The sequence below is a fragment of the Paenarthrobacter sp. NEAU-H11 genome (assembly GCF_050573415.1).
GTDB lineage: Bacteria > Actinomycetota > Actinomycetes > Actinomycetales > Micrococcaceae > Arthrobacter.
Window position 1 is genome coordinate 1 of record NZ_JBNZGA010000003.1, and the last position, 115,343, is coordinate 115,343.

Below are 115,343 nucleotides of genomic sequence, written 5' to 3' on the forward strand. Positions count from 1 at the left end.
AGCATTCGACGACGTTGACGGCGAGGCCGCCCATGGCCGTTTCCTTGTATTTGGAGCTCATGTCCTTGCCGGTCTCCCGCATGGTCACGATGACCTCGTCCAGCGAAACCCGGTGCGAGCCGTCGCCCCAGAGCGCCATCTTCGCCGCGTTGATCGCCTTCGCCGCCGCGATCGCGTTCCGTTCAATGCAGGGCACCTGCACCAGGCCCCCGATCGGATCACAGGTCAGGCCCAGGTTGTGCTCCATCGCGATCTCCGCGGCGTTCTCCACCTGCGCCGGAGTCCCGCCCATCACCTCCGCCAGCCCTGCGGCGGCCATCGACGACGCCGAGCCCACCTCGCCCTGGCAGCCCACCTCAGCCCCCGAAATCGACGCCTGCTCCTTGTACAGGACCCCCACCGCGCCCGCGGCGAGCAGGAACTTCACCACCACATCCTCCCGGTCCGCCCGGGACGCGTTCTCCATCCCCGGCGCGAAATGCAGCGCGTAATACAGCACCGCCGGGATGATCCCCGCCGCCCCGTTCGTCGGCGCCGTGACCACCCGCCCGCCCGAGGCGTTCTCCTCATTGACCGCCAGGGCGATCAAATTAACCCACTCCTGCCAATACTTCGGATCATGGAACTCGGCCCCGTCGCCTTCGTCCTCGGACCCGGCCGGCCGGGCGCTTTCCTTCCGCAGCCGGTCATACCAGTCCGGGGCCCGGCGGCGGACCTTCAACCCGCCCGGCAGCACCCCCTCACGCTTCAGCGACGCGGCCACACACCCCTCCATCACCGAATAGATGTGCAGCAGGCCCGCCCGGATCTCCCCCGGGGTGCGGCTGTCCTCCTCGTTCACCCGCATCACATCACTGATGCCCAGCCCCGTTTCCCGGCAATGCTCCAGCAACTCCGCCGCGGTCCGGAACGGCAACGGCAGCTCCTTCTTGGACTCCTCCAGCTCCAGCTGGGCCGCGTCCTCCTCACCCTCACGGACAATGAACCCGCCGCCCACCGAAAAGAACGTCGCCGCATGCAGAACCTCGCCCGACGCGTCGGAGACCGTGAACGTCATCCCGTTCGTGTGCCGCGGCAGGACAGTCAACGGCCGCAGCACCATATCCTTCACCCCGTACGGCAACGCCACCGCACCGGCCAGCTGCAGCAACCCCGTCTCCGCGATCGCCGCCAGCCGCTCCTCCACCTCCTCCGGCAAAATCAGCTCCGGATGGAACCCCTCCAAACCCAGCAAAATGGCCGTCATCGTCCCATGCCCGTGGCCCGTCGCCGCCAACGACCCATACAAATCCACCCGCAACGACGCCACCCCCGCCAGCACCCCCGAGCCCTTGAGCTCCTCAGCAAAAACAGCAGCAGCCCGCATCGGCCCCACAGTATGAGAACTCGAAGGTCCGATCCCAATCGAAAACAGATCAAAGACGCCAACGGCCATGGTGGGATTCCTAACGAGACGTGTAATAGGTGGGTGGAGCGTCACCAAGGCGACGTGGGCACGAGCGCCGGCGGAGCCGGGCTTTTCGGAAGCGTGCGTCAGAGGCGAGGAACGAGCCAGCACGCGTGAAAAGTCCGGTCCGCCGTCGCGGACGCAACCGAGGTCAGGACAGTGGTGCGACGCCCGGGTAGAGCGGGTGGGCTTTGGCGAGGGCTTCGACGCGGTGACGCAGCCCCGAAAGGTCGGCGTCGGCGTCGGCCGTCAATGCCTCGGCTATGATGTCCGCGACCTCGCGGAAGGCATCCTCGCCGAACCCGCGCGTTGCCAGCGCAGGCGTGCCGATCCGGAGGCCGGAGGTCACCATCGGTGGCCGCGGGTCGAAGGGGACGGCGTTGCGGTTGACGGTGATGTCGATGGCCGCGAGGCGGTCCTCGGCCTGCTGCCCGTCGAGCTCGCAGTTGCGCAGGTCGACCAGGACCAGGTGCACATCTGTGCCGCCGGAGACCACGCTGATGCCCTTGGCCGTGACGTCCGGCTGGACCAGGCGCTCGGCGAGGATCCGGGCGCCGGCAAGGACGCGCTGCTGGCGCTCCTTGAACTCGGCGGACGCGGCGATCTTGAACGCCACGGCCTTGCCCGCAATCACGTGCTCCAGCGGTCCGCCCTGCTGTCCGGGGAACACAGCCGAGTTGATCTTCTTGGCGATTTCGGCGTCGTTCGTCAGGATGATGCCGCCGCGCGGACCGGCGAGGGTCTTGTGCGTGGTGGACGTGGTCACGTGCGCGTGGGGCACCGGCGACGGGTGCAGGCCGGCGGCCACGAGCCCGGCGAAGTGCGCCATGTCCACCATGAGGTAGGCGCCCACGGAATCAGCGATGCGGCGGAACTCGGCGAAGTCCAGCTGCCGGGCGTAGGCGGACCAGCCGGCCACGATCAGCGCCGGCCTGGTCTCCTGGGCCAGGCGCTCCACCTCGGCCATGTCCACTGTGTGGGTGTCCTCGCGGACGCCGTAGGGGACCACGTTGTAGAGCTTGCCGGAGAAGTTGATCTTCATGCCGTGGGTGAGGTGCCCGCCGTGGGCAAGGTTCAGGCCCATGATGGTGTCGCCCGGCTTGATCAGCGCGTGCATCACCGAGGCGTTGGCCTGGGCGCCGGAGTGCGGCTGCACATTGGCGAACCCCGCGCCGAAGAGCGCCTTGATCCGGTCGATGGCGAGCTGTTCGATGACGTCCACGTGTTCGCAGCCGCCGTAGTAGCGCTTGCCCGGGTAGCCCTCGGCGTACTTGTTGGTCAGCACCGAGCCCTGCGCCTGCATGACGGCCACGGCGGTGTGGTTCTCGGAGGCGATCATCTCCAGGCCGTCGCGCTGGCGGGTGAGTTCGTCGTCGATCTTCGCGGCGATCTCCGGGTCCAGGGTGGAGAGGTCCGCGTCGAGACTCGGCGAAACCACCTGCTCGAAGGCCGTCACTGTACCGGTGCCTGCTGCCGCGCTGCTCACAGTTCGCCGCCGTTGGCTGCCGCGTATTCCTCAGCGGACATCAGCGGGCCTTCTTCGGTGACGGCCACCTTGAAGAGCCAGCCGGCGCCGTAGGGATCGTTGTTGATCAGGGCGGGGTCGGAGACCACTTCGTCGTTGATCTCGACAACTTCGCCGGTGACGGGAGCGTAGAGGTCGGAGACGGACTTGGTGGACTCCACCTCGCCGCAGGTCTCCCCCGCGGTCACGGTGGAGCCAACCTCGGGGAGGTCCACGTACACGATGTCGCCGAGGGCTTCGGCGGCCACAGCTGAGATTCCGACGCCGGTGGGCCCGGATCCGTCAGCAGCAACCCATTCGTGCTCGGCGGAGTACTTCAGTTCAGCAGCAACTTTTGCCATGTGTTTTTCCTTAGGTTCGTGTTTGAGAAAGTGAGGGAGCGTCGGCCCAAAACCCGCATCAAGTGAGAGAGCGTCGGCCCAAAACCCGCATTAAGTGAGAGAGCGTCGAGGGCCGGCGAGGCTGGCATCCGGCAGCATGCGTCAAAGCGACGAAGGAGCAGCATGCAGAGGATGTCAGCCCCGCCGGGGCGGGCGTTACTTCTGGCGCTTGTAGAACGGGAGTGCTACTACTTCGAAGGGCTCCGGCTTGCCGCGGAGGTCGATGTCCAGGGCGGTGCCGGGTTCTGAGTGTTCGACGTCGACGTAGGCCATCGCGATCGGGTACCCGAGGGTGGGTGAAGGCTGGCCGGAGGTCACCTCGCCCACGACGTTGCCGTCCTTGAGGACCGGGTAGTGGCTGCGGCCGGCGCGGCGGCCCAGGCCCTTGAGTCCCACGAGCTTGCGGCCGGACGTGGAGCCTGCGCCGAGTGCTTTGAGTTCGGCGAGCACGGCCTTGCCCACGAAGTCGGATTCCTTGGCCAGCGAAACCACGGGGCCCAGGCCGGCTGCGTAGGGGTTGCCTTCGCGGGAGAGCTCGTTGCCGTAGAGCGGCATGCCCGCTTCGAGGCGGAGCGAGTCGCGGCAGGCCAGGCCTGCGGGGATGAGCCCGTGGCCGGCACCAACTTCCAGCAGCGCGTCCCACAGACCGGCGGCGTCCTCATTGGGGATGTAGATCTCGAAGCCGTCCTCGCCGGTGTACCCGGTGCGGGCCAGCAGCAGGTCCTGCCCGTTAATTTCCACCTCGACGGCCGCGTAATACTTCAGCTCCGTCACCAGGGAGTGTTGATCCGCAGGAACGAGCGTCAGCAGGATGGCCTCGGCGTTCGGTCCCTGCACCGCGATGAGGGAGGTCTCGGCGGAAACGTCGTTTACGGTGACGTCGAAGCCGGCAGCCCGCTCGGCCAGCGCTGCGGCAACCACCGCAGCGTTGCCGGCGTTGGGCACCACAAGGTACTTGTCTTCACTCCGCCGGTAGGAAATGAGGTCGTCGATGATGCCGCCGTCTTCCTGGCAGATCAGCGAGTACTTGGCCTTGCCCACGGCAACCGCGGACAGCTTGCCGGCCAGGGCGTAGTCCAGGAAGGCTGCGGCGTCCGGGCCGGTAACCCACACTTCGCCCATGTGGGAGAGGTCGAACAGTCCGGCGGCGTTGCGGACAGCGTGGTGTTCGGCCAGCTCGGAGTTGTACTTCAGGGGCATCTGCCAGCCGCCGAAGTCGGTGAAGGATGCGCCGGCAATCTTGTGCTGCTCATAGAGCGCGGTGTAGTTCTCAGTCATCACGGAATCCTTAGTTCTCAAACTCGGAAAGAGGCGGGCAGGAGCAGACCAGGTTGCGGTCCCCTGCCGCGCCGTCGATGCGGCCGACGGGCGGGAAGTACTTGTCCTGCCGGAGCGATGCCACCGGGAAGGCGGCCTGTTCGCGCGGGTACGTCCGGTCCCATTCAGAGGAGACGACGGCGGCGGCCGTGTGGGGTGCGTTGCGCAGCGGGGACTTCTCAACGGTGAAGTCGCCGGCGGCCACCTGGTCGATTTCCTTGCGGATGGTGATCATGGCTTCGATGAAGCGGTCGATCTCCGCGAGGTCCTCGGACTCGGTGGGCTCCACCATCAGGGTGCCCGCCACCGGGAAGGACAGCGTGGGGGCGTGGAAGCCGAAGTCGATGAGCCGCTTGGCCACGTCCTCGGCCGTGACACCCGTGCGGGCGGTCAGCTCGCGCAGGTCAAGGATGCACTCGTGCGCAACGAGGCCGCTTTCACCGGTGTAGAGGACCGGGAAGTGCTCGTCCAGGCGGGCTGCGACGTAGTTCGCAGCCAAGAGCGCGGACTTGGTGGCCTCGGTCAGGCCCTGCCCGCCCATCAGCTTCACGTACGCCCAGGAGATCGGGAGCACACCGGCGGAGCCGAAGCGCGAAGCGGAAATCGCGACGCCATGCCCGGCTTCATGGGCGGCCTTGTTCGCGTCGCCCGGCATGAACGGTGCCAGGTGTGCCTTGGCAGCAACCGGGCCGACGCCGGGTCCGCCGCCGCCGTGCGGGATGCAGAAGGTCTTGTGCAGGTTCAGGTGGGAGACGTCGCCGCCGAACTTGCCCGGCTGGGCGAGGCCTACAAGTGCGTTCAGGTTGGCGCCGTCAACGTACACCTGGCCGCCGGCGGCGTGGATCGCGTCGCACACCTCGCGGACATCGGAGTCGTACACGCCGTGCGTGGACGGGTACGTGATCATGATGGCCGAGAGGACGTCCTTGTGGGCCTCGATCTTGGCCTGCAGGTCGGCGTGGTCGATGGTGCCGTCTGCAGCGGTGGCAACAACCACAACCTTCATGCCCGCGAGCACGGCGGAGGCGGCGTTGGTGCCGTGCGCCGATGCCGGGATCAGGCAGACGTTGCGCTGCTGGTCCCCACGGGAGTGGTGGTAGCCGCGGATCGCCAGCAGGCCGGCGAGCTCGCCCTGGGAGCCGGCGTTGGGCTGGATGGATACCTGGTCGTAGCCGGTGATTTCGGCGAGGTCGGCTTCCAGGCCCGCAATCAGTTCGCGCCAGCCCTCGGTCTGGGAGTCGGGGGCGAACGGATGGATAGAGGCGAACTCCGGCCAGGAGATGGCTTCCATCTCGGCGGTGGCGTTCAGCTTCATGGTGCAGGAGCCCAGCGGGATCATGGTGCGGTCCAGTGCCAGGTCCCGGTCGGAGAGGCGGCGGATGTAGCGCAGCAGCTGGGTCTCGGAACGGTGCGTGTTGAACACCGGGTGCTGCAGGTAGCTGGAGGTGCGCAGCACCGATTCGGGCAGCTCGAAGCCCTCACCGGACACAACCGGACCGGCGCCAAAGGCGACGGCAACCGCGGCGAGGACCTCCGGCGTCGTGGTTTCATCAACGGAAACGCCAACGGTGTCCGCGTCGATGAGGCGCAGGTTGATGCCGCGGGCTTCGGCGGCGGTGATCACCTTGGCGGCCTTGCCGGGAACACTGACCGTGAGGGTGTCGAAGAAGGTGTCGGACACCAGTTCGCGGCCGGCGGTCTTCAGCGTGGCGGCCAGGGCGCGGGCGTTGTTGTGGACAGTCTCGGCGATCGCCTTCAGGCCGTCGGGGCCGTGGTAGACGGCGTAGAAGGAGGAGACGATGGCCAGCAGCGCCTGCGCGGTGCAGATGTTGGACGTGGCCTTCTCGCGGCGGATGTGCTGCTCGCGGGTCTGCAGTGCCAGGCGGTAGGCCGGGACGCCGGCGTTGTCCTTGGAAACGCCCACGATGCGGCCGGGGAGGGTGCGTTCCATGCCGTCGCGGACGGCCATGTAGGCGGCGTGCGGCCCCCCAAAGAACAACGGCACGCCAAAACGCTGGGTGGAGCCGACGGCGATGTCCGCGCCCTGCTCGCCCGGCGGGGTAATGAGGGTGAGGGCCAGGAGGTCGGCGGCGACGGTGACCAAGGCGCCGCGGTCCTTGGCTTCGGCGATGACGGCGGACTGGTCCCAGACGCGGCCGGAGACGCCGGGCTGCTGCAGGACGACGCCGTTGATGTCGCCGTCGGGAAGTCCGTTGGTGAGGTCTGCAATTTCCACCTCAAAGCCCAGGGCTTCGGCACGGCCCAGCACGATGGCGATAGTCTGCGGCAGGAGGTCGGCGTCGAGGACGGTCTTGCCGTCCTTCGCCGTCTTGGACTTGTTGGCGCGGCGCATCAGCAGCACGGCTTCGGCGACGGCGGTGGCTTCGTCGAGGAGGGAGGCGTTGGCCACCGGGAGCGCGGTGAGGTCCTGGACCATGGTCTGGAAGTTCAGCAGCGCCTCGAGCCGGCCCTGGGAAATCTCCGGCTGGTACGGGGTGTAGGCGGTGTACCAGGCGGGGGCTTCAAGGATGTTGCGGCGGATCACCGGCGGCGTCACGGTGTCGTAGTAGCCCTGGCCGATCATCTGCACGGCCGTCTTGTTCTTGCCGGCCAGCTTGCGGAGCTCGGCGAGGACCTGCACTTCGCTGAGGGCGCCCTCAAGGGTGAGCGGCTTGTCCTGGCGGATGGAATCCGGAACTGCGCTGTCCACGAGGCCATCAAGGGTGTCGTAGCCGACGGCCTTGAGCATGGTGTCGATGTCGGACTGGCGGCGCGCGCCGATATGGCGGTCTGCGAAGGTGGTTGGGGACGATTGAACCGTCATGAGAGGAACTCCATAATTCAGGTGGCAACCGGTGCCACTTTGATTCGGGTTCCTCCCCGCTCTGTATTGGACCTGAGAGTTTTGCGTTGCCCTGCTGTTCAGCGGGGCGCCACTTGCACCGTCGGTGAGCCCGGTTGCCCGGACTGCTTTCCAGAGTTGCCTTGCCGCGGCGGTACGTGGGCCTGAGAGATTCCTGGGGAGGATTTGCTCCTACGGCGCCTGCAGAACGTACCGGCAGGACTCTCCCGCCGCAGATCATAAGCACGTGCCACTGGTCGGTGACACGGCTCACACCTTACCGGGTTATGGGGCTGGATGCAAAATTCGCGTCTTTCCAAGGCAGGCTTACGACGGCGGGACGCGCCGGACGTGCTCGAAGGCATGAGGTGCACGGAGGCAGTGCAATTAGGAAGCTTCCGGAAGTTCTAGCGGGAGGCTTCCCTGCCCAGCCGGTACCCCGCCCAGAACGCCAGGACGAGCAGTCCGACGACGGCGACGGCCAGGCCGATCTGTGTACCTTGGGTAACCAAGGCGATGCCGCTGCCGCTGAAAAGCTGGTTGCTCAGCGGCGCGTAGGCGAACCAGCCGAAGCTGGCGTCCGCGTTGCTCCATGCGACGAGGCACCCCGCCACTACCGTCACAAGGCCAGCGATGGGAACGACGGCGGCAAGAACCCGGGCAGGCGGCGGAGTTTTGCGGTCTTCAGGTGCGTTGTTGTCCCCCATGCAGGCGAGTCTAGCCGGGCCGCCCCCGGCGTCCGGCTCCGGGGCAAGACAGGCTCCGGGCAGCGGGTTTAGGCTGGGCGGATGTTGACCATAGGCAGCACCGTCCTCGGCGTCAACGACGTCGCCCGCGCAACCGCCTTTTGGCACGCCGCCCTCGGCTACGTCCCGCAGGAGCCCGGGGACGAAACCTGGGTGATCTTAGTGCCGGCTTCGGGCCCGGGAGCGCAGCTCGCCCTCATGCTGAGCGAAACGCCGGTCCAGGAGCACCCGCGCATTCACCTGGACCTGTATGCGGACGATCAGGGCGCCGAGGTGCAACGGCTGGTTTCACTCGGCGCCCAGCGCGTCGACTGGGACCTGTACCCGGAGAACCCCGATTTCGTGGTCCTCGCCGACCCCGACGGCAACAGGTTCTGCGTCGTTGACAAAAGTCCGCGGTAGCCCCGCCGTCGAACCTTGAACTTCCGGCCGGGTCAGTTTTCAGGCAGTTGCCCGGCCAGCCCCTGCAGTGATGGTTCCCGGCCCAGCTCCACATGGGCGAACGCCAGCGCTGCCGCAAGTTCGGCCTTGCCGTCATAGATGGCCCGGCACAGGCTCAGGTGCTCCGCGCACTGGACCTGGGGATCACGATGCCCGGTCAGGGTGAAGAGCCACTGCATCCTGCCCAGCAGAGGCTTCATGGAGTACTCCAGCAGCGAGTTGCCTCCCATCGAGACGATCTCCGCGTGCAGGGCCGTGTTGATGAGCGGGATCTCCGTGTGGTCGTGGCGCAGGGTTGCTTCTTCGGCCTTGTCCATCATGTGCTGCAGGCGCGCTGTGGACTCACCCCGGGCGGCGGCCTGGGCGGCGAGCCGCGCGGCGAGGACCTCGAGGCTGAGCCGGACATCAAAGAGTTCATTGACGTCCCTCAGGGTGATCTGCTTGACGGTGGCCCCGCGCCGTGGCGAGGTGTCAATGAAACCTTCGGCTTCCAGCTGCTGGAGGGCTTCGCGGACGGGGACCCGGGAAACGTCCAGGGCCTGTGACAGCTCGCGTTCCCTGAGCCGTGAACCGGGCGCGAAGTCACCCGAGATGATCAACTCCCGGATCCGTGCACGGGTAGCATCAGCCGAAGACGCGGGTGCGTCCGCCTGGGTACTCAAAGATGCCTCCTGTTGGTTCCAGTGCCCTGCTTCCGGGCTGCCTCAGTTATTCAGCTCCACGCGGGTGCCGACCCCCTGGTTGAGTGCAGCGTCATACAGGAGCCTCCCGATGGCAAGGTCCTGCAGGCCGATACCCACCGAATTGAACAAGGTTATGTCCTCATCCCCCAGACGGCCTGCTTTTATCCCGGCCGCCACGTCACCAAGTTCGGCTTCCACATCGTCAAAGCCCATGACGCCTTCAGCCACAGGGACGATCAGTCCCCCTGACTTCGCTTGGGCCGTGGCCAGGCTGTCCACGAAGACCCGCGCCCGCGCCATACCCGCTGAGTCAATCTCCCGGTGGTCAGGCCGCGGACGGGATCCGACGGCGTTGACGTGCAGTCCGGGCTGGAACCACTCCCCCTTGACCAGCGGCTCAACCGCTGGCGTGAGGGTGCACAGCACGTCCGAGTTCTCAACAACTTCCTGCACACTGGCGGCCCGCGTGATGTGCAGCCCGTATGAGGAAATCCGGTCACAGAACGCAGCGACCGTCTCAGTGGAACGGGACCACACCACGACATTTTTTATCGGCAGGACGGCCAGCATGGCTTCCACATGTGCCACCGCCAGGGCCCCCGCCCCCACCAACCCCAAGGTGGCACTCCCGGGCCTGGCAAGCAGCTTGGTCGCCACCGCGCTGGCAGCGGCCGTACGGACCCGGGTGGGGACTTTACCGTCCAGGATGGCCAGTGTTTCACCGGTCAGCTGGCTTACGAGCATGATGGTGGACCGCTGCGAGGGCAGGCCGGCCCCACCGTTGGACGGGATGTCCGCCAGTAGTTTCACGGATGCCAGCTCCTCCGGCCCGGACAGCGCCGCCATCGGCAGGAACCGGGCATCCGACGACGGCAGGAGGAGCGAATCCGGCGCGGGCTGGACAGCGGTACCTCGGCTCAGGCCGGCAAAGACGCGTTCGACGGCGGCAATGGTTCCGGGCATATCGGCCAGGGTTTCGAGCTCGGAGGCTTTGAGGATCAGGGTCATGGGGGTCGCTTTCGGAATGGAAGGGGGCGTTAGCTTGGGCGGTCAGGGTTGGCGGGGAAACCCCGCCCTGAGAGGCACGGTGGCTCAGAGGCTGTTCCTGACAAGGACTCCCTGCGCCACCACGGCCCGGATTCCTTCCAAGGCAGAGCCGCTGGACAGGGGATCAGAGTCCACAATGACGGCGTCCGCGAAGGAACCGGGCACCAGCCGGCCGGCGTTTTCACTCCAGCCCAGCAGCGCGGCGGCATTGACCGTGGCGGCCCTCAGGGCTTCCAGGGGGGAAAGCCCGGCCTCACTCAACAGGCGGACTTCCGTGCCGATCGGAGTCACGTCGGATCCGAACGAGTCCGTCCCCGCAACGACGGTCACGCCGGCATCATGGGCGGCTTTCACGGCTGCTTTGATGATGGGTGTGTACTCCTTGCCCCGGGCGGCAAGGATTGGGTTGGACGAACCCGCCATGCTGGTGATGGCATCCATGGTGGGTGTGAAGTACGTCCCCTGCCTGGACATCCGGGAGATGGTCTCTTCGGTGACGAAGACTCCGTGCTCGATGCTGCGCACCCCTGCCCGGACCGCGCCGTCTATCCCTTCGGCACTGTAGGCATGGCACAGCACACCCGCTTTGCCTGCCGCCTTGACCACGGCGGAGAGCTGATCGTAGTTGTAGACCAGCTCACGGGGATCCTGCTCCGGCAGGCCCGCCCGGGGGTTGGCCCTTGTCTTAATCACCTGCGCGCCGCGGTTCAGGTTCACGCGCGTGAGGTAGGCGAGATCGCCCGTTTCCCTGACTCCGCCAGCCAGGGAGGCAAGGGGTGCAAGGTCAGGGTCGGCGAGGAGCGAGTCCCCCAGCTCGGGTGAGACGAACAGCCCGGCAGGGCTCATCCGGGGCGAGGCTCCGGCGGCCCAGGCAGGCAGGGCGGCCAAGGCGACGTCCTGGTAAAAGCTGCTCGAGCCGCTCCTGACGCTGGTTGCTCCGCCCTGCAGAATGGCGCGCGCATCCGACAGCGCGTTCGCATGGACATGCACGTCGATGAGTCCTGGAATGACCCAGCGGCCGGAGGCGTCCACCACGTGTGCCCGCCCGGCAAGCGCGGCCACTGCACGTCGCGTTTCCTCCCGGGTACCGACCGCACTGACCTTTCCTCCTTCCAGCACCAGGACGCCGTCATAGACAGCGTCGCCGGTCTGGGGATCCACGATGGTGCCGCCTTCGATGATCATCGGCGGCGGCGAAGCGGGACGCCCACGGCGGCCGGGGCCTGCCGTGTTGCCCTCCGCTTTCGCCGCCGGGGCATTTCCCAGCTGGGCGGCAAGGCTGGCCACCGAGATCCCGGCGAGGGCGGCTGCTCCGGCGAGGATCCCGCGGCGCGGAACGGCCGGGGAAGGGAGGGCGGCGGGGGTGTGGTCGTGCAGGCACATGGTTTCTCCAAAGGGATGAGCCCTGCGGCGGAAGCGCGGGGTCCGTGGACGGGTCAATGTCAAGCGATTGGCGGGGGCGGTCGAGCTTCGCCCCCTACGTACTGGTGGCCCCGAATGCGTTCACAATAGCCCCACTGGTATACCAAGGACTAGCGTGGGCGGGAATGCGAATTGCCGGAGCCAGGTTAGGAAACGCCTGCCGGAGCGACGATGTCCGCTGGCGGATACGTGGGCGGAAACAGCTCATCAGGGTCCCGGCGCCGGCTGTCCCGCTCGGAGTAGGCTGCCCGCATCCGGTCGAACAGTTGCTGCCCCTCGGCCCGCAGGGACTCGAGGTCCAGGCCGGGCAGCGTGCCGTCGACGACGACGGCACGCCCGGCCACGAAGGTATCGGTCACCTGGCGGGCCGTGCCGTTCAGCACGAGTGTGCGCAGCGGGTCCTCGACGACACCATCTGCGAAGCCGGCCAGCGAGACTACCGTAATGTCCGCCTGCATACCGGGCGCAAGCCTTCCCAGGTCCGGCCGCCCAAGGGCCGTGGCCCCGCCGAGGGTGGCGGCGTCGAAGTAGTCAGCCAGGGCGCCTGCGTCGGGCCTTTCCTCGACCAGCCGGGTCAGGTGCATCCCCACGTCGATGCCCCGAACCAGGTCCGGAGGGAAGGAATCGGTGCCCAGGCAGAGATTGACGCCGGCCTCGCGGAAACGGTCGAATGACACAAGCTGCTTCTGGTAGCGGAAGGACGTCAAGGGGCAGTGGACAATGCTGACGCCGTGCCTGGCCAGCAGGTCCAACGGGCCTCCGGCGGCCGCCGCAGCAGGATTCCTGGCGTCAATCACCACGCCGTGAGGAATGAGGAGGCGGGTGCCGAAAAGGCCCGTGGATTCCAGAAGTTCCAGCACGCTGCGCCCGGCAGAGCGCAGCAACAGCCCGTCTTCCAGGGGAGATTGCAGACAGTGCAGCCGCACGAGGGCGTCCCGCTCACGGGCAATCCGGGCAGTCTCCCGCATGAGGTTTTCGGACAAGGTCTCAATCCGGCACGGGAGCAGGACGCCCGTGATAAGCGGGTCCGCGAGGTCAGCCGCGAAGTCCAGGAAATCCTGTGCGTCCTGCAGCCCGGCAACCCCGCGGGCCTCATCGAAGTGGACTTCGCGGTCCCCCGCCGCAGTGGTGACGTGGACCCCCGACCGGTAGGCCGGCCCGAGGTAGCCCCGGAGTCCGATCCGACGGCTGGTCCGCGCCATGTCCACCAGTTCATCGAGCCCTTCGGCCCAGGAGCTGTGGATCTCCGAGGCAATCGGCATATAGGTGGTAATGCCGTGCAGTGCCAGTTGCGCCAGCGCGAACTCCCGCACCTTGGCGCGTTCAGCCGGGCTGAACACATCCCGGCGGTTGTTGGCAAAGTAGTTCTCGGACCACAAGTGGCCGGCGGCAACTTCAGGCGAAGGCCACGAGTCGAGGATGAGGTGGTCGATGTCGGCGAGCGCATCCAGGTCAATCAGTCCGGGGATGACCAGGCTCTTGCCGTAGTCGCGTTCCTCATCCACGGGACCGTCATAGCCGCGGCCGACAAAGACGATGACAGCACCTTCGAACACGACTTCGCCGTGCTCAATGAGGGTGTGCTGTTTTCCATCAAAACCCAGAACGTACCGGGCGGAGATTTTCGTGTACATCGTGCCTCCTTGCACCTGGGCGCCGGGCGTGGGTTCCGGGCGCCTACAAAAATGTGACTTGCCTCTCACTGGGTACGAGTATACAGTCTTTTGGTATACCAGAGCGACATTCCCGAAACCTGGGCTGTATATCGCTCGCTCCTCCCCGTTCCCCCTCGAAAGGCCTGCGTCATGCGCAATGAAGCGAAGACCACAGGCGGCACCGCATCCGTCCTAGTGGACGCGGTACCGTCGCATACTTTCCGTGCCCGCCCCGCCCTGTGGTTCGCAATGATCGCGCTATCCACCGCCGTTTGTGCCGCGGCCATCATGATCGGAACCCATAAATTCCACCTCGGCCCCGCCGCGATTGTCCTGATGCCAATCCTGTGGACCGTGCTCATCGGCGGCTTCCTGGGAGTCCAGAGATGGAAACCAATCGGCGGGCGTGCCCGTGCGGTGTCCACCCACCTCATGGATGTCTCCATCGTGTTCTTCCTCGCGGGCCTCGGCACGCAGATCGGGCCGTCCTTGACGAAGTTCACGAACATCGGTCCCGCGATCCTGCTGCAGGAGGTGGGCCATGTGGTGGGCACAGTGATCCTGGCACTGCCGGTCGCGGTTGCGCTTGGCCTGGGCCGCACAGCCATCGGTGCCACGTGGTCGATTGACCGCGAGTCCTACCTTGCTTTCGCGATCCAGCGCTTTGGCGTCCGTTCCCCCGAGTACCGCGGCGTATTCGCGGTGTGGGTTTTGGGCAGTGTATTCGGTGCCGTGTTCATCTCGCTGTTGGCGGGCCTTCTGGGTGGACTGGACTTCTTTGACCCGCGGGCCCTCGCGCTGGGTCTTGGACTCGGGTCCGCCTCCATGATGCTCGGCGGCGTGGGTGCCCTGTCCATCCTGTATCCGGAGATGGCGGGCGAGATCATGGCCCTTGCTGCCCTGTCCAATCTGGTGACCAACATCGTCGGCTTCTACGCCGGCGTTTTCATCGCGCTGCCTATGTGCCAGAAGCTTTACACGATGTGGTCCCGCATTTTCGGGCGGGACGATCTGGGCCGCCGTGTCCGCGGCGGCGCTCTCCTTGGTTCCGCAGCTGGTGGCAAAACAGGCGGATCCGCCCACGCGCGCTCCGGCGCGGCCGCTGTGGAAGCGGATGAGCCGGCCGTCACTGACACCGTGGACGTCAACGGCATCGAAGCGGACCCCACTGTTCTCCGTTCCCCCAAGACGTGGCTCACCGCCTTCGCCGCGACGGGAGTGGCAGGCATCCTGCTGAACACGCTGGGCACGGGTTCAATGCGACCGCTGGATGTGGTCGGCGTGACCATCCTGCTGGTCCTTACTGCCATCGCCCTGGTCCTCGCCAGGCTCGTTCCGGCGGTTCCGTCCAGCATCTGGGTCCTTGCCCTTGCAACGATTGCGTCCGCGACGTTCCTGCCCATCGGCCCCTTCATCGCCTCCACCACGCAGAACATCAACGTCCTCTTCGCAGGCCTGCCAATGATCGCCCTGATCGGCATGTCACTGGGCCGTGATGTGAAGGCACTCCGCTCACTGAGCTGGAAGATCATCATCGTCGCCCTGATGACCTTCACCGCGAGCTTCGTTGCCGCCGCAGTGATCGCGCAGGTCGCCTTCCATTTCTAGTCCATACTGCGGGGAAGGCGGCGGGCCTCCGGGCCCGGTGCCTTCCCCCCGCCGTTAACACCACAGACCCTTAACCGGGACAGCACTGCAAAAGGATCGAACCATGCTCATCACCAATGTCCGCCCGTGGGGCGGGGACGCCGTAGACCTGGAAATTAGCGCGGGGCGGATCGCGGCCATCCGTGCGGTGGGGACCGGCGCCGTAACTGGTGACGCTTCCGGCCGGAAGCTGGACGGGCGCGGCCGGATTGCCCTCCCTGCATTCACGGATGTGCACGTCCACCTTGACTCGACCCGGATCGGGCTGCCCTTCCGTGAGCACACCGGTTCGCCGGGGGTGTGGAACATGATGTGCAATGACCGGAAGAACTGGCGCGACACCCCCATCCCCTACCCCGATGTTGTGGCGGGGACGCTGGAACGGATGATTGCACGCGGCACCACGCGCGTCCGCTCCTATGCCCAGATCGATGTGGACTGCAAGCTTGAACGCTTCGAGGCAGTCATGGCCGCGAAGGAGCGCTTTGCCCATGCTGCAGACGTGGAGATCATGGCGTTTCCCCAGGCCGGCCTCCTGCAGGAGGAAGGCACTGTCCCGCTGCTCGAGGAGGCACTGCGTGCGGGGGCCACGACCATCGGAGGCATCGACCCCTGCCAACTGGACCGCGATCCCGCCCGCCATCTGGAAATCGTGTTCGGCCTGGCGGAGAAGTACGGGGCCGACGTCGATATTCACCTTCACGAACCCGGGCACCTTGGCGTCTTCAGCGCCGAACTTGTCTTCGAACGCACCCGGGCGCTGGGCATGCAGGGACGCGTGTCGCTTTCCCACGCTTACGATCTGGCCAACGTCCACCCGGATGTGACTGCCCGCCTCATGGAGCAGATGGCCGAACTGGACGTAGCCTGGGCGACAGTGGCCCCGGCAACCGCCGGCACCCAGTTCGACCTGGTCCAGATGACCGCGGCCGGGATCCGCGTGGGTCTTGGCGAGGATGGCCAACGGGACTACTGGAGCCCATACGGCAACTGCGACATGCTGGACCGCACCTGGCAATTGGCCTTCACCCACCGGCTGCGCCAGGACCGCCTGATTGAGCACTGCGCGGCGATCGCCACCATTGGCGGCGCCGCCATCATGGACCGGACGGTTCAACGCCTCACCGGCCCGGATGACCGGCCCGGCCTCGCTGTTGGAGATGCGGCAGACATCGTCATTGTGGACGGCGAAACCGTCACCAGCACCGTCATGGACCGCGGCACGGACCGTACCGTCATCCACGCCGGCAGGCTCGTCGCCGACGGTTTGGTTGTCCTTGCGGAACCGGCCGCCTGACCCACGCGCTGTCCCTGATGCTTTCCGGACGGAGAAAGCAAAGCGGACGACGGCGGGAACCTCCCGCCGTCGTCCGCTGATGTTTTGCGATCCTCCCGCTAGACCTTTGCGGGTTCAGCCACCTTCAGGGGCTCGATCTTGCCCATCACGAAGAGGTAGTTGGCGGCGCCGACCAGGGCCACCCCACCGATGACGGCAAGCGGGGCCACGAAGGAGCCTGTCTGGTCCACCAGGACGCCGATCAGGATCGGGGTGAAGATGCCGGCCAGGTTGGAGGCGAAGTTCTGGAGGCCGCCGATGGAGCCCACGTGGCGTGAGCTGGGGGCAACATCTGCCGGAAGCGACCAGATGCCGGTTGCTGCGACCGTCAGGCTGGAATACGCCACCGACAGCAGGGCCAGCGCCATCCAGGCCTCGGGCACCAGCGCAGCGAACATGATGACCGAGCCGCCGGTCAAGCCGCCGGCGATGGCGGTCTTGCGGACCCGGGTCACCGAGACGCCGCGCTGGACGGCGCGGTCTGCAACGTACCCCGCCAGCCAGCCGAACAGCACGGCGCAGATTCCGGGGATGGCTCCGAAGAAGCCGAGCTTGAGCAGGTCGAAGCCGCGCTCCTTCACCAGGTAGCTCGGGAAGAAGGTGATGAAGAAGTAGATGGCACTGTTGAGGCAGAAGAAGCCGAACATCATGCTCAGGACGGTCCGGTACTTGAACAGCGAGCGCCACGGAAGCTTGGCGGCGCCCTCGTCATCGCTTGCGGCGCTGCGCGCACCGCCTTCCTGGATGTAGGCAATCTCGGCGGCGTCCGCCGTCGGGTGCTCTTCGGGGCTGCGGTACACCTTCCACCAGACCGCGGCCCAGATGATGCCGGCAATGCCGATGATGATGAACACGGCGTGCCATGACGTGAAGGCAACAATCAGGGTCACGATCGGCAGGGCGATCACCGCGCCGACACGGGAGCCGGAGTCCCAGATGCTCGTGGCAAACGCACGCTCCCGGACCGGGAACCAGGTGGCCACCACCTTGGCCGCGGTGCTGGGGGCGGGGCTTTCGCCAACGCCCAGCAGGAACCGGGCGGCGAAAAGGGACCAGAAGTTCGTCGCCGCAGCGGTGACCATGGTGAAGATGGACCACCATACGGCCGCGAGGGAGAACGACCTGCGCGGACCCACTTTGTCCACGTACCAGCCGGCAGCCAGCTGGCAGAAGTCGTAGGCCCAGAAGAAGGCCGCGAAGATCAGGCCCTGCTGGGTTGCCGAGAGCTCGAAGTCCTTGCCCATGAACGGCAGCGCGACACTAAGGCTGGAGCGGTCAAGGTAGTTGATGCTCAGGCCAATGAAGGCGAGCCAGATGATCATCCAGCGTTTTCGGGTCATGGTGCGGGGAGCCTTGGGGGAAGTTTTGGGGGCAAGCCTACTGCCTAGAGCAGTCATGCGGTCTCCTTTGACGTAAACATGGGCTTCGGGCGACACGGCACAGGGAGGGCCGGGGCGCGCTTGTTGGGGAAACGATCATATAGGAATGCGGTTAATCATATATAGAAAGTGATCCAAGACAAGTCCCCCGCCCAAAAAACTTCCGCGAGCACCCGGAACCGGCCGGTGGCTTATGATTCCCACAGCGACTCCGGCAACACACTGCAAAGAGGTAAACGCGTGCCACCACGTCAACCGTCCGAGACTTCCCGCATCAAAGCAGCCGTCACCGACGTCTACTCCGCGATGCGCGCGTCAATCCTCAACGGGGAAATCGAACCGGGCACCCGGATCAACATCGACGCCGTTTCCCGCACCATGGGCGTATCCCAGACGCCGGTCCGGGAAGTGCTCCAGCGGCTCGAGGGCGACAACCTGGTGGTCTACACCCCCGGGCGCGGCTACAGCACCACTCCCCTGCTGGGCCTGGACGAACTGCGGTCACTGTTTGAATTCCGGCTGCTGGTGGAGCCGTGGGCCGCCCGCGCGGCAGCAGTGGACCGGCTCGCAAACCCCGCCAGGGCGCTGGAGAAAGAACTGGCCGCCTTCCAGGGCGTGATGAGGGGCGGAGGTGACCTGCGGCAGGACCTCGTTGCGCATGACACGCGCTTCCACGACACCATCCTTGCCGCAGCCGGGAACCCTGTGGTCCGGCACGCCTTCGCCCAGACGCACTGCCACCTGCATACCTTCCGCCTCTACCCGGCAGACGTTGACGGGGCCAGCACCATGGCCGAGCATTCCGCCGTCCGGGAAGCCATCCAGGCCTGCCGGCCGGAGGAGGCGGAGGCGGCGATGGCACAGCACATCAGGAATTCCTTCACCCGCTTCGCCCAGGCGTTCGAGGGAACAGTGGAGCTCGAGCCCCTTGAGGAAGGCGGCCCGCCCAGGACCCGCATCGTGTGACTCCAGGCCAGCAATCACAGGGAAGCCCGGCAACCTGCCGGGCTTCTTTTTTTGTGCGCCAGGGCCGCCGGAAAACTTGACCTGCCTCACACTTCCTATATGATTATCAAACTTCATATAGGAATAGCCCACGAACTCCTCCCAGTGCAGAGAGAAGACCAGCATGCCTTCCATTTCTTCCATCCGTACCCAGGACGTCCGCTTCCCGACGTCCCTGGAACTTGACGGCTCCGACGCAGTCAACGTCGACCCCGACTACTCCGCCGCGTACGTGGTCATCCGCACCGACGCGGGCGACGAAGGCCACGGTTTTGTGTTCAGCTGCGGCCGCGGCAACGAGGTCATCACCCACGCCATCGATTCCTATGCAGCCCTCCTGGTGGGCCGGGACATCGACGAGCTCATCTACGACCTTGGCAACGCCTCCAAGCGGCTCATCCACGATTCCCAGCTGCGCTGGCTCGGCCCGGAAAAGGGCGTGACCCAGATGGCGGCCGGCGCCCTGGTCAGTGCGCTCTGGGACATCCGGGCCCGGCGCGAAAACAAGCCGCTGTGGCTCCTGCTCAGCGAAATGCCCGCCGAGGAGATCGTCGACGTCGTCGACTTCACCCACATCCGGGATGCCCTCAACCCCCAGCAGGCCCTGGACATCCTGCGCGCCGGCGAGGACGGGAAGGCCGCACGGATCGCCGCCCTCAAGATGGACGGCTACCCCGCCTACACCACCTCCCCCGGCTGGCTGGGCTACAGCGACGAAAAGCTGGTCCGGCTCAGCAAGCAGGCGGCAGCGGACGGCTTCTCCATGATCAAGCTCAAAGTGGGCGGGGACATCAACGATGACCGCCGCCGCATGGCCCTGGCGCGGCAGGCCGTGGGTGAACTTCCCATCGCCATCGACGCCAACCAGCGCTGGGAGGTCTCCGAAGCCATCGAATGGGTGAACCAGCTTGCAGAGTTCAACCCGTACTGGATTGAAGAGCCCACCAGCACCGATGACATCCTGGGCCACGCGGACATCCGCAGGGGCGTGGCCCCGGTCCGCGTTGCCACCGGTGAGGCCGTTGCCAGCCGCATTGTGTTCAAGCAGCTGCTGCAGGCAGGCTCCATCGACGTCCTCCAGCTTGACTCCACCCGCGTGGCCGGCGTCAACGAGAACATCGCCAACCTGCTGCTCGCCGCCAAGTTCGGCGTCCCGGTCTGTCCGCACGCCGGCGGCGTGGGGCTCTGCGAGCTCGTCCAGCATTTCTCCTTCTTCGACTATGCGGCAATCACCGGCAGCCAGGACGGGCGCATGATCGAGTATGTGGACCACCTGCACGAGCACTTCGCCGAGCCGGTCCGGATCGTTAACGGCCGCTACGCTGCCCCGCAGCTGCCCGGCACCGGCGCCGAAATGCTCAGCGCCTCGCGGTCCCGCTGGGAATTCCCGGGCGGTGCCGGCTGGGCCGAAGTAGGCACCCGCGCCGCCGTCACCGGGGCCCGGCTCGCCCCGGCGGGAGGCGTCCGATGACCACCAGCGTGGAAGAGCTGGACGCCGTCGTCGAAGCGGCCCACGCCGCCTTCGAAAAGGCCCGGACGGCGGATCCCTTCACCCGGGCGTCATGGCTGGAGGCGGTGGCAACAGCGCTGGACGCAGACGCTGACGTGCTGGTGGCCCTCGGGGAACAGGAAACCCACCTGGCGGAGGCGCGTCTCCGCGGCGAACTGAAGCGCAGCACCTTCCAGCTCCGGCTCTTCGCGGACGAGATCCGGCGCGGCGAGCACTTCGATGCCACGATCGACCACGCGGATCCGGAATGGGGCATGGGGCCGCGGCCCGACCTGCGCCGCTACAACGTGCCGCTCGGGGTGGTGGGCGTCTTCGGCGCCTCCAACTTCCCGTTTGCCTTCAGCGTGATGGGCGGCGACAGTGCCTCGGCGCTTGCCGCCGGCTGCGCCGTGGTGCACAAGGCGCACGACGGGCACCTGCAGCTTGCCCTGCGCACCGCAGAGGTTGCGGTGGCCGCACTCGACGCCGCCGGCGCGCCGTCGGGCCTCTTTGCCCTGGTGACCGGAAGATCCGCCGCGGAGGCCCTCGTGGACCACCCCCTGACAAAGGCCATCGGCTTCACCGGCTCGACGGCGGGCGGCCGCGCCCTGTTCAACCGTGCCGCAGCGCGGCCCGAGCCCATCCCCTTCTTCGGCGAGCTCGGCGGGATCAACGCCGTCTTCGTGACGGAGAACGCCTGGGCCGCACGCCGCGACGGGATCGTCGCCGGCTACGCGGGCTCCTTCACCCTGGGCATGGGCCAGTTCTGCACCAAACCGGGCCTGCTGTTCATTCCCCGCGGGCACACCGACGCCGTCCGCGCGGCGCTGAACGAAGCGCTCAAGGATTTCATTGCCGCGCCGCTGCTCAGCGAGCGTCTGCATGAGGGGTTCGCGGGCGCCGTCGGCGGTCTCCGTGCAACGCAGGGCGTGGAGGTGCTGGTGGAGGGCGACTTTGCGGAGGCGCCGTCCCCCACCGTGCTGCACACCTCGGCGTCCGCGGTGCGCAAGGACCCGTCCATCCTCCGCCAGGAGATGTTCGGGCCGGCGAGCCTGATCGTGGAGTACGGGGACGAGTCCGAGCTCCCGGCACTAGCCGGACTCCTCGAGGGGCAGCTCACCACCACCCTGCAGGCGGAAGCGGACGACGACGTCTCCGACCTTGCCGCCCGGCTCACCGACATCAGCGGCAGGGTGCTGTGGAACGGCTGGCCCACGGGCGTCACCGTCAGCTACGCGCAGCACCACGGCGGGCCTTACCCGGCGACGTCGTCCAACACCACGTCAGTGGGGACGGCTGCCATCCGGCGTTTCCTCCGGCCCGTGGCCTTCCAGTCCTTCCCGGCGGACCGGCTGCCGGAACCGGTGCAGGATGCCAACCCCTGGCGGGTGCCGCAGCGCATCGACGGCGAGTGGCAGCGGCCGGAAGCTGCGCCGGCGACGGCGGGCGGCGGCCAGTGAACGCGCCCAGGCCCATTGGACCGTCGTCGGTCCTTCCGGAAGATGCAGCCGGCGCGCTCCTGATCGGCCGGATCTGGGACGTCGAAGCGTCCGGCCCGCGCGTCGTGGCGGTCCAGGGCGGGGACGTCTATGACCTCCAGCCCCTGGCCGAAACGGTCTCCGCACTCCTCGAACGCCCGGACCTGGTGGCAGCCGTCCGGGGCGCCATGACCGTGCCCCGATGGTCGGCGTCGGAGATCATCGAGGCGTCCCTGGCCCGCGATACAACCCGGCCGCATCTCCTGGCCCCGGTGGACCTCCAGGTCGTCAAGGCCTGCGGCGTGACGTTCGTGGACAGCATGATCGAGCGGGTGATTGAAGAGCGCTGCGGCGGCGACGCCAGCCGCGCCAGGCAGACCCGGGAGCTGGTGGCGAAGGCGCTGGGCGGCAGCATCGCCGCGGTCCGGCCTGGCTCACCCGAAGCCGACGAGGCCAAGAAGGTGCTGATCGCGGAAGGGCTGTGGTCGCAGTACCTGGAGGTGGGCATCGGGCCGGACCCCGAGGTGTTCACCAAGGCCCCGGTGCTTGCGTCGGTGGGCCTTGGCGCGCAGGTGGGGATCCCGTCGTTTTCCCACTGGAACAACCCCGAGCCGGAGCTGGTGCTGATCGCCACCTCGGCGGGTTCCGTTGTGGGCGCCACGCTCGGCAACGACGTCAACCTTCGGGACGTGGAGGGCCGCAGCGCCCTGCTCCTGGGCAAGGCGAAGGACAACAACGCCTCCTGCGCGCTGGGCCCCTTCATCCGGCTGTTCGACGGCGGCTTCACCCTGGACACGCTCCGCGAGGAGGAGATCCTGCTGCGGGTCGATGGCACGGACGGCTTCTGCCTTGAGGGCCGCAACTCGGTGGCCCGGATCAGCCGGCCGTTCGAAGAACTGGTGGCCGCGACCCGGGGGCGCCACCACCAGTACCCGGACGGCTTCGCACTGTTCACCGGCACCCTGTTCGCCCCGACGCAGGACCGCGACCAGCCGGGGCAGGGCTTCACGCACAAGATGGGCGACACGGTCACCATCCGCAGCCGGCACCTCGGAGCCCTCATCAACCAGGTGGGCCGCGCCGAGGAATTGCCGGAATGGTCCTTCGGGCTGCGGCAGCTGTTCGAGTACCTGCACCACCAGCGGGCCCTTCAGGAGTCTGCTGCCCAGGTGCGGTAGGCGGCCGGAAGCGGACGACGGCGGGAGGTTCCCGCCGTCGTTCGCTTCTTTAATCGGCGATTTGGACAGTTGCCTCTATTTCCACCGCGAAGCCCAGCGGAAGGGAGCTGACCCCGATGGCCGACCGGGCCGGCAGCCGCTCCGTGCCGAACGCTAGGGCCAGCACCTCGGTGGCGCCGTTGGCAACAAGATGGTGCTCCGTGAACCCGGGCGTGCTGTTCACAAAAATGACGGCCTTCAGGACGCGGGCCACCCGGTCCAGCCCGCCGAGGCGGTCGCGCACACTGCTGAGCAGGGAAAGCATGACGGCCCGGGCCGCCTCCTTTCCCTCCGCCGTTGTAAGGTCCGCTCCCAGCTTGCCTCGGTGGATCGGCTCTCCGTCCGCGAAGGCCCCGTGCCCGGAAACATGGAGGACATCCGCATGCCGGGTGATGAGGGCAAAGGTTCCAACCAGCGGGTGCGGTGGCGGCAGCACCAATCCAGCACCGGCGAGCTTCTGCTCAGGCGTCATGTGGTCATCCCCTAGCGTGTTCGGGCCCCGTTTCCAGACTAGCGGTCCAAGGATTCCCAGAGACCGCCGGGAACAACTGCGCCCCTTATTCCGTTGGCATCGCTACGAGTATGCCGCCTGCGTCCAGCCGGCACCCAACAGAACGGAACCACATGGTCAGGGCTATCTGGAACGGAAAAGTCATCGCCGAATCCGCGGACACCGTGGTGGTGGAGGGCAACCACTACTTCCCGCGCGATGCCGTCAACGCCGGCTACCTGCGGGACAGCGACCTCTATTCGGTCTGCCCATGGAAAGGCAGGGCCAGCTACCACACGCTGGAAGTGGACGGGAAACTGAACGTGGACGCGGCCTGGTTCTACCCGGAGCCGAAGCCGCGCGCCAAGCAGATCGAGGACCGCATCGCCTTCTGGCGGGGCGTGACCATCGAGCACTAGCAGAGCGGACGACGCCGGGAGGTTCCCGCCGTCGTCCGCTCCCTTGTGCGCCGCCCCGGTCAGTTCTTGGCGACGTCCAGCTCAATCACGGCCCAGGACAGCGCCGGAAGCGTTGCCCGGAGCTCGGAGCCGCTGGCCTTCGCTCCTTGCAGCGGCTTGAGTCCCACCTGGTCGGGGCGGTCCTGGCTGTTGGCGGTGAAACGGTCCCCGCCCTCAGGGATCTCCAGGACCTCCGCGCGGACCACCTGGCGGGCATCAAACCCGCGCAGTGAGACGTCGATGTCCGCCGCTTCCTCCAGGCCGCGGTTTGCCAGGAAGAGCGCCACGCGGCCCGTCTCCTCGTTCCACGTCGCGCTGACATCCACCAGGTCGGTGCCGCCGAAGCGCGCGTTTTCGTACTTGTCCGAGTCAACGGACAGGCGCAGGATCTGTCCCGTGGCCAGCTCGGCCATGCGGGCGAACGGGTGGAAGATGGTCTGGCGCCAGGCCGGGCCGTTTTCCTCGCTGAGGATCGGGGCGATGACGTTGACCAGCTGCGCCTGGTTGGCGATCTTGACGCGGTCGCCGTGGCGGAGCAGCGAGTTCAGCAGGGTTCCCACCACCACGGCGTCCGTCACGTTGTACTTGTCCTCGATGAGCCGGGGGTGCTCGCGCCAGCCGGCCTTGGCGACGTTGCGCAGCTGGTCCTCGGTGTCCCGGCCGCGCTGGTACCAGACGTTCCACTCGTCGAAGGACAGGTTGATGTGCTTCTTGTGCTTGCCCTTCGCCCGGACGGCGTCGGCAGTCGCGATGACTGATTCGATGAAGTAGTCCGTATCCACTGCGCTGGCCAGGAAGCTGCCGGCATCGCCGTCGTGCTCCTGGTAGTAGGCGTGGAGGGACACGTAGTCCACCTCGTCGTACGCATGCGTCAGGACAGTCTGTTCCCAGGCGCCGAAGGTGGGCATGCCCGAGTTGGAACTTCCGCAGGCCACCAGTTCGATGTCCGGGTCCACGAAGCGCATGGCCTTGGCGGCTTCCTGGGCCAAGCGGCCGTATTCCTCGGCAGTCTTGTGGCCGATCTGCCAGGGGCCGTCCATCTCGTTGCCCAGGCACCAGAGCTTGATGTTGAACGGATCCTTGTGGCCGTTCTTGGCGCGGAGGTCGGACCAGTAGCTGCCGCCGGGGTGGTTGGCGTATTCCACGATCTCGCGGGCCGCCTCCACGCCCTTGGTGCCCAGGTTGATGGCTTCCATGATTTCCGTGCCGGCCTGGCGGGACCAGTCGACGAATTCATGCAGGCCGAACGCGTTGGTCTCCACGGTGTGCCAGGCGCCGTCCAGCCGGCGCGGACGGTTCTCGCGCGGGCCGATGCCGTCCTCCCAGTTGTAACCGGAGACGAAGTTGCCGCCCGGATACCGGATGACGGTGGCCCCGAGTTCCTTGACGAGCTTGAGGACATCTTGCCGGAAGCCTTTGTCATCGGCTTCGGGGTGGCCCGGTTCGTAGATGCCGGTGTAGACGCAGCGGCCCATGTGCTCCACGAAGGAGCCAAAGAGGCGGCGGGGAACTTCGCCGATGGTGAAGTCGCGGTCGAGGGTGATCCGTGCGCGGGACATGTACAGCACTCCTTGGTCGTTGTTCAGGTCTGTTCGTAGCGTTGGTTTGCAGGCGGAAGGTAGCGGTTCAGGTTCCGGCGAGGCCCGTCGTCGCAACGCCCTTGATGATCTGGCGCTGGAAGAAAAGGAAGACGAGGATGAGCGGCAGCGCAGCGAGCAGGGCGGACGCCATGTTCTGCGCGTACTGGATGCCGTAGGCGCTCTTGATGGTCTGCAGCCCCACCGGCAGGGTGAGGAGCGCGCCGTCGTTGGTGGCGATGAAGGGCCACAGGAAGTTGTTCCAGGCGCCGATGAACACGAAGATGGCGACGGCGGCAAGGATGGGCCGGGACAGCGGCAGGACGATTTGGGTGAAGATCCGCATGCGGCTGGCGCCGTCCATCACCGCCGCTTCTTCAAGCTCGCGGGGAATCTGGTCGAAGAACTTCTTGAGCACGAACACCATCGCCGGGTGGATGACCTGCGGCAGGATGATGGCCCAGGAGGTGTCGATCATGTGCAGGGCGAGCATCTGGTAGAAAAGCGGGATGATCAGGACCGGCGGCGGGACGATGATGGAGGCGATGATCACCGTCATCAGCACCTTCTTGCCCTTGAAGTTGATCCGGGACAGTGCGTAGGCCACGAGCGCAGAGATCACCAGGGTGATGGCCGTGATGGCCGCCGAGGTGTACAGCGAGTTCCACGTCCACAGCGGGATGTTGCCGTCCTGGAACACTTTCACGAACGCTTCGGGCGTAAAGCCCGACGGCGGGACCCAGCTGATCTTCGGAGCCGCGGCATCCGTCTCGGTCTTGAAGGCGGTGGCGGTTGCCCAGGCGAAGGGGACCAGCCAAAGGACTGCGATCAGTGCGGCAACCGCGACGGCGGCGATCTTGCCGGCCGTCATTTTCTTGCGTGGCTGGCGGAGGTCCTGGCTGGTGCGTGTGCCTGACTCGGGGCGGTCGAGGGTCTGAATTGCCATGGTTATGCACTCCTGCGGCGGGTGATGACGAACTGCATGACCGAGACGAGCACTATCAGTCCGAAGAAGATGTAGGAGATGGCTGCGGAATAGCCCAGCCGGTAGCCGGTGAACCCGGTTTCAAAGATGTACTGCACCACGGGCCGGGTTGATCCTCCGGGCCCTCCGGCGGTCATCTGGTACACCTGGTCGAAGATCTTGAGCGAGGCGAGGATCTGGAGGAGCACGATCATCACGGTGGTGGGGGTCAGCTGCGGCAGGGTGATGGAGAAGAACTGGCGCCAGGCCCCGGCACCGTCGAGGGATGCTGCCTCATAATGCTGGTGCGGGATGTTCTGCATCGCCGCCAGGTAGAGCAGGAAGTTGAACCCCACCGTCCACCAGAGGGTGGCAATGACGATCGCCCACATGGCCACGTTGGGGTCGTTGAGCCAGGCGACCTTCGGGATTCCGATCTTGGACAGGGAATCGTTGATGAGGCCAAGCTGCGGGTTGTACATCCACGTGAAGAACAGTGAAACCACGGTGGACGCGAGCAGGTACGGGGCAAAGTAGGAGAGCCGCCACAGCCATTGGGCCGGCAAACCGACGTTGAGCAGTGCCGCCATCACCAGGGCCACCAGCACCAGCGGGACCGTGCTGATCACGGTGAAGTACAGGGTGTTGCCGAGTGAGCGCCACATGCCGGCGTCGGACAAGGCTTCGGCGTAGTTCGCAAAGCCGATCAGGCTGTCATTGGCTCCGGTCAGGGACTTGCCGGTGAGGCTCATGTAGACGCCGTAGAGAAGGGGCCACACAAGGAAAACGAGGAAGAAAACCAGGAAGGGCGCGGCGAACCCCCAGCCGCTGAGGTTGCTCCTGGTGAGGCTCCCGGGGCTCCGCCGGGCTGCTAGTGAAGAACTCATGAAGGACTCCTTTGTCGCTCGGTGGGTTTAGACGGGGTTGGGCCGGGAAAGCAGGTGGTTGGTGCGCTCTTCGAAGGCGTCCCAACCTGCGGCCGCCTTGTCGCGGCCAAGGAGGACGTTCTGGACGTTCTCCGCGAAGTAGGTCTGCCAGTCAGATCCCGAGCCGCTGAACCAGGCTTCGGGGTCGTAGGCGATGACGTCGGCCGCATTGGCATAGTGCGCCTGCGGCGTGAGGTCCTTGTAGGCCTGGGACTGGACCACCGGCTGGTACGCGGGAATGTGGCCCGCTTCTGCCCAGGACAGTGATCCCTTGAGGACGTCGCTGACGAACTTGTAGACGTCGCGGCGCTTCGTGTCGTCCACGTTCAGCTGCCGCGGAAGGACGAAGGAATGCGAGTCTGCGTAGGCAGCCGGGGTGCCGTAGAGCGTGGGAATGGTGGCCGCATCCACCGGCAGGCCCGCCTTCTTGAGCGTCGGCAGCTCCCAGACACCGCTGAACAGCATTCCCGAGCCGCCGCGGGCGAATTCCGCGATGCCCGTGCTGATGTCGCCGCTCTTGGCCGCGATGGTGTCGTCGAAAAGCGATGCCATGAAGTCCAGCGACTCAATGGCTGCGTCCCGGTCGACCTTCATCGGCTGGCCCGGCGTCAGGGTCATGTCCGCGCCGTGCTGTTTGTAGAGCGTGTAGAAAAGCCGCCACATCTGGGATCCGCTGCCAAGGTAGCCAAAGGACAATCCGTGGGCCTGGGTGACCTTCTGCATCTCCCTGGCCATGGCCAGGAACTCCTGCGGGGAGGCCACTTCCTGCAGTTGTCCGTTTCCGGCCAGGACTCCGGCCTTCCCGGCGACGTCCGTGTTGTAGAACATGACGAACGGATGCGAATCCAGGGCAATGGAGAACACCTTGCCGTTCTGCTGGCTCTTCTCCCAAATGCGCGGGGCGAAGTTGTCGCCCGTGACGCCGTGCTCTGCCAGCAGCGAGAGGTCCCAGGGGTCGATCAGGCCGCCGGGGGCGTAGCCCGGCACCCGGCTGGCATGCATGATCGCCAGCTCCGGCGGACGTCCGCCCGCAGAGGCCATGGCCAGTTTGGTGTAGTACGGCGGCCCCCACGCCAGCACGGTGGGATGCACCTTGAACGCAGGGTTGGCCTGGTTGGCGCCGTTGATCATCGCCTGCATCTTGATGCCGTCGCCCCCGGACAGCAAATGCCAGAACCCGATGTCCCGCACGCCGGCAGCCTGGGCGTTTCCGCCGCAGCCCGTCAGTGCGCCTGTTGCCAGGACGCTGCCCAGGGCGGCCGTTCCTGTCAGTAACTGCCGGCGGGACAACTGTTTCCCGGGCAAAAATTCAAACTGCTTCACCAATCACTCCTTTGGATGGGTCCGCTGAAAGGTTCCTACTGTTGCCTAAAGTTCCGGTTCCGGCGCGCTCCGTCCCCGGCAGATGCCTTGGGGGAAGTGACGCAGGTCTCACGTTACATCGATGTAATGGCTGCCGCAAGGAAAAACTGTTAGCGCCAACAACTTGGTGGAATGCTCTCGTTTCAGCCGCGGCTGCTGTCCCGCTCCACGATCGTGTAGTCGATGGAGACCACGCGCTGTTCCTGGCCGCGGTCCGCCATCCGCTCCGTCAGGAGGCGTAGGGCTTCGCTGGCAATGGCGCGCTTGTCGAAGGAGACAGTGGTCAAGGAAGGCACGGCGTAGCGGCCGTCGGCAATGTCATCGAAGCCCGCCACGGCAATGTCGTCCGGTATCCGCAGGCCCCTCTTCCAGAGCACGCTCAGGGCGCCGATTGCCATGGAATCGGTGAAGCAGAACAACGCTTCCGGAACAGGATGCGTGTCCAGGTAGGCCGTAAGCGCATCGGCACCCGTCTGCGGCGTCCATTTTTCGCAGGGGATCAGCAGTGACTCGTCCCGGTCAATGCCCAGGATCCCCAGGGCCTCTTCATAACCTTGCGTCCTCTGGATCGCCGCGGCGGATCCCCTGCCCTCGGTGGTTCCCAGGACGGCGATCCGGCGTCGCCCGGACGCGGCCAGGGCGAGGGTCATGTCCCGCGCGGCGCCGACACTGTCCACGTGCACGCGGTCGGCGAGCTTTTGCTTGACCTCACCGAGCAGGACCACTGGCGGCAGGGCAACGCCCACCTGCACGGCACTCTCGTCCAGCACTACGGGATTAAGGATGAGCCCGTCGATCAGGTTGGAGCGGGCGCGCACCATGAGTTCGTGTTCGCGCTGGGGATCCGAGCCGGTCTCCTCGATCTGCACGATCCAGCCCTGCTCGTGCGCCACTTCGACAATATTGTGGGCAATTTCTGCCGAGTAGGGCGTGCCCAGGTCAGGCAGGGCGAGCGCAATCACGCCGGACCTCCCGTTACGCAGCCCGCGGGCGGAGAGGTTGGGGACGTAATCCAGTTCGAGGATGGCCTGCTCCACCTTGGACCGGGTGGCCCCGCTCACCGGAACGATGCCGTTCATCACGTTCGAGACAGTCTTGGGTGAGACCCCGGCACGGCGGGCGACATCCTTGACCGTTGCGCGCAATGCTCCCCTTCCAAACTTTCCGGGCAAGAGCCGGCAGCGAGTGGCAGCCTTCCGACGGCGGGCCTGCTGACGATTTTACCGCCAGTCGGGACGGACGACGGCGGGAGGTCCCGCCGTCGTCCGCCTCCTGCGTGAGGGGTGCAGGCGGGGCTACCAGCCCGGCATTGCCGGGGGTAACGTGGCGATCAGGCTGACACCCGTTCAAGGAGGAACCCGGCATGGAAGTCGTCACTATCGAAACGCCCCAGCTTGGCGACCGCACCTACCTGGTCCACGACGGCGCGGTGGGCATCGTCATCGATCCCCAGCGGGACACCGACCGGGTGGAAAAGGCCGTCGCGGACGCCGGGGTGAGGATCACGCACGTGGCGGAAACGCACATCCACAACGACTACGTCACGGGCGGGCTGCAGCTGGCCAGTGACCACAACGCCGCCTACCTGGTCAACGCCGCGGACGACGTCCCGTACCGCCGCCAGCCGATCTCGGACGGAGACACGGTGCAGGTGGGAAGGATGGTCCTCAAGGCGGTGGCCACGCCAGGGCACACCCACCACCACCTCTCCTACATCGTCACGGACGGCGAGCGCCAGGCCGTGTTCTCCGGAGGGAGCCTGCTCTACGGCTCCGTGGGCCGCACCGACCTGGTCAGCGACGAAGACACCGTGCCGCTCACCCACCACCAATACGCCTCTGTGCGGCGCCTGGTGGACGAGGCCGGCAAGGACGCCGGGCTCTACCCCACCCATGGCTTCGGCTCCTTCTGTTCCTCAGGCCCGGCCAGCGGGGCGGAATCCTCCACCATCGGCGAGCAGCTGAAGGAAAACCATGCCCTGACGGATCCGGACGAGGACCACTTCGTCCAGGAGCTCATCCACAACCTCACGGCTTATCCGTCCTATTACGCCCATATGGCCCCGATCAACCTCGCAGGACCCACGGCGCCGGACCTGGAACTGCCCGACTCCCTGGACCAGGATGAGCTGGCGGCCCGCCTCCAGCGGGGAGAGTGGGTGGTGGACCTGCGGAACCGCATTGCCTTTGCCAACAGCCACCTCAGCGGCAGCGTCAGCTTCGAATACGGCGACGGCACCAAGTTCACCGCCTTCCTGGGCTGGGTCCTGCCCTGGGACGAACAGCTGACCCTGGTGGGTGAGCACCAGGACGTGGAGAACGCCATCCGGGACCTTTCCCGCATCGGGATCGACAACCCGGACGCGGCAATCGGCAGCGGACCCGGGGAACTCGCGCCCGGGGCACCCACCTCCTCCTACCGCAGCGTTGGCTGGCAGGAAGTGCTGCAGAGGCCCACCGACGAGCCCCTCCTGGACGTCCGCCGCACCGACGAGTTCGAAGAGTCGCACATCCGCGAGGCAACAAACATCCCGGTCCACGAGCTGCTGCGCCGCATGGACGAGGTGCCCGCCGGGCGGCTGTGGGTGCACTGCGGGTCCGGGTACCGCTCGGCGGTGGCGGCAAGCCTGCTGCAGCGCGCAGGCCGCGACGTGGTGCACATCGATGCCAAATTCCGCGACGCGAGGAAGGCCGGCCTCGCCCTGGCATGAGGGCTCCGCCGGCGTGAAACGGTGCCTGCCGTGTTAGAGGTTCGCGGCTTCTTCCTCCGCCAGCCTGATCATGCGGAGTTCGTCCTCCACGGCGCGGGACGGCCAGTAGTCCTTGGCCAGCTCACTGGCCCGGACCCTGTCCGCCTCCGGGAAGAGCTTGCCGAGCAGCCCGCCCGCCTGGAGCAGGGCGATCAGCGCTATGGTCCTGGGTTCGGGGGCCTTGGTGCCGGTCTTGGCGGACGCGGAATCCTGTACCTGGGCCCCGGCGGTGCCGGCATCGGTGGCCGTTGCGTCGGCGGCCCCTGTGTCAGGCGGCTCGAGGTTGGACGGCGCACCGCTGAGTGCCGCATCGATCTTTTTCAGGAGCGCGGCCTCCGGAGCATGGTCCTTTTCCGGGTAGCGCACGGCGCGGAAAAGGCCCAGGTGCCTTTCGCCGACGTGTTCCACGATGCCCAGGGAGGCCATCCCCTCGTAGACGCGCTGCACTTCGGCGCGGCTCTCAAGCGCCGAGACCCACCATCGTGGAGTGTGCGGCCGTGACTTGCCGCGGAGGAGCTCCAGCTCGTGCTGCAGATGGGTGTCCGGAGCAGTGCCGGCAACCCTGACGTGCTTGCCCTGCAGCTCGATAGCACCGAGCAGGTCCAGCTCGGCCAGCACAGCACCTGCCAGCGTGGTCCGCAGTGCGAAGACCGGAATTTCGGGTTTTCCGGTGGTGTCATTTGTGGCCAGCAGCAGGAACGCCTGGGGAAGGCTCAGTTCCATCGCTTTCGGTGTTTCAGCGTCCATAGCACCATGGTGCGCCTGCCTGGCAGCGGCTACTACGGCCGAAGTACCTAGTTTCCCGGCGGATCGGCAGGCATAAGCTGATACCGTAACGTCTCTTCCAGCGCCGGTGAGGTCGCCGTGGACACCGAAACTGCCGAAGTGGTTGACCATGATGTCACCACAATCACCTGCGTGTGCGGCAACACCGTCAGCAAGGACGGATTGATACAGGCCAACTCACGCGGCGTCCCCGTGCATTCAGGAGAACCCCCTGTCCCGCCGGAATTGGTTGAATGGCCCGCCGATGAGGACCTCTACACGCTCTGTCCCTCCTGCGGCCGCGTCTACCGTGACGCAGTCATCGAAGAGACAGGGACTGCGCCCGTTGCCTTCCGGGTCGATGTCAAGGACGGTCCCATTGCCGAGGCCATCCGGGTCCACTGGAACCTCTCCTCCTGAACCACGGGCAGAAGGAAACGGACGACGGCGGGACGTCCCGCCGTCGTCCGCTTGCGTGTCGCATCCGGAGGGGTCGCCGGTGGGCGGCGTTGCTGGCACACTGGCCCCATGAACGAGGCACTCTCCCCCTCCCGCAGGCCTGGCATCCGGGCAGCGATGTTTGTGGATTTCGACAACGTCTTTACCGGCCTGCAGGCACTCGATCCGCTGGCGGCGAAGCGGTTCGCCGAAGACCCGAAGCATTGGGCTGACGCATTGTCAGCCGGCGGTTCCGGGGAGGGGCCCCGCCGCTTCCTGATCCGCAACTGCTACCTGAACCCGATGGTGTACTCGAAGTACCGGACATATTGGACCCGGGCCGGTTTCCGCGTGATCGACTGCCCGTCGCTCACGCAGCGGGGGAAAAGCAGCACGGACATCAACCTGGTGCTCGATGCCATGGACGCGCTCTCCGGAAGCGGCGGCATCGAAGAGTTCTTCATCGCCTCGGCCGACGCCGACTTCACGTCCCTGATCCAGCGGTTCCGTGCGGCTGACCGGATGACGACGGTCATCGCCGCCGGCGCGGTGGCGTTCGCTTACCGGGAGATGGCGGACCACGTTGTGGAGTCCCACGATTTCGTTGCGATCCTCAACGGAACGACGGTTGAGCCCATTCATGCGATGGCGTCTGTGAAGCAACCGCAGGTTCCTCCCGCAGCCAAGGCCAAGACGAAAGTAAGCTCGCCGGCAATCCGTGAGGTCCTGGAGTTCGTGCGCTCCGCGCCGGGACCGGTTGTCGGCGCGATGGTGGCCCACCGGGCGCTCACGGCAGACCCTTCCCTGAAGACGGACTGGGGCGGCTTCGGAAAGTTCGGGACCTGGGTCTCGCAGATCGGCAAGGACGTAGAGTATTCGGCAGCCCAGGGCGGCTGGGTCTGGGACGGGAAACGGTTCTCGGTCGAGGATCTTCCCGTGCCGGCGGAGCAGCAGCCGGGCGTCGAAGAGCAGGTCACCCGCGTGACGGATGTGCCGGCTCTTTCAGCGTCCCAGTTCCGGCAGATTTTCCAGTCCTTGGCGGCCCGGCTTCGTGAACATCCGGTCAACCGCACCGAGCTGAGCCGCCAGGTGCGGGACGACTGCGTTAGTGCCGGCCAGCCGGTCTCACGCAACGCGGTCAGTTTCGTCCTGCAGGGCCTCGCGTACGCCAACTTCCAGCTCAGCGACCAGGCGACGGCCGCGGAACTGGCAGCAGCGTGGACGGCGAATGTGGAAGAACTCTGCCGGGTGGCGCTGCTGGAGTTCGATGCCGCTGAAAAGCTGGCGGTGCGCCGGTGGGCCAGCGGCGGGCTGCTGGATGCCTAGACGTGCTGGTCGAAAAGCACCGGGTTGCCGTCCGGATCCAGCACCATAAAGCTCGCCGGGCCCTTGGTTCCCTCGTCCGCTTCGGAGACGAACTCCAGGCCTTTGGCCTTCAGTTGCCGCTGGATATCACGCACGTCGGTGAACGGGTCCACCGCCTCGGCGTCCTGGTTCCAGCCCGGGTTGAACGTGAGCATGTTCTTCTCGAACATGCCCTGGAAGAGGCCGATGACCGTGTCACCATTTTTCAGGATCAGCCAGTTCTGCGTGATGTCGCCGCCGAACCTGCTGAAGCCGAGTTTCTCGTAGAAGGCAGCGGAGGCCGCAATGTCCTTGACCGCCAGGCTGACCGAAAAAGCGCCGAGCTGCATGTCCTACTCCACTCTCCATAAGGGACGGAACTACCGAGTGCTGCCGGCTGCTGTCCGGCACAGCAGGAACAGACTACAAGCAGAACGCCCCTTCCAACATGGGGAGATCCATCCAGGCGCATTGAACCCCAGCACGTAGGCGCCCGCCGTCACGGCCACTGCCTCCGGCAGCTATTATGCTGAGCGGACCATCCTGAGGATGGGTTGGGGGCACAGGGGGCGCCGGTGGTATCAGGTTTTGGCAAAAGGGATTCTTCGGACGTGCCTGGCAACGGGCTGAATATCGTCCGCCGTTCGCCGAGCGGGCGCATCCCGCAGTGGGCCATAGATGAGGCGCTCGGGAAGCTGCAGGATCCTGAACCTTGGCGCGCCGCTCCCACCCCGGTTGCATCAAAGAGGCGGAGCTACCGCGGGACAAGGCCCGGGCGCACCCTGAGGTGGACATCGGTGTCAGCCACCGTCCTGGGCCTGGCGCTCGTTGCGGGGCTCTACTTCACGCCCACTTTGTTCGACCGGTTCGTCCTGCCAGCAGCCCTGCCCCACCTGCCCGGCGCCGATGTCCCTCCCCCGGGGTTTGAGGCGGCCTCGTCTCCCCTCGGCGTTCCGGCCGCCACGACAGGTTCCACCGCGTACGTTCTCCAGGAGCCACCCGACCCGGACCAGCAGTTTGTTGCCTACGACCCGTGCCGTCCGATCCATTACGTGGTGCGGCCGGACCTTGCGCCGCCGGGCACGGACCAGCTTATCCAGCAGTCCGTCGCTGCCGTGTCCGCGGCCACGGGCCTGCAGTTTGTGTATGACGGACCTACCACGGAGGCCCCGTCGACGGACCGGGCGGCGTACCAGCCTGACCGTTACGGCAGGAAGTGGGCGCCCATCCTGATTGCGTGGTCCACACCGGAGGAGGCACCGGACCTTGCCGGAAGGGTTGCGGGAACCGGTGGAAGCTCCTCGCTCCAGGTAACAGGCGAGCCGTACGTGTACGTCACCGGCCAGGTCCAGCTTGACGCGCCGGCACTGGCTGAAACGCTGGCTTTCCCCGACGGGCCCGCTTTGGTCAGGGCGGTCATCATGCACGAACTGGCGCATGTGGTGGGGCTCGACCATGTGGACGACCCCACCCAGCTCATGTATGCGGAGAACAGCGGGCGAGTGGACTTCGGGGAAGGGGACCGTGCCGGCCTTGCGCTGCTGGGCAGGGGGAAGTGCGTCCCGCGGATCTGAAGCCAGCTAAAGGGGGCCTGCCGTTACCTGTTTCAGCAGACACTCCCTAACGCGCCCGATACGCCGTTGACTGGAGGAAGGCCGCGCACAAGCGTGCCGGCACGGACTGCCAGGGGCAAAGGAGTCATCATGCATACACGAACACTCGGACAGGGACTGCAGGTTTCGGCGATCGGCCTCGGCTGCATGGGCATGTCGCAGGGCTACGGCCCCAACCCCGGCGACCGCCAGGCGATGATCGGGGTGATCCGTGACGCGGTCGGCCTGGGAGTCACCTTCTTTGACACCGCCGAGGTGTACGGCCCCTACGTCAACGAGGAAATCGTCGGGGAAGCACTCGCGCCGGTGCGGGACGAAGTAGTGATCGCAACGAAGTTCGGGTGGCGGATCGAGGGCGGCAAATCCGTGGGGCTGGACAGCTCACCCGAGCAGATCAAACGCGTCGCGGACGAGTCCCTGCGCCGGCTGCGCGTGGACACGCTTGACCTGTTCTACCAGCACCGCGTGGACCCCAATGTGCCCATTGAAGAGGTGGCCGGCGCCGTGGGCGAGCTCGTCCAGGCCGGCAAGGTCCGCCACTTCGGGCTCTCCGAGGCCTCGGCCGCGACCATCCGCGCCGCCCACGCCGTCTTTCCGGTGACGGCCGTCCAGAGCGAGTACTCCCTGTGGACCCGGGATCCGGAGCCGGAAGTGCTGCCCGCCCTGGCCGAACTTGGGATCGGGTTCGTGCCCTTCAGCCCGCTCGGCAAGGGCTTCCTCACCGGGACTGTGGATACGTCCACGCAGTTCGCGGAAGGCGACGTCCGCGGCACCATCCCCCGTTTCACCCCGGAGAACCGCGCCGCCAACCAGGCGCTGGTGAAGCATGTCGCGGAACTCGCTGCCGCCAAGAACGCCACCCCCGGACAGATCGCGCTGGCATGGCTGCTGGCACAGCATCCCTGGATCGTGCCCATCCCCGGCACACGCCGCCGGGAGCGCCTCGAGGAGAACACCGGAGCGACAGCCGTTGCGCTGTCCGCCGATGATGTGGCGGACCTGAACGCCGTCGCCAGTCGGATCGGGGTGCAGGGCAACCGCTACAACGATACGCACATGCGCTACGTCGGGCGGTGAGCGGCTGCCAGCGGCAAGCGGACGACGGCATGGCGGCAGTCGGCATCAGTGAACCGGAGCTTACGCCCGGCGTGCGGCCACACTGATGCTGGCCACGCCGTATTTGCCGGTGGCCTTCACCGCCCGGCTGGAGAGGAACCGGTAGGCCCCGTTGGGGCGGACGGTGTCCACCGTGAACCCGGCCGACTCGATCGCCGCCAGGAAACTGTCCTGCTGCATGGCTCCGCCAATGCACGCGGCCCACAAGGACGCGTCGCACGTGACATTTTCGGGGAGCGGCACCGCAGAAACGATGTCCGCAACCACCAGGCGGCCTCCGGGTTTCAGTGCTCGAGCGGCTGCGTCCAACACGCGCGCTTTCTCCGGAACCAGGTTGATGACACCGTTGGAGATGATGCAGTCCAGCGAGCCCGGCGGGACGTCGGGGGCCTCGACGCGGCCCTGCCGGAATTCCGTGTTGGCAAAGTCCGCGCCCAGGTGGCGGGCTTTCTCCACCTGCGCAGGTGTCATGTCGACGCCGATCACCGCGCCGGTGTCTCCTACCGCGAGCGCGGCGAGGAAGCTGTCCATGCCCGAGCCACTTCCAAGGTCCAAAACTGATTCGCCGGGCTGCAGGGCTGCCAGGTCGTGGAAGTAGCCCACGCCGGCAAAAGACTCGATGGCAGGAGCGGGAATGCGGTCCAGGTCCAGGGTGGGGTAGCCCAGGCGTTCGGCGAGTGCCCGTCCGGTTTCGAAATGGAATTCCTGGTGCGGGTGATTTGCGACCAGCTCATACATGGAGCGGACACGGTCCTCGAGATCGGCGGTATCGAGCTGTCCCGGAGTGGTTTCCATGGATCTTCCTGCCCTTAATTTCACGGACTTGAAAGCGGTGGGATGAGTCTCCTCGCCTGCAATTTGAACGTCAAGAGGGCGTAGGCGCCACCGACGCGGACAAACGGCGGGAGGTCCCGCCGTCGTCCGCTTTCCGTTTGCGAGGCGCCGCTTCCTCAGCCGGCCCCGCCCGGCACTTCTAGAGTTGCCCGGTGGGGCCGGTGTCCCCGACTTCGCCGCGCCAGCCGCCGGTTTCGGTACCGCGCGACTCGATGAAGTCCTTGAACTTACGCATGTCAGATTTCACCTGCATCTGGTCCATCTTCAATGCCGCACCTGCTTTTTCAGTGAGGGTTTCCGGAGCCCATTCGAAATGGACCCTGACCTTCGTGTGGTTGGCGTCCAGGGGCGTAAACCTGATGATGCCGGCATGGGACTTGCCGTCGATGCTGCGCCAGGCGATTCGGTCGTCAGGCTCCTGGTCGACTATTTCAGTATCGAATTCCCGCTGCACACCGCCCACCTTGGTAACCCAATGGTTGGTGGTGTCAGTCAGCTGGGTCACGGATTCGACACCGGACATGAACTGCGGAAAGGATTCGAACTGGGTCCACTGGTTGTACGCGGTCCGCAGCGGCACTGCTACTTCAACGGTCTCTTCAACGTGTTCCATTGCTTCCTCCTCATGAGGGACGGCCGCAACAGCGGACCGGCAGAGTTTGCCATCCTGCCAGTCAGGCAGCCGCCACTTTTGCACGATAAGTCCGGCGGGCACCGGTGTCCAGACCCTCAGGATCGCGGACGACGGCGTGAGTCTCCTGCCGTCGTCGGCTTCCGTCTGGTGGGCGCGGGCGATGGCGGGCTGCTGCCCTACTTAACGTTGCTTAAGGCTTTAAGGGCTCATAAGGTGACGTTGTTCACACAAACCCGCTGCTGTCCAAGGAGGTGCCAGAAGTGGAGCTTTCGCTGTCCGAGCCAAGACAGGGCCGGTTCGTTTCTGCAGCCTCCGTGGCCCGCGCCGCGGGTGTCTCCGCTGCCACCGTCTCGTATGTGCTCAATGGAAAAACGGGCGTTTCTCCGGAAACGCGCCGCCATGTCATATCCGTGGCAAACGAACTCGGCTTCCGGCCCCGGAGTTCGGGCCCCGGCCTCGATCCGCAGCGCACTCGCGTCATCGGGCTCGTCCTGCCCAACATCGTCAACCCGATGTATACGCGGTGGGCGCAGGGGGTCATAACTGCAGCCGCGGAAGCTGGATATGAAGTATTTACTGCCACCACGCAGGACGATGCGGACATCATGAGCCAGATTACGTCCACGTTGGCTACCCGGAATGTGGACGGCGTCATTATTGCGGCGGCGTTCAGGAAGGACGCCACCGCGCTGCGCACTTTGAGGGCAGCAAAGATACCTTTTGTCTATCTGTCCCGCAGGTCCACCTACCTGGAAGGGGATTTTGTTGGGATCGACGACATCGCTGCCGGGTCGCTGATCATGGAGCACGTCATCTCGCATGGGTATAAGGACGTTGCCACCGTCATTGGTCCCCGTCTTTCAAGCGCGTCGCTGGCCCGCGAGCAGGGCTTCATCCGAACAGCGGCGGAGGCAGGCATCACCATCAGAGGCGGCTGGAAGATCAGCACCCACCTCAACAACACCGGCGGACGCGTCGCTGCGGCGAGACTATTTGCCTCGGGACAAAAACCGCGTGCTGTGGTGTGCGGCAGCGATGAGATTGCCATCGGGGTCATGGAATATGCCCTCTCCCGGGGACTCCGCATCCCGGAGGACGTCGCAGTCACAGGTTCCGACGGTCTCCCCCACAGCATTTCGGGGCTGATCAACCTCACCACCATCATCCAACCCCAGCAGGAAATGGCGAACGAGGCCTTTGCCATCCTCCTGAAGCGGATGGAAAAGCCCTCCACCCTCTACCAATCGCTGACGTGTGCACACCAACTGCACATCGGCAGAACCTGCGGCTGCAATCCCGCCGCTGTCCTCTGACCTTCCCCCTAAATTACCCGTCGATAGCAGCAAACGTTCGGTGGCAATGACGCCGTGTGCCTTTTTGCTGCCCGATCCACCTAAGGAAAAAACATGCCCTTTCCCGGACAAACGGCGATGCGATCGCCAAAAGAAGTCAGCACTCTCATTCTGCGCAAGCTCATGCCCTTGCTCATCATTTCGTACATCATGAGCTTCCTGGACCGGACAAATATCGGCATTGCCAAAGGCAGGCTGGAAATCGACCTCGGTATTTCGGCGACCGCCTATGGCATCGGCGCAGGCCTCTTCTTCCTGACCTATGCACTCTCCGAAATCCCGTCGAACCTCATCATGCACAGGGTCGGCGCCCGTTTTTGGATTACCCGGATCATGGTTTCGTGGGGCCTGATATCCGCCGCCATGATGTTCGTTACAAACGAGTGGTCCTTCTACATCATGCGTATGCTCCTCGGCGTCGCCGAAGCCGGCCTGTTCCCGGGGATCATGTATTTCCTCACGCAGTGGTTTGTGCGGAAGGAGCGTGCGAAGGCGAATGGCCTCTTTCTCCTGGGCGTCTCCTTTGCGAACATCATCGGTGCCCCGCTTGGTGGTGCGCTGCTGAATATGGAAGGAATTGGGGGCCTGCACGGGTGGCAGTGGATGTTCCTGATCGAAGGCCTCCCGGCGTGTTTCCTTGCCATCATCGTCTGGAAGATGCTGCCGGACCGTCCCACGAAGGCCAAATTCCTTAGTTATGAAGAAGCCGCAGATCTTGAGGCAAGGATCGCCGCGGAAGACGCCGAAGGCTCGGCAGCGTCCGGCACCCATAAGCTGTCCGGAGTCTGGAAAGACAAGCAGATTCTCCTGGTGGTGGGCATCTACCTCAGCGAGCAAATCGCCGTATACGCACTTTCCTTCTTCCTGCCGTCCATTATCGGCACCTATGGCGATCTGTCCTCATTCGAAATCGGCCTGCTGACTGCCATTCCATGGATCTTTGCCGCCCTCGGCTCCTATTTCGTTCCGCGCTTCGCCAACACAGGATCCAAGGCCCAAAAGCTCGTGAGCACCACGATGATCGGCATTTGTGTGGGCTTCACCCTGGGGGCCATCTCCGGCCCGGTTGTGGGCCTTATCGGGTTCTGCCTCGGCGCCTTCTGTTTCTTCGCCATGCAGCCCATTCTCTTCACGTTCCCGGCCAGCCGTCTCAGCGGTTCCACCCTGGCTGGCGGTATCGCCTTCGTCAACACCATCGGCCTCTTTGGCGGATTCCTCGGCCCGTACGTCATGGGCTACATGCAGGATGCCACCGGGAGCAAGCTGGCTGGCCTCTGGTTCGTCGTCGCCGTCAGTGCCGTTGGCGCCTTCCTGTCGTTCTTCCTGAAATACGGCGAACTCGACAAGGAAGCCTCCGACTCCGATGCCGTTGCGGTCTCGGCTCGGTAACCGCATCACCCACTTCAGGAGATAGAAATGGACTTTTCCGGCAAAAGAGTACTTGTCACCGCCGGCGCCAACGGAATCGGCCTGGCGATCGCAAAGAAGTTCAAGGATCTTGGCGCCCGCGTGTACGTGACCGATATCGATCAACGGGCGGTCGAAACTGCCCGGAAGTACGGCTTCAAGGCCAGCGTTTCCGATGCCTCCGTCGAGGAAGACGTCATTCGGCTGATGTCCTCTGTGGAAACTGAACTTGGCGGCCTCGATGTCCTGGTCAACAACGCCGGGGTGGCCGGCCCCACAGGGCCGGTGGAAACGCTTACCAGCGATGCATGGACCCGTACATTTGACGTCAACATCCACGGCCAGTTCTACTGCGTGAAACACTCCCTCGGGATGCTGCGCAGGGGGACCGACCCCGCCATTGTGAACCTTTCCTCAGCGGCAGGCCGCCTCGGGATGGCAGGCCGCAGCGCCTACTCCGCCTCGAAATGGGCCGTCGTCGGGTTCACCAAGACCTTGGCCATCGAGCTTGGACCCGAGGGGATACGGGCGAACGCCATTTGTCCCGGAGCCGTAGACGGGCCCCGGATCCAGGCTGTTATCTCGGCCAAGGCGGACATGCTGGGCAGATCCGTGGAGGACGTTGCCGCGGTCTACAACAACCAGTCATCAATGCAACGCATGGTCACTGCGGAGGACATCGCCAACATGGCAGCCTTCTCCGCGAGCAGCCTGGCCCGGAATGTGAACGGCCAGGTCCTCGCGGTGGACGGCAACACAGAAAAGCTTTACTAAACGCAACGGACAAGGAACACACCATGGCACAGCGAAAAGTCATCATCACAAGCGCCGTCACCGGCGCCATCCACACGCCGTCGATGTCGCCGCACCTTCCTGTCTCTCCGGAGGAGATCGCCGACGCGGCCATCGGGGCGGCGGAAGCGGGCGCGGCGATCGTCCATATGCATGCCCGGGACCCTCGGGACGGCCGCCCGTCCCAGGATCCTGACCACTTCGCGCCGATCCTTGAAAAGCTAAAGGCCAATACCGATGCCGTCATCAACATCACCACCGGCGGTTCGCCGCACATGACGGTGGAAGAACGCATGCGGCCGGCGACCATCTTCAAACCCGAACTGGCGTCCCTGAACATGGGTTCAATGAACTTCGGCCTGTATCCAATGCTGGAGCGGTTCAACGACTTCGAGCACGACTGGGAACGCGAGAACCTCGAGAAGAGCCGGGACCTCGTCTTCAAGAACACATTCCAGGACATCGAGACCATTCTCGGCATCGGAAACGGAAACGGCACCCGCTTCGAGTTCGAGTGCTATGACATATCGCACCTGAACAACCTGGCGCATTTCCACGCCCGCGGCCTGGCCCGGGGTCCCCTGTTCGTGCAGTCCGTTTTCGGTCTCCTGGGAGGTATTGGCGCCCATCCCGAGGATCTGATGCACATGCGCCGGACCGCGGACCGCCTCCTGGGCGACCAGTACGAGTGGTCCATCCTGGGAGCGGGCAGGAACCAGATGCCCCTGGCCACCATCGGCGCAGCCATGGGCTCACACGTCAGGGTGGGGCTGGAGGACTCGTTGTGGATTGGACCCGGCCAGCTGGCGAAGACCAACGCCGAACAGGTAACGCGCATCCGCACGATCCTGGAGGCGCTGAACTTCCAGATTGCGACGCCGGACGAAGCACGCGAAATTCTCCAGCTCAAGGGCAAGGGGAACGTCGGGTTCTGACGCATCAGACTCACCACAAAGAGTAGTAAGCGGACGACGGCGGGAGGCGCCCGCCGTCGTCCGTCACCGGATGCAGGTGGTGGCGTTCGCGGAGGCATCCAGCGTGATGCGCTGCAGGTAGGTTTAGGCTGATGATCTCCGTTGACCGGGACGGTCCAGCACGCTGCGATGTCCATCAACTCCTCGGCGAACACGTACGCCACCTCGCCGGCCGAAAGCGTCCACGCCCCTGGACCACTCCGCCCTGTCCGGGCCGTCGATGACGTTCTGGACCGCCCGCGAGGACGGTGATGTGCTGGGGTGCGGCGCACTCAAGCTCCTCGAATCCCCGCCCGGGGCAGCGCTGCACGGCGAGGTCAAATCCATCGTCTACTTTGCGACCGGGACCGCGGACTACTTCGCTCCGGCACGGCGCCTGTATGCCCGGAACGGCTTCACCGAATGCCCGCCGTTCGCCGGCTACGCCCTGGATCCCAACAGCGTTTTCATGGAACTTCGCTTCTTAGGACGGCCCTCCGGCTGCCCGCGCGGGCGCGCTGCGGATATTGAGGTGACAACATGGCTTTCCCTACTCCCAGCCAACGCCCCACAACGGGCCGATGACATTGGCCGCCCCAGTCGTAGGCTACTGGTAGGCCGGACGCCTAATGACGGGCCCCGGATCCCGAAGGGAATGACGAGTGGACAGTAGTGCTGGTTACTGGTTCTTGAGTGCCGCCGAGTGGGGCAACGCGGCCGCCGACGTGCATGCGGGCAATGCGGGATCGCCGTCCTGGTCGGAGGGCAACCTGGTGCGGCCCCTGGTTCACGGTGCCACCTATTTCGCTCGGCTCCACGAGGAGCTGTCCGCTCTGCAAGCGGGAGACCGCGTGTGGTTCACCGACTGGCGAGGCGACGGCGACGAAAAGCTTACGGCGGACGGGCCGGCCATCGGGGAGTTGCTGGCGCGGCTGGCCCGGGACGGGGTGGAAGTGCGCGGCCTGGTGTGGAGATCGCACGGAGAGCGCGTGTCTGCACCCATGAGCAACCTGTCCAACGAGCACCTCAGCCGCCAGATCAACGACGCCGGCGGCGAGGTTCTGCTGGACCAGCGGGTACGCCTCTTCGGCTGCCATCACCAGAAACTGTTCGTCATCCGCAACCGTAATGACCCTTCCCGGGACGTCGCATTCGTCGGCGGGATCGACCTCTCCCACAGCCGCCGGGACGACGCCGATCACATGGGAGACCCGCAGGCGGTGGAGATGGATCCCCGGTACGGGAAACAGCCTCCCTGGCACGATGCCGCCCTGGAACTGCGCGGCCCGGTTGTGGCAGATGTGCTGAAACTGTTCGCGGAACGGTGGGATGACCCCCATCCCCTGGACCGGCGCACTCCTTACCGGATGCTGCTGCAGCGCATGGCCGATATGCCCCGGCACCCCGAGCCCCTGCCGGAAACTGCGCCGCCACCGCCGCCTGCGGGCCCGCACGCCGTGCAGCTGCTGCGCACCTACGGCGTGAAGCATCCTCCGTTCCCGTTCGCACCCGATGGTGAGCGGAGCGTTGCCCGGGCCTACACAAAAGCCTTCGGCCTGGCCCGCTCCTTGATCTACATCGAGGACCAGTACCTGTGGTCTGCCGAGGTGGCGGCCGGAATCGCGGCTGCCCTCGAAGAGAACCCTGGGTTGAACGTGATCGCCGTCGTGCCCCGCTACCCGGACTCCGACGGCCCGCTGGGAGGGCCGCCCAAGCGGCTCGGCCAGCTGCGCGCCATTGAAAAGATGCGCCGCGTTGCCCCCGACAGATTCGGCGTATTCAACCTGGAGAACAGGGCCGGGACGCCGATCTATGTCCATGCCAAGGTCTGCATCATCGACGACACCTGGTTCACGTGCGGATCGGACAACTTCAACCGCCGGTCCTGGACCACGGACAGCGAGCTCACCTGCGCGGTCATCGACACCTCCGCTGGTCAGGGTGAAGCGCCCGGCGCAGACACTGGTCCCGAGGCTTCCCGTCCCTTGGCCCAGGAGCTCCGGCTCCAGCTCTGGGCCGAACACCTGGGCCTGGACCAGGATGACCCCCGGCTACTCGCTCCGTCGGACGGGCTCGCCCTGTGGAATGCAACCGCGGACGCTCTGGACCATTGGCACGAAACCGGCCGCCGTTCGCCCCGCCCCAGGGGACATGCACGACACCACACCACAGAACCCGTGCCGCGCCTTCAGCGTCTCTGGGCGGACCCTGTCTACCGCCTTCTGGTGGACCCGGACGGCCGCCCCCGCAAAATCCGCGGCACAACCAAGTTCTAGGCAGGATCCACCGCGCCAGCCGGTACATTTGAGCCGATGATTTCCATTGACCGGGACGACCCCGCCCGCGGCGACGTCCATCAACTCCTCAGCGAACACCTGGCGGACATGTTCGCCACCTCGCCGGCCGAAAGCGTCCATGCCCTGGACCATTCCGCCCTCTCGGCGCCGTCAATCACGTTCTGGACCGCCCGTGAGGACGGCGACCTGCTGGGGTGCGGCGCACTCAAGCTCCTGGCGGCCCCTGCCGGCCCGCCCAGGCACGGCGAGATCAAGTCCATGCGCACTGCGGCAGGCGCTCGGGGACGGGGCGTAGCCACCTTGATGCTCCGCCATATCCTCGACGACGCCCGCACCCGGAACCTCGAGCGCCTCTACCTTGAGACCGGTACCGAGGACTACTTCGCCCCCGCCCGGCGCCTGTATGCCCGGAACGGCTTTTCCGAGTGCCCGCCTTTCGCCGGCTACGTCCTGGACCCCAACAGCGTCTTCATGGAGCTCCGACTCTAGGACCCGCTCCAGCGGACACCGGAAACACAGCCCGGGGCGTCAGGCGGCGAGGCGTCAGGCGGCGAGGCGCGCCAGTATGGCCTGTTCCAGTGGGCTATCGGTTGCTGGCAGGCAGCCCGGCGGCCAGAGTGGTGGTTCCCGGTCCGGGTGCTCGGCGGGATAGCATCGGCCGGTCGGCGAAATCCAGCCGGGCGGCCGATCCTTTCCTGCCTGCATCGGTGTCCAACCCGACCCGTGTTTGAGCCGGTGGTGCTTCGGGCATGCCTGCCCAAGGTTGCTGATTCCGGTGGTGCCGCCGCGCTGCCAGGCGGTGAGATGGTCCGCCTCATTGTCCAGGCTGTTGTTGCTGCAGCCCGGGAAGGTGCACGTGCCGTCCCTCATCTTGAGCCACCGCTTCAACGCTTCCGGGAGCCGGTAGCTGGTGCGCCCGATTTCCAGCGGCGCTCCATCCCTCGGGTCGACCAGGACGCGGTAGAACGAGTTGGCACCGTCGGCAACGAGCCTGCGTGCAATCGACGGCGGGACCGGCCCCAGCCCATCGACCTCGGCGGGTTCGTCCGTAAGGCCCAGGAGGGAGAAGACCGGAACGGTAACCAGTACATCAGCCTTAGGGGAAGGCACGTCTCCGACGTCCTGGTTCGCACTGCCCAGCAGCAGCCCAGCGGCGATGTCCGCGCGCAACTGGCTCAGGTTGCGCGGTTCGCCCGGGCTTTGAAGGTCCGCGGGCCAGTGCCGTCGACTTGTTCCAGATAGCCAAGGCCGTATCTCCGGGAAGGTACAACGACAACCAGGCCATGCCGTCCCGGTCCGGGCTGAACTCCATCCGCCGGTCCCCCACGCTCTTTGCGTGGCGTGCCTCAAGCGACTCGGGGTGGTGGCGTTCCCGCCACGCCCGGACCTTACGCCGGAACCGGGCAGGCGCCAGCTCTCCGGGTGCGGCACCGCGGGCCGGTCGGGGCGCGTCCGGGTCGAAGAAGTGCGCCTCCAGGGCAGAGGCGGCTGCGGGGCTGAGGCCGGTTGTTTCGTCGACCACGATGCGGGCGTGCTGCCAGCCGATGGTGCCGGTTTGCAGCGCATCGAGTGCCGCCGGCAACGACGTGGTTAGCGCGTGGGCCTCCCCCAGCAGGGCGGACGCGGCCCGTTCACCGATCGTCAGCACGCAGGCGACTTCTGCCACTCGGCTCACCTCCCGCGCCGACGCTTCATAGGCGCTGGCCGGCGGGCCCTCCAGCACCGCTGTAGCCTCCGTGTAGGCAGCCACCAGCTGGACTTTCAACGCCGCCGTCGCGGCCTCAACCCGCGCCAGCACCCCTAACCCGTCCAGGCAGGCCTCGGAAAGCTCCTGCAGCGGATCAGCATCAGCATCGGGAAGCCGGTAGGGCCCATCCGCGGCGGCCGACGGGCTGGCCACAACACCCGCAAGCTCATCAACCAGCCCGGCCACCGAGCCAACGGCAGCCACCAGCTGGGCCCTGACTTCCGCATCGACAACCACACCGGCTTCCATAACCACAGCATGGCAGGAGGGTCTGACAACGACGACGGCGGTGACCTCCCGCCGTCGACCGCTCACTTTAGGCCGCGTCCCAGCCCTGCGCTCACCCGCCCAGGCGCGCCATCTCCTCGTCCATGGCGTGCGCAAAGACGTCGCCCGGCACGTTCAACGCGTCGAAGTGGACACCACAACACAGATAGCCGCCGTACGAGACAGCCGCGACACCGAGCCGTACGTTTCCCGGGAGAATCCCAAGGGGCCAGAGGGCGATAACCGGGGCTCCGGCGAGGCGGTAAGTTCCCTTCGGACTCGGCACGTTGCTGACGAACCCGGCAACAACACGCTGCTTCCGGGAGAGGCGGTCCAGGATGCGTGCACCGATCGGCCCGCGCATAAACTCCAAGGTGCCTTGATCCCTTGCCCGCACCTTCTCCTCACGGGTCTGGGCGGCGATGAGCCGCAGGCGCAGGTCGGGGTCGGGCTCGCCGAGCGGCAGCTGCACAAGCATGACTCCCACTTGGTTCGCTGCAGCCCCGCGGCGCCGCAGCGCCACCGGCACTGACACCGGCAATCGGGCGGGGATCTGCTCGCCGGCAGCCCCCAGGACCGCCCGGAAGCCGGCCGCGGCCGCGGCGAGGAGTGCGTCATTTACCGTGGCACCCCGCGGACGCACAGCCGTCTCCAGGGCTTCGATACCTGTCTGCAGAAAAGCGACGCCGCGGTGCGAGCTGCGCTCACCGAGCAGCACCGTGCCACCCACGCCAGAGCCCCACAGGGTCTTGAGGATACGAAACAGGCCGATTGTAACCCGACGCAGGGTGCGGCGTAAATCGTTCCCGGGCTGGGACTGCGGTGCCTTTTCCGGCAGGCGCAGATGCGCCCCACCCGCCGGCCGCTCCCCCGGTTCCCCGGCATCAAAGAGCTGCTGCACGATCACCGCCGCTGTCATCCCGTCGGCCACCGCATGATGGATCCGCAGCACAACACCCACGCCAGTCGCTGAGGCGCCCGGTACCACCAGGACCTCCCACATCGGGCGGTCCCATGCCAGTGGCTCCCCCGTCAGTTCGGCACACTTGTCCTGAAGTCCCCCAAGACCATCGACGGGCTCCACGAGGCGGATGTGGTGCTCGACGTCGGGCACGGATTCAATCCAGTGATGTCGGCGGCCCACTAGGGTTACGCTCTTGCGGAGCGCCGGCAAATCCGCAATCCGCTCGCTGAGTGTCGCCCTAAGCCGCGCCATGTCCGGTGTGCCGTCCGGAGCCAGGAAACCGCCGGGCCCGAGCAGGCAGGCGGCCAGGAACACGTTGACCTGCCCGGCGTGGTCGAGCACCAGGTTCGCCTCATCAGCAGGGGCCAGCTTTTGCGTCGCCGGGTGCATGCCTTGACAGTAACCGCGAAACACCGGCTTGTCAGCGCGTGGGCGGACAGGAAATCACTGCAGCCCCTGACGTCACACAACGCCACCGCATCCAGATAAGGACAGGCAACGCCCTACCCTTAACAAGTGACTTTGACTAAGATGCGCACCGCCGCCGCGAGCTCCCTCGCCGCCGCCGGTCTCCTGTTTACCCTCGCCGCCTGTTCCGCGCCGGCCGCCAGCCAGCCCACCACTTCCGCGCCGGCCTCCTCCGCAGCCGCTTCGTCGAGCGCCGCACCCAACGCCTCCGGCCCTTGTGACGGCGTGAAGGTCATCGTCGATTCCGGCGCACTGAAGCAGTCTGCCGCTGACAAGTCCGTGTGCGTGCCCGTGGACGGTCCCACCGCTGCGTCCAAGGTGCTCGAGGAAGCCAACGTAAAGACCGTGGGCACCACCCAGTACCCCAACGAGCTGGTGTGCCGGGTGAACGGTGTACCCGCTGCAGACTTCGAAATCAAGCACAAGGCCGGCTCGTACAAGGAAGAGTGCACCGGCATGCCCGCCGCCTTCGCCTACTGGTCCCTCTGGCTAAAGAAGGATGCCGGCGCCTGGGAATACGCGCAGGAAGGCCTCGCCACCCTGCAGGTCAGCCCGGGCCAGAGCCTGGAGCTGCTCTTCACCCTCGACGGCGAACCGGCCGCCCCCGCGGCATGACCTTCCGACCCGCGCCGCTGCGCGCCGGCATTGCTCTCGCCGTCGTGTTCATCGCGGCGCGGGTCATCTACCGCGTCCTTTTCAACGGCGCGGGCCTTGGCTCGCCCATCCTGCTCGACCTGCCGGCCATGCGGCTGCCGGCCCCGTACGCCCACGTGGTGTTCCTCGGTCCGGTCACCGGGCCCGGGCTGTGGGCGGCGGTCCTGTCCGCCCTGCCGATTGCCGGGCTGTTTGTCGGCTTCGGACTGCTGAACGCATTCGTGGACGTGGCCCGCGGCTTCGTTCACCTGGCCCGCCGCGGCCCCATGCAGGGCCTGGCCCGCACGCTCGTCGTGGCATGGGCGGCACTCCCCGCGCTGGCCGACGCCGTGACCTCCGTCCGCCTGGCCTTCCGGTTGCGGGGCGAACGCTTCGGACCCCGCGCCCTGGTGCCCGTCCTCGAGCGCACCCTTGAACACGCGGCCCGGGTTGCCGCCGCCCTGGAGCTGCGCGGCTTCGGGAGCCGCGCCGCCCAACAACCGGGGAACGACGACGGCGGCCCGCTTCTGGTGCGCGACGCCCGGTTCCGCATCGGCGACGCGCAGGTCCGCGTTGCCGGGTTCACGCCGCAGAGCGGGTCCATCACCGTCATTACCGGGCCCACGGGCTCCGGCAAGTCCACCATCCTGCGGGGCATCGCCGGCCTGCTCTCCCACGTCGACGGCGGCGGGATCTCCGGCACCGTGCGCGTCGCCGGAACGGACCGCGCCGCCACGCCGCCGCGCGATACCGCCCGGCTCATCGGCGTCGTCCTGCAGAATCCCCGCGCCGCCTTCGCCAGCACCCGGGTGCGGGACGAGATCTCCCTTGCCCTTGAGCTGCGCGGCATGCCATCAGCCGCGGCCAAGGCCCGGGTGCTGGAGGTCGCCGAGCGCATCGGGGTCTCGGCGCTGCTGGACCGGAACATCAGTACCCTCTCGGCGGGGGAGGCAACGCTCGTGGCCATCGCCGCCGCGGTGGTGGAGCAGCCTCCCCTGCTCCTGGTGGACGAGCCGCTGGCAGACCTCGACACCACGGCCCGCAGGCACGTAATCGCCGTGCTCAATGCCCTCGCCGGTGACGGCGTCTGCATCATCGTGGCGGAGCACCGGGCGGCAGCGCTCGTCCCGGTTGCCGACTCCTGGTGGACTATCGCCGACGGCGCCCTGGTGCCGGGCGCCGCGCCGTCGCCGCCTTCGCACCGCGATGCTTCTCATCCAGCGCCGGCACAGCCTGCGGGCGACACGCCCGTGCTGACAGCGACCAACCTCGCGGTGCACCGCAAGGGCACGCCGCTGGTGCGCGACGCGTCCCTGGCCCTGTACCGCGGCGAAGTGGTGGCCCTGGTGGGGCCGAACGGGGCCGGGAAGTCGTCCCTGCTCGTGGCGCTTGCCTTGGGTGAGGGTGCGGCCAGTAGAGGAACGGACAGTGTAAAAACCGACGACGGCGGAACGGCCGACGGCGGCCGCGTCGCCCTGGTGCCGGACGCCTCGGACGACCTCTTCACCAGGGATACGGTCGAGGGTGAGCTGCGCGCGGCCGAGCGGCGCCTTGCGCGCCGAAAGAAGGGCGAACAGCCCGAGCCCGGCTTTGCGGCGTCACGCCTGGCCCGTCTGCGGGGAGACGTCAGCATTCCCATTGGCCATGAGCATCCCCGGGACCTTTCTGCAGGCGAGCGCAGGATCCTGGCCATTGCGCTACAGACCATGGATGATCCCCAGGTGCTCCTGATCGACGAACCCACCCGCGGACTCGATCCGGCCGCGCGCACGGCGGTCTCGGCCGCGCTCCGGTCCGCGGCCGACTCCGGTACCGCTGTCCTGATCGCCACCCACGACCACGACTTTGCCCACGGTCTCGGCGCCCGGATCCTCCCGATGCGTGACGGCGTCGCGCCTTCCCCGCCGGTGACTGACGCGCCGGAACCGCTTGCCCTGCTTCCCCGGCAGGCGGGCGCCCGGCCAAAGCCAATCACCGAACCGGCCACCACCGGCGCAGCAACAAAGCCCCGCATCCGGCTGCCGCGCGGCGTCGAGCTCGCCGTCCTGACAGCCGCAAACCTTGTGGCCCTCGCAGCGTTCTGCTGGCCGCTGCTCGCCGCGGCCCTCCCGCAGGACGCAGCCGCCGCCCTCCCCTATGCGGCGCTGGCGATCGCGCCGCTTGCCGCCGTCGCCATCGTTGTGTCCCTCGACGGCTCGGTGCGCTCGGCACACACGGTGGCGCTGCTCGGCGTCCTGGCAGCAGTCGGCACGGCTGTCCGGGTGGCGAGCACCGGCGTCGGGGGCGTTGAAGCAGTGTTCATCCTGCTGATCCTGGCCGGCCGGGCGTTCGGCGCCCGCTTCGGCATGCTGCTCGGCGCCGCCACGATTGCTCTCTCAAGCGCGCTGTGGGGCGGGATCGGGCCGTGGACTCCGTTCCAGATCTTCGCCTGTGCGTGGGTGGGCGCAGGGGCGGGGCTGCTCCCCCGGCGGGTGCGGGGCAAGGCCGAACTGTGGATGCTGGCCGGCTACGGCATCGTGGCGTCCTACCTGTTCGGCCTGCTGACCAACCTGTGGTTCTGGCCCTTCGCGGTGGGCGCCGGCACCGGCATCTCCTACGTGCCCGGCGCGCCGCTGGGCACCAACCTCAGCAGCTTCCTGCTGTACTCGCTGGTGACATCGACGGCGGGCTGGGACACCCTGCGCGCCGTCACCACCATCATCGGCATCGCGGTGGTGGGCCGGGCGATCCTCGCCGCACTAAGGCGGGTGAAGCCGGTCTCCAGCCTGGGCGGGCAAGCCGAAAAGGCTCACTCTGCGCAGGCCAAAGACCGGCTTCACATCGGGGTTTGAGGCTACTGATGGAACGCGCCGACCCGATGGCTCGTCAGGGTGTCTTACTTTGCGCGGCCTCAGTGAGGAGACGGCGGGCATCGTAGTCCGTCAGGAATGCCTGGTCCTCGAGGGCTCGAACGCTGCTCTTCACGGCCGCCACGTAGTCGCCGTGGTTCCCGTACAAGCCATCGAGCACGTCCTGCCCAAGGGGCCGCTCGTAGCCGGCGATGAAGCAGAACGACGCGCCGGTGGCGGTGCCGTACCAGGTGCTCGTCGGAGCGTCGAGGAACGGCGAGCGCAGGCCGCCCTGCACGTTGCCGAACTCGTCCAGCACCGGCGCGCCGTCGCGGACGAGGATCGGTTCAGCGCGCGGCGGCGCGATGCCCTCCCGGACCCAGAGGTCGAGGTTTTGCAGGGCGGAGTTGAAGAAGATGGAGCTGGGGAACCTGCTGCGCGGCCCCTCGTTGCAGGACGCGGGCGGGACAGACCGGCCCGCGGCGATGATGTCTTTGGACGAGGCCGAGAAGGTGAGCTCGTCCGGTGTGGCGTGGCCGGCGCCCGCCATCTCGTAGTGCCGGTACCGGTCCCCGGGAGCGTCGCTGTCGGCGCGCCGGGATCCGATGCCCCGGAGGTAGTCAGACTGGGACATGATCCGCATGATGGGCACCCCGACGTCCTTGAACTGGCGGCGGACGTCGTTGGCGGGCGGGGCAGTCTCGCACTGGTTCATGGGGTACGCGCCAGCGAACGCGCCACCGGCCACAGCCACCATGTATGCGTCGTAGACCGGCTCGCCGTCCGACTCGACGACGAGCGGGTGGACGCCGTTGATGTAGTTGACCAGGAAGCCTCCGGTCTGGGAGTAGCCGAAGCCGTAGGCGTGCTCCACGCGGGTGGTCGGCGATCCGTAGCGCAGCGGGTTGGCGGGATCATTGCTCTTGAGCCAAGCGCCGACTTGCGAGTAGATGTCCCAGATCAGGCCGTTCTCCGTCGTCCGGGATGAGTCAGCGGCCACCGTTGCACAGTTGCGGGGATCGGTCAGCGGCAGCGGATTGGCGAAGGACAAGGCCCCATACCGCGCCGAATCGAAGTTCTTGAGCGCCTCAACGGCGATCGGCTTGGCGGTGATGCCCACCCAGGCGTCTCCGTTGGCGACCATCTGCTCATGGGCCATTGCCCAGCCGATGTTGAGGTCGAACAGATTACTGGGGTTGAGCATTTCAACTACCACGTTGCCGCTGAACTTCTGGCCCTCGGCCGGCTTACGGACCAGGACGCGGGTGGTGTAAGGGGCGTCGGGGGTTCGGATCTGGGCGGGACCCGCGGTGGGCCAGCTGTAGACATTCGAGGTGCCGCTGACCAGGTACTCCTCCTCGTCATAACCGAGCTTCGATAGATCCTGGGGGACCTCTTGATGGCTGGCCGCACCGAACGGGTACGACTCGGCGGTAGCCGCCAAGGGACCCTGCACAGTGGGTACCGGCGTCGCCCCGGCAGACTCTGCGACCTGCCCGGGTGGAGCGGGAGCCTCTGCGTTGGCTGGAACGGCTGACGCGCTGAGGCCCGCAAAGGCGAGGGACAGCGTCAGCAGGATGGATGCTCGGGCACGGGTGTTCATCGATGCTCCTTCTCGGATCCGGGCTGCACTGCCCGGCGCGCTCCGGAACACAGGCTTCGGCGCCGTGTGCCCTTGCTGCGAGATCGACGCTCAGTTCAAACGTGACAACGTCAGGGAGCGATGTTACTCCACAGTAGATATGGTTGACCGAAACGGTCAAGGGTAGGTATTGACTGTCATGGCGCCAACGGTGGCGCAGCGAGCATCAACCGCAAATCCTGTAAATAGGGGTGAAGCCCGTCTCCAGCGCGGGCGGTCAAGGGGGCGCAGGCTTTTGCAGCGGGCTGCATCGATGTCGCTGTGAAGGTCATAGTGGGAGGATCCCTAGGATTCGCAATTCCCCGTGGATAGTCTGGGACAGGATGCCACTCTACGGAGGGTCAGGGAGAATGTGATCGAAGCAGCTGCTGCGGTAATCGGCCGGAACAATGTCACCATATCCGGCCGGGATGATGGGCCTGTGATGATGTTCGCCCACGGTTTTGGCTGCGATCAGGCTATATGGCGGAAGCTGCTGCCCTATTTTGTTGATGATTACCGGCTGGTGCTTTTTGATCATGTTGGTGCAGGACACTCCGGCATCAGCGCCTATGACTGGGACAAGTACGGGTCCCTGAATGGGTACGCGTCGGACCTGCTGGAGATTTGCGCCGCCCTTGAACTCGATGACGTCATCCTGGTGGGCCACAGTGTCAGCACGATGATCGCCGTGATCGCCGCAGTGCAGGACCCCAACCCTTTCTCCCACTTAGTCCTGCTTGCTCCTTCACCCCGCCATACGGATGACCCGTACGACGGCTACGTGGGCGGGTTTTCGAGAGAAGACATCGAGGGACTGCTGGCATCCCTGGACAGCAACTATTTCGCCTGGGCCGCGGCCTTGGCGCCCATGGTTATGGGCAACCCGCAAGAGCCGGAGCTGGCGGAGGATCTGCGTGGCAGCTTTTGCCGGACAAATCCAACCATCGCACGGCACTTCGCGGGGGTAACCTTTTTCTCCGACACCCGCCCTGAACTGAAGAAGGTGCGCACCAGCTGCCTGATTCTGCAGTGCTCCGACGATCGGCTTGCCCCGCCGGAAGTGGGCGCCTACCTGCACAAGAATCTGGAACACAGCACCCTGGTGCAGCTCCAGGCCACCGGGCATTGCCCCCATGTCAGCTCCCCGGAGGAAACGGCCCGGGCGATTCTGCACTACCTCGACACCCGCTCCTGACAGGCGCCGCTGGCCCCTCCCCCGCCCGGTTTTGCCCGGTCGAGGCAGGTTCAGTCAATGATTGCCCATTTCAGGCGAGCTGCAGGATCCGGGTTCAGGCGAGTTTGGTTACCTGGTAGGTGTGGCCGGCCGCGCGGAGTCGCTGTATGAGCACGTTGCCGAGTGCGGTGGCCGGTGTCAGCGACCCTTTAGCGGTTGGCAGCCGGTCACCGTCGAGGGTAAGAGCGAGTGCAGTCTCCCCTGCCATCACGGCGGTGGCGGCATAGCCGGGATCACCGGGGCCAGCGGCAATCGCCTGGTAACGCTGGCCATCCTCGGTGCGGGCGGTCACCTGGGAGTGGAACCAGCCCGCGCGCTGCGTGCTGATGCTCGGACCCGCACCCGGTGCCGGAAGACAGCGGTCGAGCACCCTCCTGGTCGGCGGAAATGCCATCGCGCCCGTGAATGCCCGAAGCCCGAGTGCCATTGCCCTGGCGAGGACCGCTCCTGCCGGTCCGGGGGCCACCCCCATCACCTCGCCGTACTGAAGAGAGCGTCCGTAGGCCCAGCCCTGCAATGCGCTGCTGCGGCGCACTATCCGGGTGTTGAACGGGGCCATGATGAACGGCGCAGTCCAGGTGCCGTCAGCGGAACGGCGCACAGGCCCGGCATCGGGTGGCTGTGGTGTTGTCGGCTCCCGGGTGCGGTCGGGGCTCAGAGCGTAGGGGTCCGCGGCTAATGACCTCAGGGCGGTGCTTGATCGCATCGCGTCGAGCTGCCCGCGCATCGATTCGAGCGTGCCTCCGCTCAGGCCGCCCTTGGCCTTAGCAACGAGTTGGACCTCGGCTAAACCGCCAGCGGCATCGGCTTCTGCCGCCTGATGAAGCAGCAGTACGGCGAGGTCGGACGGCACGGAGTCGTAGCCGCAGGAGTGCACGATCTTGGCTCCGCTCGTCCTGGCCAGAACGTCATAGCGATCGATCGCCTCCCGGATGAAGGACACCTCACCCGCGAGGTCGGCATAGTGGGTACCGGCCCGTGCGCAGGACTCGACGACGGGTAGTCCGTGTCTCGCGTATGGACCGACGGTTGTGAAGAGCACCCGTGTGTTCGCAGCCAGGGCGGCGATTGAGTCCGCATCCTCCGAGTCGGCTTCGATGAGGGCCCATCCGTGCGCCGCGGCCGGCAACTGCGACCGAACCGCCTCGAGTCTGGACTTGGACCGGCCCGCGAGTCCGACTCGGAGACCGGCCGGTGCATGCTCGGCGAGGTAGGCGGCGATCAGTCTGCCAACGAAACCCGTCGCTCCGTAGAGAACGAGGTCATGTTCCCGAGATGAGGTGTCCATCACTGCAGCCTTTCACAGCGGCACTGCACTCACACCTTGAAGTACTTCGCCTCCGGGTGGTGGAACACAAACGCGTCCGTGGACTGTTCGGGGTGCAGCATCAGCTCATCGCTCAGCACTACGCCCATCCGTTCAGGTTTCAGCAGCTCCGTCACCTTACGGCGGTCCTCCATGTCCGGGCACGCCGGGTAGCCGAGCGAGAACCGGGCACCGCGGTACTCAAGCTTGAAATACCCCGCTGTGTCCTTGGGCTCCTCGGCCGCGAATCCCAGCTCCTTGCGGATGCGGGCGTGCCAGAACTCGGCCAGCGCCTCGGTGAGCTGCATGACCAGGCCGTTGAGCTCGTAGTAGTCGCGGTACTGGTTGGCGGCGAACATCTTGGAGGTGAACTCCTCGATCTTCGAGCCGGCGGTGACCAGCTGCACCGGCAGGACGTCCACCTGTCCGGATTCGCGGGACTTCACGAAGTCGGCCAGGCACAGGTGCCGGTCGCGGCGCTGGCGCGGGAAGTTGAAGCTCAGCCGGTCGGTGCCGATCGGACCGCCTGAACCACCATCGGGGGCGAGGAGCCCCGCGGTGCCCAGGACGCCGTCGCGATCCTCCCCGTGGTGCAACACCACCACCTGTTCCCCTTCGGAAACCACCGGGAAGTAGCCGTAGGCGACGGACGCGTCCAGCATGCCCTCGCCGAGGATGCGGTCCAGCCAGTAGCGCAGGCGCGGCCGGCCCTCGCGTTCCACCAGTTCCTCGTAGGAGGCGCCGTCCTCGCCGCGGCCGGGCTTGAGCCCCCACTGCCCCATGAACGTGGCGCGCTCGTCGAGGAACGCCGAGTAGTCGTGGAGCGAGACACCGCGCACAATGCGCGTGCCCCAGAACGGCGGCGCGGGCACGGGGTTATCGGAGGCGACGTCGGACCGGCCGGGCATCGCTTCGGGCTCGGTGACCGTGAACTTCGCGCCGCCCTTGTGGATGCGCTTCTTCAGCGGCGGCAGGCCGACGTCGTCCGGTGACTCCCCGCGGGCCACGCGGACCAGCGGCTCCATGAGGGACAGGCCCTCGAAGGCGTCCTTGGCGTACCGGACCACGCCGTCAAACTGCTCCGCCAGGTCCTGCTCCACGTAGGCGCGGGTCAGGGCTGCACCGCCGAGGATCACGGGCCACTTCTTCGCCAGGCCGCGGGACTGCAGCTCCGCAAGGTTTTCCTTCATCACCACGGTGGACTTCACCAGCAGCCCGGACATGCCGATGACGTCGGCGTTGTGCTGCTCGGCTGCGGCGATGATCTCGGCGATGCCCTGCTTGATGCCGATGTTCACCACTTTGTAGCCGTTGTTGGTGAGGATGATGTCCACCAGGTTCTTGCCGATGTCGTGCACGTCGCCGCGGACGGTGGCGATCACCATGGTGCCCTTGCCTGAGGAGTCGGACTTCTCCATGTGCGGCTCGAGCAGGGCGACGGCGTTCTTCATCACCTCGGCGGACTGCAGCACGAACGGCAGCTGCATCTCGCCGGCGCCGAAGCGCTCGCCCACCACCTTCATGCCCTCGAGCAGGTGGTCGTTGATGATGCCGAGCGGGGTCATGCCCTCGCTGCGGGCCAGGTCGAGGTCCTCCTCGAGGCCCTTGCCTTCGCCATCGATGATGCGGCGTTCCAGGCGCGCGCCCGTGGGCAGCGCCGCGAGTTCGGCAGCGCGCTGGTCCTTGAGGGCTGCGGTGTCGACGCCGGCGAACATGTCCAGCATGATGGCCAGGGGGTCGTACGTGGTGTTGCCCTCGGCGTCGTATTCGCGGCGGTCCCAGACCAGGTCCAGGGCCACCTTGCGCTGCTCCTCCGGGAGGGAGGCAAGCGGCACGATCTTGGCGGCGTCGATGATGCCGCTGGTCAGGCCCGCCTGGACGGCCTCGTGCAGGAACACGGAGTTCAGGACGACGCGCGCTGCCGGGTTCAGTCCGAAGGACACGTTGGAGACGCCGAGCGTGGTGTTGATGCCCGGGTACTTGGCGGTGATCTGGCGGATGGCCTCGATGGTTTCGATGCCGTCCCGGCGGGTCTCCTCCTGGCCGGTGGCGACGGGGAAGGTCAGGGCGTCCACGATGATGTCCTCGACGCGCATCCCCCATTCGCCCACCAGGGCGTCGACGAGGCGGGAGGCGATGGCCACCTTGCCCTCGGTGGTGCGGGCCTGGCCCTGTTCGTCGATGGTCAGGGCGATCACGGCGGTGCCGTGTTCCTTCACGAGCGGCATGATGCGCGCGAAGCGGCTGTCCGGGCCGTCGCCGTCCTCGTAGTTGACGGAGTTGACCACCGGGCGGCCGCCGATGTGTTCCAGGCCGGCCTGCAGTACGGCGGGTTCGGTGGAGTCCATGACCAGCGGGAGCGTGGAGGCCGACGCGAAACGCGAGACTATCTCCTTCATGTCGGCCACGCCGTCACGCCCCACGTAGTCGATGCAGACGTCCAGCAGGTGCGCGCCCACGCGGATCTGCTCGCGGGCGATGTCGACGCAGTCGTCCCAGCGCTCTTCGAGCATCGCCTGGCGGAACGCCTTGGAGCCGTTCGCGTTGGTGCGTTCACCAATGGCGAGGTAGGAGGCGTCCTGGTCGAAATTCACGTGCTGGTAGAGGGACGCGACGCCGGCTTCGCGCTCGGTGGGGACGCGGGCTGGGCCGGTGCTGCCGGCTCCCGTCTCGCGTGTGCGGAAGGGCGCAAGACGTTCGACGACGGCGGCCATGTGCTCCGGCGTCGTACCGCAGCAGCCGCCCACCAGACCCAGGCCGAACTCGCGGACGAACTGCTCGTGTGCGGTGGCGAGTTCGGTGGGGGTGAGCGGGTAGTGCGCGCCGTTGGCGCCGAGGATGGGCAGGCCTGCGTTGGGCATGCAGGCGATGGCCACGGATGACTGCTTGGAGAGATGGCGGAGGTGCTCGCTCATCTCGTCCGGTCCGGTGGCGCAGTTCAGGCCGATGGCGTCGACGCCGAGCGGCTCGAGCGCGGTCAGAGCAGCACCGATTTCGGAACCCATGAGCATGGTTCCGGTGGTTTCGACCGTCACCTCGACGAAGATGGGGAGGCGGATGCCGCGGGTGACGATGGCCTGCTTGCAGCCGTTGACGGCGGCTTTGGTTTGCAGGAGGTCCTGGCTGGTTTCGATGAGGAAGGCGTCCGCGCCGCCGTCGATGAGGCCCTCGGCCTGGAGGGCAAAGGTCTGTTTGAGGTAGTCGTAGCTGGTGTGGCCGAGGCTGGGGAGCTTGGTGCCCGGGCCCATGGAGCCAAGGACCCAGCGCATCCGTCCGTCTGTTTGTTCCGCCGCTTCGGCGCGTTCGCGGGCGATCTGGGCGCCCTTGCGCGCGAGCTCCTCGATCCGGTCGTCAATGCCGTAGTCGGAGAGGTTGGACCAGTTGGCGCCGAAGGTGTTGGTCTCGACCGCGTCGATGCCGGTGGCGAAGTAGGCGTCGTGGATGTCTGCGAGGACATCCGGCCGCGTGTCATTGAGGATCTCGTTGCAGCCTTCGAGCCCCAGGAAATCCTTCTCAAGTGAGAGGTCCCGGCCCTGCAACATGGTGCCCATGGCGCCGTCGGCAATGACCACACTGTGGTTCACTGCATCCAGAAGCTCCTGCGAACGGGCAGGGCGGGGCACGGACTCAATATCAAGCGCAAAACGAGGCATCTAAACAGGTTACGTGTGGGGGCCGCAACGTTGCGCTGTGTGTCCGTGTACTACGACGGTGGTGGGGCCTCGGGCGAAACCTCCGCAGCCGGGGATGCGAACTGTGCCCATACAGTCACATCAACAGCCGTTCGGTGAATTCACGTGCAATCCGCGGGGCGCTGGGTTCGGCGGCACCGCGCTCGAAGGTCTTCTCAGCCGCGGGGCAGCCTGGGGCAGCACCGGAACATCCCTCACAGGAAGCAGGGCAACCTCACCTGCCATTTCTTCCTCTCCCGACCAACAATATGTCTCTGCTACCGCATGCCTTAGTTCCTCTTCATTCAAGTTCGACCACTGAGCCAATGTTCCCTTGTCCGGCAGCGGAAGCGATGCGAGCTCATAGGAACTGACCGCAACAGATCCGGAAATGCAACGGAATAGACGGTCCATGGTGTCTGTAGCAAGCACTCTTCCCAGGGTGACCCTGTCAATGAGAGGGAAAGGCGTGTTGGGGCGAAGTACGTTTACATGGCTTTCAACTGCAACACGCCCCCCAAGACTGAGAAGTTGGTTTTCCGTCAATTCCGCTGCTACCAGCCGGCGGCCTTGTTCCAAAGACGTCGTGCGCTGAACAAGGATTGCCGGTTCCCCCAAACTCATGAAGCGCAAGTCCCGATCACCGTGCACCTGGAGATACCTCATTGGATCCCGGCCGGCATCCCGATGTATGTAGCCGTCGTCAATGTCCGCCGCCCATATAACCTGAATTCGGCCAGCCTCATGCCGCGGATGAAGATCAGCTTTGCGCCTATTCCACACCAGCGGACCGGTCGAGGCATGCCATCCAGCGGTGGACAGAGTATTTGGCATCGCCGCCGCCGCCGCCGCAATCGATGCGTCCTCCGGGGACCGTGGGAGAAGCCACGGTCGATCTGTCCGGGGAGTCGGAACGCTGGCAACTTCCTCTGTTTTCCCCCGCGTCCTAGTGATTTTTGTTCGCGGCGATTCGGTCTTTGCGAAAACGGCAAGACAAGTCTCTTGGAGAACTCCAGTAAATACGCCCGATCGATCGTTGACAAAATTTATGCTCCGTAGAGGAGCTTCTTCTGACAACGTCCGCCGCAGCCTGTGGAAATACAGACCGGCTGTAAAGCTTGTGGGTACGACCGTTGCCAACACTCCGCCGGGTCGAATGTTCTGAGCACCGACTGCCATAAACATGGAATACAGGTTTGCGTGGCCGAACAGAATGTTGGCGAACCGACTTCTATCTGCGGGACTAAGCGTCACCCGGCCATAGGGCGGGTTCATGATAGTAACAAATGACTCATCACGCTCTTGGTCTAAGCCGTCACCGACCGATGCCAAGGCCGGAAGGGGCTCGCGACGAGCGACGGGAACCTTTGCGAGCGTGGGCAGCATCCGAGCAGCGAGAATCACGTTTGCGATATACACAGCCCAGGGATCTTGATCCACACCTTCAATGAGCCGACTTATTCTACGCAATACGAGAGCAGGATCATCATCGACCGAAGCAGTCAAGTGTTCATCAACGACAGGGATGAGCAACGCCCCAGATCCACAAGCCGGGTCCCGCACCAGGCCCTCAAGGCGGTGGGGCTCAGCGTCCCAGCCTAAGCCTTCTCGGGCCATCGACCACAAATTCCTAGCTAACGCGGGGGGCGTATAGTGCTTTCCCTTGTCAGCCCGAACCGCAGGATCGAGCGAATTAACGTAAAGGCCGCCAATTTGGTACGAGGAATTTTCAAGCGAGACTCCGGAAAAATCAGGAGATCCGAGCCAAACCGCAGGCGGTGCGGTTTGAACAGCTTTGGACAGGTCAAGTGCAAACCCATCGAGTCCTGCCCTCAAAGCCCGCTTCCGCCACCAATTTGGGAGGGATGCTACAACGGCCAACGCTCCTGCCGGGAGACTCGGCGCGGTGATGACAGACGGCACACCAACTCGTGCTTGGGTGGCGTAGGGCATCATCGAACCAGATTATACTGCTTTGGCGGCATCCGTGGCCGCACACGGGAGTCCCCGCAGATTGTAGATGTTGTAAAACGGATAGGTTCTACAAATCAGCCTGCGCACCACAGTCGGCGCCACGGTATTCTCAAGGGAATACAACCTGCTTTTTCGCATCAGTCCCAGTTAGACCTAATTGCGAGAGAACATCCGAGTAGATAAAGAATCTTTTCGTGTAGGCGTCATCACGCTGTAGATACTTTTTCAATTGGACAGGGTAATCGTGCGCCAAGTAAGAAAGAATTGAATGGTAAGGGGACCAGTCCAAGCTATGCGCTCCCGCATTCCTCACAAGCCCATTTTCCAAGAGTCGAATCAGAACCGGGGGCGGAGACTCCTTGAGAGTGTTCCATAGAAGGCCCTGAACATTCTCCGCAAGCCGCTTGACGTCAACCGGCAGCTGATCGGCTGGCCAATTAGCCTGGAGAGTTGTGATGACGGCGTTGATCTCATCATATCTGGCAGAACTAGCTGGCAATACTTTCGATTCCTGCAGGACTAGCATATTCTCAACTGCGACCTCGGCCTGCTCCAGCAACGCCTTGATCTGATGCGCAATGCGTTCGCGGCGCCAACTTACGTTGTCTGTTTTATAAGTAACATCATGGGTTGCTACCGACCAAGCGTGTTGAAGAAAAGTGCGAATTTGCACCTCGAACAAAAACCCGTCGATTCGCGAAGGAAGTTCATAGTCCTCGGCGCGATATCTTACATTCATCCTTAAATCATCAAAGGTAAAGCTAGAGGAAGGTTTGCTCGTGAGATCTGACGACTCTGGCTTCTTTGAAACAAATGTGAACTTATCGCGGATGAGCGACTCGGCCGCTGCTATATCTAAAGCATTTGGAACCACCAAAACCGCGGCATAGAAGTCTTCCATCTCAGCCGGATTTGAGACGCGTCCAGTTTCAAGCTTTAAAGCAAAACTCTCTGCGCCCTTTACGCGGCTTTCATAATGCCAGGAGGACAACTTTGCATTCAGAAGCATTTTATCTACGGTACGCTGCAGCTCTTTTGCAGTCCGTTCGCGTTCCCGAAAGAGATCGCGAATCTCGTTTTCAATCTTCACAAACGGACCATCAGTCCACATCAGCGCCCAGCGCGTGCGTAAGGGCCTGAAGCCGCTCTCGGCGCTTGGGTTCGTCAGTCGTGGCGCCTACGGACGCAGCCTTATAGGCGGCGACCAATTTCTCATAATCGCTCAGTTTAACGTCCTCGGGTATTGCTTCGCTACTCTGATCAATCTCAAAGGCATCAACAGCCTCCATAAATCGAACGTAACGCGCGGAGACTTCTGCAAGAACATGGTAGGGGAGTTCATTTAGGGCAACGTATGACCAAAGCGTGTAAAAGTGAAGGAATGGCTGAGCGTGCTTCGAAACAATGTTGGCTTCCTTCTCCAACTCTTCCAAGACTTCTGTTACAGCAGAAAACTTTTCAGAAAACTCATCGACATCAAACTCCAAGTCGGGGTTTTCAACTTCGTCATGATCGGCAAAAAATTGATCTAGATCTAATTGGTCGAATCCTGAGATATCTCCACGGACAAGCACTGCGGCCAGTTCGGCAAGGTTCTGCACATTTGTCATGCGCTTTTCTTTTGCCGTTGTGGAAATCTTGAATTTTTTCCACACGGGACGGAGCGACTCTTGCTCGAGAAATGTAATCAACCATCCGTCAAACCGTGCATGTCGCAACTCTTGGGCAGTGAGTTTACTCGAATTTTTGTTCAAGCGCTCAAAAACGTCTCGAACCAAGGCTTCTTGAAGATCATCTAACTCTTCAACCGTCACACGATAGTTCCACAACCGGCGCTTGATTTCAGGCATGTCCGCAAAATCGCGCCAGCGTTTGCCGTTGTAGTTGCTATCACCGAAATCAAGGGGAAGAGTAATTTTATTGTTTAGAAACAGCAGAATTGTGGAAATCCGCTGCTTTCCATCCACGACATGATAGGTGGGCTGTCCAGTATCATAAGTTATGGACTTATGCAGAAAAATCGCAGGTGAAGGGTAGTTTCGAAAAATTGTATCTAGAAAGAAACGCCTATCGCGAGGAGTCCAGACGCTTCGACGTTGATATGGCGGATCCAAGTCAAGCTGATTGTTTCGGTCGAGATCCAAAAGCCAACTCAAGTCATGTGTAGTTACTATGCGTTCCACACGCTTGTATGGCTCTTCTTCCATTTTTTTCTCGATTCGATTGTAGTGGTCAGTCTAGGTAAAAGACTAGTTCGAGCAGGCTTAAATCAAGACTGTATCAGTCGTAAGTTACGGAACGGTCATCCCGGTTCAAGCTACCCGCCGACCTGAACCTGACTAGAGCCATACCGTCACCCTCCTGCATTAAGAGGTAGCCGCCTCAGAGATTTACACATGGCGAATTCATATCCGGTTCCGCAGCGGACCGCATTTGTACACCATGCGATATACGGCCTCACCTCGCCCGTCAAACCTCCGCCGCCGGAGCCGCGAACTGGGCCTCGTACAGCCGCGCATAGGTCCCGCCGGCAGCGAGCAGTGAAGCGTGCGTCCCCTGCTCCACGATCTGGCCGGCCTCCATCACCAAAATGAGGTCGGCGTCGCGGATCGTGGAGAGGCGGTGGGCAATCACAAAGGACGTCCGGTCGGACCGCAGCGCACTCATCGCCTTCTGCACCAGCACCTCGGTCCGGGTATCCACCGAAGACGTGGCCTCATCCAGAATCAAAACAGAAGGCCGGGCCAGGAAGGCCCGTGCGATCGTCAGCAGCTGCTTCTCCCCCGCTGACACGTTGGACCCCTCGTCCTCCAAAACCGTGTCGTACCCGTCCGGCAATGACCGCACGAACCGGTCCACATACGTCGCCCGCGCCGCCTCCAGGATCTCGGCTTCCGTAGCGCCAGGCCGCCCATACGCAATGTTGTCCCGGATGGTCCCGCCGAACAGCCACGTATCCTGCAGCACCATCCCCAGCCGCGAGCGCAGCTCGCGCCGCGGCACCGAGGTGACGTCCACGCCGTCGAGCGTTATCCGCCCGGCATCCAGCTCGTAGAACCGCATCATCAGGTTCACCAGCGTCGTCTTACCCGCCCCGGTGGGCCCCACGATCGCTACCGTCTGCCCCGGCTCCGCCACCAGACTCAACGAAGAAATCAGCGGCTTGTCCGGCGAATACGAGAACGACACGTCCTCGAACACCAGCCGCCCCCGCCCAAAGACCGGCCCGGCAGAAGGCGCAGGCTCCACAGACTCCTCAGATTCATCCAGCAGCTCGAACACCCGCTCGGCGGACGCCACCCCGGACTGCAGCACATTCGCCATGGACCCCAGCTGCGCCAGCGGCATGGTGAACTGCCGCGAGTACTGGATGAACGCCTGCACATCGCCCAGCTGCATCGCCCCGGACGCCACCTGCAGCCCGCCCACCACGGCGATCCCCACGTACACCAGGTTCCCGATGAACGTCATGGCCGGCATGATCAGCCCGGAAATGAACTGCGCCCCGAAACTCGCCTCATACAGCTCCGCGTTCTTCTGCCGGAACCGCTCCTCCACCTCGCGCTGCCGCCCGAACACCTTCACCAGCGCATGCCCGGTGTACGTCTCCTCGATCTGCCCATTTAACTCACCTGTGTTCTTCCACTGCGCCACAAACAGCTTCTGCGAGCGCTTGGCGATCAGCGCCGTGATCCCCAGCGTCAGCGGAATGGTCACCAGCGCGATCAGCGCCAGCGTGGGCGAAAGGATCACCATCATCACCAGCACACCCAGCACCGTCAGCACGGACGTGACCGCCTGGCTGATGGTCTGCTGCAGGCTCTGCGAAATGTTGTCCACGTCGTTCGTCACCCGGCTGAGCAGCTCGCCGCGCTGGATCGAGTCGAAATACCGCAGCGGCAGCCGGTGGATCTTCGCCTCGATCTCCCCGCGCAGCCCGAACACCGTCCGCTGCACCACCCCGTTCAGCACATACGCCTGCACCCACATGAACGCCGAGGACAGCACATACAGCACCAGCGCCCATGTCAGCACGTTCCCCAGCGCGGCGAAGTCAATCCCCTGCCCCGGCACCAGGTCCATGGCGCTGAGCATGTCCGCGCGCTGCCCCTCCCCGGACGCCCGCAGCTGTGCGATCAGCTGCTCCTTGCTCAGCCCGGCGGGCAGCTCCCGGGACACCACCCCGGCGAAGATCAGGTTGGTGCCCTCCCCCAGCAGCCGCGGCCCGGTCACCGAGAGCGCCACCCCGGCCACCGCCGTCACGAACACCAGCAGCAGCCACGCCCGCTCCGGCCGCAGCTTCCCCAGCAGCCGTTTGGCCGACGGCCAGAAGTTCATCGCCTTCTCCGCCGGGACGTTCATCCCCGCGAACGGCCCGCCGCGCCCCGGGCCGCCCATCGGACGGGGAATGCGTACGACGGCGGCGCCTCCGGTCGCAGAGGCGGGTGCGGCTTTGGTGCCGGCTGCGGGAGAGGGCTGGCGGCTCATACCGTCTCCTCCGCCGCCAGCTGGGACGAGACGATCTCGCGGTACGTCTCGGACGTCTCCAGCAGCTCACTGTGCGTTCCGCGCCCCACGATCCTGCCGCCGTCGAGCACTAAAATCTGGTCCGCGTCCACGATGCTGGAGACGCGCTGGGCGATGATCACCAGCGTGGCGCCGGCGGTGCTGCGCTTGAGGGCCTGGCGGAGGCGGGCGTCGGTGCCGGTGTCCAGCGAGGAGAACGAGTCATCGAAGATGTACAGCTCGGGACGCTTCACCAGGGCCCGGGCGATGGCCAGCCGCTGCCGTTGCCCGCCGGAGACGTTGGTGCCGCCCTGGCTGATGGGCGCGTCCAGGCCGCCCTCCATCCGCTCCACGAAGTCCCGGGCCTGGGCGATCTCCAGCGCGGTCCAGAGCTCGTCCTCGGTGGCGTCCGGCTTGCCGTAGAGCAGGTTGCTGCGCACGGTGCCGCTGAACAGGTAGGGCCGCTGCGGGACCAGGCCGATGTGCCCCCAGAGCAGGTCCGGGTGCAGCTCGCGCACGTCCACGCCGTCCATCTTCACCCCGCCGCTGGTGGCGTCGAACAGCCGGGGCATGAGGTTCACCAGGGTGGTCTTGCCGGAGCCGGTGCTGCCGATGATCGCCGTCGTCTGCCCTGCCCTGGCGGTGAAGCTGATGCCGGAGAGGACGGGCTGGTCGGCACCCGGGTAGGCGAATCCGACGTCGCGCATTTCCAGCTCGCCGCGGCGCACTTCGCTGCTGAGCGGGCGGGCAGGCGGCCGGACGCTCGACTCGGTGCGCAGCACCTCGCCGATCCGGTCGGCCGAAACGGCGGCGCGCGGGATCATCACGGCCATGAACGTGGCCATCATGACGGACATCAGGATCTGGATCAGGTAGCTCAGGAACGCGATGAGCGTGCCCACCTGCATGGAGCCGTCCTGGATGCGGAACGAGCCGAACCAGATCACGGCCACGCTGGAGACGTTCAGCACCAGCATCACCACCGGAAACGCGAGCGCCATCAGCCGGCCGGCACGGAGGGCGGTGTCCGTGACGTCCTCGTTGGCCTGGGCGAAGCGCGCGGTCTCGATGTCCTCGCGGACGAACGCGCGGACCACGCGGATGCCGGTGAGCTGCTCGCGGAGGACGCGGTTCACGGTGTCGATCCGCTTCTGCATCTTGCGGAACAGCGGCACCATCCGGGCGGTGAGCAGGCCGACGGCGATCAGCAGCACCGGGACGGCGACGGCGATCAGCCAGGACAGCTGCACGTCCTGCCGCACGGCCATGATCACACCGCCGATGCTGAGCATGGGCGCGGTGACCAGCATGGTGGCGGACATGAGGACCAGCTGCTGGACCTGCTGGACGTCGTTCGTGGACCGTGTGATGAGGCTTGGCGCGCCGAACTTGGTGACTTCCTGCTCGGAGAACTCCCCCACCCGTTTGAAGATCGCGCCCCGAAGGTCCCGGCCCACGCCCATGGCCGCCTTCGCCGCGAAGTACACCGCGATCACCGCGCACACGATCTGCAGCAGGGTGATCGCCAGCATCACGCCGCCCAGGCTCAGGATGTAGCCGATGTTCGCCTTGGCCACGCCCTCGTCGATGATGTCCGCGTTCAGGGTGGGCAGGTACAGGGACGCGATGGACTGCGCCAGCTGGAAAACCACGACGGCGGCGAGCAGCGGCCGGTGCGGCCGCAGGTATTCAACAAGCAGCTTCCAGAGCATGGGCGGCTCCTGACACAGTGTCCACAAGAGGTGGTGCGAAGGTCAGTTTACGTCCGGAGGCTGGGAACAGGCCGTGCCGATGCAGGAGAATCCGGGCTGGTTCTCGGAGGGCGTATTTTGCTGATCCTGCAGGGAACATCAGGGCTTGCGGCTTGCCTCCCAGAATGCGCGTATTGCAAACCATCGTTATACGTTCTGTACATGACTGACCTCACTGATCTTGATCGCAGGCTGCTGTCTGCCCTCCGCGAGGACGGCCGGGAGTCTGTGGCCAGCCTGTCGCGCAGGCTTGGAGTGGCGAGGGCTACCGTGAATAGCCGCCTTGAGCGCCTGCTCGCCTCTGGAACCATCGTGGGCTTTACGGCACGGGTCCGTGACGAAGTAGATCCGCTGACAATTCGCGCCATCACGCTCATCGCGGTCGAGGGCAGGTCTGCCAACAACGTCATACGGGAGTTACGCGGTTTTCCGGAAATCCGCGCCTTGCACACCACCAACGGCGGCTGGGACCTCGTAGCGGAACTGGCCACCGAAAACCTCAGCGGCTTCGACGATGTCCTTGGCAGGATCCGTGCGGTCAATGGCGTGCTCAACAGTGAAACAAGCCTGCTGCTCAGTTCAGTGCTCAGGTAGGGGCCCCGAGCGGAGCGTTGAGTGCATGATCTTGCACAATGCCCGAAATGACCTGGCAAAATGCATAGGCATTTGACGAAAGGTACGCGCTTTGCTCATTGTGGCCGCTTATCGGCGCCGAATACCGTGAGGACACTAATGGTTCACACGGAAGAAGGAGCGCAATGACGCGTTTTGTGGATGTTCACAACATGGTTCGCTGGGTGGCCCGCACGGGAACGCAAACCATCATCTCGGAAATGATGGACTACCTTGAGGACGACTTCCGCCGCTGGGAATCCTTCGATAAGACTCCCCGGGTGGCCAGCCACACCCCGTTTGGCGTCATTGAACTCATGCCTACGAGCGACCACGAGACCTACGGTTTCAAATACGTCAATGGTCACCCCTCGAACCCCGCCCGAGGCTTCCAGACAGTAACCGCATTCGGAGTGCTGGCAGATGTCCACAACGGATACCCCACGTTCCTGACGGAGATGACGCTGCTGACAGCCCTGCGGACTGCAGCCACTTCCGGCATGGTTGGCAGAAGGCTTGCCCGCCCCGGCTCATCTGTGATGGCCATGATCGGCACGGGCAGCCAGTCGGAGTTCCAGGCTTTGGCGTTCAAGGCCGCCCTCGGGATCACCACCCTCCGGGTCTGGGATACTGACCAGGCCGCCATGGCGAAGCTGCTGCGCAATGCGGCACCGCTGGGTTTCGATGTCCACATTGCGTCCTCTGCGGCCGACGCCGTCCAGGGTGCGGACGTCATCACCACGTGTACCGCGGACAAGGCCAACGCCACTGTCCTCAGCGCAGACATGATCTGCCCCGGCGTCCACATCAACGCCATCGGCGGGGACTGCCCGGGAAAGACCGAACTTGACGCCGCCATCCTGGAACTCGGCGAGGTGTTCGTGGAGTACACCCCGCAGACCCGGATAGAAGGCGAGATCCAGCAGATGCCGGCAGACTTTGCCGTGACCGAGTTCTGGCAGGTCCTGGCCGGAGGGGCTGCCGGGCGGTCAGCGCCTGAGCAGGTCACCATCTTCGACTCTGTCGGCTTCGCCATCGAGGACTTCTCCGCCCTCCGCTATGTGCGGGATGCGGTCCAGGGATCCGACTTCTTCGAAGAGATCGACCTGGTCGCAAACCCGGAGGATCCTAAAGACCTCTTCGGCCTGGTGGGCGCGCTCTCCCCGGTCGGCTAGCCCGGCTAGTTCAGCTCGAGCACGTGCAAGCTTAGCCAAAGCACCAGCGTGTCCTCAGGCTGGTCCAAATCCACGCCGAAGAGGTCCCGCAGGCGCTTGAGGCGGTACCGGAGAGTGTTCTGGTGCAGGGACAAGGCTGCCGCTGTCCTTGCGGAATCGCGGGAGCAATCAAGGTAGGTTCTCAGCGTCAGGGCATATCCGGTGCCAAAATCGGCGTCGTACTCTTGGATTCTCCGGGCGGCAGCGGACAGAAGGTGCGGTGCCGCCCGGAACGCCGCGGCCAGCTCCAGGAGGGTGAGGCGGCTGCGGACCTCCCCTGCGCTGGCGTACGTGCCCGGGAAGCCGTCCGAGGCGAGCATCAGCAGGACTAGATCGGCGTCATGCCGTGAACGGCTGATGTCCGAGACGGCGTCGACGGCGGGACCCGCTGCCGCCCGCAGCTCAACTCCCAGCGATGCCCGGGAACGATCGTTGAGCCTCCGGGCGAGGGCTTCAATTGACCCCAGGGACGACGCAGCCGCCGCCGGGAAAATTGCATAAATGGTAGAGCCCGCCTGCACGCATTGAGCGCCTTGGCCGTGGGCCTCGCACTGCGTGGTCACCAGGTCCGCAATCCTCACCAACGTAGTCTCGGCTGCCTGCCCGGGTTCCGTCTGAAAAGCGACGACCGCAAAGGGACCCGAATTCCGCAGCCCCAGCTGTTCGGCAACCAGGATGGCGTCGTCGCCTCCTTCGAGGAGCCTGCGCAGCAGCTCCGCGCGTTGCTGGCGTGCGAGATCATGGCTGCTGCGGGCGCGGAGCATGTGGAGCGCTGCAATGTCCGCGGCGCGTTCCAGGGCCTGTTCGGCTTCGCCATCCAGATCGCCATGGACATCAACAACCCAGATTGACCCCAAGGGCTCCTTGCCCGCCCGGACTGCTATCGCCATCCTGTCCATGGCGGGCCGGACGCCCTCGATCCGGACTGCCCCGGAGGACCGGAACACCGCCGCGTACTGGCCCGCGTTTTCGGGCAGGTAGGGCACCTGCCGGCCAAGGATTCCCCTGCGCCGGTCCTCATCGATCGGCTGGTCCTCAAGCGTGGAGTACGCCAACACCTGTTCCTGCAGGTTCTCGATGGTGGTAGCCCCTCCGACCATCGCCGCAATGGCGTTTGCCAACGCGAAAAGGTCCCCCACCCCCAGCGGTGAGATGGTGCTACCGGCATCTGCCGAGGCGTTGAGGGCAGAGTCCAGGAGTGCATTGAGATGCCGCCACCTCACGTCGTCGTCCACCACCAGGAGGGCGATGCCGGCTTCATCCGCCACCGCTGCGAGGTGTCCGATGTCCTGGTGGAGCTTCTTGACCACCACTGCGGCAAAGCCGGCTTCCGCCGCATCCCGGACCACGCCTGCAGTGCCCGGGTCCGCGGGGTGCAGCCCGATCCCGAGCAAAATGCCCCCACGCAGCCCTTCAAGCGGCACGAAGGGGTCATAGAGCGACGGACTCATCAGGGACAACCTGGGCGGCACCGCTCCTGAACCGAGCACCAGTCCGGTGTCCTCGAGCATCTTCAGCAGGTGGGGCAGGTGGATGCTGTCATTGCGATGGGTGGCCTCGGTCATAGGGCTAAAGCTTCACACCTATGGTGCTGGAACACAAGAAGAATCGATAACCTTCGTTGCCTGCACTGAAGCCGCCGCATGCTGGCACAGCAGATAGTTGACGCATGTCACTTACTCTTGATGCCGGTCCGGCCGCACTTCAAGCCGCAGAATCAGCAACCGCAGCAGCGTCCAGGGCCGGTGTCCTGGTGGTGGACGAACACGACCGCGACCGCCTCCGGGACGTGGAAGCACTGCTCATTGCCATCTGGGGCATGTCACCGCACGGCGCACCTATCCCCTTCGACCTCCTGCGCAGCATTGCGCATGCCGGCTGCAATGTGTCCGCCGCTTACGACCACACCGGGCAACTGTGCGGAGCGGCGGTGGGGATCGTCTCCCCAGGAGGGCGATCCACCTACTCGCTGATTGCCGGCGTGCTTCCCGGCAGCGGCGACAAGGGCGTTGGGTTCGCCCTCAAACAACACCAGCGGGCTTGGTCACTGGCCCGGGGCATCGACACCATGACCTGGACCTTTGACCCGCTGGTCAGCCGCAATGCCCGCTTCAACCTCACCAAGCTGGGAGCGTACGCATCAGAGTATGCCTGCAACTTCTATGGCCAGATGCAGGACGAGATCAACGCCAACGACGAAAGCGACCGCCTCGTGGCGGTATGGCCGCTGGCCTCCCAGCGGAGCATGGATGCCGGGCGCGGAATCCATGCGGAGATCGAACTTCCACCTGACCACTCGTCTGCCGTCCTCGAATACGGCCCCGACTCGCTGCCTGTCCTCCTGGAATCGGGCGGAACGCTGTGGTGCCGCGCGCCGCGGGACATCGTGGCACTCCGCGGCTCGAACCCCGACGCCGCAGCCCGGTGGCGTGTGCTCGTGCGGGAGATCTTCGAACCCGCTTTCGCTTCGGGGCGTCAAGCATCCGGCGTCACGCGAGACGGCTGGTACAAACTGACCGCGCCCGACCAGGCCTAAACCCACCCCCAAGAGGAGAACCCATGCGCACCACATCCCGTGCAGTAACGGCCCGGACGGCCGTCCTTGCCGCCGGCCTCGCGCTGGCGACAGGCCTGGCAGCCTGCTCGGCAGAGACAACACCTGCCAGCAATGCGAACGCCTTTTCGGGAGGCGCCGTGGACGCCGCGGCCGCCGCCGCTCTTCCCGAACGCTTCAAGAGCGCAGGCGTCATCAACGTCGCCTCCGACATTCCCTATCCACCCATGGAGATGTTCGACGAAAACCAGCAGCTCACGGGCCTGGACTACGATCTCGCCCAGGCCCTCGGAGCCAAGCTCGGGGTGCGGCTGGAGCTCCGGACCCAGGCGTTCGACAGCATCATTCCCTCGCTGCAATCGGGCAAGAACGACATCATCATGTCGGGGATGAACGACACCCCGGAGCGCCAGGAAACCCTGGATTTCGTGGACTACTTCCACGCAGGATTCTCGATCCTGGTGCCCGAAGGGAACCCCGGAAACATCACCACCGTCCTGGACCTGTGCGACAAAGACGTCGCCGTGCAGAAGGCCACCGTCCAGGCCGAAATCCTCCGCACCTATGATCAGCAGTGCCTGGACAAAGGATCCCGGCCCATCAGGATCTCCGAACTCCCGCTGGAGACGGACGTCCAAACAGCCGTCCGGTCCGGAAAGGCCGCAGCCGACGTCGTTGATTCGGCGGTGGCAGCCTATGCCGCCACGACCGCCGGCGGCGGGAAGATCTTCGACCTCGTAAAAGACCCTGCCAACCCGGCCGGATACAACCCCGTCTACACCGGTATAGGTGTTCTCAAGAAGGACGCTGAGCTTTCGAAGGCGCTGCTGGCCGCCCTCCAGTCGGTCATCGCAGACGGCACCTACGATCGGATCCTGGCCAAATACAGCCTCTCCGACTACACGGTCAAGGAGACCGGGCTGAACCTGGGCGGTACCAAGCCATGAACACCGCCGTCACCACCCCTCGCCAGAAACCTGCCGGCCCCGGAACCGTGCCTGCCCATGGAAGCAGCCAGGACGACGTCGTAGCCGTTCCCCTCCGGCACCCCTGGCGCTGGGTGGGAGCTGCCCTCCTTGCCCTGGGCGCTGCCGCGCTGGCGGCATCACTGTGGACCAACCCGAACATCGACCACGGCACCATTGGCACCTATGTGTTCCATCCCCGGATCCTCGGGGGCGTGGGCCTGACGATTGTCCTCACCGTTGTATCCATGGTGGTGTCCACGGTTTTTGGCGTATTCCTCGCAGTGATGCGGCTGTCCACGAATCCCGTCATGAACGCCTTCGCCTGGTTCTACGTCTGGGTCTTCCGGGGCACTCCCCTGCTGATCCAAGTGGTCTTTTGGGGCTACCTGGGACTGCTGTATTCACAGATCTCGCTGGGCATTCCCTTCACGGAATTCACTGTCTTCTCCGTGGACACCAACACCCTGGTCCCGGCCTTCACTGCCGGACTGCTCGCCATGACCCTGAACCAGGCCGCCTATTCAGCGGAAATCATTCGCGGCGGGATGCTGTCCGTCGACGCCGGCCAGCACGAAGCTGCATCCTCCCTGGGAATGTCCCCGGCCTTCACCCTGTTCCGTGTGGTCCTGCCCCAGGCCATGCGGGTCATCATCCCGCCAATGGGCAATGAGACGATCTCGATGCTCAAAAACACGTCTTTGCTCTCCGTCATCGCGGTGCTGGAGCTCTACACCGTGGCCACGCAGATCTCTTCCCAGAACCTGCGCCAGATGGAACTCCTCATCGTTGTCAGCTGCTGGTACCTCTTCCTCACCTCGGCGCTGTCCGTTCCCCAGTACTACCTGGAACGCCACTACGGAAGGGGCAACGCCCGCCAGCAGGCTCCCACTCCCCTGGCCAGGATCAGGGCAGTGCTAGGTAAACGGCCGCCCCTCGGTGGGGCGACACCCCCGAAAGCATCGAAAGGACAACCGTCATGACCGAGGCACTGGCCTCCCCCAGGCATCCCGGCCACCGCCCGGCCGCACAGCCGCTCCTCGTGGCCAGCAACGTACGGAAGCACTATGGCGGCGTCGAGGTGCTGAAAGGCATCTCCCTGACAGTCAACACCGGCGAGGTCATGTGCCTCCTGGGTCCGTCCGGCTCAGGTAAATCCACCTTCCTCCGCTGCATCAACCACCTCGAACGGATCGACGGCGGCCGGATCTCCGTTGCGGGCGACCTGATTGGCTACGCGCAACGCCAGGACAAAATTTTCGAGATGAGACCCCGCGAAGTTGCCAAACAGCGCCGGGGCATCGGAATGGTCTTCCAGCGCTTCAACCTCTTTCCCCACATGACCGCACTGGAGAACATCTGGGCCGCCCCGGTCGGCGTCAAAAGGGTGCCCAAGGCGGAGGCCGTCAAGCGCGGGATGGAACTGCTGGACAGGGTGGGACTGGCCCACCTGTCCAAGGCCTATCCGTCCCAGCTTTCAGGCGGGCAGCAGCAGCGGGTCGCCATCGCCCGCGCACTTGCCATGGATCCCCGGCTGCTCCTGTTCGATGAGCCAACCAGCGCCCTTGACCCGGAACTGGTGGGCGATGTCCTGGACGTCATGCGGACCCTGGCAGCGGACGGCATGACCATGATCGTTGTTACGCACGAGATCGGCTTCGCACGCGGCGCGGGCGACAGCGTGGTGTTCATGGACGGCGGCGTGGTGGTGGAGTCCGGCGCCCCCGAAGACGTGCTGGACAACCCGCAAAACCCAAGGACCATTTCCTTCCTCGAGAGCGTGATGTAGTCCCCTTTTCCCACCGTCAGGACGGCACGCTTCCGTCCTTCCTCTTTGAACAGTGAGCCTGAATTGAAGATATCCCGCGCCACCATCACCCTGATCGATGTCCCCTTGCTGGAACCGTTCGTGGTGTCCTACGACAGCTACTCGTCAATGCCCAGCGTCATCCTCACCCTCGAAACAGACGACGGCCTGATCGGCTACGGCGAGAGTGTCCCGGACGGGCACATCACCGGGGAAACGCCCACGGGAACCGTCGAAGCGCTTAAGACGGAGTTGATTCCCGCAGTCCTGGGGCTGGATCCCCGCGATATCACAGCCGTCCACCAGCAGCTCAACAGGGCGCTCAAGGGCTGCGGAGCCGCAAAGGCCGCCCTCGACATTGCCTGTTGGGACCTGGCCGGCAAAGCAGCCAACCGCCCCATTTACAGCCTGCTCGGCGGGCGGCGCCCGGAGCAGCCCACGATCGCGAGGGTCATGAGCATCCTTGCCCCGGAGACCCTGGCCGAACAGGCAGTCCAGGCCCGGAGCCAAGGCTACCGCCACCTCAAGATGAAACTCGGCGGCGGTGATGGCCTGGATATTGAACGCGTGCGGGCTGTCAGGGAAGCCATTGGCTCAGACCTCGCGATCCGGGTGGACGCCAACCAGGGGTGGGCCGATCCCGCAACGGCACGAGAGATGATTGCTGCCTTGGAACCCTACGGAATCGACTGGGTGGAACAACCGCTCCACGCCGACGATATCGACGGTTTCAAGCTGCTGCGCCAGGCCACCGGCGCCCGCCTGATGGCCGACGAATCAGTGGTGGACGCCGCCGACCTGGGCCGGTTCGTCAGGGACCGTTCAGTGGACATGGTCAACCTCAAGCTCATGAAGAGCGGCGGAATCACGCCCTGCCACCGGCTGGCCACCCAAGCCGAACTCGGCGGCCTCAAGGTCCAGATCGGTTCCATGCTGGAAACCAGCATCGCCTCGGCCGCCGGCTTCCATCTGGCCCTGTCCCATCCAAACATTGTCTCCACCGAACTCTCGGGACCCGTCAAGTTCGCCCGGGAACCCGGAAACCTTCAGTACGTCCTGCCCGAAGTCCAGATCGGCGAGGGCCCGGGGCTGGGGGTGGACGTGGACCTCGATGTCCTGGCCGACCTAACGGTCAGCGAGTGCGGGGTCACTGCGTGATCAATGAGGCAGCGCGCCGCCGTCTGCACGACATCTGGAACCACCTGCACGATCACCCGGAACCGAGCATGGAGGAGTTCGCCACCTCCGCGTACCTTGCCGGCCTGCTCGCGGAAGCGGGCCTCGAACCACGGAAATTTTCCGACTTTCCCGGTTTCACCGTGGATGCCGGGGAGGGAGTTCCCAGGATAGGGCTCAGGGCGGATATGGATGCCTTGGTGCAGGAGGTGGACGGGAAACGGATTGCTGTGCATTCGTGCGGCCATGATGCCAACATGGCGATAGTCGCTTCCGTCATGCTCGAACTTGCGGAGCAGCCGGAGCCGCTCAACGGAGCCGTCCGTGCCATCTTCCAACCCGCGGAGGAGGCGGGCAACGGGGCGGAACTGGTGGCGTCACTTGGTGTCGCGGACGGGCTTGAGTATCTCTTTGGCGTGCACCTGCGCCCGCAGCAGGAACTCCCCGCTCCCTGCCTGGCGCCCGCCATCTCCCACGGGGCCTGCCTCTTCGCCAGCGGCACCATCACAGGTGAGGACCACCATGGGGCACGGCCCCACCTCGGAGCGAACGCCGTCGAACTTGCGCTTGAAATCTCGGCAGGGCTGCAGCGCATCAAGGTCGATCCGCAGATCCCGAGTTCCGCGAAAATGACAATGCTGCACGCCGGCGGAAGAAACCTCAACGTCATCCCCGGCAGCGGATGCTTCGGGGTGGACCTGCGCGCCCAAACCAACGAAGCCATGGCCACGCTGCGGACGGGGCTGGTGGAGGTGTGCCGATCGGTGGCGGCGAACAGCGGGGCGGAGATCCGCCTCGACTTCCGGGATGAGGTGCCTGCTGCAGTGATAGGGCACAAGGCCGAGGCCGTCCTGGCTTCGTCGGTCACGGCGACATTGGGCAGGGAGTACCTGCGTCCCAGGATCGTCACGTCAGGCTCGGACGACTTCCACTTCTACACCCGGCAGAACCCTGCGCTTCAGGCGGCCATGCTGGCCGTCGGGGCAAACGTCCAACCCGGACTCCACCACCCGGACATGACGTTCGACGGCGGTGCGATGGAACGCGCCGTGGATGTCCTTCTGGCGTCCTGCCGGCAGTCGCTGGCCCGGAGCGAATAGAAGGCAGGTCGAGTCATGCCGGCTGGTCATACCGGTACCAGCCCTGCCCGGTTTTCCGGCCGTAATTACCTTGTTCGTAGAGCTCCGCCAAGGCGGGGTGGGGCAGGTCCGCCGGGTCCTGCGTTTCCTCGAAGGTCGCTTGCCGGATCAGGTAGCTCACGTCAAGGCCCACCAGGTCCATCAGCTCAAACGGCCCCATGGGGTGGCCCAGCGCAGTCCTGGCTGCAGTGTCGATGTCGCTGACACTGGCGATGCCGTCCGCGTAAAGCCGGAGTGCCTCGTCCCGGATGGCGCCCATGAGTCTGTTGGCCACAAATCCGGGGATCTCGCGGTTGATAAGGACGGGCGATTTGCCCAATGAGCGCGCCAGATTCATGGTGGTGTCCACCGTGTCCGGAGATGTCTTGGCGTGGCGGACCACCTCAACACATTTCATGACCAGGGCCGGGTTGAAGAAATGCATGTTGCAGACCTGCTCCGGCCGCCCTGTCTCCTCGGCCACTTTCGAGGAGCCCAGCGTGGAGGAATTTGTGGCCAGGATGGCGTGCGTGGGGGCTGCCCGTCCCAGCGCCGCGAAGATGCTGCGCTTCACTTCGAGTTTCTCGGTGGCGGCCTCGATCACGAAGTCGGCATCCGCGGCGCCGGCCTCCAGCGTGCTGGTGAAGGTGAGCCGCGCCAGGGCGGCCCCGGCATCCTGTCGGCTCCGGCGCCCCTTGGCCACGCTGCTGTTCATCCGGTCGGTGAGCTGGCTCCGGGCGGCTGTCAGCATGTCTGCCGCGACATCCTGGATGGTGACCTGGTAGCCGGCCAGGGCGCACACCATGCCGATCTGTGAGCCCATGGCTCCGGCCCCGACCACCAAAATCCTGTTGACCTGCATGATTCTCTTCTCCTGGTGCGCAACGTGACTTCCGGCGCCTAGCTCAGCGGAAAGCGGGAATCCCGGTGATGTGGTTACCCAGGATCAGGGTGTGGACCTCGTCGGTGCCTTCGTAGGTCCGGACAGACTCCAGGTTGTTGGCGTGGCGCAGGGGCGAATAGTCCAGGGTGATGCCGTTGCCGCCCAGGATGGCGCGGGCGTCGCGGCAGATCTTGATGGCTTCCCGGACGTTGTTGAGTTTGCCTACGGAGATCTGGACGGGTGCAAGGGTGCCGGCATCCTTGAGCCGGCCCGTGTGGATCGCCAGCAGGGTGCCCTTCTGGATTTCCAGCAGCATATCCACCAACTTCTGCTGCGTGATCTGGTACGCAGCCAGCGGTTTATCGAACTGCATCCGCTCCAGCGAGTAGGCCAGCGCCTGCTCGTAGCTGTCCCGGGCCGCCCCCATGGCACCCCAGATGATGCCGTAGCGGGCTTCATTCAGGCAGGAGAACGGGCCGCGGAGGCCCGCGGCGCCCGGCAGCCTGGCGGTGTCGTCCACTGTGACGTCTTCAAGGGTGATATCGCACTGGATCGATGCCCGCATGGAGAGCTTTGGCTCTATCGGCGTGGCGGTGAAGCCGGGAGTGTCGGTGGGGACCAGGAAACCCCGGACGCCGTCCTCGGTAGCGGCCCAGATGACGGCGATCTGCGCCACGGAGGCCAACCCGATCCACCGTTTCGCGCCGCTGATGACCCATTGGTTGCCGTCGCGGCGGGCGAAGGTCTGCATGCTGGAGGGATCCGAGCCTGCCGTGGGTTCGGTGAGGCCAAAGCAGCCGATGATCTCACCCTTCGCCATGCCGGGCAGGTAGCGGTTCTTCTGGTCCTCCGAACCCCATTTGTGGATGGCGGTCATCGCCAATGAGCCCTGGACCGAGACGAACGTCCGCAGCCCGGAGTCCCCGGCTTCCAGTTCCATCGCCGCCAAACCGTATTCGACGGCGGAACGGCCCGGGCAGCCGTAGCCCTTCAGGTGCATTCCCAGGAGCCCCAGGGCACCCATCTCTTGGGCAATTTCCACCGGGAAGTGCGCAGCTTCATACCAGTCCTTGATGTTCGGCTTGATGCGCTCGCGCACGAACCGGCGGACGGTGTCCCGCAGCTTCAGTTCGTCACTGCTGAGCAGCCCCTGCAGGTCCAGCACGTCCGAGCGGACCTCGCCGGCAGCGCCGGTAACGGCCTGCAGTTCCGGTTCGGACAGGGTTTCTGGTGTGACGCTCATCTTTGATCCTCCGACTGTGACGGCCTAACGGCGTTGGTTTGCGTTCGCCCCGTTCACTGTGACAGCAATTTATGTTCCGATCCAATACCAAATAACAGCACTATTGATTCGCTCGGAGCATTAGACGCTCAGTCAAGTTCCGGTGTCGGCAGCGCAATTTCAGAAAGCCTCAGAACCTCCCGGAGGGCGGGACTGGTGTTGTCCTTGCGCCAAATCATTCGCAGCAGGACAGGGTCCGCGGGGTCCTCCAGGGGCAGGAACAACACGCCCGGATAGTGGAGATTCTCCGCAACGGAAGAGACCGTCATCGCCACCCCGATTTCAGCGGCCACCAGTGAGACCAGCGTCAGTGAATCCGGTGCTACCTGCACAATTGACGGCAGGAACCCGGCATCGCTGGCAAGCCTGAGGAGATGGTCGCGCAGGACCGCGCCGGGATCCGCGGGCAGGGTAACGAATGGCTCGCCGTCCAGGTCAGCCATCCGCACGGAAGCCCGCCCGGCCAGTGGGTGGCCGGCGTGCACGGCGATGACGAGTTTTTCGTTGGCAATGACCCGGGAGTCGAGGGCTGCCGGGATGAAGTTCCACCGTCCCAGCCCGATTTCCATGGCGCCGTTGGCCACTTTGTCCAGGGCCGGGATGGCGAAATTCGAGCTGTACAGCTCGAAGTCGATGCCCGGGTGTGTTTTGCGGACCAGTTTTGCCAGCTTTCCGACCATGACGTGCGACGACGCTCCGGCGAAAGCGACCCTCACGCGCCCGGTCTCGCCCTTGCCGGCGTTGGCAACCATGGTCCTGGCCCGCCGGCAGGCATCGAGAATATCCGTCGCCGGCTGGACCAGGGCCTCGCCCGCCGGGGTGAGCCGCACAGAGCGGGTGCTGCGCTCAAAGAGTGGGGCGCCGAGCTCCCGTTCCAGGTTCTGGACTGCACGGCTGACCGGGGGCTGGGCCATGTGCAGCTGCTGGGCGGCCCGCCCGAAATGCAGCTCTTGGGCAACGGCCAGGAACGCGCGGATCTGCTGGATCTCCATAGCGGGCAATTATGCGTCAGGCACATAGAAGCGTCAAACGTCAGTGAGGCTTCCGCATCAATGCTGTTTTTCCACCAAGGGGCTGCGCGGCGGCAAGAGCAGGGCCTTTGTTGCGCTTTGCGCATCAAAGGAGGCCGGAATACGTATTGGACGCGAAGTAATGGGTTTGCCACAGTGGGTGATGTGGAGCACAAACCGGAAGGCATGACATGAATCAAACTGACGCTGCATCAAGGCTGAACCAGGCTTTCGGCCGCTCCGGCAGCGGGCCGCTGAGCGGCGTGGTTGTTGCGGACTTCACCCGCGTCCTCGCCGGACCGTATTGCACCATGCTGTTGGCGGACATGGGAGCGACGGTGATTAAGGTCGAGAGCCCGCAGGGAGACGACACCCGCGGCTGGAAGCCGCCCGTCCGTGACGATGAAGCCACGTTCTATCTGTCCGTCAACCGCAACAAGCATTCGATTGTGCTCGACTTCAGGGACGAGTCAGATCTTGAAGTTGCCCGCGAACTCGCCGCAAGGGCAGATGTCCTCGTGGAGAACTTCAAGCCTGGGGGGCTGGAGCAGTTCAAGCTGGACTACGACAGCGTTTCCGCACTGAACCCGGATGTCATCTACGCGTCCATTACCGGTTTCGGCACCGCCGGGGGCGCGGGCTTGCCGGGCTACGATCTGTTGGTCCAGGCGGTGTCCGGGATGATGAGCCTCACGGGCGGCCAGGACACCGAACCATACCGTGCCGGACTGGCCATATTCGACGTGATCACCGGCCTGCACGCCAGCATCGGCATTCTTGGGGCACTCCACCACAAGGACAACACCGGCCAGGGGCAGCTTGTTGAGCTGAACCTGCTCTCGTCCGCCCTGTCCGGAATGGTCAACCAGTCGGCGGCCTATGTCACTGGCGGGCTGGTACCCACCCGCATGGGCAACGAGCACCCCAGCCTGTACCCCTATGAACCGATGCCTACAGGCGACGGAATGCTGATCGTCGTGGCAGGAAACAACGGCCAGTTCACCAAACTCTGTGATGCTCTGGGCATCCCCGAAGTTGCCGCAGACCCGCGCTTCGGCAACCCGCAGGAGCGCAACGCCAACCGTGAGGAGCTGCGGCCCATCCTCCAGGGGCGCCTGGCCGAGCGTTCCGCGGCTGAGTGGTTTGAGCACCTTTCCGGACTAGGCCTGCCCTGCGCGCCCATCCAGGACGTCAAGGGCGGCATTGAACTCGCCCGGAAACTGGGACTGGAACCGATCGTTATGGCCGGAAACGGCGAACGCCGGATTCCCTCCGTGCGCCACCCGGTTGCCTTCTCGCAAACCCCGGTCAGTTATGAACTGGCCCCGCCGGAACTCAATGCCAGCTCCGATCTGGTCCGCACCTGGCTGGCCGCCAAGGAGGTGCGGCTCGTTGGCTGAGGAATTCCGCGCACAGGTGTACGTCCGCTGGTCCGACCAGGACGTCAACGGCCATGTAAACAATGCGCGCGTGGCAACCCTGCTGGAAGAGGCCCGGATTCAGTGGCGGCGCCACGCGGCCTCCGCAGCCGCTGCCGCCGAAACAACCACCCTGGTGGCGTCCCTGACGCTGCATTACCGCCGGCCCATCGAGTTCGGCCAGGACGTTGACGTGGACATCTGGGTGGCACGCATCGGGGACAGGTCCTACACCATGGCCTACGCCGGATACCAGGACGGGAACCTGGTCCTGGACGCCTCAACAGTCATGGTTTCCCTCGACGACGCGACCGGGAAGGCCCGGGCGCTCGACGCCAGGGAAAGAGACTACCTGGAGCGCTATCTGCGCGCTGAAGTGCCGGTCTGAGCGGCACCCAAACAACAACCGGACAAACATTGCGGGCAACCCCGGCTGTCCAGAGACAAAGGAAAAACTGTGGTTACAGAAGAGATCAACAGCGACTACTTCATGGTCGATGACTTCCTCTCCGAAGACGAACGGATCATCCGGAAGAAGGTCCGTAATTTTGTCGAAACCGACCTTCTGCCGGTCATCAACGACTATTGGGACCGGGCGGAATTTCCGTTCGCCCTCGTCCCCAAGATCGCGGCGCTCGGCATCGTCGGCACAACCATCGAAGGCTACGGCTGCCCCGGCATGAGCCGCCTGGCAGCCGGAATGGTGGCCATGGAGATGGCACGGGGAGACGGCTCCATCAACACCTTCATCGGGGTCCAGTCCGGCCTGGCGATGGGCACCATCAATACGCTCGGCAGCGAGGAGCAGAAGCAGCGGTGGCTTCCCGGGATGGCCAGGCTGGAAAAGATCGGGGCCTTCGGACTCACCGAGCCGGACCATGGCTCGGACTCCGTGGGGCTGGAAACGAGCGCGCGCCGGGACGGTGACCACTACATCCTGAACGGCCGCAAACGCTGGATCGGCAACGCGAGCTTCGCCGACGTCGTCGTGCTCTGGGCCCGGGATGAAGCGGACGGCAAGGTCAAGGCGTTCATTCTGGAAAAGAACGGCGACGGCAGCTACCCGGCGGGCTACCGGGCCGAGGTGATCACCGGCAAGATCGGCAAAAGGGCGATTCTGCAGCCCGACATCACCATTGAAAATCTGCGGATTCCGGCGGAGAACAAGCTCGTCGAGGCGAATTCCTTCCGCGATGTCACCCGTGTGCTCACCGCGACCCGCGGCGGTGCCTCCTGGGAATCAGTGGGCCACGGGATCGCCGCGTACGAGGCCGCAGTGAAATACGCGAAGGAACGCGTGCAGTTCGGCAAGCCCATTGCCAGTTATCAGCTGGTGCAGAACAAGCTCGCCAACATGCTGGCCGAGTTGACCGCCATGCAGCTGATTTGCTTTCGCCTGGCCGCACTCGCCGACCAAGGGAAAATGACCGGCCCCATGGCGTCACTGGCCAAGATGCACACGGCCCAGAAGGCGCGCTGGATCTGCCAGGAAGCCCGCGACATCCTGGGCGGCAACGGGCTGCTGCTGGAAAACCATGTAGCGCGCCACATGACTGATATGGAAGTCGTCCACACGTACGAGGGAACGGACTCCATCCAGTCGCTGCTGATCGGCCGCGATATCACCGGCATCTCAGCATTCTCAGGATGACGTCCTTCTTGCCAGGAGCAAGCCAAACCAAACGAAGAACAAGCCAAGAGGGAGAGCCAATGTACAGGCTGAAAAACAAGACCGCCATCGTCACAGGCGGGGCACAGGGGATCGGCGCTGCCACGGCCCTCCGGCTGGCCACGGAGGGCGCAACGGTTGCCATCCTGGACCTGAACGCCGAGCGGGCGGCGGCCACGGCCGCCGAAATCAGCTCAGACGCCGCCGTCGGGGCGGCCGGAGGTTCGGCAGTCAGCGCCGCCTGTGATGTCACGAGTGAGGACCAGGTTGCCGAGGTCTTCGGGCAGATCTTCGCCGACCACGGACGCATCGACATCCTGGTCAACAACGCCGGCATCACCCGGGACAACATGCTCTTCAAAATGGACCGTCCGGACTGGGATTCTGTCCTGGCCACCAACCTGACCAGCGCCTACCTTTGCGCCAAAGCAGCGCAGAAGTTCATGGTGCAGGCCCGGTACGGAAAGATTGTCAGCCTGAGCAGCCGCTCCGCGCTGGGCAACCGCGGGCAGGCTAACTATGCTGCCGCCAAGGCAGGGATCCAGGGACTCACCGCCACGCTGGCACTGGAACTGGGTCCGTTCAACATCAACGTCAACGCGGTGGCGCCGGGCTACATCGCCACCGCCATGACCGCTGCGACAGCTGGACGGGTCGGCAGCACGCCGGAGGAGCACCAGAAATCCGTGGCCGAACGCACCCCGTTGGGGCGGGTCGGGGAGCCGGAGGAAGTGGCCGCCGCGATTGCGTTCTTCGCCAGCGATGATTCCTCATATGTCTCCGGCCAGACGCTCTATATCAATGGAGGAGCACGTTGATGGCTGAAGCATTCCTGGTGGGCGGGGTGCGCACCCCGGTGGGGCGCTACGGCGGCTCACTGTCCGGGGTCCGTCCGGATGACCTGGCGGCGCTCGTTCTCGGCGAAGCTGTTCGGCGGGCAGGAATCGAGGCTGCCGACGTCGATGAGGTGATCCTGGGCAACACCAACCAGGCGGGAGAGGACAACCGCAATGTGGCGCGGATGGCATCCCTGCTCGCAGGCTTCCCGGACAGTGTCCCGGGGATGACCGTGAACCGGCTTTGCGCCTCCGGGCTCAGCGCCATCATCATCGCATCGCAGATGATCAAGTCAGGTGCGGCGGATATCGTAGTGGCCGGCGGAGTGGAATCCATGTCCCGGGCCCCCTGGGTGCTGGCAAAGCCCGAGAAGGCATTCGGACGCCCGGGAGAAATCGCCGATACCTCCATTGGTTCGCGCTTCCTGAATCCGAAGTTCCACGAACGCCCCAAATCCACCTTTTCGATGCCGGAGACGGCAGAGGAGCTGGCGCGCGTGGACGGTATTTCCCGCGAGGACGCGGATGCCTTCGCGCTCCGTTCACATCAACGGGCCCTTGCGGCTGTGGATGAAGGCCGTTTCCTGGCGGAGATCGTTCCGGTAGAGACTAAGCGGGGAGCTGTCAAGGAGGACGAGGGTCCCCGACGTGAAACGACCCTCGAAGCGCTGGCGGGCCTGCGCCCGGTGGTGCACCCCGGCGGCGTGGTGACCGCGGGAAACTCCAGTTCACTCAATGACGGCGCCTCCGCCGTCGTTGTTGCCAGTAAAAATGCCGTCGAGCGGCTGAACCTTCACGCGCGGGCACGAATCGTCGACGGCGCCTCCGCGGGCGTGCCGCCGGAGATCATGGGCATCGGCCCGGTGCCGGCCACACTCAAGGTGCTTGGGCGGGCCGGCTGGTCACTCGATGACGTGGGGGCGATCGAGCTCAACGAGGCCTTCGCGGTGCAGGCACTGGCCTGCATGCGCAGGCTGGGAATGAACGAGGAGATCGTGAACCGGGACGGCGGCGCAATCGCGCTCGGCCACCCCCTTGGATCCTCCGGTGCCCGGATCGCCGTTACGCTGCTGGGCAGGATGGAGCGTGAAGGTGCGGCCAGGGGCCTGGCCACCATGTGCGTGGGGCTCGGGCAAGGCACCGCGATGCTCCTCGAACGAGCCTGACCCCTTGTTTCCTTGCTGAAAACCGCTGAATAACGTCGGCGAGGGGTGACTTCACAGCGCCGCTCCCGCCGCGAATGCCCGCCTGATTATTGATGCCTTAAGCACATCAATCGGTGCTCAATTTGGTATTGGATTCGAATTGAACACTCTGCGAGAGTGATCTAGCTAACACAAAGGCGATCAACACAATGTGCAAGACCAACCACCAACCCGAACGACAATGAGGTCCGTTTTGAAGAAGCGAAGCGCAATGCATTTGAAAGTCTCTGCAGGGCTTGTGGGGATCTCGCTGGCACTGGTGGGCTGCGGCGCCGGTGGAGCGGCCCGTGCCAATGACGGATCCGACTACCCGAAGAAGCCGGTGCGGTTCCTGGTCCCTTTCGCCGCGGGTGGCCCCTCCTCCATGACAGCACTCGCCTACGCATCCTGCCTCGAACGCAGCCTGGGAAAGCCCGTCGTGGTTGAAAACAAGCCCGGCGGCAGCGGCGGCATAGCCATGCAGGAGTTGGCCGGCGCCAAGCCGGACGGCCACACGCTCGGGCTCGGCACCAACGGCCCGCTGGTCATGAACCCCATCGTGAACAAATTAGGCTACAGCCTGGCTGACTTCACCTCGGTCGGAGTCATGGCCGAGATGCCCACCATGCTCGTGGTCGGCGCCGACTCGCCGTTTGCCGATGCGAAGGAATTTTTCGCGGCGGCCAAGGCAAGTCCCGGGAAGCTCAGCGTCGCGGTTCCCGGGGCTACCACCTCCGCAGCGATCGAGCTGACGCGGTTGAAGTCCGACTACGGCATCGAGGTCACGGCGGTTCCGACCGCCGGCAACGCGGAAATGACCACGAATCTGCTCGGCGGCCATGTCGACGCACTGTTCATAACCGACCATTCCGACGTTGCAGCACGGATCGCGGACGGATCCTTCAAGCCGCTTGCCATCAGCAGCCCGGAACGCGCCGCCTGGTACTCCGAGGTTCCGACGCTGGCCGAAGTCGGCTTCAAGGATCTGGTCAACGCAGTTTCGGTGTTCGGCGTCGTCGGCCCGAAAGGCATGCCGGAGAACGTCGTCTCCAAGCTCGAAGGCGAACTCAAGACTTGCGCCGCTGATCCGGGCGTGGCCGAACAGGTCGGCGAACGGTTTGTGCCTGACGAATTCGCCGGTTCCAAGGAGCTGCACACCGCATTCACTGCCATGCAGGACCTCTACCAACCCCTCCTGGGGAAGTAAATCAGCAAAGGCATGGATATGACGAAACCCGCTCTTGGCCCCGCAGAGGTGGACGAAGCCCGTCCGGCGGCCGGACACCCCGACAGGCCCCGGCATCGGCTCCGCCGCCTGGTCCCCCTTCTCCTGGTCGCCGCCGGAGTATCGGCCGTGATCGGGTCCTGGCAGCTCTCGCTGGGAGAGCTGAACAGCCCCGGTCCCGGGCTCTGGCCCTTTATCGTCTCCGTCGCGGTGACCATCGCAGCGGTGGCCCTCGTGCTGTTCCCGGACGCGGCGGTTCCCGAGTCCTGGACCCGGCGGACGGCCGCTATTGCGGGCGGCGTGGGCAGCCTGTGCGTGTTCGTGGTGCTTTTTGAAGCCATAGGCTTCCTGGTTCCGGCGTTTCTGATGCTTCTGCTCTGGCTCCGGGTTTTCGGCCGCGAGCCGTGGCGCTGGACCGTCCCTTTGGCCCTCGGAGGTGCCGTTGTGCTGCACGTGGTTTTCGCAGGCCTGCTTGGGGTGCCGTTTCCCGACGACATCGTAGTCACCAGCCTCTCCCCGATGATCGGATTCTGATATGGACGCCCTGAACAACCTGGGCCAGGGCTTCTCTGTAGCCTTTGACCCGATGAACCTGCTGTTCGTATTCGTCGGTGTGGTCATCGGAACTGCCATCGGCGTCCTGCCGGGGCTGGGCCCGACCGCCACCATCGCGCTCCTGCTGCCGATCACCTACACGATGGATCCGGTCGGCGCGGTGATCATGCTGGCCGGTATCTACTACGGCTCGATGTATGGCGGCACGATCACCTCGGTACTCCTGCGTCTTCCCGGCGAGGCCGCATCAGTGGTCACCACCTTTGATGGTTATCAGATGACCAAGCAGGGCAGGGCCGGAACGGCTCTCGGCATTTCCGCGGTCGGTTCCTTCATCGGCGGCACGGTAGCCATCATCGGCCTTACCTTCCTGGCTCCGTTGCTTGCCAAGGTGGCCGTCGCGGTGGGCCCGGCGGGCTACGTCGCCATCATGATCCTGGGCCTGTTCCTGGTGACCTCCCTCGGCAGCGGTTCAACGGTCAAGAGCCTGTTCATGGCAGGAATCGGCCTCCTGCTCTCCACCGTGGGCCAGGACCCGGTTACCGGAACCGCACGCTTCACGTTCGGCCAGACGTCGCTGCTGGGCGGGTTGGATTTCGTCGCTATCGCCATGGGGCTTTTCGGTGTGGGAGAACTGCTCCATAGCCTCGAGCGGAGCGAAAAGGGCCAGGCCGTCACCGCCAAAATCAAGAACATCTGGCCCTCGCGGAAGGATTTCCGTGACTCCTCCGGTGCGATAGCCCGGGGCTCGGTGCTGGGCTTCTTCATCGGCGTCCTGCCCGGCGGCGGCGGCGTCATCTCATCGCTGGCATCCTATGCCATGGAGAAGCGCCGCGCGAAGGATCCCAGCCGGTTCGGAAAGGGTGCCATCGAAGGCGTCGCCGGTCCTGAGACAGCGAATAACGCCTCATCAACGTCGGCCTTCATTCCGCTGCTCGTCCTGGGCATCCCGTCCAACGTTGTCCTGGCCATGATCTACGGAGCGCTCCTGCTGCACGGGATCACACCGGGGCCGCAGCTGATCAACGAGCATCCCAACGTTTTCTGGGGCGTCGTCGCGTCAATGTACATCGGCAACCTGATGCTCATCATCCTCAATATCCCGCTGGTTGGAGTCTTCATCCAGATGCTCCGGGTACGGACGGGGATCCTTTCGACCTTCGCACTGCTGGTGGTCATGGTCGGCGTGTTCTCCATCAACAACAACCCGTTCGACATGTGGGTGGTGCTCGCGTTCGGGGTTCTCGGCTGGATCATGATCAAGGCTCACTTTGACCCAGGCCCCCTGGTGCTGGCTTTCATCCTGGGCCCGATCCTGGAGAAATCCTTCCGCCAGACGATGCTGATCTCCGAAGGAAGCTTCGGTATTTTCGCCTCGGACCCGGTGTCCGCGACCATCTTCATCCTGATCGGGCTGTTCATCGTCTACGGCTTCATCAGCCGCAGACGGCGGCAGCGCAGGACGCGCCGCGCAGCCGCTGCAGGCCCGGAAGAGAGCAATACGCTCGTCCACGCCTCGGCCAGGCGCGAGGGGACTCCGGATTCCGGCACCGAAGAATGATTCCGCGCCGCCGCGTCCATCCGCGAGCGCCGTCGGTTGCGAGTCAACCGAAAGACAATTCGACAGAAAGACAAGGGAGCACCTTGAAGAACGTCTTGCGCCTTCAAACGACCGCCGGGCTTGCCTTGGCATCGCTGGCATCCCTGACCGTAGCAGCGTGCGGTGTGGCCGGTTCCGCCGGCCCCGGGAATGCCGGATCCGACTATCCCGCGAAGCCGGTCACCATCCTTATGCCCTATGCCGCCGGCGGCCCCTCGGATCTTACCGCCCGTTCGGTTGCCGCCTGTTTGGGGAACAGCCTCGGCGAGGCCTTCGTCGTCGAAAACAAACCCGGCGGCAGCGGAGCCGTCGCAATGCAGGAGCTGGTGGGTTCTAAACCCGACGGCCAGACGCTGGCGCTCGGTACCACCGGCACGCTGGTCATGGCCCCTATGATCAACTCGCTGAGCTACAGTCTTGCGGACGTTGAACCCATAGGTGTCATGGCCGACAATCCGACCCTGATCGTTGTGGGAACAAACTCCCCCTACAAGGACGCAGCAGAGCTCTTCGAAGCGGCCAGGGCGGATCCTGGAGCAATCTCGATGGGTGTTCCTGGTGCTACGAGTCCCGCGGCCATTGAACTGCAGCGGCTGAAGAACGACTACGGGGTTGAGATCACCGCCGTGCCGGCCTCGGGTAACGCGGAGATGACCACCAATCTGCTGGGCGGGCATGTGGATGCACTTTTCATCAACGACCATCCTGATGTCCAGGCACGGATTACCGAGGGGTCTTTCCTTCCCGTTGCCGCCACCACGCCTGAACGGCTCGGCTGGCTCCCCGACGTACCGACGCTGGCCGAATCGGGGTTCCCGGACCTGGTGAATGCCACGTCAATCTACGGCCTGTTCGGTCCCCAGGGCATGCCGGACGCTGTTGTGTCCACCCTCGAACGCGAACTCGAAACCTGCCTTAGTGACCCCAAGGTCGTTGAGCAGATCGGAAAGAACTTTGTGCCGAAGGAATTCATTGGTGCCGAGGAGCTGGGCGCCAACTTTGCCCGGATCAAGGCACTCTACGAACCGATCCTCGGCCGGTGAGCCGGGTAACAATCGTCGTCCTAGTCAACGGGAGATTTTCATGGTGAGGGAACTGAATGGCCTGGCGGAGCTTGTGCCGCTGATTGGCTCAGAACTTGGTGTGAGCGGCTGGCACAGTGTCCAACAGGACCGGATTCAGGACTTTGCCGATGCCACCGGCGACCAGCAGTGGATCCACGTCGATCCGGAGAGGGCGGCCGGCGGCCCGTTTGGGCGTCCGGTTGCCCACGGCTACCTGACCCTGTCGATGATCCCGTTCTTGGCACAAGAGGTGTACCGGGTCAATGGATTGAAGATGATCGTGAACTACGGGCTGAACAAGGTCCGGTTTCCGAGCCCGGTCCCGGTGGGTTCCCGGGTCCGGAGCCGCCTCACCCTCGTCTCCGTCACGCCGGCGGCCCAGGGCAGCCAGGTGGTGATCCGCCATGAGATTCAACTCGAGGGCGGGGCCCGGCCGGCCTGCGTGGCTGAAACAGTCTCCTTGATGGTCGGCTGAGGGGCCTCGGCAGGCCGGTGGACAAGAGAACATCCCTCAGCGAGGCCGTGGCGGAGCACATCCGGGACGGCCAGCTTGTGGCCATCGAGGGATTCGGGCACCTGGTTCCGGTGGCGGCTGCCCACGAAATAATCCGGCAGGGATTCCGTGACCTGACGCTGGCCCGGATGACCGGCGACGTGCTGATTGACCAACTGCTGGCGGCCGGTTGCCTGAAGGGGGTCATCGGCTCCTTTGTCGGAAACAGTTCGGCAGGCTCGCTCCACGAGCTGCGCCGGCGGGTGGAGAACTCGGACCCCGTTCCCTTGGACCTTGAGGAATACAGCCACGGCGGCATGGTTTGCCGGTACCTTGCGGGTGCCTCGAAGCTTCCGTTTTATCCCATCAACTCCTACCGGGGCAGCGATCTCGTGGCACTGAACGGAAAGATCCGGTCCGTCAAGGACCCGTACGGCGGGGAGGAAATCCACGTGGTCCCGGCGCTGAATCCCGACGTGACGATCATTCACGCGCAGCGGGCCGACCTGGCCGGCAACATCCAGGCGTGGGGCATTCTTGGCGTGCAGGCCGAAGCTGCCTTCGCCGCTAGGAGGGTCATTGTCACGGTTGAAGAAATTGTCGACGACGCCGTCATCCGCTCCGATCCGAACCGCACCATCGTTCCATCCCACGTAGTCGACGCAGTGGTCCACTGTCCGCGCGGAGCGCATCCTCATTCGGTCCAGGGCTACTATGACCGCGACGACGGGTTCAGCCGCCGCTGGTCCGAGCTCGCCCGCGATCCGCGGCGGCTTCGCGACTGGCTGCAGGAAAACATCCACGGCACCCGGGACCATGCCGAGTATATTGCCCGTCTCGGCCCGGACTACTGGGACCGCCTGCAGGTCGAGGCGGCATTCTCCGTTCCGGTCAACTACGGAGGCCGCAAATGAGCATCACGGAACGATCGGAAAAATCATCGACACGCGTATCCTGCCGCCAAACGGAACCTGCACAGCCGGAAGTGACCAGCAGCGAGCTTCTCACCACCCTGTCCGCCCGTGCGCTGGAAGGAAAGCATGTGGTGTTCGCCGGACACGGACTTCCCACCCTGGCAGTGTCCTTGGCGCAGCGGACGGTTTCTCCCGGCGTCGAAATAATCTATGAGTCAGGCGTGACCGGGGCGCAGCCGGCCGACCTGCCGCGCAGTATTTCGGATTCGGTCCTCGTCACCGGCGCGGCGGGGGTCCTGCCCATGGCGCAGCTGTTCAACTTCGTGCTGCAGGGACAGCGCGTGGACGTCGGATTCCTCGGTGCCGCCCAGGTGGACAGATACGGCAGCCTGAACTCCAGCCTGATCGGAAAGGACTGGGCGGCACCGGCCAGTAAGCTCCCAGGCTCCGGGGGCGCCATCGAGGCGATGGCCGGGGCCGGCGAAATCTTCGTCGTGATGCGCCGGCACAATCCCCGGTCCCTCGTGGCGGACCTCGATTTCTGCACCACGCCCGGACCGCGTCGGGCGGCGGCGGCCCGCGGCGGCGTGATGCCCGCGGGCCTGGGCGTGACCACCGTCATTACGGATCTGGGCATCATGACACGCCGGGGCATCGACGAAGAGCTTGTCCTTACCGCTGTACATCCCGGCGTCGAGGTGGACGACGTCAGGGCAGCCACAGGGTGGGACCTGGAGGTCTCGAAGAACCTGGTCACCACGGTGCCGCCGACCGGCCGGGAACTGGCACTGCTGCGGGACGTGTTGGATCCGGAGCGGGTATACCTGCGATGAGTCCGGGTCCGGTATCCCCTCCGGATCGACAGGAATCACCGGCCTGGCCACTCCCCCACGCTGGCAGTGTGACGCTCTGCCATCAGATTGCCGGCGCCGTGTTCCTGATGCCCTGATCGATTCGGCCGACCTTTTTGGTCAATGAGGGGCGTTGCCGGGGCAGGAAGCTCGCCAGTACCGCAGCAGTAAGGGCTGCTGCCGCGGCAATCCAGAAGACGTGTTCGAAGGCTCGGAAGGATGGGTGCTCTGTTCCGTCAAGCGTCAGTGTGGTTGAGGCCAGCAGCACGGCCACGGCGGCGCTGCCGATGGTGGTTCCGATGACGCGCAGCACGGTGTTCAGCCCATTGGCAGCGGCAGTGACGGTTACGGGGACAGATCCCATGATGAGGATGGGCATCGCTGCATAGGCGATGGCGTTGCCGATGCCTATGACAACAGCTCCCAGCATCACCATCCAGACTTCTTCGGTCAGGAAGAGGCGGCCAACGTAGCCGGCGGCAGAAACGAGGGAGCCCATAATGAGGGCGGTTTTGGCGCCGTAACGGCGGCTGCTGAGGGCGGATACGGGAGTGAAGAGCACCATTGCCAAGCCGATGGGAACCATGCAAAGGCCGGCAGCCATCACGCTCAGGCCGAAGCCGTATCCAGCCGCGCCAGGCATCTGCAACTGCTGGGTGGTGGAGAGCAGGTTGGAGTACATGGAGTAGCCCACGAGGACCGCCACCAGGTTCGTGATCAGCACGGGTCTCCGGGCCGATGTCCGCAGGTCCAGCATTGGTTGACTGATCTTCAGTTCGAGCGGGACCCACAGGGCCAGGGCAGCGACCGCGGTTAGTGCCGTTATCAGCGTTGGTGCACTGGTCCAGCCCCAGGTACCGCCCTTGGACAAGGCAAGAAGTGCGGCGGTCAGGGCCGTCGAGAGCAGGATGGCCCCTCCGTAGTCGAACGTGCCCGGCGTGCGGACCCGGGATTCCGGCATGACCAGCGGCAATAGCGCGACCAGGACGATTCCGACCGCAGCGGCGCTCCAAAAAATTGACTGCCAGCCGAGGAACTCATACAGCACACCGGCCAGCGGAAGGCCCAGCGCGCTCCCGAAACCCAAGGTGGCGCTGATCATCGCGACGGCTGGACCCAGCTTCATGGCGGGGATCTCTTCGCGCAGGACGCTGATGCCCACGGGCACGAGGGCTGCGGCGGATCCCTGGAGCGCGCGGCCGGCGATCATGGCCGGAAAACCCAGATTCAACGCCACCAGTGCTGAGCCGATGGTCATCATGACCAGGCAGACGAGCATGATCCGGCGTTTGCCGAACATGTCTGCCAGACGGCTCAGCACCGGGGTGGCCACTGCACTTGCGAGCAGTGTGGCGGTGAGGACCCAGGAGGCGTCCTCAACGGAGATCCCGAGCAAGCGCGGCAGGTCGGGCAGCAGGGGAACCACCGTAGCCTGCTGAAGCGTGACGGTCGTTCCGCACAGGCACAGCACCGGTACAAGGAGCCTGCCGGCAGCCCTGGGCTTCGATGCTCTGCCTTTCCCGCGTAGAGGCATTCCCTTGGCGATCAGCGGGCGGTGGGGCTGTGTTGCTTGTCGGCATGCTGGGCTGCCGGCGCCCCCTCACCCGGTCCTGAAGAGGCGGCGGGGAGTACTGCTGGGTCACCGCCGTCGGACGTGGCCTGCGGAGCTTGCTCCTCCGCCACCGGCACGTGAGGGGAGGCCTTGGCTCCGGCAAAGCGGCGCCGGAAGCCGCTGACGGCCTTGATGGCAATGACGGCGAGAATAAGGCTGAAAATGATTGCGGCGGCCGGGTCGGTGACAAAGATGTCGAGGCTGCCGCCGGAAATCAGCATGGACTGTCGGAAGGATTTTTCCAGGATAGGTCCGAGGACGAAGGCCAGGACCAGCGGGCCGGCGTCGAAACCTGTCTTGGACATGATCCACCCGAGGACGCCGAAGGCCAGCACAACCCACATGTCGAAGGAACTGTTGTTGATCGAGTAAACGCCGATCAACACGATCAGCAGCGAAAAAGCGACGAGGATGCCTTGGCGCACGCGCAGCATCTGGATGAAGATGCCCACGAGCGGAATGTTGAGGATGAGCAGCATCAGGTTGCCGATGTACATCGAAGCGATAACGCCCCAGAAGAGTCCGGAGTGATCGGTCATAAGCCGCGGACCCGGGGTGATGCCGTGCATCAGCAGGGCGCCGAAGATCATTGCCAGCACCACGTTGGAGGGAATGCCAAGCACCAGCAGCGGAATAAACGCCGTGGTCGAGGACGCGTTGTTCGCCGTTTCCGGTCCTGCGACACCTTCGATGGCACCCTTTCCGAACCGGCTGGGATCCTTCGCCCGGCGCTTCTCCAGCGCGTAGGAGGCCAGGGAGGAGATGACTCCGCCGCCGCCGGGAAGGATGCCGATGAAGAACCCGAGGACCGATCCTCGGCCGATGGCACCGGCAGAGTCCTTCATGTCCTTCCGCGAAGGCCAGATGTTTTTGATCTTGGCCTTGATGGCCTGGGCTTTTTCGGTCTGTTCGAGGGATCGCAGCAGTTCAGCGACGCCGAACAGGCCCATTGCCACGGCCACGAAGTCCAGGCCGCCCAGCAGCGGCGCCTGGCCGAATGTGAAACGCGCCGACCCGTTGACGGGATCCTGTCCGACCGTGGACAGGAGCAGGCCGACGGCGGCCATGCATACGCTTTTGATGGTGGATCCGGTGCCCAGGGACGTGACCAGGAACAGGCCCATGACCATGAGGGCAACAAAGCCGGCCGGACCCATCGACAGGGCGATCTTGCCCAGCGCGGGCGCCATGAACGTCAGGCCGATGACGGCCACGGTGCCGCCGATGAAAGAACCTATGGCGGAGATGCCCAGGGCCGCGCCGGCACGGCCCTGCTTGGTCATCTGGTAGCCGTCGAAGGTGGTCACCACCGAGGCTGCCTCGCCCGGCAGGCGCAGCAGCACGGAAGTGATGGTGCCCCCGTACATCGATCCGTAGTAGATGCCGGCCAGCATGATGATCGAAGCGGTCGGATCCATGGTGTAGGTGATGGGCAGCAGCAGCGCAATTGTCGCCGTGGGGCCCAGGCCGGGCAGGACGCCGATGGCGGTTCCCACCACCACGCCGATCAGGACGAACAGCAGGTTCACCGGGTCTAAGGCCACAGAGAAGCCTTCACCGAGGTTGCTCAGGATATCCATGTGAGGGTCCGTTCTAGACGAAGGCGTCAAGCGCCAGGTCGGCGGGGAAGGGTACGCCGAGGAGCCGGTCGAAGATGACATAAAGCACTGCCGGGCCAGCCGCGGCGAAGACAGCCGTCCAGCGCCACGACTCCCGGCCGAACACCCGAAGCCACAACAGGAGCATCAGCACGGCCGGGATGAAGAAGCCCACCAGTTCGAAGAGCACTATGAACGCGGCAAGGCTCGCGATGCCGGCCATTACCGACACGCTCCGGCGGCCCCAAGCCTCCAGCGGCTCATGTCCCGGCCACACGATCAGTGCCGCGGCGCTGAAGACGATGGCCAGCGAGATGGCGAACGGCCAGAGGCCAGGGGCAGGATTGTGCAGGGTGCCCAGCTTCAACTGCCATGACCCGGCCGCAGCCCCAAGGCCCAGTGCGAGCAGGACGAGCGGAGCGATTCTGCGCTGCCAGCGCAGGGCGCCGGTGCGGGGCCTTTCCGGTTCCCGGATTTCGGCGGCCGCTTCCACGGGAGTAGAAACCATGGGTTCACCCTTCTTCGTGCCGGCCGTCATTGGCCGGCGGTTGAGTCGTTGTTAGTTACTTCGCCAGGAGGGGCTCGTAGCGGGTGCGCATGTCGGCAAAAACCTGCTGGGTCGCTTCCGCATTTGAGAAGCTGTTCGGCACGAACCGGTCGCCGATCTGGCCGATGACTTCGGTGTCCTTGCTGCAGGTTTCGACGCCGCTTTCGAGTTTCTCCGAAACCTGCTGCGGCAGGCCCTTGGGGGCGAAGAGCCCGTAGACCGAGGTGGTCTTGACGTCGAAGCCGGCCTCCTTGGCCGTGGGAGCGTCGGGGAAGGCCTCCGAGCGTGCTTCACCGGCAGCAGCGAGCGGGACGAGGGCGCCGTCTTTCACCTGGGCCTCAACGTCGAGGTAGTCGTTGACGAATCCGGCGTCGATGTGGCTGCCCAGCAGGTTGGTGATGAGTTCGGCGCTGCCGGAGGTGGGAACCAGGGCGAACTCGATGCCGCTCTCCTTCTGCAGGCGCTTGAGTTCAGTGGCCAGCGAGCTGGTGGCGCCGGGAACACCGATGGAGATCTTCCCGGGGTTGGCCTTGGCGGCGTCGAACAACTCCTGCAGGCTCTTGTACGGGGAGTCCTTTGGCACGGCGAAAAGGGTGGGGATGGCTGCCATGGTGCCCAGGGCCTGGAAATCGTCCTGGGAGTAGGCCAGGTCGTTGCTCATCGGATTCAGGACCATAGGCCCGTTGGTGCTGAGCCCTACGGTGTAGCCGTCGGGTTTGGCGCCGGCCAACTTTTGCATGGCCACTGCACCTGCTCCGCTGTCAAGGTTCTCCACCACGAAGGTGCCGCCCAGCAGCTTCCCGAGGCAGGCACCGTAGGCACGCGCCGTTGTATCCGAAGGCCCTCCGGCGGCATAGGGCATGACGAACGTAATGGACTTGGTCGGGTAGCTTTCGGATGATGCCTTGGAGGCACCGGAGCAGCCCGTGACGGAAAGCGAAAGGCCGGCGACAGTGACGGCAGCGAAGAACACGCGAGTCTTGTTCAAGGTAACCTCTGGTGGTTTCGGTCTGAAGTTGAGAGTGCACTCCGCAAGGAGTGCCCTCTCAGTAATACAGGATTGTGACCGGCGGCACAACCGCCTCCGGTGAAATAAATCATTCGTTGGGTGCTGCTGATTCGAGCCGGGAGACGCTCAGCGCCGCCCGGGGTTTCATGAAGGCGTCCCACAGCGGCCCGGTTGAGATCCACCGCAGCGGATCCATCAGGGCCAGGCTGCGCGGGACGAATACCTTGCGCCGCCGCGCGGCGATCGCGCCGACGAGAAGGTCGGCGCAGGTCTCCGTGCTGGACACCACGTTGAACGGCCACGGAAGGGAGCGGCTCTCTCCGGCCCGGCTTCCCGCCCCGGAAATCATGCCGGTGCTCACCCATGCCGGATGCGCGACGCCCACGTCAACGCCCTTATGGGCCAGTTCCAGCCGCAGCGCCCCGCCGAAGGCCTCCACGCCCGCCTTGGAGGCGGCATACGCGTTGGCCCGCGGAACATTCTTCAACGCGGCGGCCGAACTCATGAGCAGGTAGTAGCCCCGGTTTGCGGTGATCTCCTCCAAGGTGGCCTTGACGGTCCTGATCACACCGCCAAGATTGACGTCGACGATCCGCAGCAGGTCCTCGGTGCTGGAAACGGCCACCGTGGAGGCACTGCCGATCCCGGCGCAGGCAAAGACGATGTCCAGCCGGCCGAAGTGCTCAACTGTCCGCCGGGCTGCGGCCTGCAAGGACATTTGGTCCGTCACATCCGCTGCCGTGGCCAGATGGCCCTCTCCCAGAGTGGAGACCAGCTGGTCCAGGGCTGGCTGGTCGCGGTCGACGAGGGATACGTGTGCTCCCGCGGCGGCCAGGCGCCGGGCCGTGGCCGCGGCGATACCGCCGGCACCGCCGGTAACCAGTACCACCTTGCCCCGCAGCCTGTCCGGCCCCCGCAATCGGTCCGCCCCGCTCCCGCCCGCCTCCGGAGGATTCAAGGATTGGAATCTCATCCCATGTACGACCCTCCGTTGACGTCAACCGTGACGCCCGTGACGAAGCCGTTTTCAACGGCGGCCAGGTACTGGACGGCCTGGGCAACGTCATCGGCGCTGCCCAGCCGGCCCACCGGGATGCGGCTGAGATAGTTCCGGTTGACTTCGTCGGAGACGCCGGCGGCCATGCCGGCGTCGATCCGCCCCGGGGCGATGGCGTTGACGGTGATACCGAACGGTGCGAGTTCCCGCGCGAAGGAACGGGTCAGGCCCAACAGGCCCGTCTTGGTCGCGGCATAGTGGACGCCGCCCAGCCTGCCGCCGTCGCGTCCTGCCAGGGAGGACATGTTGACGATCCTGCCGAATCCAGTGTTCTTCATGTGCGGTACCAGGGCCTGGATACCTAGGAACGGGCCTGTGAGGTTCACCGCCAGGACACTCATCCACTCATCCAAGGGGACTTCATCACCCGGGATCTTTTGTCCGTCCCGCTTCGGGGAGATGCCGGCGTTGTTGACCAGCACCGCAGGGGTTTCCGGGCTGGCCTCCACCGCCTCTGCGATCCGTTGCCAGTCGCCGGGCTCAGTGACGTCACACTGCATTGCCTGCAGGGATCCGCCCTGCGGATCCAGGTCCGCCCGGAGGCCGGCCAGTGCGGAGTCTGATGCATCCACGGCGATCACCCGGTCCCCGCTGGCCAGGAATGACTCCACGATGCCGCGGCCGATGCCCCCGGCCGCGCCGGTGACGACGACTGTTCGGTGGTGCTGCTGGTTGTTACTCATGCTTTGTCCGTTCCTCGTTGAACGGGAGGCGGCCTTCTTCTCGGCAGTCTCCCCGTGGGGCCGTTAGCGCACTCCGGCCAGGGCTTCTTCCCTGGCTTGGTCCGTGGATCCGGCCAGATAGGGTTCAGGGTCAAAGGGCGCGTTGACTTGGCGGAAGGTATAGGCCGGTTCCGGCCACAGTGTGGTCAGCCGCCCGTTGCGGTGGTCAACGTACCAGCTGCTGCAGCCGCCGTCGAGCCACACAGTGCCCTGCGCCAGCTGGTCCACACGGTCCATGAAGGCATCCTCCGCTTCCCTGCTCACCTCCAGCGCCGGCACAGCGGCCTGGTCGCGGAAGTTCACCGCGCCCATGATGTAGTCGATCTGGGCCTCGGCGATGTAGACGGCGGAGTTGTGGCCCAGCCCGGTGTTGGGCCCGTTGATGATCCACAGGTTCGGGAACCCATGCACGGCCGTGGTGGCGTAGGCCTGCATGCCGTTGGCCCAGCGTTCACTGAGCGGCTGGCCGTCGCGGCCGTAGATGCGGTAGGCAATGGGCAGGTCTGTCGCTTCAAAACCCGTGCAGGCGATGATGACATCCAGTTCGCGGCTGCCTCCGTCCCCGCCGATAACACGGCTGCCCTCCACACGCGTGACGCCGCCGGTTTCCAGGTGGACGTGCTCCTGTGTGAACGTCGGGTAGTAATCGCTGGATTTCAGGACCCTCTTGCAGCCGAACGTGTAGTCCGGGGTTAGCTTCCGGCGCAGTTCCGGATCCTCAATCTGCCGGTGGAGATGGTCCAGGGCGACCTGCGCTGCAGCGGAGACCAGCGTCGGGGTGCCCCGGCGCTGGGCGTAGCGCTCCTCATTGGACCAGAACATCTCCTCCCGCAGTTCCTGCATCACCTCGGGCATCTTGCGGAAAAGACCCTTTTCCTCCTCGGTGTAGGCCCGGTCCGGTCGCGGCGTCACGTACGGGGCCGAGCGCTGGAACACAACGACCTCCCCGGCGATCTTTGCCACCTCGGGCAAGACCTGGATGGCCGTGGCTCCCGAGCCGACGATGCCCACCCGCTTGCCCGCCAGGTCAATCCCGTCATTCCACTGCGCTGAGTGGAACACTTCGCCGGAGAAGTCGCTCAGTCCCTCGATGTCGGGCATCTTCGGCTCGGACAGATGCCCGACGGCGGTCACCAGGGTTTTGGCTGCAAACTCACCTTTGGGGGTGCTGACTTTCCACAGCGCTTCCGCCTCATCCCAGCGGGCGTCGGTCAGTTCGGCGCCGAACACGATCCGTTCAAGGAGGTTCTCTTCCCGGGCGACGCTGCGCAGGTAACCGAGGATTTCCTCCTGGGGGGCGAACATCCGGGACCATTCAGGGTTGGGGCGGAAGGAAAACGAGTACAGCAGCGACGGCACATCGCAGGCCGCGCCGGGATAGTGGTTGTCGCGCCAGGTTCCGCCCACGTCTTCCGCCCGTTCGAGAATGATGAATGAGCGTTCGCCCTCGCGGGCCAGTTTTGCGCCCATGCCAAGGCCGCCAAAGCCTGTGCCGACGATGATGACGTCGACCGGCGAACCGGACGCCGGATAACCCATAGGGGTACTTTCCACTGTTCCTCCAATGTGTGTGTTGTTGCGTGCTGGTCCCGACGGGCTAGACAAAGAGTGCTTCCCGGATCCGGCCCGCAGGAGAAGCGGCGGGGTCCGTCACAAATTCGTTGATGAGCTGGAACAGCTGGGCCGGGCGCTCCTGCGGGACGGCGTGACCACTGTCGATGACCGCGTAGCGGGCGTTCGGAAGGCCTCCGAAAAGGAGCTGGGTCTGCCGGGCGGGCACCATCTGGTCGTGGGCGCCGGCAATGACCAGGGACGGAGCGGTGATCGCTGCAAGCCTGCCGCTCAAATCGGCAACGGCGTTGAGCCGCATCTGACCGGCAATCCCCTCCGGGAAGGTCCGGGCATCAATCAGGGCCTGGATGTCAGCGTCGCCCCGGCCGGCAAGGAAAGGGTGTCCATAGGCTGTCCAGGTGACGAACTCGCGCAGGAGGTCCTGATCCGACTCGAAGAGCCGCTTCCAGATCCGGTTGCGAAGCCGCTGCTGGGCGTCGGCCCTGACCCAACCGGCCACCAGGGTCAGGCTTGACACGCTTTCGGGGCGGGAAGCGGCGAGGTCGGCCGCCACCAGTGCGCCCAGTGAGTAGCCGACCACATGGACCGGCTGAGCAGGAGCGCGGTGGTCGATGACGGCCGCAACCTGCCCTGACAATCCGTCGAGGGTCGGTTCCCCGGCAGGGCTCTGCAGGTCAACGGCCAGGACACGGTACCGGGCGGCAAGCATGGGAAAGAGGGTGCGGAAATGAGTCTTGGCGCTTCCGCCCGTTCCGTGGACCAGGACCACGGTGTCCCGGGAGTCTTCCGGTGCAAGCGTGTCATGGAAAGGAACCGAAAGGCCCCCGACGTGGACGGCACCCTCGTTTGCATCTGGATGAATCTTCAATTCCAATCCCTTCGAATTTGACTGGCCGGTACTGATAACGATGAGGGAATCCGATCGGGTGCAGGCAGCGCGGCATTGACACGATATTGAAAGTGCACTCCGTGCGGATTACACTCTCATAAAAGCATAAGAGTGATACGAAGCACAATCATTGGAAGGGAAACAATGAAGATTACCGGCGCGGTCCTGGAGACCGTCGGCTCCCCACGTCCATACGCCCGGTCCCGCCCGCTTTCCGTTGCGGAGCTTGACCTCGCCGGGCCGGGACCGCAGGAAGTCCTGATACGGATGGAGGCTGCGGGTATCTGCCACTCGGACCTCTCCGTGGTCAACGGCGACCGCCCCCGTCCGCTGCCCATGCTGCTCGGCCACGAGGCCGCCGGTACGGTCGTCGCTGTCGGCGCGGATGTCGATGACCTTGAACCGGGCCAGCGGGTGGTCACGGTTTTCCTGCCGCGCTGCGAGGAGTGCCCCAACTGCCGCACCGGGGGCAAGCTGCCGTGCAGCGTCGGTACAGAATCAAACGGGGCCGGAACGCTGCCAGGGGGGTCCACCCGACTGACGCGTGCCGGCCAGCCTGTCCGTCACCACCTCGGAGTCTCCGGCTTCGCGACCCATGCCGTGCTCAGCCGCCGCTCGGTTGTCCCGGTCGGAAGCGACGTGCCGCCGTCGGTCGCTGCACTTCTTGGGTGTGCGGTGCTGACTGGAGGCGGGGCCGTCATCAACGCGGGGAATCCCCAGGAGGGGCAGGACATCATGATCGTCGGCCTCGGAGGAGTCGGCATGGCAGCTCTGCTGACCGCCGTCGCAATCTCCTCAGCGTGGGCCGAACCCGCCCGGATCATCGGCGTCGATGCGAACCCGGACAAACTGATCACAGCGCGGGAACTGGGGGCAACAGAAACGTACTCGCCTGCCGAGGCCGCGGACCTGGGCATCCGGGCCCACATCGTCATCGAGGCGGCCGGCCACCCCCGTGCCTTCGAAACCGCGGTGCAGGCCACGGCGCCCGGCGGCACCACGGTGACTGCCGGACTGCCGGCTGCGGGAGTGCTGTCATCCATTGAACCGTTGGGGATCACAGCCGAGGCCCGCACCATCGTCGGTTCCTACCTGGGCTCCGCAGTACCCGCCCGCGACATCCCGGTCTACGCCCAGATGTGGCGCGAAGGAAGGCTGCCGGTCGAAAAACTGGCTTCGTCGGTGATCACCCTGGACAACATCAACGAGGCGATGGATGAACTCGCCGATGGAAATGCCATCCGCCAGATCGTGATGTTCAATTGAGAGTTATCGGCACCAGAACTGAACCCCGGCAGCTGCGAACGGCCGCCCGGTACCCCACCGCTGATAGGAACGTTAATAAAGGATGAAGACGATGACTTCGGAGGCCTCCGCAAGTGGTGCTCCCGTCGGGCTGCGCGAGAAGGCCCGGATCGAGCGTTACCAGAACATCCGCGCTGCAGCAGAACAGCTCTTCAACGAGCGGGGCTACGAGCACACCACCACCAAGGAAGTGGCCGAGCTTGCCGGGGTCGGGGAGGCCACCCTTTTCCGTTACGTCAGTAACAAGCACGAACTGCTGCTACTGGTTATCGGCGAGCGCATGGATACGACGCTCCAGGCCATCGAAGACGCGGACAAGGAACTGGCCGCCAATACTTCCACCGCGCGGGACTATGTGGAGCGGATCTACGCCATCTTCCGTGCACGCGCCCGGTTCTACGCAACCGACCCGGAGAACGTCACGAGCTACCTGCACCACGGCTTCAAGGCCGGAAGCCAGCTTGGGGCCCAGAGCATCTCCCAGGGCGACAGGGTTATCGCCCTGATCGCCGCCATCCTCGACGACGCCAGGAAAGCCGGATACCTCAGCGCCGACGTCGACTCACTGATCGTTGCGCAGAACTGCAACGGAACCTATATCCATGAGATCCTTCGCACCCCGGCGCGCGGATTCCGCCCGGAGGATCTCTGGGAGAAACTCCGCGAGCGCCTGCGCGTGCAGATCGAACCGCTTTTCCGGTTTTGAAAGATCCAGCGCCTGCCAGCAGGGCGTCCATCTGGGCCGAGAAGCAGGAGTCGCTTGACTGAGGTCGTCCAGTCCGTTGTCCACCCCTAGAAAAGGCGTCCAGGGCTCGTGGTCCCGCAGGATGTGCTCCTAGCTTCCCTGTTACTGCGGGCTTTGTGGTCACAACCGCCGCCTACGCGATCCCTGATGGCGGAAAGCGGCCTGGTCAGGCCCTCTGCAAATGCTGTTCGGTTACCGCGTTGACGTAACCGGCATCACTATCCTATTCTTGATGAAACGATTCAAGGGAAAGGGCTTTCCGAAGCCCGGCACCTTCAAGGTCCCCGTCGACCATCCGGAACACAACAGTTCCGGTTCCTTGCCAATGACGACGAAGGAATTCACCAGAATGAGCAGCACCCCCGGGGAAACCCGTCCTATCCCGGAAGCCGGCGCTGGCCAGCGGGACCCGAAGAAGGCGGCGATGAGCGGCTGGATCGGAAGCGCACTCGAATACTACGACTTCGCACTGTACTCGCTGGCAGCGACGCTCATCTTCCCCGCCATCTTCTTCCCCACCGAAAACCCGACCGTGGGGATCATCGCCTCGCTCGCCACCTACGCGGTGGGCTACGTCTCCCGCCCGGTAGGCGCCGTCGTACTGGGAGCATACGGTGACCGGCACGGCCGCAAGCAGGTGCTCGTCTTCGCCATGCTGCTGATGGGCTTCGCCACCTTCGCCGTCGGACTATTGCCCACGTACGGACAGGTGGGCATCCTGGCGCCAATAATGCTGGTGATCCTCCGCCTCATCCAGGGCTTCGCCGTCGCAGGAGAACTGGGCGGCGCCAGCGCGATGATCGTGGAGCACTCCCCCGACGCCAGGCGCGGCTTCTTCGCAAGCTTCAGCCTGCAGGGCACCCAGGTGGGCTCCATCCTGGCCACCGCCGTCCTGCTTCCCCTTGCAGCCATCCTGCCCGCCGACCAGTTCCAGGCCTGGGGCTGGCGCATCCCGTTCCTGCTCAGCGCCTTTGTGATCCTGGCGGGCTACATCATCCGCCGCCGGGTGCAGGAGCCGCCGGCGTATGCTGCGCAGTCCGAGGCCGGCAAGGCCAAGCAGCGGTTCCCCCTCGTTGACCTGGTCCGCGGCTACCCGTGGGTCCTGGTCCGCTGCATCCTGATGACCTTCACCAACGTGATCGGCATGGCAACGCTCATCTTCGGTGTCTCCTACGCCACGCAGAAGGGCTACGGCAACGGCTTCTCCAGCAGCGACTTCCTGTGGGTCACCCTCGTGGCCAACATCGCCGCCGTCGTCACCATTCCGCTGTTCGGCGCGCTCTCGGACAGGATCGGCCGGCGGATGCTGATGGTGGCCGGCGGCGTGGGCGGTGGCGTGCTGGCCGGCGGATACCTGTGGGCCATCGAGCAGGGAAGCCTGGCACTGGTCTTCGTCTGCATCGTGATCGTCCAGGGCATCTTCTTCCAGATGTGGAACGCCACCTTTGCCACGTTCTTCCAGGAGCAGTTCCCCATGCGGATCCGCGTCACAGGGTTCGCCGTGTCGCAGAACGTGGGCCTCATGATCGCATCGTTCTTCCCAAGCATCTTCACCGCCGTCGCTCCCCCGGGGTCCGCCAACGTCCCCCTGGTCATCGGGCTGACCACGCTGGGTATCTGCGCCGTCGCAGCGCTCGCTACCCTCCTGTCCCCCGACACCAAGGGCAAGTCGCTCGGCGACCTCGAGACCCGCAAGGACGAAATTGAGGCGCCAGAGCCCGCTCTTGCCCGTGAAAGCGTGGCGGCGGGGTAACGGATGCGGCCGCGGGACGGGCTACCGCAAGTGGCACCCAAGGCCAAGCGGTCGACGGCGGGACTCCCCGCCGTCGACCGCTTTCGTTAAGAACGTCCTCGACGTCTTCAGGAGGAAACACTGCGGCTTACAGGGAAATTTGCCCAGCAGTCCGTCACACTAAGGAAGGCTATGGATTCTGGGGGATGCCGTCGTTGACTGCCGCCGCCCGGTCACCTGGGGCCGCATCATCATTCTCCGGAAGGCATCAACCATGACCCAGCAACACCCCGACGCGAACTCGGCCCCGCAGGAAAATTACGGCCCGCCTGTGCCCCCTCCTTACAACGGCGCCCAAGCTCCAACCCCGCCGCCCTTCCCCGGCCCGCAGTACTCTGCGCAGCCGCCTATGCCGCAGCCGCCGCAGTACTCAGGCCAGCCGCCCATGCCCCAGCCGCCGCAATACTCAGGCCAGCCGCCCATGCCGCAGCCGGGTTACGGTTACCCGCAGTCCAAGTCGAAGATCGCGGCAGGCTTGTTGGGCATATTCCTGGGTGGCCTGGGTATCCACCGCTTTTACCTTGGATATACAAAGATCGGCATCATCCAGCTCGTGCTCGCGATCGTCCTGAGTGTGCTGGGCTTGGGATTCCTCGCCTTGTGGGGCCTTATCGAGGGCATCATGATCCTCGCGGGCGCCGTCTACTTCCAGCGGGACGCCCACGGCGTTCCGCTCCGCAACTAGGCCGAAGGAGACTGCACTTTGACTGAGATCATTCACGACAAGTATGAACAGCTCGAGCAAATCAGGGCCGGGCTCCTGCAGGGAGAAATCGTCTACGCCGTTTACGACTGCATCGGGGTCGGTACCGGCTTCGTGGGCATCACCAACATGCGCGTAATCCTCCAGGACAAGAGCTTCGTCGGAAACAAACTTGCCGTCGTGTCCGTGCCCTATAAGAACATCCGCTCCGTCTCGATGCTGTCCAACAAGTCGATGATGGGCAGGTTCGCGTCAACCTCCAGCATCGGAATCGACACGGGTGGCAGCATCAAGGAAGCGGACTTCCGCGGCGATGACAAAGCCAAGCACGCACATGACTTGATTCTCTGGAACATGCTGAACACGAAATAGCAGTCAGCACGTAGAAGGGCGATCGGATGCTTCGGCCGCCCTTCTACGGCGAGGGAAGTGCCCGGATACCGGCGGCCCAGCCACCCATCGCGTATGGGGCAGGGCCGACCGGTTCCGGGGGCCCTGACGGCGCCTCGACGTCCACTTTCATGCCGAGGCCGAGTCAAAGCCTTGTCGGCCTTGGCACAACGAACGTACTCTTTTAGAGAACCAATAGTTCTCTAAACCGGGGCCCAATGGACCGCAAGCAGCGCCGCAATCCCGCAGTGTCCAACAGCCATTCGTGCGGCACTTCCGGGAATCCTGCCTGTGATGGTTCTGGGGGCCATTGGACCAACGGCCGCTCCGCCCCCCTCTGTCCCCAGGGAGTCCCGGATGCCTGAAAAATTCACCGGGATGCTCGCCGACTTCGGTGCCGCGGACCTGGCGTTGGCTGGCGGAAAGGGAGCCAATCTCGGTGAGCTCGTGCGCCACGGCTTCCCTGTTCCAGCGGGCTTTGTGGTCACAACCGCCGCCTACGCCACCCTGCTGGCAGAAACCGGCCTGGGCGCCGAACTGGAAGGGTTGCTCGAAGCCGAAAACGCCGGAGCACGGATCCGCGCGCTGTTCGCCGAATCCCACGTGCCGGCGTGCGTCACCGCTGATATTGCGGCGGCTTACGCCGCGCTGGGCGGCGGTCCGGTGGCCGTGCGTTCCAGTGCCACCGCCGAAGACCTGCCAGGAGCCGCCTTTGCCGGGCAACAGGACACTTTCCTGAACGTTGTCGGCGAGCAGGCAGTGACCCGTGCCGTGGTGGAATGTTGGGCTTCGCTGTGGACGGACCGCGCCATCGCCTACCGGCAGCGCCAGGGGATCAACGCGCGGGAAGTGTCGATTGCCGTCGTCGTGCAGGACATGGTGCCGGCGGACACCGCGGGAGTCCTGTTCAGCGCGAACCCGGTAACCGGCGAGCGCGGTGAAATCGTGGTCGATGCCAGCCCCGGCCTGGGCGAGGCCGTGGTTTCCGGACGCGTCACGCCGGAACACTACGTGCTGGACCGTTCGGGCCGGACAAAATCGTTCATCCCGGGCGCCCATGAGGTTGTGATCCGGGCCCTTGCCGGCGGGGGCACCCGGGAGAGCGCCGGCACGGGCAGCCGGCAGGCTGCCCTCGGCACAGGGCAGTTGGCGGAACTGGCGCGGCTGGCAATACGTGCCCAGGATCATTTCGGCCGGCCGCAGGACATGGAATGGGCCATCACCGGCGGGCGCCTGTACGTGCTCCAGTCGCGGCCGATGACCGCCCTGCCGCCGCAGCCACTACACCTGAACCCGTTCCAGCGCCTGATGGGTCCGTTCTTCCTGGAGATGTTCCAGGAACGTCCGTATCCCCTGGACGTGTCCGGCTGGATGCAGCGCGGCATTCTGGCCATGCTGCACGGCATGGCCGGAAGCGTCGGCGTCGTCTTCCCGTCGGTGAACGACTTGCTGCCGGAGGAGGACGGTGTGGTGGTCCGGCTGGTTCCTCCGGTGCCGCACCCTACACTTCGCACGCTCGGCGCACCTGTTTCCGTGGTGCGCCGGGCCCGCCGGTTCAATCCAACCCGGTGGACCCGGGACAGCAGGTTCGCCACATTCCTGGAGAACGTCCGGCGGCTCAACGCCCAAGACCCCCGGACCTTGGCCTGGCGAGGGGTGATCGGGCTCGCGGAGGACGCCTTCGCCACGATGCGGGGGATCACCGAGCTGCGGATCTCGTACCTGCCGGGAGCTTTCCTTCCGCAGGCCAAGCTGCGCCTGATGCTCATGCTGCTGGGCAAGAGGCACCTTGGCCCGGCACTCATCGCCGGCGCGGAAACCCGCACCAGCCAGGCAAACCGTGCGCTGGAGGCTCTGGCCGACCAGGTCCGGTCGCATGGCACGCTGGCCCGGGCCTTCACGGAACTTGAACCGGGCGAACTGCTTTCCCGGCTGGAGCACGATCCTGAATTCAAGGAGTTCCACGCACAATTCCAGGCATTCCTGGCAGAATACGGCCACCGTGAAACCGTCAGCGTGCTCTTGTCCAGTTCACCAACCTGGTCCGATGCCCCCGAGGTGGTTCTAGGCCTGGTCACCTCCATGATGGGAGAGCGGCGGCCGGCCGCAGACCAAACCGGCCAGGCCCTTGCGGAACTGAAACGTCATCCCGCCCTGCGGATCGCGGCCCTGCGGCGGCACCTGCTGTCCGCCGTCGACGCCGCAAAAGCCGGGACCGCCTTCCGCGAAGACAGCCACTTCTACGCCACCATGGTGCTGCCGCCGCTCCGGCGCGCGCTGTCCGAACTGGGCCGGCGGCTGTGGGATGCCGGGGTGCTGGCTGATGCGGCCGATGTCCAGCACCTGCGCTTTGAAGAACTGGCGGGAATGGACGACGGCGGCGCGCTGCCTGCCGCCGAGAGGGAACGCTACCGCCGGCTGGTGCTGGCCAGGGCCGCGAAACGCCGGGAACTGGAAGGCATTCCGCTGCTGGACACGGCAACGCTGTTCGCTCACATGCGTCCGGCGCCCGGAACTCTGGTGTCCGGCATGCCCGCCAGCCGCGGCCAGGCCACCGGGACGGTGAGGATCATTCGCGGGCCGGACGAATTCCGACTGCTCCGCAGCGGCGAGGTCCTGGTCTGCCCCTACACCAACCCATCCTGGACTCCCCTGTTCCAGCGCGCGGCCGCCGTCGTGGTTGACGCCGGCGGAATCGCCTCCCATGCTGCCATCGTCGCCCGGGAATACGGGATCCCCGCCGTCATGGCCACCGGGTCGGGGACCCGTGACCTGCAGACCGGCCAGCTGGTCCTGGTGGACGGCACACGCGGACAGGTCACGGCGGCTGCTGCGGAGCCGTCGTCGTGACCGCCGGAGCCGGTCCGGACCATCGAAAGCTGCCGCGCCGGCGCGGCGCGGTCCTGAACAACGCGATCTTCGATGCCGTCCTGGCAGAGATCGCCGAATCCGGATACTCTGCGCTGACTATGGACCGGGTAGCCGAACGCGCGCGCGCAAGCAAAGCCTCGCTCTACCGGCGCTGGCCCGGCCGCGCCGCCCTGGTACTGGACGCCGCCTACGCCTCTATGCATGGCCCGGACACCGTCCCGGACACCGGCAGCCTGCGGCTGGATACCTTGACCGTCATGCGGCAGGCTGCCCGGCTGCTGGAAGGGACCGTTGGACAGGCCGTTCGCGGAGTGTTGGGGGAGGCCTTGCAGAACCCCGAAGTTGCCGCAGAAGTCCGTGAGTTCACGCATGGAAACGCCAGCAGGATGATGCATGAGATCCTTGCCAGCGCCGTAAGACGGGGCGAATGCGATCCGGACCTCGTGACTGGCTTCAGGCTCGAGGCCGGTCCCGCCCTGCTGCGGCAACGGTTCATCTTCGGCTCCGGCCCCATCGAGGATGACTTCCTGGTGGGAATTGTGGACGAAGTGGTGCTGCCGCTGTTCGGCCTCGACCCGGGGCACACCTGGCGGGCACCTGAAACTGTAACTGAAGGGGGGCTGCGCCCGTGAAACCTTCCACCATTGTTTTCGACGTCAATGAAACCCTCTCGGACATGTCCCCCCTGGCAGGCAGGTTCGAAGAGGTAGGTGCACCGGCGTCCCTTGCCAAGCTGTGGTTTGCCACGCTGCTGCGCGACGGCTTTGCCCTCACCGCAGCCGGCGGCAAGGGGTCTTTCGCCGAGATCGGCGCAGAGGCCCTGCGCGGCCTGTTCGCCGGCATGGACCTTGACAGGGATCCTGACGCTGCGGTGGAGCATGTGATGGCAGGACTGGCAGGGCTTGGCCTGCACCAGGATGTCCCGGAAGGAGTGAAGGCACTCAAAGCTGCGGGGTTCCGGCTGGCCACCTTGTCCAACGGCGCTACCGGGGTTGCCGAGAAACTGTTCAACGACGCCGGGATCAGGGACAGCTTTGAACTGCTGCTCTCCGTAGAGGACGCGCCGGCCTGGAAACCGGCACGGGCAGCCTACGGGTACGCCGCGTCCACGTGCGGCGCAGCGCCCGATGAGCTGCTGCTGGTGGCCGTTCATCCCTGGGACATCCACGGGGCCGCGAAGGCCGGCCTCGGAACCGCATGGATCAACCGGTCCGGCGTCCAGTACCCCAAGTATTTCCAGGCTCCGGACTACACCGTGCCGGCGCTGGACCAGTTGGCTGCTGCCCTGGTCTGAGATGGGCCCGGAACGCAACGGGCGCCGTTGGCATGTCAGGCAAACCCGGAACCCAGCACGTGAATGCAGTCAGCCGCGCCCCGAGCAGACTGGACAAACTTCCCGCAGGAGACCCTCGACCGGCTCTGCCCTTAGGGCGGATGCCGCGGGACTCCTGCGGCACCCAGGGAGCGCCCGCCGCAGGGACTGTCCGCCCGCCGTCGGACGTTCTTCAGGCTCCACGCGGAGTGATCGTGGCGCAGCACTGCCCCGGGCTGTTGTTGGCCGCAACCCGTTCTTCCGGCTCGCCGCTGCCGGCCGCCGCCCCGCTGAGAAAGGCCCCGTTCATGGCACAGACGACACCTGGGTGCCCCTCCGAGAGGCGGTGGAAGGGGCAGTTGGGCAGCGTGAACCCGCCGCTGCCGTCGGGATTGGGACGGTAGCCGAAAGCGACGAGGAAGTCCTCCAGGCCCTGGCTGTCCGCGGCCAGCGCCTTCCCCTTGGCATAGGCGGTGGCGAGGAGAACGTCCCGCACCGGCTGGTTGGTTGCCGCCGCCTCGTCGATGGCCGCTGCCATCAGCTCCCCGGCGAGGTCGTAGTTCCTGTCCGGCACCGAAACGCCCACTTCACGGGCAGCGGCCCGGTACACCTTCGAGGGGCGCCCGGACCCCGGCCCGGACTTACCCGCCGGCTTGTGGAACTCCACGGCAAGCAGCCCGTCGGCCACCAGCCTGTCCAGATGGAATGACACGGTACTCCGGGGAAGATCCGTGGCGTCAGCAGCCTCGTCCCGGCTCAGCGCGGCAGGAGCAGCGAGCACCAGCTCATACAACTGCCGCCGCTTTTCGTCCCCGAGGGAGGACAGCGCCACCACCCGGCGTGCCCACGGAAGCCTGGTCATGCCCGCACCTCTTTCTAAAAAGATTCCTCTTGTTTAAATCTACGGCACTTTCTAAAATCAAGATATCTACTTTTAGAAGGAGTCCATCATGACAACAAGAGCAGCCCACACGCCGGCGCAGGCACAGGCACAGGCACAGGACCTAAGAGGGGAACACCAGGCCTTCCTTTTGCTCCGCACGGTCTTCACGGTTGCACCGATCGTTTTTGGGCTGGACAAGTTCACCAACCTGCTGGTCGACTGGACGATCTACCTCGCCCCGGTGGCCACGTCCATCGTGCCCCTGCCCGCCCAGACCATCATGTATGTGGTGGGCGTCGTCGAGGTGATAGCCGGCATTGCCGTCGCTGTGCGTCCGCGGTTCGGCTCACTGCTCGTGGCCGTCTGGCTTCTCGGCATCATCGTCAACCTCCTGGTTCTCGGCGGCTTTTACGACGTGGCATTGCGGGACTTCGGGCTCCTGGTCGGCGCACTGGCCCTGAACCGGCTCTCCCCGGGGACAGGCATCTTCAGGTGAGCTGAAATGGACTGGCAAGGGTGGGCGCTGGGCCCACTCGTGCAGGCCCGGCGTCCAGCCCGCCATTTCGAATACGATCTTGTGATGGCCCGCCTCATCGCTCCGGACGTTACTTACCACTCCTCCTGGCTGGAAGGAGCCGTTGAGTTCGACGGCGCCCGGCGTGACGGCGGAGGCGCAGAGGACTGGCCCCTGGAGCAACTCAAAAATCCCCAAGCTTTCGGCCGCTTCGTGGACGCGCTACTTAGAGACGCACTGCCGGAGACCCCGCGCAAGCCGGGGCATGTGCCCTGCACCTACCTGTGGATCGTTGAAGACGGCACGTTCCTTGGCTCACTCGCCATCAGGCACGAACTGACCGACTTCCTCCTCAACGAGGGCGGGCACATCGGCTACAGTGTCAGGCCCTCTGCACGGCGCCGCGGCCATGCAGCCAGGGCGCTGGCTGATGCCCTGCCGATCGCCCGGGAACTTGGAATCCAGCGGGTCCTCCTTACCTGCGATGAGGAAAACGCAGGCTCCCGGGCCACCATCGAAAAGAACGGCGGCATCTACGAGGACACCCGCAACGGCAAACGCCGCTACTGGATCGACACGGCGTAACCGGTCCGCGGAGGACAGGGCTGCGGTTGGAAGTCGCGATGCGCGTTCATGCTCCAGCGTTGGTCTGCGCTAATCCGAGGGCAGGGGGCTGGCCTGGATGATGATGTTGGTCCCCCACAGATCCTCGGTAAAGCAGGTAATCAGGACAAGCCTGCCCGGGACCCTGTCCCAGATCGCGCTGTCCCTCAGGGTGTCCTTGTACTCCGTGGTGATCTCATCGACGGTGAAGACCAGCGGCCCTTGCGCCGTGGATACGGTCAGCCGATCGCCCGGCTGCGCGCGTGAACTGATCCCGTTGAAGGGGGAAGGACGCCCCTCCCAGCTGTGCCCGACGATGTACGTGGTGTTGGTGGAGCCTGGACCAGGTGTGCCGTACGGGGTCAGCCAGTAAGCGTCCGGAGTAGGGGGAGGAACAAGGGAGCCAAGGCTCGCCTCCTGCTCCGTAAGAGAGAGCGGCAGGACGGCTTGGTCCATCTCCACCGCGGGGTAAGCGATGTGCACGGGCTGCGAGGCGGCAGCTTCCTGCAGTGGACCATGTTCCACCGAGGGGGACGGCGCCTCTGCGGCAGCCGACAGAGACGATTGCGGCAGGGCCTCTGGACTCAGGGTCTGCGCGGACCCGCCGCCCAGGATTGCCGCCGCTAAGCCTGCCGCCCCCACGAGGGAGAGGACGGCTTTCCGCCGCAAGCCCTTGGCCCTAACTGCTCCGACGCCTTCCGAGCACCCGCCTGGCTGCAAAGACGATGGCCGCGGTCACGGCAAGGGCCGCCATGACTATTCCGAGGGCCTCCTGACCTCCAACTGGGAGGCCCGCTGCCGTATCAATGTTCGTGCCCTGGTTCCGTCCCCCTGCACCAGTACCGGCCAGCGGGACAGCTGCTGCAGGCGCGGAGGAACTGGCGCCGTTGGCACCTGGCCCATTGCCCGCTGCTCCACCTGCTCCACCTGCGGTTGTCGGCGTCGGGCTGTCGACGGTTGTTGCAGTCGGCGTCGCTGTGGCGGACCCTGATGCTGTCTCCGTAGCAGTTGGTGTGCTGGTTGCCGTCGCAGTCGCAGTCGCAGTCTCAGTCGGGGAGGCCGTCTCCGTGGGCGTTGCCGTGGGCGTCGGTGTGCCCGAAATGGGCGGTGTGGTTGCGGCTGGCGTGCAAGCCGGGTTGGTGATCACGTTTGTGTCCAGGGAGACCTGACCGTTACGGGCGAGAACCCGGCCCTCCACAACGGCGTTGGTCTCCGCTGTTATGGAGGTGAGGGCAAGAATGGAACCTTTGAAACTCGATGCGGTACCCAGGGTGGCCGAACTGCCTACCTGCCAAAACACATTGCAGGCCTGGGCGCCGTTGGTGAGGATGACGCTGCTGGCTGACGCGGTGATCAAAGTCGACGCCACCTGGAACACGAAGACGGAGTTGGGGTTGCCCTGCCCGTCCAGGGTGAGCTGTCCGCTGAGGGCCAGCGAACTGGTGGACCTGTAGACACCTTCAGTCAACGTCATGCCCACAAGGTCCCCTGCAACGCTGGTGGTCAACGGCTGCCCTGCTGCGGCGTTATAGGCAGTGGTCAGGTCCGACTGCGCTTGCACCGCAACCGCATCTGCCGCATGGATGGCCCCCGCCGTAATCCCTGGCGGAAAGCCTGTGATTGCAGTCCCGGGGCTGACGCCCAGGTCCCCCTGGAGGGTGGATGGGCCGGTGTTGGTCACTGCGGAGCCGGCGAGCACGGAGTAGGAGGTGGCAGTGCCCAAACCCACCGGCGTGGCAGCGAAGGCGGGTGACTGCTGCCAAACCCAGGCGACCGCCAGGATAACAACTCCGGCTGCACCCCCTGCCATTGCTGTTTGCCGGCGCCGGGATGCCCCCGAGGTGTGTCGTTGTGACCCGCGTCGTTGCGCAGAGCAGTGTTGCATGGCAGTTCCTTCCCCCAGCGGGCAAACGCCCCAAAGCACTGCCTGACAAATTGTGAGGGAGCGATACCTGCGGACTCTACGCTTCAAACGGTGGTCCGCCTACGGTCTCCGCAAACTGCGGGAAGACCCCGGAGGAACCTGGGAACGGCCGGCGCGGTCCCTAGTCCCCATCGTGGCTGGTCAGGGCGGGCTCCCGCGCCACTCCCAGGCCCTTGAGGGCGCACCTGGAACCCAAAAGAATTATTCAAGTCCCTGGATGTGTCGCAGTTGCAGGGCATTTACGCCGAACGTTCCGTCCCTACCCCGCCGGCCGCAGCGACGTGATCATCCGCTTGATGTCCGCATACTCCGGCGTCCCCGCATACAGCTTCGCCTTCTCCAGGTACGGCAGCGACGGGTCGCCCGGCGTCAGGTTCAGCTCGGGGTTGTAGAACGCCCCGAACGTGGCGGCGTTGGGCGGCCAGTTGAAGAAGTGGAACATATAGCAGGCCGAGTCACCTTCGGGAAGGGGCGCGGTGGTGATGCCGTAGGCCGCTGCCGGGGTATCCGGCGGGCCTGCTGCGATGTCGTTGCCGCGGGTTTCGAAGGTGTACCGCGGAACGGTGCCGTATTGCGCCAGCTGCGGCATCTCCTGCGATTCAAGGACCGAGTAGGGGTACTTTTCGGTGCACGTGGAGCCGGTGGCCATGTTGGTGCGCAGCGTCGCCAGCAGCCGCCCATCCTCGCTGGTCACCTCGGCGAATGCCCCGCCGCCCTCGGCCAGCTCCCCCGCCGGGTCCTTGATGTTCCATGTGGAGGGCAGGT

98 protein-coding genes, 2 pseudogenes and 2 riboswitches (1 of these 102 running past the window's edge) are annotated in these 115,343 nt (G+C 65.1%); of the genes and pseudogenes, 53 read left to right on the plus strand and 47 right to left on the minus strand.

Annotation, left to right across the window (positions count from 1 at the left end):
* The 6 genes from ACQ3DC_RS04760 to ACQ3DC_RS04785 form a co-directional block, all read right to left on the minus strand.
* Window positions 1-1,435 (minus strand): L-serine ammonia-lyase (locus ACQ3DC_RS04760; RefSeq protein ID WP_430751679.1); only part of this gene is annotated, 1,435 nt, incomplete at its 3' end.
* Between the two features lie 163 nt (window positions 1,436-1,598).
* A complete protein-coding gene (gene glyA, locus ACQ3DC_RS04765; RefSeq protein ID WP_430751680.1) occupies window positions 1,599-2,933 on the minus strand; it encodes a serine hydroxymethyltransferase in 1,335 nt (444 codons plus the stop codon).
* On the minus strand, window positions 2,930-3,313 hold the full coding sequence (gene gcvH / locus ACQ3DC_RS04770; protein ID WP_157240929.1) for a glycine cleavage system protein GcvH: 384 nt from the start codon (window positions 3,311-3,313) through the stop codon (window positions 2,930-2,932). Before gcvH ends, glyA begins: the two co-directional genes overlap by 4 nt.
* 195 nt (window positions 3,314-3,508) lie before the next feature.
* Window positions 3,509-4,630 carry a glycine cleavage system aminomethyltransferase GcvT gene (gene gcvT, locus ACQ3DC_RS04775; protein WP_430751681.1) on the minus strand — a complete coding sequence of 374 codons (1,122 nt, stop codon included), beginning with the start codon at window positions 4,628-4,630 and terminating at the stop codon, window positions 3,509-3,511.
* 10 nt (window positions 4,631-4,640) lie between these two features.
* Window positions 4,641-7,493 (minus strand): aminomethyl-transferring glycine dehydrogenase, encoded by a 2,853-nt coding sequence (gcvP, locus tag ACQ3DC_RS04780; RefSeq protein ID WP_430751682.1) that lies wholly within the window; start codon window positions 7,491-7,493, stop codon window positions 4,641-4,643.
* A 51-nt stretch (window positions 7,494-7,544) separates the two neighbouring features.
* Window positions 7,545-7,652: riboswitch (glycine riboswitch) on the minus strand.
* A 1-nt stretch (window position 7,653) separates the two neighbouring features.
* Window positions 7,654-7,751, minus strand: a riboswitch (glycine riboswitch).
* A gap of 167 nt (window positions 7,752-7,918) precedes the next feature.
* Window positions 7,919-8,218, minus strand: a complete 300-nt coding sequence (locus ACQ3DC_RS04785) for a hypothetical protein (protein WP_323058177.1) — start codon at window positions 8,216-8,218, stop codon at window positions 7,919-7,921.
* 81 nt (window positions 8,219-8,299) lie between these two features.
* Between ACQ3DC_RS04785 and ACQ3DC_RS04790 the strand changes: the two genes are divergently transcribed.
* Complete coding sequence (locus ACQ3DC_RS04790; protein WP_157240920.1) at window positions 8,300-8,659, plus strand: VOC family protein; 360 nt, start codon at window positions 8,300-8,302, stop codon at window positions 8,657-8,659.
* 32 nt (window positions 8,660-8,691) lie between these two features.
* Here the strand turns inward: ACQ3DC_RS04790 and ACQ3DC_RS04795 are convergent, their stop codons facing one another.
* The 4 genes from ACQ3DC_RS04795 to ACQ3DC_RS04810 all read right to left on the minus strand — a co-directional run bounded on the left by ACQ3DC_RS04795 (window position 8,692) and on the right by ACQ3DC_RS04810 (window position 13,484).
* On the minus strand, window positions 8,692-9,360 hold the full coding sequence (locus tag ACQ3DC_RS04795) for a GntR family transcriptional regulator (protein ID WP_157240917.1): 669 nt from the start codon (window positions 9,358-9,360) through the stop codon (window positions 8,692-8,694).
* 42 nt (window positions 9,361-9,402) lie between these two features.
* A complete protein-coding gene (locus tag ACQ3DC_RS04800) occupies window positions 9,403-10,389 on the minus strand; it encodes an ornithine cyclodeaminase family protein (RefSeq protein ID WP_323058179.1) in 987 nt (328 codons plus the stop codon).
* Window positions 10,390-10,473: 84 nt separating this feature from the next.
* Window positions 10,474-11,811 carry an amidohydrolase family protein gene (locus ACQ3DC_RS04805; RefSeq protein ID WP_157240912.1) on the minus strand — a complete coding sequence of 446 codons (1,338 nt, stop codon included), beginning with the start codon at window positions 11,809-11,811 and terminating at the stop codon, window positions 10,474-10,476.
* Between the two features lie 185 nt (window positions 11,812-11,996).
* Window positions 11,997-13,484 carry an amidohydrolase family protein gene (locus ACQ3DC_RS04810; protein ID WP_430751683.1) on the minus strand — a complete coding sequence of 496 codons (1,488 nt, stop codon included), beginning with the start codon at window positions 13,482-13,484 and terminating at the stop codon, window positions 11,997-11,999.
* A 171-nt stretch (window positions 13,485-13,655) separates the two neighbouring features.
* Between ACQ3DC_RS04810 and ACQ3DC_RS04815 the strand changes: the two genes are divergently transcribed.
* Window positions 13,656-15,113: a DUF3100 domain-containing protein gene (locus ACQ3DC_RS04815; RefSeq protein ID WP_430751684.1), complete on the plus strand. Its 1,458-nt coding sequence runs from the start codon at window positions 13,656-13,658 to the stop codon at window positions 15,111-15,113.
* Between the two features lie 103 nt (window positions 15,114-15,216).
* A complete protein-coding gene (locus ACQ3DC_RS04820; protein WP_157240907.1) occupies window positions 15,217-16,449 on the plus strand; it encodes an amidohydrolase family protein in 1,233 nt (410 codons plus the stop codon).
* A gap of 98 nt (window positions 16,450-16,547) precedes the next feature.
* Here the strand turns inward: ACQ3DC_RS04820 and ACQ3DC_RS04825 are convergent, their stop codons facing one another.
* Window positions 16,548-17,885, minus strand: a complete 1,338-nt coding sequence (locus tag ACQ3DC_RS04825; protein WP_157240905.1) for an MFS transporter — start codon at window positions 17,883-17,885, stop codon at window positions 16,548-16,550.
* Between the two features lie 222 nt (window positions 17,886-18,107).
* Here ACQ3DC_RS04825 and ACQ3DC_RS04830 point away from each other — a divergent pair, with 222 nt between their 5' ends.
* The 4 genes from ACQ3DC_RS04830 to ACQ3DC_RS04845 all read left to right on the plus strand — a co-directional run bounded on the left by ACQ3DC_RS04830 (window position 18,108) and on the right by ACQ3DC_RS04845 (window position 23,017).
* A complete protein-coding gene (locus ACQ3DC_RS04830) occupies window positions 18,108-18,833 on the plus strand; it encodes a GntR family transcriptional regulator (RefSeq protein WP_321214471.1) in 726 nt (241 codons plus the stop codon).
* A gap of 163 nt (window positions 18,834-18,996) precedes the next feature.
* Window positions 18,997-20,343: an enolase C-terminal domain-like protein gene (locus tag ACQ3DC_RS04835; RefSeq protein WP_430751685.1), complete on the plus strand. Its 1,347-nt coding sequence runs from the start codon at window positions 18,997-18,999 to the stop codon at window positions 20,341-20,343.
* A complete protein-coding gene (locus tag ACQ3DC_RS04840; RefSeq protein WP_430751686.1) occupies window positions 20,340-21,821 on the plus strand; it encodes an aldehyde dehydrogenase (NADP(+)) in 1,482 nt (493 codons plus the stop codon). The genes ACQ3DC_RS04835 and ACQ3DC_RS04840 overlap by 4 nt, the downstream gene beginning before the upstream one ends.
* The gene (locus tag ACQ3DC_RS04845; RefSeq protein WP_430751687.1) at window positions 21,818-23,017 is read left to right on the plus strand and encodes a fumarylacetoacetate hydrolase family protein; all 1,200 of its coding nucleotides are present in this window, start codon (window positions 21,818-21,820) and stop codon (window positions 23,015-23,017) included. Before ACQ3DC_RS04840 ends, ACQ3DC_RS04845 begins: the two co-directional genes overlap by 4 nt.
* Before the next feature lie 49 nt (window positions 23,018-23,066).
* On the opposite strand, the gene ACQ3DC_RS04850 is transcribed toward ACQ3DC_RS04845, so the two are convergent.
* Window positions 23,067-23,528: a RidA family protein gene (locus ACQ3DC_RS04850; RefSeq protein WP_430751688.1), complete on the minus strand. Its 462-nt coding sequence runs from the start codon at window positions 23,526-23,528 to the stop codon at window positions 23,067-23,069.
* A gap of 152 nt (window positions 23,529-23,680) precedes the next feature.
* On the opposite strand from ACQ3DC_RS04850, the gene ACQ3DC_RS04855 reads away from it, so the two are divergent.
* Window positions 23,681-23,965 (plus strand): DUF427 domain-containing protein, encoded by a 285-nt coding sequence (locus ACQ3DC_RS04855; RefSeq protein ID WP_157240896.1) that lies wholly within the window; start codon window positions 23,681-23,683, stop codon window positions 23,963-23,965.
* Window positions 23,966-24,024: 59 nt separating this feature from the next.
* On the opposite strand, the gene ACQ3DC_RS04860 is transcribed toward ACQ3DC_RS04855, so the two are convergent.
* The 5 genes from ACQ3DC_RS04860 to ACQ3DC_RS04880 form a co-directional block, all read right to left on the minus strand.
* A complete protein-coding gene (locus ACQ3DC_RS04860; protein WP_321214474.1) occupies window positions 24,025-25,563 on the minus strand; it encodes an alpha-N-arabinofuranosidase in 1,539 nt (512 codons plus the stop codon).
* A gap of 67 nt (window positions 25,564-25,630) precedes the next feature.
* Window positions 25,631-26,527, minus strand: coding sequence for a carbohydrate ABC transporter permease (locus ACQ3DC_RS04865; protein ID WP_430751689.1), 897 nt, complete (start codon window positions 26,525-26,527; stop codon window positions 25,631-25,633).
* Between the two features lie 2 nt (window positions 26,528-26,529).
* Window positions 26,530-27,432, minus strand: a complete 903-nt coding sequence (locus tag ACQ3DC_RS04870; RefSeq protein ID WP_157240890.1) for a carbohydrate ABC transporter permease — start codon at window positions 27,430-27,432, stop codon at window positions 26,530-26,532.
* Between the two features lie 27 nt (window positions 27,433-27,459).
* Window positions 27,460-28,794, minus strand: coding sequence for an extracellular solute-binding protein (locus ACQ3DC_RS04875; RefSeq protein WP_321214476.1), 1,335 nt, complete (start codon window positions 28,792-28,794; stop codon window positions 27,460-27,462).
* A gap of 182 nt (window positions 28,795-28,976) precedes the next feature.
* On the minus strand, window positions 28,977-29,978 hold the full coding sequence (locus tag ACQ3DC_RS04880) for a LacI family DNA-binding transcriptional regulator (RefSeq protein ID WP_430751690.1): 1,002 nt from the start codon (window positions 29,976-29,978) through the stop codon (window positions 28,977-28,979).
* Between the two features lie 218 nt (window positions 29,979-30,196).
* Here ACQ3DC_RS04880 and ACQ3DC_RS04885 point away from each other — a divergent pair, with 218 nt between their 5' ends.
* Window positions 30,197-31,543, plus strand: a complete 1,347-nt coding sequence (locus ACQ3DC_RS04885) for an MBL fold metallo-hydrolase (protein ID WP_430751691.1) — start codon at window positions 30,197-30,199, stop codon at window positions 31,541-31,543.
* A 33-nt stretch (window positions 31,544-31,576) separates the two neighbouring features.
* On the opposite strand, the gene ACQ3DC_RS04890 is transcribed toward ACQ3DC_RS04885, so the two are convergent.
* A complete protein-coding gene (locus tag ACQ3DC_RS04890; RefSeq protein WP_430751692.1) occupies window positions 31,577-32,329 on the minus strand; it encodes a GOLPH3/VPS74 family protein in 753 nt (250 codons plus the stop codon).
* 117 nt (window positions 32,330-32,446) lie between these two features.
* Between ACQ3DC_RS04890 and ACQ3DC_RS04895 the strand changes: the two genes are divergently transcribed.
* Together ACQ3DC_RS04895 and ACQ3DC_RS04900 are read left to right on the plus strand one after the other, a co-directional pair.
* Window positions 32,447-32,767: a hypothetical protein gene (locus ACQ3DC_RS04895; protein WP_430751693.1), complete on the plus strand. Its 321-nt coding sequence runs from the start codon at window positions 32,447-32,449 to the stop codon at window positions 32,765-32,767.
* A gap of 108 nt (window positions 32,768-32,875) precedes the next feature.
* Window positions 32,876-34,111 (plus strand): NYN domain-containing protein, encoded by a 1,236-nt coding sequence (locus ACQ3DC_RS04900; protein WP_157240878.1) that lies wholly within the window; start codon window positions 32,876-32,878, stop codon window positions 34,109-34,111.
* On the opposite strand, the gene ACQ3DC_RS04905 is transcribed toward ACQ3DC_RS04900, so the two are convergent.
* Window positions 34,108-34,479: a VOC family protein gene (locus tag ACQ3DC_RS04905; protein ID WP_321214481.1), complete on the minus strand. Its 372-nt coding sequence runs from the start codon at window positions 34,477-34,479 to the stop codon at window positions 34,108-34,110. The genes ACQ3DC_RS04900 and ACQ3DC_RS04905 overlap by 4 nt on opposite strands.
* Window positions 34,480-34,926: 447 nt before the next feature.
* Here ACQ3DC_RS04905 and ACQ3DC_RS04910 point away from each other — a divergent pair, with 447 nt between their 5' ends.
* Both ACQ3DC_RS04910 and ACQ3DC_RS04915 read left to right on the plus strand, forming a co-directional pair.
* Window positions 34,927-35,703: a peptidase gene (locus ACQ3DC_RS04910; RefSeq protein WP_370460574.1), complete on the plus strand. Its 777-nt coding sequence runs from the start codon at window positions 34,927-34,929 to the stop codon at window positions 35,701-35,703.
* Between the two features lie 129 nt (window positions 35,704-35,832).
* Window positions 35,833-36,819 carry an aldo/keto reductase gene (locus ACQ3DC_RS04915; RefSeq protein ID WP_430751694.1) on the plus strand — a complete coding sequence of 329 codons (987 nt, stop codon included), beginning with the start codon at window positions 35,833-35,835 and terminating at the stop codon, window positions 36,817-36,819.
* A gap of 60 nt (window positions 36,820-36,879) precedes the next feature.
* On the opposite strand, the gene ACQ3DC_RS04920 is transcribed toward ACQ3DC_RS04915, so the two are convergent.
* On the minus strand, window positions 36,880-37,653 hold the full coding sequence (locus ACQ3DC_RS04920) for a methyltransferase domain-containing protein (RefSeq protein WP_430751695.1): 774 nt from the start codon (window positions 37,651-37,653) through the stop codon (window positions 36,880-36,882).
* 178 nt (window positions 37,654-37,831) lie between these two features.
* Window positions 37,832-38,305, minus strand: a complete 474-nt coding sequence (locus ACQ3DC_RS04925) for an SRPBCC family protein (protein WP_430751696.1) — start codon at window positions 38,303-38,305, stop codon at window positions 37,832-37,834.
* 281 nt (window positions 38,306-38,586) lie between these two features.
* On the opposite strand from ACQ3DC_RS04925, the gene ACQ3DC_RS04930 reads away from it, so the two are divergent.
* The 7 genes and pseudogenes from ACQ3DC_RS04930 (at window position 38,587) to ACQ3DC_RS04960 (ending at window position 45,616) form a co-directional block, all read left to right on the plus strand.
* Window positions 38,587-39,639 carry a LacI family DNA-binding transcriptional regulator gene (locus ACQ3DC_RS04930; RefSeq protein ID WP_430751697.1) on the plus strand — a complete coding sequence of 351 codons (1,053 nt, stop codon included), beginning with the start codon at window positions 38,587-38,589 and terminating at the stop codon, window positions 39,637-39,639.
* A gap of 162 nt (window positions 39,640-39,801) precedes the next feature.
* Window positions 39,802-41,067 (plus strand): MFS transporter, encoded by a 1,266-nt coding sequence (locus ACQ3DC_RS04935; RefSeq protein ID WP_430751818.1) that lies wholly within the window; start codon window positions 39,802-39,804, stop codon window positions 41,065-41,067.
* Window positions 41,068-41,094: 27 nt separating this feature from the next.
* The gene (locus ACQ3DC_RS04940; protein WP_430751698.1) at window positions 41,095-41,859 is read left to right on the plus strand and encodes an SDR family oxidoreductase; all 765 of its coding nucleotides are present in this window, start codon (window positions 41,095-41,097) and stop codon (window positions 41,857-41,859) included.
* 23 nt (window positions 41,860-41,882) lie between these two features.
* Complete coding sequence (locus tag ACQ3DC_RS04945) at window positions 41,883-42,812, plus strand: 3-keto-5-aminohexanoate cleavage protein (protein WP_430751699.1); 930 nt, start codon at window positions 41,883-41,885, stop codon at window positions 42,810-42,812.
* A 131-nt stretch (window positions 42,813-42,943) separates the two neighbouring features.
* A pseudogene (locus tag ACQ3DC_RS04950) lies at window positions 42,944-43,308 on the plus strand (GNAT family N-acetyltransferase); the annotation flags it as partial.
* 184 nt (window positions 43,309-43,492) lie between these two features.
* Entirely contained in the window at window positions 43,493-45,106 is a 1,614-nt protein-coding gene (locus tag ACQ3DC_RS04955) for a phospholipase D-like domain-containing protein (RefSeq protein WP_430751700.1), read from the plus strand.
* Window positions 45,107-45,142: 36 nt separating this feature from the next.
* Window positions 45,143-45,616 (plus strand): GNAT family N-acetyltransferase, encoded by a 474-nt coding sequence (locus ACQ3DC_RS04960; protein WP_157240867.1) that lies wholly within the window; start codon window positions 45,143-45,145, stop codon window positions 45,614-45,616.
* 54 nt (window positions 45,617-45,670) lie between these two features.
* On the opposite strand, the pseudogene ACQ3DC_RS04965 reads toward ACQ3DC_RS04960, so the two are convergent.
* A pseudogene (locus ACQ3DC_RS04965) lies at window positions 45,671-47,123 on the minus strand (DUF222 domain-containing protein).
* 91 nt (window positions 47,124-47,214) lie between these two features.
* Window positions 47,215-48,495 carry a wax ester/triacylglycerol synthase domain-containing protein gene (locus tag ACQ3DC_RS04970; protein ID WP_430751701.1) on the minus strand — a complete coding sequence of 427 codons (1,281 nt, stop codon included), beginning with the start codon at window positions 48,493-48,495 and terminating at the stop codon, window positions 47,215-47,217.
* A 126-nt stretch (window positions 48,496-48,621) separates the two neighbouring features.
* On the opposite strand from ACQ3DC_RS04970, the gene ACQ3DC_RS04975 reads away from it, so the two are divergent.
* Both ACQ3DC_RS04975 and ACQ3DC_RS04980 read left to right on the plus strand, forming a co-directional pair.
* The gene (locus ACQ3DC_RS04975) at window positions 48,622-49,188 is read left to right on the plus strand and encodes a hypothetical protein (RefSeq protein WP_430751702.1); all 567 of its coding nucleotides are present in this window, start codon (window positions 48,622-48,624) and stop codon (window positions 49,186-49,188) included.
* The gene (locus tag ACQ3DC_RS04980; protein ID WP_430751703.1) at window positions 49,185-52,037 is read left to right on the plus strand and encodes an ATP-binding cassette domain-containing protein; all 2,853 of its coding nucleotides are present in this window, start codon (window positions 49,185-49,187) and stop codon (window positions 52,035-52,037) included. Before ACQ3DC_RS04975 ends, ACQ3DC_RS04980 begins: the two co-directional genes overlap by 4 nt.
* A 34-nt stretch (window positions 52,038-52,071) precedes the next feature.
* On the opposite strand, the gene ACQ3DC_RS04985 is transcribed toward ACQ3DC_RS04980, so the two are convergent.
* Window positions 52,072-53,637 (minus strand): alpha/beta hydrolase domain-containing protein, encoded by a 1,566-nt coding sequence (locus ACQ3DC_RS04985; protein ID WP_430751704.1) that lies wholly within the window; start codon window positions 53,635-53,637, stop codon window positions 52,072-52,074.
* Between the two features lie 391 nt (window positions 53,638-54,028).
* Between ACQ3DC_RS04985 and ACQ3DC_RS04990 the strand changes: the two genes are divergently transcribed.
* Window positions 54,029-54,853: an alpha/beta fold hydrolase gene (locus ACQ3DC_RS04990; protein ID WP_430751705.1), complete on the plus strand. Its 825-nt coding sequence runs from the start codon at window positions 54,029-54,031 to the stop codon at window positions 54,851-54,853.
* 94 nt (window positions 54,854-54,947) lie between these two features.
* Here the strand turns inward: ACQ3DC_RS04990 and ACQ3DC_RS04995 are convergent, their stop codons facing one another.
* From ACQ3DC_RS04995 to ACQ3DC_RS05025, 7 genes are all read right to left on the minus strand, one after another.
* Window positions 54,948-56,180, minus strand: a complete 1,233-nt coding sequence (locus tag ACQ3DC_RS04995) for a saccharopine dehydrogenase family protein (RefSeq protein ID WP_430751706.1) — start codon at window positions 56,178-56,180, stop codon at window positions 54,948-54,950.
* 29 nt (window positions 56,181-56,209) lie between these two features.
* A complete protein-coding gene (metH, locus tag ACQ3DC_RS05000) occupies window positions 56,210-59,851 on the minus strand; it encodes a methionine synthase (RefSeq protein ID WP_430751707.1) in 3,642 nt (1,213 codons plus the stop codon).
* 120 nt (window positions 59,852-59,971) lie between these two features.
* Window positions 59,972-61,825 carry an Eco57I restriction-modification methylase domain-containing protein gene (locus ACQ3DC_RS05005; protein WP_430751708.1) on the minus strand — a complete coding sequence of 618 codons (1,854 nt, stop codon included), beginning with the start codon at window positions 61,823-61,825 and terminating at the stop codon, window positions 59,972-59,974.
* 127 nt (window positions 61,826-61,952) lie between these two features.
* Window positions 61,953-62,933, minus strand: a complete 981-nt coding sequence (locus ACQ3DC_RS05010; RefSeq protein ID WP_430751709.1) for a hypothetical protein — start codon at window positions 62,931-62,933, stop codon at window positions 61,953-61,955.
* 10 nt (window positions 62,934-62,943) lie between these two features.
* Complete coding sequence (locus ACQ3DC_RS05015) at window positions 62,944-64,050, minus strand: DUF262 domain-containing protein (RefSeq protein ID WP_430751710.1); 1,107 nt, start codon at window positions 64,048-64,050, stop codon at window positions 62,944-62,946.
* A gap of 262 nt (window positions 64,051-64,312) precedes the next feature.
* Window positions 64,313-66,331, minus strand: coding sequence for an ABC transporter ATP-binding protein (locus tag ACQ3DC_RS05020; RefSeq protein WP_430751711.1), 2,019 nt, complete (start codon window positions 66,329-66,331; stop codon window positions 64,313-64,315).
* Window positions 66,328-68,061, minus strand: a complete 1,734-nt coding sequence (locus ACQ3DC_RS05025; RefSeq protein ID WP_430751712.1) for an ABC transporter ATP-binding protein — start codon at window positions 68,059-68,061, stop codon at window positions 66,328-66,330. Before ACQ3DC_RS05025 ends, ACQ3DC_RS05020 begins: the two co-directional genes overlap by 4 nt.
* A 201-nt stretch (window positions 68,062-68,262) precedes the next feature.
* On the opposite strand from ACQ3DC_RS05025, the gene ACQ3DC_RS05030 reads away from it, so the two are divergent.
* Both ACQ3DC_RS05030 and ACQ3DC_RS05035 read left to right on the plus strand, forming a co-directional pair.
* A complete protein-coding gene (locus ACQ3DC_RS05030) occupies window positions 68,263-68,694 on the plus strand; it encodes an Lrp/AsnC family transcriptional regulator (protein ID WP_311216728.1) in 432 nt (143 codons plus the stop codon).
* 164 nt (window positions 68,695-68,858) lie between these two features.
* Window positions 68,859-69,887 carry an ornithine cyclodeaminase gene (locus ACQ3DC_RS05035; protein WP_430751713.1) on the plus strand — a complete coding sequence of 343 codons (1,029 nt, stop codon included), beginning with the start codon at window positions 68,859-68,861 and terminating at the stop codon, window positions 69,885-69,887.
* A 5-nt stretch (window positions 69,888-69,892) separates the two neighbouring features.
* Here ACQ3DC_RS05035 and ACQ3DC_RS05040 read toward each other — a convergent pair whose 3' ends face one another.
* Entirely contained in the window at window positions 69,893-71,491 is a 1,599-nt protein-coding gene (locus ACQ3DC_RS05040) for a PucR family transcriptional regulator (RefSeq protein ID WP_430751714.1), read from the minus strand.
* A gap of 104 nt (window positions 71,492-71,595) precedes the next feature.
* Between ACQ3DC_RS05040 and ACQ3DC_RS05045 the strand changes: the two genes are divergently transcribed.
* The 6 genes from ACQ3DC_RS05045 (at window position 71,596) to ACQ3DC_RS05070 (ending at window position 77,528) form a co-directional block, all read left to right on the plus strand.
* A complete protein-coding gene (locus ACQ3DC_RS05045) occupies window positions 71,596-72,462 on the plus strand; it encodes a GNAT family N-acetyltransferase (RefSeq protein WP_430751715.1) in 867 nt (288 codons plus the stop codon).
* A gap of 23 nt (window positions 72,463-72,485) precedes the next feature.
* Window positions 72,486-73,427, plus strand: coding sequence for an ABC transporter substrate-binding protein (locus ACQ3DC_RS05050; protein ID WP_430751716.1), 942 nt, complete (start codon window positions 72,486-72,488; stop codon window positions 73,425-73,427).
* Entirely contained in the window at window positions 73,424-74,428 is a 1,005-nt protein-coding gene (locus tag ACQ3DC_RS05055) for an amino acid ABC transporter permease (protein ID WP_430751717.1), read from the plus strand. Before ACQ3DC_RS05050 ends, ACQ3DC_RS05055 begins: the two co-directional genes overlap by 4 nt.
* Entirely contained in the window at window positions 74,425-75,234 is an 810-nt protein-coding gene (locus ACQ3DC_RS05060; protein WP_430751718.1) for an amino acid ABC transporter ATP-binding protein, read from the plus strand. The genes ACQ3DC_RS05055 and ACQ3DC_RS05060 overlap by 4 nt, the downstream gene beginning before the upstream one ends.
* A 63-nt stretch (window positions 75,235-75,297) precedes the next feature.
* On the plus strand, window positions 75,298-76,410 hold the full coding sequence (locus ACQ3DC_RS05065; protein WP_430751719.1) for a mandelate racemase/muconate lactonizing enzyme family protein: 1,113 nt from the start codon (window positions 75,298-75,300) through the stop codon (window positions 76,408-76,410).
* Window positions 76,407-77,528 carry an amidohydrolase gene (locus ACQ3DC_RS05070; protein ID WP_430751720.1) on the plus strand — a complete coding sequence of 374 codons (1,122 nt, stop codon included), beginning with the start codon at window positions 76,407-76,409 and terminating at the stop codon, window positions 77,526-77,528. The genes ACQ3DC_RS05065 and ACQ3DC_RS05070 overlap by 4 nt, the downstream gene beginning before the upstream one ends.
* A gap of 13 nt (window positions 77,529-77,541) precedes the next feature.
* On the opposite strand, the gene ACQ3DC_RS05075 is transcribed toward ACQ3DC_RS05070, so the two are convergent.
* The 3 genes from ACQ3DC_RS05075 to ACQ3DC_RS05085 all read right to left on the minus strand — a co-directional run bounded on the left by ACQ3DC_RS05075 (window position 77,542) and on the right by ACQ3DC_RS05085 (window position 80,703).
* Window positions 77,542-78,408: a 3-hydroxyacyl-CoA dehydrogenase family protein gene (locus tag ACQ3DC_RS05075; protein WP_430751721.1), complete on the minus strand. Its 867-nt coding sequence runs from the start codon at window positions 78,406-78,408 to the stop codon at window positions 77,542-77,544.
* Window positions 78,409-78,451: 43 nt separating this feature from the next.
* A complete protein-coding gene (locus tag ACQ3DC_RS05080; protein WP_430751722.1) occupies window positions 78,452-79,672 on the minus strand; it encodes an acyl-CoA dehydrogenase family protein in 1,221 nt (406 codons plus the stop codon).
* A 128-nt stretch (window positions 79,673-79,800) separates the two neighbouring features.
* Window positions 79,801-80,703, minus strand: coding sequence for a LysR family transcriptional regulator (locus ACQ3DC_RS05085; RefSeq protein ID WP_157240816.1), 903 nt, complete (start codon window positions 80,701-80,703; stop codon window positions 79,801-79,803).
* Between the two features lie 209 nt (window positions 80,704-80,912).
* On the opposite strand from ACQ3DC_RS05085, the gene ACQ3DC_RS05090 reads away from it, so the two are divergent.
* From ACQ3DC_RS05090 to ACQ3DC_RS05145, 12 genes are all read left to right on the plus strand, one after another.
* Window positions 80,913-82,121, plus strand: a complete 1,209-nt coding sequence (locus tag ACQ3DC_RS05090; RefSeq protein ID WP_430751723.1) for a CaiB/BaiF CoA transferase family protein — start codon at window positions 80,913-80,915, stop codon at window positions 82,119-82,121.
* Window positions 82,114-82,527 carry an acyl-CoA thioesterase gene (locus tag ACQ3DC_RS05095; RefSeq protein ID WP_197432464.1) on the plus strand — a complete coding sequence of 138 codons (414 nt, stop codon included), beginning with the start codon at window positions 82,114-82,116 and terminating at the stop codon, window positions 82,525-82,527. The genes ACQ3DC_RS05090 and ACQ3DC_RS05095 overlap by 8 nt, the downstream gene beginning before the upstream one ends.
* 102 nt (window positions 82,528-82,629) lie before the next feature.
* A complete protein-coding gene (locus ACQ3DC_RS05100; RefSeq protein WP_430751819.1) occupies window positions 82,630-83,790 on the plus strand; it encodes an acyl-CoA dehydrogenase family protein in 1,161 nt (386 codons plus the stop codon).
* A 59-nt stretch (window positions 83,791-83,849) separates the two neighbouring features.
* A complete protein-coding gene (gene fabG / locus ACQ3DC_RS05105; RefSeq protein ID WP_430751724.1) occupies window positions 83,850-84,626 on the plus strand; it encodes a 3-oxoacyl-ACP reductase FabG in 777 nt (258 codons plus the stop codon).
* A complete protein-coding gene (locus ACQ3DC_RS05110) occupies window positions 84,626-85,810 on the plus strand; it encodes a thiolase family protein (RefSeq protein WP_430751725.1) in 1,185 nt (394 codons plus the stop codon). The genes fabG and ACQ3DC_RS05110 overlap by 1 nt, the downstream gene beginning before the upstream one ends.
* 250 nt (window positions 85,811-86,060) lie before the next feature.
* Window positions 86,061-87,035 (plus strand): tripartite tricarboxylate transporter substrate binding protein, encoded by a 975-nt coding sequence (locus ACQ3DC_RS05115; RefSeq protein ID WP_430751726.1) that lies wholly within the window; start codon window positions 86,061-86,063, stop codon window positions 87,033-87,035.
* Window positions 87,036-87,053: 18 nt separating this feature from the next.
* Window positions 87,054-87,587, plus strand: a complete 534-nt coding sequence (locus tag ACQ3DC_RS05120) for a tripartite tricarboxylate transporter TctB family protein (RefSeq protein ID WP_430751727.1) — start codon at window positions 87,054-87,056, stop codon at window positions 87,585-87,587.
* Window position 87,588: 1 nt separating this feature from the next.
* Window positions 87,589-89,169, plus strand: coding sequence for a tripartite tricarboxylate transporter permease (locus ACQ3DC_RS05125; RefSeq protein ID WP_430751728.1), 1,581 nt, complete (start codon window positions 87,589-87,591; stop codon window positions 89,167-89,169).
* 83 nt (window positions 89,170-89,252) lie between these two features.
* Window positions 89,253-90,251 (plus strand): tripartite tricarboxylate transporter substrate binding protein, encoded by a 999-nt coding sequence (locus ACQ3DC_RS05130; RefSeq protein WP_197432462.1) that lies wholly within the window; start codon window positions 89,253-89,255, stop codon window positions 90,249-90,251.
* 40 nt (window positions 90,252-90,291) lie between these two features.
* The gene (locus ACQ3DC_RS05135; protein WP_157240801.1) at window positions 90,292-90,747 is read left to right on the plus strand and encodes a MaoC family dehydratase; all 456 of its coding nucleotides are present in this window, start codon (window positions 90,292-90,294) and stop codon (window positions 90,745-90,747) included.
* A 17-nt stretch (window positions 90,748-90,764) separates the two neighbouring features.
* Complete coding sequence (locus tag ACQ3DC_RS05140) at window positions 90,765-91,679, plus strand: CoA transferase subunit A (protein WP_430751729.1); 915 nt, start codon at window positions 90,765-90,767, stop codon at window positions 91,677-91,679.
* A 71-nt stretch (window positions 91,680-91,750) separates the two neighbouring features.
* Window positions 91,751-92,512: a CoA-transferase subunit beta gene (locus tag ACQ3DC_RS05145; protein ID WP_370460568.1), complete on the plus strand. Its 762-nt coding sequence runs from the start codon at window positions 91,751-91,753 to the stop codon at window positions 92,510-92,512.
* Window positions 92,513-92,594: 82 nt separating this feature from the next.
* Here ACQ3DC_RS05145 and ACQ3DC_RS05150 read toward each other — a convergent pair whose 3' ends face one another.
* The 8 genes from ACQ3DC_RS05150 to ACQ3DC_RS05185 all read right to left on the minus strand — a co-directional run bounded on the left by ACQ3DC_RS05150 (window position 92,595) and on the right by ACQ3DC_RS05185 (window position 101,515).
* On the minus strand, window positions 92,595-94,064 hold the full coding sequence (locus ACQ3DC_RS05150) for an MFS transporter (RefSeq protein WP_430751730.1): 1,470 nt from the start codon (window positions 94,062-94,064) through the stop codon (window positions 92,595-92,597).
* An 11-nt stretch (window positions 94,065-94,075) separates the two neighbouring features.
* Window positions 94,076-95,722, minus strand: a complete 1,647-nt coding sequence (locus ACQ3DC_RS05155) for a tripartite tricarboxylate transporter permease (protein ID WP_323057437.1) — start codon at window positions 95,720-95,722, stop codon at window positions 94,076-94,078.
* Between the two features lie 13 nt (window positions 95,723-95,735).
* Window positions 95,736-96,248: a tripartite tricarboxylate transporter TctB family protein gene (locus ACQ3DC_RS05160; protein ID WP_197432461.1), complete on the minus strand. Its 513-nt coding sequence runs from the start codon at window positions 96,246-96,248 to the stop codon at window positions 95,736-95,738.
* A gap of 55 nt (window positions 96,249-96,303) precedes the next feature.
* Complete coding sequence (locus ACQ3DC_RS05165) at window positions 96,304-97,275, minus strand: tripartite tricarboxylate transporter substrate binding protein (RefSeq protein WP_157240789.1); 972 nt, start codon at window positions 97,273-97,275, stop codon at window positions 96,304-96,306.
* 109 nt (window positions 97,276-97,384) lie between these two features.
* On the minus strand, window positions 97,385-98,254 hold the full coding sequence (locus ACQ3DC_RS05170; protein WP_197432460.1) for an SDR family NAD(P)-dependent oxidoreductase: 870 nt from the start codon (window positions 98,252-98,254) through the stop codon (window positions 97,385-97,387).
* A gap of 11 nt (window positions 98,255-98,265) precedes the next feature.
* Entirely contained in the window at window positions 98,266-99,036 is a 771-nt protein-coding gene (locus tag ACQ3DC_RS05175; protein WP_157240784.1) for an SDR family oxidoreductase, read from the minus strand.
* A gap of 63 nt (window positions 99,037-99,099) precedes the next feature.
* On the minus strand, window positions 99,100-100,629 hold the full coding sequence (locus tag ACQ3DC_RS05180) for a flavin-containing monooxygenase (protein ID WP_430751731.1): 1,530 nt from the start codon (window positions 100,627-100,629) through the stop codon (window positions 99,100-99,102).
* Between the two features lie 43 nt (window positions 100,630-100,672).
* On the minus strand, window positions 100,673-101,515 hold the full coding sequence (locus tag ACQ3DC_RS05185; protein WP_197432459.1) for an alpha/beta fold hydrolase: 843 nt from the start codon (window positions 101,513-101,515) through the stop codon (window positions 100,673-100,675).
* 165 nt (window positions 101,516-101,680) lie between these two features.
* Between ACQ3DC_RS05185 and ACQ3DC_RS05190 the strand changes: the two genes are divergently transcribed.
* The 8 genes from ACQ3DC_RS05190 to ACQ3DC_RS05225 all read left to right on the plus strand — a co-directional run bounded on the left by ACQ3DC_RS05190 (window position 101,681) and on the right by ACQ3DC_RS05225 (window position 110,636).
* Window positions 101,681-102,802: an alcohol dehydrogenase catalytic domain-containing protein gene (locus tag ACQ3DC_RS05190; RefSeq protein WP_321214538.1), complete on the plus strand. Its 1,122-nt coding sequence runs from the start codon at window positions 101,681-101,683 to the stop codon at window positions 102,800-102,802.
* Between the two features lie 91 nt (window positions 102,803-102,893).
* Entirely contained in the window at window positions 102,894-103,547 is a 654-nt protein-coding gene (locus ACQ3DC_RS05195; RefSeq protein WP_197432458.1) for a TetR/AcrR family transcriptional regulator, read from the plus strand.
* A gap of 364 nt (window positions 103,548-103,911) precedes the next feature.
* On the plus strand, window positions 103,912-105,339 hold the full coding sequence (locus ACQ3DC_RS05200) for an MFS transporter (protein WP_430751820.1): 1,428 nt from the start codon (window positions 103,912-103,914) through the stop codon (window positions 105,337-105,339).
* A 253-nt stretch (window positions 105,340-105,592) separates the two neighbouring features.
* Window positions 105,593-106,063: a TM2 domain-containing protein gene (locus tag ACQ3DC_RS05205; protein ID WP_430751732.1), complete on the plus strand. Its 471-nt coding sequence runs from the start codon at window positions 105,593-105,595 to the stop codon at window positions 106,061-106,063.
* Between the two features lie 18 nt (window positions 106,064-106,081).
* On the plus strand, window positions 106,082-106,453 hold the full coding sequence (locus tag ACQ3DC_RS05210; RefSeq protein WP_104999181.1) for a PH domain-containing protein: 372 nt from the start codon (window positions 106,082-106,084) through the stop codon (window positions 106,451-106,453).
* 375 nt (window positions 106,454-106,828) lie between these two features.
* Entirely contained in the window at window positions 106,829-109,321 is a 2,493-nt protein-coding gene (locus tag ACQ3DC_RS05215; RefSeq protein ID WP_430751733.1) for a PEP/pyruvate-binding domain-containing protein, read from the plus strand.
* On the plus strand, window positions 109,318-109,974 hold the full coding sequence (locus tag ACQ3DC_RS05220; RefSeq protein ID WP_430751734.1) for a TetR/AcrR family transcriptional regulator: 657 nt from the start codon (window positions 109,318-109,320) through the stop codon (window positions 109,972-109,974). The genes ACQ3DC_RS05215 and ACQ3DC_RS05220 overlap by 4 nt, the downstream gene beginning before the upstream one ends.
* The gene (locus ACQ3DC_RS05225; protein WP_430751735.1) at window positions 109,971-110,636 is read left to right on the plus strand and encodes a haloacid dehalogenase type II; all 666 of its coding nucleotides are present in this window, start codon (window positions 109,971-109,973) and stop codon (window positions 110,634-110,636) included. The genes ACQ3DC_RS05220 and ACQ3DC_RS05225 overlap by 4 nt, the downstream gene beginning before the upstream one ends.
* Before the next feature lie 211 nt (window positions 110,637-110,847).
* Here ACQ3DC_RS05225 and ACQ3DC_RS05230 read toward each other — a convergent pair whose 3' ends face one another.
* The gene (locus ACQ3DC_RS05230; RefSeq protein WP_430751736.1) at window positions 110,848-111,516 is read right to left on the minus strand and encodes a helix-turn-helix transcriptional regulator; all 669 of its coding nucleotides are present in this window, start codon (window positions 111,514-111,516) and stop codon (window positions 110,848-110,850) included.
* An 88-nt stretch (window positions 111,517-111,604) separates the two neighbouring features.
* On the opposite strand from ACQ3DC_RS05230, the gene ACQ3DC_RS05235 reads away from it, so the two are divergent.
* The gene (locus ACQ3DC_RS05235; RefSeq protein ID WP_430751737.1) at window positions 111,605-112,033 is read left to right on the plus strand and encodes a hypothetical protein; all 429 of its coding nucleotides are present in this window, start codon (window positions 111,605-111,607) and stop codon (window positions 112,031-112,033) included.
* A gap of 84 nt (window positions 112,034-112,117) precedes the next feature.
* The gene (locus ACQ3DC_RS05240) at window positions 112,118-112,636 is read left to right on the plus strand and encodes a GNAT family N-acetyltransferase (RefSeq protein WP_323057449.1); all 519 of its coding nucleotides are present in this window, start codon (window positions 112,118-112,120) and stop codon (window positions 112,634-112,636) included.
* 69 nt (window positions 112,637-112,705) lie between these two features.
* Here ACQ3DC_RS05240 and ACQ3DC_RS05245 read toward each other — a convergent pair whose 3' ends face one another.
* From ACQ3DC_RS05245 to ACQ3DC_RS05255, 3 genes are all read right to left on the minus strand, one after another.
* Window positions 112,706-113,323, minus strand: coding sequence for a class F sortase (locus ACQ3DC_RS05245; protein ID WP_323057450.1), 618 nt, complete (start codon window positions 113,321-113,323; stop codon window positions 112,706-112,708).
* A gap of 10 nt (window positions 113,324-113,333) precedes the next feature.
* A complete protein-coding gene (locus tag ACQ3DC_RS05250; protein ID WP_430751738.1) occupies window positions 113,334-114,464 on the minus strand; it encodes an ice-binding family protein in 1,131 nt (376 codons plus the stop codon).
* 373 nt (window positions 114,465-114,837) lie between these two features.
* On the minus strand, window positions 114,838-115,343 hold the 3' portion of the coding sequence (locus ACQ3DC_RS05255) for a hypothetical protein (RefSeq protein ID WP_323057452.1). 247 nt of this gene lie beyond the right edge of the window; only the last 506 of its 753 coding nucleotides appear in the window; its start codon lies beyond the right edge, outside the window; it ends in the stop codon at window positions 114,838-114,840.

Coding starts and splice junctions, on each gene's coding strand:
- gcvH (WP_157240929.1), bottom strand. CDS start 3,313: ATGGCAAAAGTTGCTGCTGAACTGAAGTACTCCGCCGAGCACGAATGG.
- gcvT (WP_430751681.1), bottom strand. CDS start 4,630: ATGACTGAGAACTACACCGCGCTCTATGAGCAGCACAAGATTGCCGGC.
- gcvP (WP_430751682.1), bottom strand. CDS start 7,493: ATGACGGTTCAATCGTCCCCAACCACCTTCGCAGACCGCCATATCGGC.
- ACQ3DC_RS04785 (WP_323058177.1), bottom strand. CDS start 8,218: ATGGGGGACAACAACGCACCTGAAGACCGCAAAACTCCGCCGCCTGCC.
- ACQ3DC_RS04790 (WP_157240920.1), top strand. CDS start 8,300: ATGTTGACCATAGGCAGCACCGTCCTCGGCGTCAACGACGTCGCCCGC.
- ACQ3DC_RS04800 (WP_323058179.1), bottom strand. CDS start 10,389: ATGACCCTGATCCTCAAAGCCTCCGAGCTCGAAACCCTGGCCGATATG.
- ACQ3DC_RS04805 (WP_157240912.1), bottom strand. CDS start 11,811: ATGTGCCTGCACGACCACACCCCCGCCGCCCTCCCTTCCCCGGCCGTT.
- ACQ3DC_RS04810 (WP_430751683.1), bottom strand. CDS start 13,484: ATGTACACGAAAATCTCCGCCCGGTACGTTCTGGGTTTTGATGGAAAA.
- ACQ3DC_RS04815 (WP_430751684.1), top strand. CDS start 13,656: ATGCGCAATGAAGCGAAGACCACAGGCGGCACCGCATCCGTCCTAGTG.
- ACQ3DC_RS04820 (WP_157240907.1), top strand. CDS start 15,217: ATGCTCATCACCAATGTCCGCCCGTGGGGCGGGGACGCCGTAGACCTG.
- ACQ3DC_RS04825 (WP_157240905.1), bottom strand. CDS start 17,885: ATGACTGCTCTAGGCAGTAGGCTTGCCCCCAAAACTTCCCCCAAGGCT.
- ACQ3DC_RS04835 (WP_430751685.1), top strand. CDS start 18,997: ATGCCTTCCATTTCTTCCATCCGTACCCAGGACGTCCGCTTCCCGACG.
- ACQ3DC_RS04840 (WP_430751686.1), top strand. CDS start 20,340: ATGACCACCAGCGTGGAAGAGCTGGACGCCGTCGTCGAAGCGGCCCAC.
- ACQ3DC_RS04850 (WP_430751688.1), bottom strand. CDS start 23,528: ATGACGCCTGAGCAGAAGCTCGCCGGTGCTGGATTGGTGCTGCCGCCA.
- ACQ3DC_RS04855 (WP_157240896.1), top strand. CDS start 23,681: ATGGTCAGGGCTATCTGGAACGGAAAAGTCATCGCCGAATCCGCGGAC.
- ACQ3DC_RS04860 (WP_321214474.1), bottom strand. CDS start 25,563: ATGTCCCGCGCACGGATCACCCTCGACCGCGACTTCACCATCGGCGAA.
- ACQ3DC_RS04865 (WP_430751689.1), bottom strand. CDS start 26,527: ATGGCAATTCAGACCCTCGACCGCCCCGAGTCAGGCACACGCACCAGC.
- ACQ3DC_RS04870 (WP_157240890.1), bottom strand. CDS start 27,432: ATGAGTTCTTCACTAGCAGCCCGGCGGAGCCCCGGGAGCCTCACCAGG.
- ACQ3DC_RS04885 (WP_430751691.1), top strand. CDS start 30,197: ATGGAAGTCGTCACTATCGAAACGCCCCAGCTTGGCGACCGCACCTAC.
- ACQ3DC_RS04890 (WP_430751692.1), bottom strand. CDS start 32,329: ATGGACGCTGAAACACCGAAAGCGATGGAACTGAGCCTTCCCCAGGCG.
- ACQ3DC_RS04900 (WP_157240878.1), top strand. CDS start 32,876: ATGAACGAGGCACTCTCCCCCTCCCGCAGGCCTGGCATCCGGGCAGCG.
- ACQ3DC_RS04905 (WP_321214481.1), bottom strand. CDS start 34,479: ATGCAGCTCGGCGCTTTTTCGGTCAGCCTGGCGGTCAAGGACATTGCG.
- ACQ3DC_RS04915 (WP_430751694.1), top strand. CDS start 35,833: ATGCATACACGAACACTCGGACAGGGACTGCAGGTTTCGGCGATCGGC.
- ACQ3DC_RS04920 (WP_430751695.1), bottom strand. CDS start 37,653: ATGGAAACCACTCCGGGACAGCTCGATACCGCCGATCTCGAGGACCGT.
- ACQ3DC_RS04925 (WP_430751696.1), bottom strand. CDS start 38,305: ATGGAACACGTTGAAGAGACCGTTGAAGTAGCAGTGCCGCTGCGGACC.
- ACQ3DC_RS04935 (WP_430751818.1), top strand. CDS start 39,802: ATGCCCTTGCTCATCATTTCGTACATCATGAGCTTCCTGGACCGGACA.
- ACQ3DC_RS04940 (WP_430751698.1), top strand. CDS start 41,095: ATGGACTTTTCCGGCAAAAGAGTACTTGTCACCGCCGGCGCCAACGGA.
- ACQ3DC_RS04945 (WP_430751699.1), top strand. CDS start 41,883: ATGGCACAGCGAAAAGTCATCATCACAAGCGCCGTCACCGGCGCCATC.
- ACQ3DC_RS04960 (WP_157240867.1), top strand. CDS start 45,143: ATGATTTCCATTGACCGGGACGACCCCGCCCGCGGCGACGTCCATCAA.
- ACQ3DC_RS04970 (WP_430751701.1), bottom strand. CDS start 48,495: ATGCACCCGGCGACGCAAAAGCTGGCCCCTGCTGATGAGGCGAACCTG.
- ACQ3DC_RS04980 (WP_430751703.1), top strand. CDS start 49,185: ATGACCTTCCGACCCGCGCCGCTGCGCGCCGGCATTGCTCTCGCCGTC.
- ACQ3DC_RS04985 (WP_430751704.1), bottom strand. CDS start 53,637: ATGAACACCCGTGCCCGAGCATCCATCCTGCTGACGCTGTCCCTCGCC.
- ACQ3DC_RS04995 (WP_430751706.1), bottom strand. CDS start 56,180: ATGGACACCTCATCTCGGGAACATGACCTCGTTCTCTACGGAGCGACG.
- metH (WP_430751707.1), bottom strand. CDS start 59,851: ATGCCTCGTTTTGCGCTTGATATTGAGTCCGTGCCCCGCCCTGCCCGT.
- ACQ3DC_RS05005 (WP_430751708.1), bottom strand. CDS start 61,825: ATGATGCCCTACGCCACCCAAGCACGAGTTGGTGTGCCGTCTGTCATC.
- ACQ3DC_RS05015 (WP_430751710.1), bottom strand. CDS start 64,050: ATGGAAGAAGAGCCATACAAGCGTGTGGAACGCATAGTAACTACACAT.
- ACQ3DC_RS05020 (WP_430751711.1), bottom strand. CDS start 66,331: ATGAGCCGCCAGCCCTCTCCCGCAGCCGGCACCAAAGCCGCACCCGCC.
- ACQ3DC_RS05025 (WP_430751712.1), bottom strand. CDS start 68,061: ATGCTCTGGAAGCTGCTTGTTGAATACCTGCGGCCGCACCGGCCGCTG.
- ACQ3DC_RS05030 (WP_311216728.1), top strand. CDS start 68,263: ATGACTGACCTCACTGATCTTGATCGCAGGCTGCTGTCTGCCCTCCGC.
- ACQ3DC_RS05035 (WP_430751713.1), top strand. CDS start 68,859: ATGACGCGTTTTGTGGATGTTCACAACATGGTTCGCTGGGTGGCCCGC.
- ACQ3DC_RS05040 (WP_430751714.1), bottom strand. CDS start 71,491: ATGACCGAGGCCACCCATCGCAATGACAGCATCCACCTGCCCCACCTG.
- ACQ3DC_RS05045 (WP_430751715.1), top strand. CDS start 71,596: ATGTCACTTACTCTTGATGCCGGTCCGGCCGCACTTCAAGCCGCAGAA.
- ACQ3DC_RS05050 (WP_430751716.1), top strand. CDS start 72,486: ATGCGCACCACATCCCGTGCAGTAACGGCCCGGACGGCCGTCCTTGCC.
- ACQ3DC_RS05055 (WP_430751717.1), top strand. CDS start 73,424: ATGAACACCGCCGTCACCACCCCTCGCCAGAAACCTGCCGGCCCCGGA.
- ACQ3DC_RS05060 (WP_430751718.1), top strand. CDS start 74,425: ATGACCGAGGCACTGGCCTCCCCCAGGCATCCCGGCCACCGCCCGGCC.
- ACQ3DC_RS05075 (WP_430751721.1), bottom strand. CDS start 78,408: ATGCAGGTCAACAGGATTTTGGTGGTCGGGGCCGGAGCCATGGGCTCA.
- ACQ3DC_RS05080 (WP_430751722.1), bottom strand. CDS start 79,672: ATGAGCGTCACACCAGAAACCCTGTCCGAACCGGAACTGCAGGCCGTT.
- ACQ3DC_RS05085 (WP_157240816.1), bottom strand. CDS start 80,703: ATGGAGATCCAGCAGATCCGCGCGTTCCTGGCCGTTGCCCAAGAGCTG.
- ACQ3DC_RS05090 (WP_430751723.1), top strand. CDS start 80,913: ATGAATCAAACTGACGCTGCATCAAGGCTGAACCAGGCTTTCGGCCGC.
- ACQ3DC_RS05100 (WP_430751819.1), top strand. CDS start 82,630: ATGGTCGATGACTTCCTCTCCGAAGACGAACGGATCATCCGGAAGAAG.
- fabG (WP_430751724.1), top strand. CDS start 83,850: ATGTACAGGCTGAAAAACAAGACCGCCATCGTCACAGGCGGGGCACAG.
- ACQ3DC_RS05110 (WP_430751725.1), top strand. CDS start 84,626: ATGGCTGAAGCATTCCTGGTGGGCGGGGTGCGCACCCCGGTGGGGCGC.
- ACQ3DC_RS05115 (WP_430751726.1), top strand. CDS start 86,061: ATGCATTTGAAAGTCTCTGCAGGGCTTGTGGGGATCTCGCTGGCACTG.
- ACQ3DC_RS05120 (WP_430751727.1), top strand. CDS start 87,054: ATGACGAAACCCGCTCTTGGCCCCGCAGAGGTGGACGAAGCCCGTCCG.
- ACQ3DC_RS05125 (WP_430751728.1), top strand. CDS start 87,589: ATGGACGCCCTGAACAACCTGGGCCAGGGCTTCTCTGTAGCCTTTGAC.
- ACQ3DC_RS05135 (WP_157240801.1), top strand. CDS start 90,292: ATGGTGAGGGAACTGAATGGCCTGGCGGAGCTTGTGCCGCTGATTGGC.
- ACQ3DC_RS05150 (WP_430751730.1), bottom strand. CDS start 94,064: ATGCCTCTACGCGGGAAAGGCAGAGCATCGAAGCCCAGGGCTGCCGGC.
- ACQ3DC_RS05155 (WP_323057437.1), bottom strand. CDS start 95,722: ATGGATATCCTGAGCAACCTCGGTGAAGGCTTCTCTGTGGCCTTAGAC.
- ACQ3DC_RS05160 (WP_197432461.1), bottom strand. CDS start 96,248: ATGGTTTCTACTCCCGTGGAAGCGGCCGCCGAAATCCGGGAACCGGAA.
- ACQ3DC_RS05175 (WP_157240784.1), bottom strand. CDS start 99,036: ATGAGTAACAACCAGCAGCACCACCGAACAGTCGTCGTCACCGGCGCG.
- ACQ3DC_RS05190 (WP_321214538.1), top strand. CDS start 101,681: ATGAAGATTACCGGCGCGGTCCTGGAGACCGTCGGCTCCCCACGTCCA.
- ACQ3DC_RS05195 (WP_197432458.1), top strand. CDS start 102,894: ATGACTTCGGAGGCCTCCGCAAGTGGTGCTCCCGTCGGGCTGCGCGAG.
- ACQ3DC_RS05200 (WP_430751820.1), top strand. CDS start 103,912: ATGACGACGAAGGAATTCACCAGAATGAGCAGCACCCCCGGGGAAACC.
- ACQ3DC_RS05205 (WP_430751732.1), top strand. CDS start 105,593: ATGACCCAGCAACACCCCGACGCGAACTCGGCCCCGCAGGAAAATTAC.
- ACQ3DC_RS05215 (WP_430751733.1), top strand. CDS start 106,829: ATGCCTGAAAAATTCACCGGGATGCTCGCCGACTTCGGTGCCGCGGAC.
- ACQ3DC_RS05230 (WP_430751736.1), bottom strand. CDS start 111,516: ATGACCAGGCTTCCGTGGGCACGCCGGGTGGTGGCGCTGTCCTCCCTC.
- ACQ3DC_RS05235 (WP_430751737.1), top strand. CDS start 111,605: ATGACAACAAGAGCAGCCCACACGCCGGCGCAGGCACAGGCACAGGCA.
- ACQ3DC_RS05240 (WP_323057449.1), top strand. CDS start 112,118: ATGGCCCGCCTCATCGCTCCGGACGTTACTTACCACTCCTCCTGGCTG.
- ACQ3DC_RS05250 (WP_430751738.1), bottom strand. CDS start 114,464: ATGGCAGGGGGTGCAGCCGGAGTTGTTATCCTGGCGGTCGCCTGGGTT.